The organism is Streptomyces chartreusis (genome assembly GCF_008704715.1).
GTDB classification, from domain to species: Bacteria; Actinomycetota; Actinomycetes; order Streptomycetales; family Streptomycetaceae; genus Streptomyces; species Streptomyces chartreusis.
Window position 1 is genome coordinate 516,651 of sequence record NZ_CP023689.1, and the last position, 115,343, is coordinate 631,993.

Below are 115,343 nucleotides of genomic sequence, written 5' to 3' on the forward strand. Positions count from 1 at the left end.
AGGAAGCGTCCCTGGGACAGGTTGGACAGGGTGATCGCCGTCTGGGCGAGGGACACGGGGGTCCGGGTGCCGACCTGCATGACGCCGGAGCCCAGCAGCATGCGCTCGGTGCGGGCGGCGTAGTAGCCCAGGGCGGAGGGTGCGTCGGAGCCCCAGGCCTCGGCGACCCAGCAGATGTCGAGGCCGAGCTTCTCCGCCTCCGCGACGAAGTCCGCCTGCTGCCGCCAGGAGCCGAGGCCGGACGCCTCGATCGTCGTCGCGGTCCTCATCGCTCCTCCGCCAGCTTCTTGATGTGGCCCAGGGTGGCCGTCATGTTGCGCTCGAACTCCCGCATGCGCACGAACACGATCTTCTGCTCCTTCTCCGGCATCCCGTCGATGGCGAATGACAGCCCGGACCGGCCGGGGCCCAGCTGCATCCACTCCGACAGGTCGGTCCCGCCGTCCTTGTCCTCAAGCCGGAAGCGCCAGACGGCGGCGGGCCGGGACGGGTCCTCGACGGCCCAGGTGAGGACGCGCGGACACTCGCACTCGACGACGTGCGAGGTGGTCTCCCACTCCCCCAGGGCCTCGTGCCTGCTGCGGCCGACGAAGCGAGCTCCCACCGCGGGCCCGGCCGCGCCGTCGAGCCAGTGGACCGACTGGAGCTCGTCGCTCATGCCCGGCATCAGCGAGAAATCGGAGACGATCTCCCACACCCGGTCCGGCGGCGCGTCGACCCACGCCCGCACCTCGACCGTGGGCGTGTCCGCATAGCGTGCGCCCGTCCACTCCACCCCGCATCAACCCCTTCCGCATTGAAGGCTATTGACCTCCAGAGTTGCGTAACGAGACCGACTGCGTCAAGAGGAGGGACGGCGGGCGCCGGGAGCCCGCTCCGCTATGCCCCGGCGCCGCTCCCGCCCGTGTGCTGGACCGCCTGGTGCACCTGCTTCTCGACGTCGCTGCGCGTCTCGCCGCGCTCCCTGGCGTAGTCGGCCAGCGCGACCTGCACCTCCCGGGCGAGGTCGCGCCAGGCCCGCAGGGCGGTGTTGTACGTCTCGGACTGCCGTGGGCTCCAGCCGCCCTGCCGGGTCGGCGGCCCGTACATGCCGCGCAGCTCTTCCACGCGGCTGTGGGCCTGCTCGGCCGCGCGCTCCTTCGCCACCAGCTCTTGGAAGATAGTCGTCACACAAATGGAGCATAGGCGGGCGGATCGCCCATCGCTCGCCGAGCAGCACGAGGCTCAGGCCGACGGCGTCACGAGCGCACGTTCCGCCCACTCCCGGGCCGAGAGGGCGAGCAGTGCCTCCGTCCCGCCCGGATCGGGCAACGGGCCGTGGTCTCCGGTCACTTGGAGGGCGGACGCGGCGGTGATGTGGCCCAGCCGGAGCGCTCCGGTCGTGCCCGTGCCCCGCAGCAGACCCGCGAGGAACCCCGCCGCGAAGGCGTCGCCGGCACCCACCGCCTCCACCACCGTCACGCGCGGTGTCGGCACGACGACGGTGCCCTCGTCGGTGAACGCGGTCGCGGCCCTCGCCCCGTCCTTGACGACGAGGATGCGCGGATGCGGAAGCAGCGCCCGAACGGCCTCCTCCGTCAGGCGCTCGCCCCACAGCGCCTGCGCCTCGTCCAGCCCGACGAAGACGATGTCGGCCCGGTCGGCCAGTTCGCGCAGCACGGCCGGGGCGGTGCCGTCGGGCCAGAGGGCGGCGCGGTGGTTGACGTCGAAACTCACCGCGTACGACCGGTCGCCGGGCTCGGTGGACAGAGCCCGGGTCACCAGGTCGCGGCAGGACTCGGACAGTGCCGGTGTGATGCCGGTGAGGTGCAGCAGGGCCGCCGTGCGCACCGGCGGGCCGTCGAGCAGATCGGGGCCGAGAGCGGAGGCGGCCGAGCCGCGCCGGTAGTAGTGCACGCGCGTTCCGTCGGGGCCCGGGTCCTTCACCAGCACGCCGGTCGGGCGGTGGGGATCGGTACGCACGTACGACACGTCGACGCCGGACGCGGCGACCGAGGCGCGGACGCGGTGTCCCAGGGGGTCGTCCCCGAGGGCGGAGAGCCAGGCGACGGGGATGCCGTGGTCGGCCAGATACATGGCGACGTTCGATTCGGCACCGGCCACCGACAGCCGCAGCTGCGGCGCGGTCAGCAGCGGGCTCGGCGGGTCGGGGGCCAGGGCCGCCATCGTCTCGCCGACGCAGACGACGGGGCCGGGGGCGAGCCGCCAGGGGGCGGGGGTTCGTGGGGCGGTCATGAGGGTTCCCCGAGGGCCGAGGGGCGTCGGACGGCGCAGCGCCGGCAGGCGACCGTCGCCGGCCACGCGCGGGTCGTACGGGATCCCCCGCAGCCAAGGTGTGCCGGACGGTGTGGCACCGGCGGGAAACAGCCGTCGCCCGCGCTCATGCCGAATCCCGGAGCGCCGAGGCGAGCCGGACAGGGTCCAGGCGGCAGGCGGGCGTCGGGGTGCCGGGCACGTCCACTCGGACGGTGTACAGGGCGCCGTCGTCGTCACCGGGGGCCGTCAGTCCCACGCGGGCGGTCGTGATGTGCAGGACGTCGTCGGCGAGGCACACGCCGGCCGGTTGCCGTGCCGGGAGCCGCAGGGTGCGGTCGAGCGTGCCGTCGGGCAGGTGCCGGCGTACGGTGCCGGTGCCCCAGACGGCGATCCACACGGCGCCCTCGACGTCGACTGCCATGCCGTCGGGGCTGCCGTCGCCGATCGTCACGAACTCCTCGGGTGCGCCGAGGTCACCGGTCGCCGGGTCCACCGCGTACCGCCGGACCACTCCCCGGGCGCTGTCCGCCAGGTACATCAGAGCGCCGTCGGGCGTGAACGCGGGCCCGTTGGGGACGGTGATGCCGTCCAGGACCCGTACGACGGTGCCGTCATGATCGACGCGGTACAGGGACCCGGCGTCCTCGTCGGCGTCGTAGGACATGCTGCCCGCCCAGAAGCGGCCGAAGGGGTCGGCGACGGCGTCGTTCATACGCATCGGCGTCGGGGCGTCGTCCTCCGGCCGGGCCAGCCAGTCCAGGGTGCCGTCGGTGCGCAGCAGGGCGATGCCGGTGCCCGCGGCAGCGATCCAGGTGCCGGTGTGCCCGGCGAGCGGGGCCACGGCGCCCAGGGGGACGGAGAGTTGGGCCAGCGTGCGCAGAGGCGCTGTCGGTTCGTGCGGGGCGGAGAGGAGGCGGCCGGCGAGGATGTCGACGAGGACGATGTCGGTGCCGGTCCAGCGGATGCCCTCGCCCAGTTCGAGGCGGTCGGGGCGCGCGGCGCGCGGTTCGGCGGTCACGGCGTCGCCGCCTCGGCCACGACGGTGCGGAAGCGGCGGGCGCGTTCCCGCAGGGCGGTGATGCTGCCGCCGTCGGCCGCGTCGCCGACCAGGGGTGAGCCGACGCCGACCGCGAGGGCACCGGCCGCGAGGCAGGCGCGGGCGGCGGCCTCGTCGACACCGCCGACGGGGACGAACGCCGCGTCGGGGAACGGGCCGCGCAGGGCCTTCAGATAGGCCGCTCCCCCGAACTGGGCTATGGGGAAGATCTTCAACGCGGCCACGCCCAGGGCGCGGGCGGCGACGACCTCGGTCGGGGTCACCACCCCGGCGAGGACCGGCATGCCCAACTCCTGTGCGGTGACGACGCCGTCGCCCAGCCCCGGCGTGACCGCGAAGTCGGCTCCGGCGCGGTGCGCGGCGCGGGCGTCGTCGACGGTCAGTACGGTGCCTGCGCCGAGCGGGTGTTCCGGGCCGAGGGCGTCGCGGGCGCGTTCGATGACGGCGAGGGCGTCCTTGCCGGACAGCGAGACCTCGACCAGTTCGACGCCCTCCTCGACGAGGGCCAGCACGGTGCGCAGCGCGGCGTCGGCGTCGTCGCCGCGCACGATCGCGACCAGGCGGTGGGTGGCCAGCGCGGCTCTCAGGTCCACGGACGGTGCTCCTTCGGTGCGGGGGTCGAGGGGCAGCGGCAGGCCCCGGTGATCGTGAGCCGCCAGCGGACCTCGCCCGACGGGGGTACGCGCGCGGCGTCGTCGGGGCCCGCCTCGGCGAGGTCGAAGACCCGCCCGAGCATGGGCTCCACGCCCGTGCTCCGGTACGGGTCCGGCTGCGGGAAGCCGCCGAGGTTGCGCCACAGGGCCATCGACACGGGCTGTCCGTCGGCGCGCAGTTCCAGGGCGAGCCGGTCGCGGTCGTCGTGGACGCAGGCCAGCGGGGTGTCCACGACGGCCCCGACCGCGGTGCCGTCGTCGGGTCCGAGCCGGTTCATCGGCACTCCGTGGGGTGTGGGCCACGGGCCGGTGATCCAGGGGGCGCCGGCGGGCCAGGGTTCCCCGACGAGCGGTGCGGCCTCGGGGAACAGCCGGGTGGGCGCGCCGTCGGTCATGTGCAGGGTCGCGCGCGCTGAGAGGTCCAGCAGGGCGTGCGCGGCCCACACGAACCGGAAGCCGGCAGGCGCGGTGAGAAGGTAGTCGGCCCGCACGCCGTCTGCCGTGGTGCTGATGGTCCGCGCCAGCGTGAAGGAGTCGCCCTGCACGTGTTCGGTGTCGCCGGTCCGGGCCCAGGCCCGTGACCATACGTCACCGTGGTCGGGCAGGCCGCGGACGGTGGGGAGGCACTCCTCCAGCCCGCCCGCGTCCACGAACGTGCCGCCCGGTGCGACCTTCTCCCGTTCCGGTGCCGGACGGTGCCAGAGCCATTCGCGCGAGGGCGAGCGCAGGGACGTCCAGCGCCCGCCGTGCTCGGCGTCGGTGGTGAGGGTCAGCACTTACGTCACCACTCGGCGAACGAGTCGTCGGCGTGCCGCCAGACGGGGTTGCGCCAGGCGTGTCCGGACCGGTCGGCCGCGCGTACGGCCGCGTCGTCGATGGTGATGCCCAGGCCGGGGGCGTCGTTCAACGGCGCATGGCCGTCGACAAACCGGAACGGGGCCGGGTCGGCGAGGTAGGACAGCAGGTCGGCGTCCTTGTTGTAGTGGATGCCGCGGCTCTGCTCCTGGATGAGGAAGTTCGGTGTCGCGAACGCCACTTGGAGGCTGGCGGCCAGCGCGATCGGGCCGAGCGGGCAGTGCGGGGCGAGCTGCGCGCCGTAGGTGTCGGCGAGGGAGGCGATCCGGTGGACCTCGGAGATACCGCCGGCGTGGGACAGGTCGGGCTGGGCGACGGCTATGCCGGCGGAGAGCGCGGGCAGGAACTCGGCGCGTGAGTAAAGGCGTTCGCCGGTGGCGAGCGGGATCGGCGTCGAGGCGACCAGGCCGGGCAGCAGATGGCCGTGCTCGGGAACGACTGGTTCCTCGACGAACAGCGGGTGCAGCGGGGCGAGTTCGGCCAGGACACGGCGGGCGCTCGCGGCGGTGAAGCGGCCGTGGAAGTCGACGGCGACGTCCCGGTCCGGGCCGAGGGCCTCACGGGCGGCGGCCACCCGGGCGACGACGGCCGCGGTCTCGGCCGCGGTGGTGATCGGCGAGGTGGCGCCGGCCGCGTTCATCTTGACCGCGGTGAAGCCCGCCTCGACCTGGGCGGTGATCTGCTCGGTGAGTTCGGCCGGTTCGTCGCCGCCGACCCAGGCGTAGACGCGGACGCGTTCGCGCACCGGTCCGCCCAGCAGGGCGTGCACGGGAGCGCCGTAGGTCTTGCCTGCGATGTCCCACAGGGCCTGGTCGATCCCGGCGACGGCGCTGGACAGGACCGGTCCGCCGCGGTAGAAGCCGCCCTTGGTGAGCACCTGCCAGTGGTCCTCGATGCGCAGCGGGTCCTGGCCGATGAGGTGTTCGGCGAGGACGTCCACGGCGGCGCGGACCACCTCGGCCCTGCCCTCGACGACGGGTTCGCCCCAGCCGACCACGCCGTCGTCGGTCTCGATCCGGCAGAACAGCCAGCGCGGCGGTACCAGGAAGGTTTCTATGCGCGTGATCTTCACTTGCCGCCGGTGCCTTTCGTGTCGTCGGGGCCGTCGATGCGGTCCAGGTCGCGCCCGGCCTGGACGAGCAGGGCCCGCATCGCCGTCTCGGCTGCCGTGGCGTCCTGTTCGCGCACGGCGTCCAGGACGGCGCGGTGGGCCGGTACGGGGTCCTCGCTGTGGGGGTGGCTGTGCACGATGCGGTCGCGGTGGGCGAGGCCCGGCTCGATGACCATCTCCATGCGTTCGAGCAGTTCGTTGTGGGTGGCGTTCAGCAGGGCACGGTGGAAGGCGAGGTCGGCGTCCACGGCCTGTCCCGGGTCCGCGTCCTGCCCGCCCATCGCGTCCAGGGCCGCTTCGAGGGCCTGGAGGTCGGCTTCGGTGCGGCGTTCGGCGGCCAGGCGCACGGCGGCCGGTTCGACGATGGCGCGGACCTCGGCAAGGTTGCGCAGCAGGGTCCGGTCGGCGTCGGTGGCCTCGTCGGCGCCCTGGAACTGCCAGCGCAGCACATCGGCGTCGAGGAGGTTCCAGTCGGCGCGGGCCCGGACGAAGGTGCCGCGCTTCTGGCGGGCGTCGACCATGCCCTTGGCGGCGAGCACCTTCAGGGACTCGCGCAGCGCGGTGAGACTGACGTCCAACTCGCTCTGGAGCGCCACCAGGTCGAGCGTGGCTCCCTCGGGGATCCGGCCGCCCAGGATGCGGCGGGCGAGGGCCTCCACGGTCTGGCCGTGCACGCCGCGGCGGGCGTAGGGCGTCATGTCGTAAAGCCTTTCTGCTGAAGGGTGCGGGCGGGGGTGCCGGTCATGCCGAGGCCTTCACGACGCTCCAGCCCCCGTCCACGACGAGGCTCGTGCCGGTGATGTAGGAGGCTTCGTGGGCGCTCAGGAAGGCGATGGCGGCGGCCACCTCCTCGGGGGTGCCGAAGCGGCGGGCGGCCGTCTCGGCGACGCTGCGCTCGCGGTCCTCGGGCGGCACCCGGTCCCAGGCGGCGGTCAGGATCGGCCCGGGCAGGACCGCGTTGACGCGGACGTCGGGCCCGTACTCGACGGCGAGCTGACCGCACAGGGAGAGCAGGGCGCCCTTGGACGCGGCGTAGGCGGGGTGTCCGGGGATGCCCACGCGCGCGTGGACGGACGAGGTCAGCACCGTCGCGCCGTGCCGCTCCCGCAGGTCCGGCAGTACCGCCCGGAAGCCGAGGAAGCTCGCTGTGAGGTTGACGGACAGCTGCCGCTGCCAGGACTCCAGGGTCATCTCGCCGGCCGGGGCCACGTCGACGGTGTAGGCGTTGCTGACGAGGACGTCCACCGGCCCGAAGTCGTGGGCGGCGGCCACGATCCGGCGCCAGTCGTCCTCGGCCGCCACGTCGGCCCGCACGAACCGGGCCCGGCCGCCGTCCTTCGCGATCCGCTCGGCGACCGCCGTGCCGGCGTCCTCGGCGACGTCGGCGAGCACCACCGCGGCGCCCTCCTCGGCGAGGCGGACGGCGGTGGCGGCACCGATGCCGGAGGCCGCGCCGGTGACCACGGCCGTGCGGCCGCCGAAGCGGTCACCGTGCCGGCGTGGGGACTGGTCCATCGTGGGGTCGACTCCTTCTTGAGCGTCCATCGTGTGCGGTGCGGGCGGTGTCGGGCCGTCCGGGAAACATATGCGGCTCACCCGCGTGTCAGTACCACCAGGTCCGCGTCATGATCGCGACTCCAGGCGAAAGGCAGCCCGTAGTGCAGCAGATGGGCTCCGCTGTACGTCGTTCCGGTCGCCGTGTCCCGATAGTGCGCCGCCGGGTCCAGGCCCCGCAGCCGAAGCCGGTCGGGGCGTCCGGGCACGAGCGGTGCGCCGTCGAGGCGGCCGGTGCTCAGCGCGGCGACGACCGTGCGCGCACCGGCGTCGTACTGGACACCGCAGGTGGCGTCTGCCGGCGAGCCGAGCAGCCGTGCCTCGCCGTGATGGAGTACGTCGCGGACCTCCTTGTAGCGGGCGATCCACCGTGCGGCCTCGGCCCGTTCCTCCGGGGTCCAGGTGCGCAGGTCGGCGCCGATGCCGAGCACTCCGCACATGGCGTTGACGAAGCGGAACGCGAGGCTGCGCGGGCGTGGGTCGAAGACGCCCGGCGCGTCGGTGACCCAGGAGCTCATGACGTGCGGCGCGTGCGCGTGCAGGAAGCCGTGCTGGACGCTCAGCCGGTCCAGCGGGGCGGTGTTGTCGCTGGGCCAGACGACGTCGGTGCGGGCCAGCGTCATGTGGTCGATGCGGGCGCCCCCGCCGGCGCAGCCCTCGACGGTGACGTCGGGGTGGGCGGTGCGCAGGTGGTCCAGGACGCGCAGGTATCCGGCGACGTGCTCGGCGTCGAGGTCGACGTGCCCGGCGCCGGGGCGGCCGCGTTCGGTGGGCGGGCGGTTCATGTCCCACTTGAGGTAGCCGATGGCGTAGCCGCCGAGGAGCCGGTCCAGGGTGCCGATCACGAAGTCCTGGACGTCGGTGCGGCCGAGGTCGAGGAGGAGCTGGTTGCGGACGAGGCGGGCGGGCCGGCCGTCGACGCGGTAGATCCAGTCGGGGCGTTCGGCGTGCAGCCGGCTGCCGGGGCTGACCGATTCGGGCTCGACCCACAGGCCGAAGTCGAGGCCCAGTCCGCGCACTTCCTCGACGAACCGGTCGAAGCCCTGCGGGAAGGCCGCCGGGTCGGGGTACCAGTCGCCGAGTCCGCCGGTGTCGTCGCGGCGGCCGGTGAACCAGCCGTCGTCCACGACGAACAGTTCGGCGCCGATGTCGGCGGCCGTCTTGGCGAGTTCGAGCTGGCCGGCGGCGTCGACGTCGAAGCCGGTGGCCTCCCACGAGTTGTAGAGGACCTTGCGGGTGCGGTGCAGGCGGTCGCCGGAGAGGTGGCGGTCGTAGCGGTGCCAGACCCGGGACAGTCCGTCGAGTCCGTCCGGGCTGAACGCGCAGGCGAGGCGGGGTGTGGTCAGGGTGGCGCCGGGCGCCAGGAGCACGGCTCCCTCGTGCGGGACACGTCCGGCGCGTACCCGGACCGCGCCGCCGGGCTCGGCCTCGGCGGTGATGTGCCAGTTGCCGGGCCACTCCAGGGCGACACCGTAGGCGGGGGCGTCGTCCGTGGCCAGGTCCTGCACCACGAGCCAGGGCACGTAGGCGTGGCCGGGCATGCCCTGGGTGCTGCCCATGGTGAACGTGCCCCGGGTCAGGTCGAGTCGGGTCAGCTGGAACTCCTGGGACCACTGGCCGGTGAGGTAGGTCAGCCGTGCCCCGGTGGTGACGGGCACGTTCACGGCTGCCGAGTCGAGGCGTTCCAGGCGCAGTTCCCGCGAGGCGGTGTGCTCGGTCCAGCGCAGGATCACGTCCGTGCCCGGCACGGTCTCGTAGCAGAGGACCGTGCGCAGCCCGAGGGTCTCGTCCGCGAACGCGAGCCGCAGCTTCCTCTCGGTCTCCTCCGCCCCTTCGAAGTCCCACCAGACGCCCCGCTCGCCGTCCGCACGCTCGACGACGAGGTCGGCGCCGTTGAACGGCCTTAGCCCGTGCGGCAGATACTCGGCGGGGGCGGCGTCGGCGGGAGTGATGAAGTGGGTGCGGTGCGACCAGTCGAGCGCCGACGGTCCGCTCTCCACCCCGTGCGGTCCCCAGGCGTCCAGCTCGGCCCACGGGCCGTCCGGGGACAGCCGCACGGTGTAGCCGGTGTTCTCGGTGCGCAGGGTCCAGCGCTGGTACGACGTCACTTGACTGCTCCGAGGTTCAGGCCGGCCACGAAGTGGCGCTGGAAGCGCAGGAAGACGGCCACGGTGGGGGCGGCGGCGATGACGGAGCCGGCGGCGATCACGTTCCACATGGACACGTACTGGCCCTGGAGGCCGATGAGCGCGGCGGTGATCGGCATCTTGGTGTCGCTGCGCAGCACGGTGATGGCCCACAGCAGGTCGTTGAAGATCCAGGTGAAGGACAGGGCGCTGAGCGCGGCGAGGGCGGGGCGGGTCAGCGGCAGGATGATCCGCCAGAAGATCTGCCAGGGCCCGGCTCCGTCGACGACCGCCGCCTGCTGGATCTCGACGGGGATGGACCGCATGAACCCGTGCAGGACGAAGACGTAGAAGCCGACGCCGAACCCGATCTGCACGCCGATCAGCGCGGGCAGGGTGTCGTAGACGCCCATCATTTCGCTGAGCTTGGAGACGGGGATCAGCAGGATCTGCGGCGGGAGCAGGTTGCCGCCGAGCATGAGCAGCAGCAGGGAGCGGCGCAGGGGCATTTCGTAGCGGCTGAGCGCGAACGCGGCCATCGCGGCCAGGGCCAGCGTCACCAGCACGCAGGGCACGGTGACGATGAGGCTGTTGATGAGGGCGCGCTGCTGGCCGCCGTCGACCCAGGCGAGGCTGAAGTTGTCGAGGGTGAAGGAGTGGGGCCAACTGCCGAGCCCGTTGGCGGCGATGTCGTCGAAGGAGCGCAGGCTGGTCACCACGACCAGGGCGATGGGCAGCAGCCACAGCAGCGCCAGCGCGCCGGCCGAGAGATGGAACCCGGCGGTGGCGGCCCGCTTGCGGCGCACCGCAGTGGAGTTGGCGGACATCAGTCGGCCTCCCGGAAGGCGCGCACGAGGTAGGACGCGATGACGCCGAACGCCAGCAGGAAGATGACGACGGCCAGGGCGGAGCCGTAGCCGAGCCGCAGGGACTGGAAGGCTGTCGAGTACATGTAGGTGCTCAGCAGTTCGGACGAGTGGTAGGGGCCGCCGCGGGTCAGCGACCACACGACGTCGAAGGAGCGCAGCGAGTCGATGATGATGACCGACAGGACGACGGCGTTGACGCTGCGCAGCTGGGGCAGGGTGACGTGGCGGAAGCGCTGCCAGGCGCTCGCGCCGTCGACCTTGGCGGCCTCGTACAGGGCGGGGTCGATGCCCTTGAGGCCGGCGAGGTACAGGACCATCACATAGCCGATCTGGCGCCACAGCGCGGGCACGATGACCGCGTACAGGGCGGTGTCCTGGTCGGCGAGCCAGGCGTGCCGCAGGCTGCCGAGGCCGACGGACTCTAGGAGCTGGTTGAGGACGCCGTCGGGCTGGTAGATGGCCTGCCAGACCAGGGCGGTGGCGACGAGCGAGAACACGACGGGCAGGAAGAGGGCGGCGCGGTAGAAGCCGACGCCGCGCCGCTCCTGCTGGAGCAGCATCGCCGCGGCGAGGCCGAGCAGGGCGGACAGGCCGCCGAACAGCACCAGCCAGAGCACCGTGTGGCCGACGGCGCCCCGGAAGACGTCGTCGCCCGCCATCTCGCGGAAGTTGTCCAGGCCGACGAACCTCGGTGCCGACACACCGTCCCAGCTGGTCAGGGCGAGGTAGAAGCCCTGGAGCGCGGGCCAGAACACCCACACCGCCTCGGCGAGCAGCGGGACGAGGACGAAGGCGAGCACCAGCGGGGGTGTGCGCCGCGGGCCCCGGGCCCGGCCGCCACGGGGCGGCGCCGGGACCGGAGACTTGCGGTGGGGGGCGGTCAGGACGGCCATGTCAGGCGTTCCAGATCTTCTCGGCTTCGCGCTGCCAGTCGGTGAGGATGGACCCGATCTCCTTGGGCTTGGCGAGGAACTTGGTCAGCGCGGTGTCGGCGGTGGGCTGGAGGGCGTCGCTGGAGTCGCGGTTGAAGAACTGGGTGATCTCCGCCGCCTCCTCGATGTGCTTGCGGCCCTTCTGCACCAGCGGGGTGCCGGAGTCCTTGGCGTCGGGGTGGCAGGGCAGGACGGTGCCGGAGGAGCCCTTGATGTAGATCTCCTGGGCCTCGGCGGTGGCGAGGTAGCCCAGCAGGTCGAGCACGCCGTCCTTGCGTCCGGTGCGGGCGCTGGCGAAGTAGCCGTCGGTGGGGGCCTCTTCGGCGAGCGGGACCTTCGGGTCGATGATCGGGAAGCGGAAGAAGTCGATGTCGTCGAGGGCGTCCTTGGGGGCCGCGTCGGCGAAGAAGGTGCCGATCAGCATCATGCCGCTGCGGCCGTTGAGCAGGGCGGTCGTCGCGTCCTGGAAGGCGCCGGCGGTGCCGTTCGGGTCGAAGTACGGCAGCACCTCCTGCCAGCGGTCGAAGACCTTGCGGACCTCGGGGTCGTCGAAGCGGTGCTTCCCGGCGAGCAGTTCACGGTGGTACACGGCGCCGTTGATGCGGATGTCGAGGTAGTCGAACCAGGCCGAGGCGACCCAGGCGGTGTTGCCGCCGGCGCCCAGGCCGATCGGGGCGACGCCCTTGCTCTTGAGCTTGTCGCACAGGTCGAGGAAGTCGTCCCAGCTCTTCGGCTCGCTCACGCCCCACTTGGCGAAGTTGGACTTCCGGTAGAACATGCCCCACCAGTAGTAGGTGGCCGGGACGAAGACCTTCTTGCCGGAGCTCGACGTGCACAGCGAGTGCAGCGCCTTGGAGTAGCCCTTGAGCTCGGAGGAGCCCCAGAGGTCGTCGAGGCCGAGCAGCAGGTCCTTCTTCGCGTAGGCGTCCGCCACCGAGCCGGGGTACCAGGTGTAGACGTCCGGCGGGTTGGCGGAGGTCAGGTACGTCGGCAGCTGGGTGCGGAAGGTCTCGGCGGCGACGGTGTTGAGGCTGACGTCGCCGGTACCCTTCTTGCCGTACGCGGCGACCAGGTCCTCCATCGCCGCCTTGGCCTGCGGCGCCGACACGTTGGACTGGAGGGTGACCGCGCCGTCGGAGGAGGACTTCGAGGACGAGGTCGAGGTGACACAGCCGCTGAGCAGGGCGGCTGTGCCGGTGGCACCGAGTCCGGCGAGGAAACGCCGTCGGCTGGTGTGCGGGTTCGACATGGATGGCTCCCTGTGGATCCCCGCGACGGGTCTGCCCTCCTGACGACAGGGGCCCGCTCGCGGCTGATCCAGGTTCGCGTGGCGCTTCGGCCACGTCAAGATTAATTACTAATTTATTTGAACTGGGTCCCGATGAGGTGCACTCGGCGTGACGCGGGCCGCGCGTGCGGCGGGGCCGTCGGCGTCACGGCGAAGACTGTGGCGCGCGGCTGGAACCCTGTCAATATTAATTACTAATTTAAAGAAACAAGTGTCCTCGCGTGCCCTCCAGACCCTCGCGCTGCCGCGGCCCACGGTCCTGAGGAGTGGCACCACCCGGGATTCAGAAACGGTGTCGCTGAATCCGATGAAAAGGATGCGTTGGACGTCAGAATCAGGCAGGAGCACAGTGAACACGTCCCTCACCCGGACCGAACCACCCCGACTGCACCTTGCGGAGACCTCTCGATGAACCACGTCGCTGATCCCGAGCGCTACAACGGCACCATGCGCTACCGGCGCACCGGACGCTCAGGACTCGACCTGCCCGTGCTGTCCCTGGGGTACTGGCACAACTTCGGTGACGACAAGCCCTTCGAGAGCCAGCGCGAGATCGCCCTGCGCGCCTTCGACCTGGGCATCACCCACCACGACCTCGCCAACAACTACGGCCCGCCGTACGGCGCCGCCGAGATCAACTTCGGCCGGCTGATGAAGCAGGACCTCGCCCCCTACCGGGACGAGATGGTGGTCTCCACCAAGGCCGGCTGGGACATGTGGCCTGGCCCCTACGGCCAGGGCGGCGGCTCCCGCAAGTACGTGCTCGCCTCCCTCGACCAGTCGCTGCGCCGGACCGGGCTGGACTACGTCGACATCTTCTACTCCCACCGGCTCGACGCGAGCACGCCGCTGGAGGAGACGATGGGCGCGCTCGACACCGCCGTACGCCAGGGCAAGGCCCTGTACGTCGGCATCTCCTCGTACGACGCCGAGCGTTCCCGGCAGGCGGCGGCCATCCTGCGGGAGCTGGGCACGCCGCTGCTCATCCACCAGCCGTCGTACAGCATGCTCAACCGCTGGATCGAGACCGAGGGCCTGCTGGACACCGCCGAGCAGGAGGGCTTCGGGGTGATCGGGTTCACCGCGCTGGCCCAGGGGCTGCTGACCGGGCGCTACCTCGACGGTGTCCCGGCCGGCTCGCGAGCCACCCAGGGCAAGTCGTTCGACGAGACCTGGCTGACGGACGACATGCTGCGCCGGCTGCGCGCGCTCAACGACATCGCGGCCCGGCGCGGACAGAGCCTCGCCCAGATGGCGCTGGCCTGGGCGCTGCGCGACCGGCGTGTGACGTCGCTGGTGATCGGTGCCTCGCGCACCGAGCAGCTGGAGCAGAACGTGGCGGCGCTGGAGAACGCCGACTTCAGCGACGAGGAACTCGCCGAGATCGACAAGTACGCCACCGACGGCGGCGTCGACCTGTGGCAGGAGGCCCGGAGGGGCCAGATCGGCTGACGCACCAGCCGCGCACTTCCCTCGCGCACCCCGGACGCCCGACGGCATCCGGGGTGCGCGAGGCGTTTCGGGCGCGCGACACCTTTCAGTGAGCCGTTCCGCCGGAAAATCCGCCGGAATTTTGGTATGGACCTGACACGCCGGTCTGGCTATGCTCTGCCCGAACCCCGATTGAGAGCGCTCTCAGCTTGCGGTTGTTCCACCCCACCTTGTTGGAACGACGAAGGGCAACTCCCTTGAGACGCAGCAGACTCAAGTACGCCGGCGTGGCCGCACTCCTGTTGTTCGGCGGCTTCACCGCGGGCGGCACCGGCCAGGCAGCGGCGGACGACTCCCCCACGGCGACCGACGCACCCGCCTCCGCCGGACTGCTCCAGGCCATGCAGCGCGACTTCGGCCTGTCGAAGGCGCAGGCCGAGAACCGGCTCGCGGCGGAACGCACCGCCACCAACCTCGCACCGAAGGCGCGCAAGGCGGCCGGATCCGCCTACGGCGGCTCCTGGTTCGACGCCAAGAGCGAACGGCTCACGGTGGCCGTGACCTCGGACGCCCCCGCCTCGACCGTCCGGGAGGTCCGGGCCACCGGAGCAACCGTGCGCACCGTCACGCACAGCGCGCGGCAGCTCGACGCCGCCAAGGCACGCATCGACCGGCTCTCCGCACCCGCGGGCGTCAGCAGCTGGCACGTAGACCCGGTGGCGAACACCGTCGTCGTGAACGTCGTCGACGACAAGCAAGCTGACAACGATGTCCGACGCTTCGTCTCCCAGGCACGCGCGACGGGACCCGTCACCGTCGAGACGGTCGCCGGCGCACCGCGCACCTTCGCCGCGGGCACGGTCGGCGGCGACCCGTACTACACCGGCAACGTCCGCTGCTCCATAGGCTTCTCGGTGCACGGCGGCTTCATCACCGCGGGGCACTGCGGGCAGGCGGGCGCCGGTGTCCGGGGCTGGGACGGCAGCTACATCGGGAACTTCCAGGGCTCCTCGTTCCCGGACAACGACTACGCGTGGGTGAACGTCGGCAGCGGCTGGTGGACCGTACCGGTCGTGCTCGGCTGGGGCACGGTCTCGGACCAGCTGGTACGGGGCTCGGCCGAGGCGCCTGTCGGCAGCTCCATCTGCCGGTCCGGCTCCACCACGCACTGGCACTGCGGCGCCGTGCTGGCCAAGAACGAGACGGTCAACTACAGCCAGGGCGCGGTGCACCAGATGACGAAGACCAGCGTCTGCGCCGAACCCGGTGACTCCGGTGGCTCCTTCATCAGCGGCGACCAGGCGCAAGGCGTCACCTCGGGCGGCTGGGGCAACTGCTCCGGCGGCGGTGAGACCTGGTTCCAGCCCGTCAACGAGATCCTCGGCCGCTACGGCCTGACCCTGCACACGGCCTGAGCCGGGGCGGGGAGGGGTGACCCCGGCGCTCCCCCGCCGGGCCGCTCCTCCCCGCCGAGTGACCTCGGTGGCCTTGTGCGGGAGCCGCCGAGCGACCCCGGTCGCCCGATGCACGAGCCGCCGCGTGTCCACCTGCGGCCGTGCGGCAGGATGAGCACCATGAGCGTAGTCAAGATCAACGTACTGACCGTCCCCGCCGAGCAGCGCGAGACGCTGGAGAAGCGCTTCGCCTCCCGTGCGCACGCCGTGGAGGGCTCGGACGGGTTCGAGTGGTTCGAGCTCCTGCGGCCGGTCGAGGGCACCGACACCTACCTCGTCTACACGCGCTGGCGGGACGAGGAGTCCTTCCAGGCGTGGATGGAGGGCCCCATGAAGTCGGCCCACCAGGGCGGTGCCACGGAGGGCGAGCGCCCCAAGCCGGCCGCGAGCGGGTCCACGCTGTGGTCCTTCGAGGTCGTGCAGCAGGCGGGCCCGAAGGGCTAGCACCGCCCGTCGTACCGTGAGTGATGGCGGGGGCCGGGCCACCGCCATTCAGTCCTCCCGGCCTACGAGGCTCCGGCCTTCGCCCGCTCCCGACGCGATCGGGCGACCGCCGCCAGCACGAACGTGACGCTGATCAGCAGGGACCAGGCGCCGAACTTCTCCACGCCCACGGGCTGCCAGCCGTCCATCTGGTACGGGTAGCGCCAGGCGCCCACGTAGGTGGCGAAGTTCTCCGCGACCCACAGGAAGAAGCCGATCAGGACGAACGACAGCGCGAGCGGCATCCGACGGCGTACACCGCGCACGGTGTACCGCACGGAGGTGCCGGCGGTGACGGCCAGCAGCAGTGCGGCCAGCAGCCAGCGCGCGTCGGGCAGCCAGTGGTGGCTGAAGAAGTTGATGTAGATCCCCGCGGCGACCAGTGCCGTCGAGCGGGGCCGGTAACGGACCACCTCCAGGTCGAAGAGCTGCCAGGCCCGGCAGATGTAGCTGCCGACGGCGGCGTACAGGAACCCGCCGTACAACGGGACCCCCGCGAACTTCAGGACGGCCGGCTCCGGATAGCTCCATGAGCCGAGGGACACCTTCACCAGCTCGAACGCCAGGCCGATGACATGGCAGACGGCGATGACGCCGACGTCCCGCCCGTTCTCCCAGCCGCGCAGCCAGAACAGCAGCGTCAGCAGCACGCCGTAGACGACGAGCAGGTCGTAGCGGGCCACGGGCAGACCCGGCAGCAGGGTGGACGCCGCCACGCCGGACATCAGGGCGATGGCGAAGGCGCAGGACCGGGTCTGGAGCCATGCGAACTCGAGGAGCTGGCGCAGCGCCGCGCCCAGAGGGCCGATGATGCCGATGGTGAGCATGATCCGTAGGACGAGCACACGGCCCGGTCGGTTGCCCCCGTTCCCGACCGGGCCGTGCCGGCGCCGCGACGCCCCGCGGCGGTCAGTACCAGTTCGTGTACGCCAGGACGTGCCCGTCGCACGTCAGCAGGGCGCGTGAGACGCGGCCGCTGAGGTTGTTGCCGATCTTCGTGTAGGCGTAGTTGATGCCCGGGTCGACGGTCTCCGAGACCCAGCCGTCCGCGTTCCCCGCCCCGGAGTTCGAACGCTCGATGACGGCGGCGCAGTTGTTGCGGGAGTTGTCGATGCGGGCGTAGGAGCCGCACCTGTCGGAGTAGAAGTACTTCAGGGACATGCCCGAGGCGGTCTTGGTCGGCCCGACCTGCCGGAAGCTTCCGGTGCAGCCGCCGACGGTCGGGTACTGACCCTCGAATCCGTAGGCCCCGTAGTTGCCGCCCGAGAACGGTGCGGCGTCGGCGGCGACCGGGGTGAGCGCCAGCATCGCGGCGGCGCCCGATGCGGCAAGCAGGGTCTGGAGCGTACGGCGGCGCATACGAGCCCTCTTTCATGGGTCGGTGGTGTCGTCGTGACGGTGGTGCCCGCCGTCGTCCGGCTTCGCATTCCTCGTCGTCAGGACCGTAGGGGCCCCTGTCGCCGGAGCGGTACCTGGTAAGTGTCAGGGTCCCCCGTGCAACGGCTTTCCCTAGTGTTCGAGGCGTCGGCGAACCACCCGCCGGAACACTCCGCACAGTCGGAAACAGGGGGAACATCCATGCCCAGTCGCACCATCGCCCGGGCCGCGCTCGTCGGCGTCGGCGCGCTCGCCCTGCTCGGTCCGCTCACCGCGGCGACCGCCGTCGCCGCATCCACCGCGGACCAGGGCGGCGCCCGCATCATGGCCGCGCCATACGCCGTAGTGCCCTACGAGACGGTCAACGTCCGCTCCGGCCCGGCACGCTCCTACGCCAAGGTCGGCAGCGTCGCGGCCAACCAGCCGCGCGGCGCCTACTGCTGGGTGCACGGCGAGACCATCAGCGACCACGGCTACACCAACGACGTGTGGGTCAAGCTCGTCGAGGGCTATGTGAGCGCCGTGTACCTCAAGGGCAACGAGTACGGCGACCTGCCCGCTTCCGCGAACTGCTGACCACCATCACCTTGACCTTCCACGACCGGGGGACACACATGAAGACACAGCTGCGCCGCTGCGCCACCGCTCTGGCGGTGGCCGCGCTCTCCGTCGGCACCCTCGCCGCCACGGCCGAGGCCGCACCGACGGCCGGCAGCTCCGCCGTCGCCGCCGCCAACAACGGCGACCCGACCCTGACCGACGTCTACATCTGGGCGACGGACGTCAACCTGCGCAGCCGGCCGACGACCGACTCGCCGCGGCTCGCGGTCCGTTCGAAGTACTGGCTGGACGCCGTGTGCCAGACCCAGGGCCAGTACGTCAATGACCCCGCTGTCGGCGGCAACAACTGGTGGACCGCCGTGCAGGAGTTCGCCGGCAGCGACATCGCGTGGGTGAACAACCTCTACATCCGGGGCGGCGAGAAGATCGCCGGCGTGCCCGACTGCTGACGAAGGGCACGAGGCAGGGGCAGGGCGGGGCGGCCGGCGAAAATCCGTTGCGGCCGCCTCGCCCTGCCCCGGACCCTGAGGCCATGCCCTACGCCCTTCGTCCGGCCGGCCTCACCGACGCGGCCGCCGTCACCGAACTCCTCAACGAAGTCGACCGGATCGAGATCGGCCGGCCCGAGACCGACCTGCACACCGTCGAGGCCGATCTGAAACGGCCCGACATCGCCCTGGAACGCGACTCCTGGCTCGCCTTCGACGGCGACCGGCTGGTGGCGTACGGCCTGCTGTGGGACGAGTCGGGCGGCGAGCGCGTCGACGTCGACCACTACGTGCTCCCCGATCACCAGCGCGCCGGTGAGCTGATCCTGGACGCGATGGAGGCCCGTGCCCTGGACAAGGCCCGTGAGAACGGTGCGGCCAGGGCGGTGGTGCATCTGCACCTCAACACCGAGCCGACCCTCGACACCGGCCTGATCACGCGCCGCGGCTGGTCCGCCGTACGGCGCTATCACGTGCTGCAACGGCCGCTGGACGCCACCGAGGACCTGGCGCCCGAACCTCCGGCCGGCGTGACACTGCGGGCGTGCACCGACGAGGCCGACCGTACGCGCGTCCACGCGCTGTACCAGTCGAGCTTCGCCGAGCACTTCGACTTCCAGCCGCGCACCTACGAACAGTGGCTGCACGACGTCGACGCGGACACCCTCGACTGGTCCATGGTGTGGCTCGCCGGCACCGAGAAACTCGGCGACGCCGGGTTCCTCATGGCACGCGACGACCGTGAGGCCATGGGCTGGATCCGGAGCATAGGCGTACTGCGCGAGGCGCGCGGCGCGGGGCTCGGCGGCCTGCTGCTGAGGCACGCGTTCGCCGCTTTCGCCGGGCGCGGCCGGGAGACGGTGGGACTCGGCGTGGACACCTCCAACGCCACGGGCGCTCCGGTGTTGTACGAACGGCACGGGATGGCTGTGCACTACGCCGTCGACACGTGGGAGACGGTCCTGAAGTGACGGGGCGGGACCCGGGGCCGATGTGATGCACCGGCTTGCGAGGCCCGCCCGCCAGGTCCGCGCGCCCGCGCGTCAGACCACCGGGTCCGCGTCCATCTCCCGGGCGGGTGCGCGCCGTTGCTCGTATCGGAGCGCGGCGCCCGTGACGATAGCGCCGATGCCCTCCCACAGCCCCACGCCGAGGAAGCCGGACGGTGCCCGGCCGCCGATCACCGCGAGGGTGAAGACCGCGCAGGTCAGCAGGCGGAAGGGCACGGTCCAGCGGAAGAACGCCTTCCAGTCGGAGAGCGCGGCCAGCACGTAGTAGACGCCCATGTTGAGCGCCGCCATGGAGGACGCCGTCAGGAAGACCGTCGTGTGGTCCCCTTCGGCCCGCCGGGAGTCCGGCACGGGCGTGAACCCCATCAGCCCCAGCAGGACGTCCGGGGCGACGAGCCCCACCACACCCAGGCCGGCGGCGAGGGACCCGAACACGGCCATGGTCCAGCCGGACGGCGAGCGGGGCAGAAGTCGCACGAAGTCCTCCACGGGGCAGGGGAGTTGAGCCTCGCACACCCCCGCGAGTGCCGTGCGCCCCGGCCGGGCGTCGAGAGGGGTCAGCGATCCCCCGCGCCCGCTCGCCCACCGCTTCTTCGGGCGTTGTTGTACAGCCGCAGCAGATGCTTCGCGACCGCGCACCGGGCGCTGTCGGCGTGGCACTGCCGGCAGGTTCGCATGTGCTGCTCGTAGTCGGTCTGCGCCTGCTGGAGGGCATCGCCTTGAGACGACATGGAAGTCCTCTGGATGTTCGAAGGAAGGGGGCGGCCGAGCGGGTGCCGCGGTGACGTGAAGCGCACCTGAGAGAAAAGTGGATCATGTTACTTGTGGTACAGGGAAGTCGCGGTTTCGCCTGCCCCGTACGCCCCCCGCACGCTCCCACCGGCCCGGAAAACACTTGGACTGCGCCGCCTCGGTCGCGGGACACTGCGTATTCGACCAGTGACTCTACGTAGTCGAAATTGCAGGGGTGAGATGGGAACGCCTGAAACGCGCAGGGTTCTGCCGGGCAAGCGGTCGGTGCTTCTCGCACTTCGCCACTACGGGCGGGAGTTGACCCGTCTGAAGTGGCTGGCGATGCCGACGATGGCGCTGTCGGCCGTCGGCAACATCGGAATCAACTATGTGGCGCCGCTGATCGTCGCCAAGCTCGTCGGTGAGATCGCCGGCGACGGGGACATCACCGTCGCCTCGACAGTGCCGTACGTCGCCGGCTTCGTCGGTGTGCTGCTGTTCTCTGAAGCGCTGTGGCGTGTGGCGCTGCACTGCCTGAACCGCCTGGACGCTCTGGGCATCGAGCATCTGTACGTGGTCGGAATGGACGAGCTGTTCGCCAAGGACGCCGCGTTCTTCCACGACAACTTCGCCGGGTCGCTGACCAAGCGGGTCCTGAGCTTCGCGTCCCGCTTCGAGTCCTTCGTGGACACGCTGACGTTCCAGATCGTGGGGATGTTCGTGCCGTTGGCCTTCGGCGCGGTGGTGCTGTGGCGCTACGAACCGCTGCTGGTGGTCGGGCTGCTGGTGATGATCACGGTGACGGCGGTGTGCGTGGTGCCGCTGATCCGGCGTCGGCAGGCACTCGTCGACCAGCGGGAGGAGGCGATCGCGCGGGTGTCGGGGCATGTCGCCGACAGCCTGATGAATATGGACACGGTGCGGGCGTTCGCGGCCGAGGGGCTCGAGGCCGCCGAGCACCGCTCCCGGGTCGCCGCGTCCCGTCGGCTCACGCTGCGGTCGTGGGACTACGGCAATCTGCGCATCGACACCTTCGTGGCGCCGATGTCGGTGCTGACGAACGCGCTGGGACTGCTGCTGGCGGTCACGCTCGGCGGGGGCGCGCACGGCGTGGAGGCGATCGTGGTGGCCTTCACCTACTACAGCAACGCGACCCGGATCATGTTCGAGTTCAACCAGATCTACCGTCGGCTGGAGAGCTCGATGACGGAGGCCGCGCAGTTCACCGAACTGCTGCTGACCCCGCCGACCGTGCTCGACCCGCCGTCGCCGGAGCCGCTGTTGACCGACTCCTCCGATGTCCGCTTCGAGAAGGTGACCTTCGCCCACACCACCGGCCGGCCACTGTTCGACGGTCTCGACCTGGCGGTGCCCGCCGGCGCGAAGTTCGGCCTCGTGGGCCGGTCGGGCGGCGGCAAGACCACGCTGACCCGGCTGCTGCTGCGGATGACCGACATCGACGCCGGGCGGATCCTGATCGGCGGTCAGGACATCAGCAGGCTGCGCCAGACGGACCTGCGCGGCCAGATCGCCTACGTCCCGCAGGACCCGGCGATGTTCCACCGCACGCTGCGGGACAACATCGCCTTCGGCCGGCCGGACGCGGACGACGCCGAGATCCGCCGGGCGGCCGAGGCGGCGCATGTCACGGAGTTCGCCGACGCGCTGCCGCTGGGCTTCGACACCATGGTGGGCGAGCGCGGCATCAAGCTGTCGGGCGGTCAGCGCCAGCGGGTCGCGCTGGCGCGGGCGATCCTGCGTGACGCGCCGATCCTGCTGCTCGACGAGGCCACCAGTGCCCTGGACTCGGAGAGCGAGCTCCTCGTGCAGGAGGCGCTGTGGCGGCTCGTGGAGGGGCGGACGGCGCTCGTGGTGGCGCACCGGCTGAGCACGGTCGCCACCATGGACCGGCTCGTCGTGCTCGACCGCGGGCAGATCGTCGAGCAGGGCAGCCACGACGAACTGCTCGCGAGGGACGGCGCCTACGCCAAGCTGTGGCAGCACCAGTCGGGCGGTTTCCTCGACGAGAGCCCGGAGCGGGCCGAGCTGCCCTGAACTCACCATGGGCGTAAGGCTCTTGACGAAGTGCGGCGCCTTCCTGAGGCGCGGACGGCGCCGCACCCCGCGATCGCGTGCCCGCTCAGACCTCGCGGTGCACGACGTGTCCGCCCGTCACGGTGAGACGCACCGGCGCCTCGGCGACCTCGTCGCCGCCCGCGTCGACGGGATCGACGCCCAGCGCGGTCAGATCGGCTCGGAACCCTACGGCGATACGGCCGGCGGCGGACGTCTCGCCGGCCGCGAGGGCCGCGTGCGAGGTGCAGCCCTCAAGTGCCTGGAGACCGGTGAGTCCCGCCCTGGCCGAGGCAGCACCCCGGGGCGCCCGGGCGGTGGCCAGGACCGCACGGGCGTCGAAGTGGGCGATGGGCCAGTCCGAGCCGAGCGCGACGACCGCGCCCGCGTCCCGCAGGTCCCGCAGGCGCCAGGCACGCGAGGCACGCTCCGCGCCCAGCCGCCGGGACCACTCGTCGGACCGGTCGGCCCGGGTGTAACCGGTGTGCGGGGGCTGCATGGAGGCGATGACACCGAGCGGCGCGAACCGGGCCACGGTGTCGTCCGGCACCGACTCCAGGTGTTCCACTCGGTGGACGAGACGGGCGTCCGGTCCGAGCGACTCGACGGTGTCGAGTACGTGGCGCACGGCCGCGTCGCCGATGGCATGGGTCGCCGTCCGCACCCCGGCACGGTGCAGATGGCGTACGGCCTCGCCGTACGCGGCGGGGTCCGGCCAGAAGGCGTCGGTGCCCTGGCCGTGGCAGTCCGGGTGTTCAAGCCAGGCGGTGCCGCCCTCGACGGTTCCGTCCATGAAGAACTTCACCCCGCCCACCCGCCAGTGCCGCCCGGCGCGTTCCTGGAGGGCGACGAGTTCGTCCAGGGCCTCCTTGTCGGCGCCCGGCATGCACCAGGGGGCGAAGCGCAGCCGCAGCGGCAGGACGGTCTCCCGCCCGACGGTGTCGACCAGGTCGAGGTCGCCGAGGTCCATGACGTGGGCTCCGGTGAGCCCGGTCGCCGCCATCGCCGACAGCAACTCGACCAGCCGGGCGCGCCGTTCGGCATGCGAGGCCCGGGGTACGACCGTGCCGACCAGGTCCATCGCGGCGTGCTCGACGAGGTGCCCGGTCAGGCGCCCGTCGGCGTCGGTCGCGAGGTAGGAGCGCTGTGCGAAGGTCCGGGGTCCGGTGACACCGGCCGCCGTCAGGGCGGCGCCGGTGACGAGGGCCGAGTGGCCGTCGTAGAGGCGCAGGAAGGCCGGGGCGTCGCCCAGTACGTCCTCGATCAGGGCCCGGTCGATGGGCCGGCCCTCGAAGGCGTTGTGGTCGAGGCCGTACCCGACGACCCATCCGTCGGTCCGTTCGGCCGTGTCGAGCGCCGCCCGGAGTCCGTCGAGGTCGCGGACCGAGGACAGATCGAGGCCGGTGGCCATCTCCAGGCCCCAGACGGGGTGGCTGTGGCAGTCCACGAGGCCGGGCACGAGGGACGCCCCGGCCAGGTCCACGACCTCGGTGCCGGTTCCGCGCCAGTCCCGTACGTCGGCTTCCTCACCGACGGCGGCGATGAGACCGTCGCGCACGGCCACCGCGGAGGCGTGCGGGCGCTCGGGGTCGAGGGTTCGGACGCGGGCGCCGGTGATGACGAGGTCGGCGGTGGGCATGTGGCTGTTTCTCCTTGATGGTCGGTCGTGGACGGTCCGCTGTCGCCGCGAGGCAGGAGGTCAGCCCCCGGCCCGGGAGGCCGCCGTCTGCGAGGCCGTGGCGTCCCCGGTCCCGGTCCCGGCCTCGGTCGGCTCGGACGCGAACCGGGCATAGATCCCGGGCCTGCGGCGGCGCAGCCACGCGGCGAGCACGAGCCCCGCCAGGAAGACCGCGGGGACGATGGCCGCGAGCAGCGTGTTCACACCCGCGGAGGCTCCGGTGAACAGGTCCAGGTGCGTGATCACGAGCACGATGGCGGTGCTGAGCAGCACGGCGGCCACGACGGGCGCCACCACCGTGCGCAGCACGCCCTCACGGTGGCTGACGCGCCGGAAGTAGACGGGTACGGCGAGTGCGGCGAGCAGTTGCAGAGCCATCAGGCCCAGCATGCCCGGGGTGTTGACCCACAGCAGCAGTTGTCCGTACGGGTCGGCGCCGGCCGCCGCGAAGGCGAGGACGACGACCGCGCCGAGCACGGTCTGGGCGATGCCGGCGACATACGGCGAGCCGTGGCGCGGGTGGACCCTGGCGAGGGCCTTGGGCAGGATCCCCTCCTCGGCGAGGGCGAGGCCGTAGCGGTTGATGGCGTTGTGGAAGGCGAGCAGGGACGCGAGGACGCTGGTGACGATCAGTACGTGCATGAGGTCCGCGGCCCAGGCGCCGACGTACGTCGTGATGGCGGAGAAGAACAGGCCGGCGGGGTCGGTGCCGGCGGCCTCGACGACCTCGGCGTCCCCGAACGCCTGGATGACGGTCCAGACGACGAACGCGTAGAAGAGGCCGAGGAAGGCGACGGCGATGTAGGTGGCGCGCGGGACGGTGCGGGCGGGGTCGCGGGCCTCGCGGCGGTAGATGACCGTCGACTCGAAGCCGGTGAACGCGGCGAACGCGAAGGCCAGGACCGCCGCCGTGCCGGGTACGAGGACGTTGCCGGGCGTGAAGGAGTGCAGGGACAGGCCGTGCGCCCCGCCCTTGATCAGCACTCCGGCGGCGAGCAGGGCGAGGATGCCGGTCTCGGCGGCGAGCAGGACGCCGAGGACCTTGGCGCCGAAGTCTATGGAGCGGTAGCCGCCGTAGCCGATCAGCAGGAGTCCGGCCAGTGACACGGGCAGCCACGGGACGTCGGTGCCGAAGAGGGCGTGCGTGGTGTCCTGGGTGGCGCTGCCGAGGAGGCCGTAGACGCCGATCTCCATGCCGTTGTAGCCGATGAGGGCGAGGAGGGCGGCGCCGATGCCGATGTGGCGGCCGAGTCCGCGGGTGACGAACGCGTAGAACGCGCCGCCGCTGCGGACGTGGCGGCTCATCGTGGTGAAACCGACCGCGAAGACGGCGAGCGTGATGCCGGCCAGGAGATAGCCGACCGGGGCTCCGATGCCGCCGAGCAGGATCGCGAGGGGAGCGACGCCCGCCATGACGGTGAGCGGGGCGGCGGCGGACACGACGAAGAAGGCGATGTCGGCGGTGCCGAGCGAACCGGAGCGCAGGGACGGTCCGGCGGCCGGGGCGCCCTCGGCGGGGCCTGGGCCGGGAGTGGTGACGGGCACGGGAAAGCCCTTCTGAGCTGCGAGCAGAGGCGGGGAGCGGGCGTGCGGGGTGTCCGTCGCCGTAAATCTAAAGGCTTTCGGTTTTCGCAATGTAACCTCCCTTTCAGCAACCGGGAAGACCCTGGAGGGGGAACACACGTCATGGGACGGCCGCGCACACCTCTGCTCGACCGCGAGCGCATCACCACCGCGGCGCTCGAACTCGTCGACGCGCAGGGCGAGTTCAGCGTCCCGCAGATCGCGCGCCGGCTCGGTGTGCAGACCGGTTCGCTGTATCACCATGTGGACGGCCGGGACGGCATCGTGGAGCTGCTGCGCGAACGGGTGGCGGAGGCCATCGACGCCACCACCCTGGACCTGCGCCCCTGGGACGCCGCCATGGCGGCCTGGGCGCGCTCCTACCGTGCCGCCTTCGCGGCGCATCCGCGGGCCATCCCGCTGCTGATGACGAACCCGGTGCGCGCCCCGCGCGTCCTAGAGCACTACGAGCGCGCCGTCACCCTCCTGCTGGACGCGGGATTCCGTACGGCGGACGTCATGCCCGTCATCATCGCGCTGGAGAACATGGTGCTCGGCTCGGCGCTGGACCTCGCCGCCCCCGAGGCCATGTGGGAGATAGCCGACGTCGCGGCGACCCCACGGCTCGCCGAGGCGCTCGCCGCACTCGGTGACAGCCGTACGGACCGGTCCTTCGATTTCGCCCTGGAGGGCTTCCTCGCGCACGCGCGGCGCACGCTGGAGGCGCGCGGGGGCGCATCCGGCTGACCTGCGGGGAAGTGCGCGTTTCGTTCCCGCCAGGCGGGCTCAACTCGCCTAGGATGACGCGGACTTGGTGATCCCCGATAGTTCGTGAGGTGGCCCCGCATGTCCCACACGCCGTCGCGACGTACCGTTCTGCGCGGACTCACGGTCACCGGCGCGGCCGTGAGCGGCTTCGCCCCCGCCACCCGCACCTGGGCCACGACCGCCACGGCGGACGGAACGGCCCTGGTCGGGATCCCGCCGCTCGACGGCACGCTGAGCACGGACGAGGCTTCCCTGGCGGCGGCCTCGGACGATTTCGGCCATATCGTGCACCGCCGCCCGGTGGCCGTGCTGCGCCCCGGGTCGGTCCGTGACGTGGTGACCATGGTCCGGTTCTGCAACGAGCACCGGCTGCCGGTGGCGCCGCGCGGCCAGGGGCACGCCACACAGGGGCAGGCGCAGGTCTCGGGCGGCCTCGTCATCGACACCGCGCCCCTCACCCGCATCGGCCCCATGGGACCGCACAGCACCACCGTCACCGTCGGCGCCGGCATCAGATGGAGCGAGCTGGCGAAGGCCACCATCGCGCACGGTCTCACCCCGCCGGTGTTCACCGACTATCTCGAACTGTCCGTCGGCGGCACCCTCTCCGTCGGCGGCATCGGCGGCCAGACCCATCGGCACGGCGCCCAGGTCGACAACGTCACCGAGCTCCAGGTCGTCACCGGCGCCGGTGAGTTCGTGCGCTGCTCCCGGTCCCGGCGCCCCGACCTCTTCCACGCGGCCCTGGCCGGACTCGGGCAGTGCGCCGTCATCGTCGCCGCCACCGTCCGCCTGGTGCGCGCCCCGGGGACCGTACGCCACTACCTGCTGCCGTACGACGACCTGGAGACCTTCCTCCAGGACCAGCGCACCCTGGTGCGCGAGGGCCGCTTCGACTACGTCGAGGGCCAGGTCTCCGCGGACCCCGAGGGCGAGTTCCGGGTCCACACCCTGGAGGCGGTGGCGTACGGCCCACCGGCCGGCCCCGCACCGGACGACGCGGTCCTGCTGCGCGGCCTGCGCCACAACCCCTCCGGCGTCCAGATCGCCGACCTCTCCTACTACGACTTCCTGGACCGGCTGGCACCTTCGGTCGCCGCGCTGAAGGAGGCCGGTCTCTGGGACTGGGCGCACCCCTGGCTCAACCTGCTGCTTCCCGGCAGGTCGACCGGCGCCCTCGTCTCCCGGATGCTGGACGACCTGACCCCGGCCGATCTGGGGCCCGGCGTCGTCCTCGTCTACCCGGTCCGGCGCGACCGCCTCACCACGCCGCTGCTGCGGGCGCCCGACGACGCGACGCCGTACCTCTTCGCGGTACTGCGCACGACGCCGCCGGACGACACGGCCACCGTCGACCGGCTGCTGGCGGCCAACCGGTCCGCCTACGAACTCGCGGCATCGGCGGGCGGCACCCAGTACCCGGTCGGCAGCATCCCCTTCGCCCGGGCGGACTGGCGCACCCACTTCGGCCCGGCCTGGCCACGGCTGGCGAGGGCCAAGCGCACGTACGACCCGCGCGGGATCCTCGTCCCCGGCCAGGGCATCTTCTGAGCCCGCGCGGCGCCCCCCGTCCCGTCGGACGACGGTGGATGTTCGCCGCGGTTGTCTCAGGGCTAAGATTTCTCAGGGGGTGCGCGGGGCCACTGAGCCCGCGTTTCACGACAGGACCAGCCGTGAAGGGACGACATGGCTCAGCGCAGGGCGAGGCGGCCGGACGCCGTGGCGCGCATCGTGGAGGACTGGGCGCGCGAGCGCCCCGGGCTGGACACCTCGCCGCTGGAGGTGCTCGCCCGGCTGCACCGGGCCTACCTCCAGTACCAGTCGCGGCTCACGGCGCAGATCGAGAAGCACGGGCTGTCCGTCGCCGGGTTCGACGTCCTCACGGCGCTGCGCAGGGCGGGCGCGCCCTATCGGCTCACGGCGGGCCAGCTGGCCGCCTCCGGTCTGATCTCGTCGGCGGGTGTGACGCTGCGTCTGGACCGGCTGGAGAACGACGGGTTGCTCGTGCGGGAGCGCGACGCGGTGGACCGCCGTGTCGTGTACTCACGGCTCACCGACGCCGGGTTGAAGAAGGTGGACGAGGTGTTCGCCGAGCATCTGGAGAACGAGCGCCGGATGCTCGGCGGGCTCTCCCTCACCGAGCGCCGTCAGCTCGCCCGGCTGCTGTCCGGGCTGGAGCACTCCATCGTCGAGTCGGACACATTCGAGGAGGGCGCGGCGGGCTGACGGGCGGCCCGCCCCTCCCTCACGGCTTCAGAGTGTCGCGGCCGCCTTGGCCTGCTCGGCTGCCTGGGCCTGGTACAGGCGCCGCAGGCGGACCACGCCCAGGTCGTGCTGGTACAGGTTCTCCCGCTGGTCGGCGTCGGCGGGCATGGCCTCCAGCATGACGCGGTCCTGCTCCAGGACCTGCCAGTGGCGTTCCTCGATGAGGGTCTTGTAGAGGAAGCGCCAGGTGTCGCGCTGCCACTCGGTCACCCTGCGGTAGCGCCAGAAGAAGACGCCGGTGCGTCCGGCGTCCACCGGGCAGGCCATGCCGACGATGCCGAACGCGCCGCCCGGTCCCGCCGACGGCGGGTACGGGATGGACAGGTCCACCCAGTCGACGCCGGTGCGGCAGAGCTCCACCCAGTCGAAGTTGACTCCGCGCTGGTCGGTCTTCTCGAAGAAGTAGCCGCGCTCGGTCTCCCGGATGCGGAACTTGGCCGTGGTGTCGCCGTCGTACATGGTGTGCGACTCGTGGTGCAGGAACGCGCCGTGCATCGGGTCGAGGAGGTTCTCCATGGCGTACCGCCACGGCACGTTCCACTCGGCGTAGCAGAGGAAGGCGGACACGTCGGGGTCGGTGAGCGGCTCCGGGAGGGTCAGCTCGGCGGGTTCCGGGTGTTCCTCGTCGCCGAACCAGGCGAGGATCGCGCCGCCGACCTCGCGGACCGGGAGGGAGGTGACGAGGGTCTTGCCCTCCAGGTTGCAGCCGGGCAGGCCGGGCACGGAGGTGACCGTGCCGGAGCCGTCGACCTCGACGCCGTGGTACCAGCACGCGACCCGGTCGCCCAGGTGTTTCCCGAGGGAGAGGGGTGCGCCGCGGTGCGGGCAGCGGTCGGCGAGCATCGACAGGGTGCCGTCGGCCTTGCGGAACAGCAGCCAGTTCTCGCCGAGGGCGGTGACCTTGCGCAGGCCGCCGGGGGCTACGAAGTCGGAGGGGACGACCGCGTGCCACTGGTTGCGCAGGCCGTGGGCGTAGATGTGGGCTGCGGTGTCGGATACGGAAAGTGGCATCTCAGGCTCCCAGGCGCTGCATCTCGGTGCGGAAGGTCTCCTCGGTCCAGGGCGCGCCGGACGGCGTGCGGACCTGGCGGGCGTTGAGCCCGGCGACGACGTCGCCGAGTTCGTGGCCGTCGTGCGTGAAGATCTCCTCCAGGGTGCGGGCGAGCTTCAGCTCGTAGGTGGTCGGCTCGTGTCCGCGGGTCTGGTGCGGTTCGAGGTACGGCCAGGCGGTGTCGGTGGTCATGCGGGTCTCCGTACGGGTCACAGGTCCAGGACGAGGCGGTCGGAGGCACACCGGGAGACGCAGAGCATCATCGTCTCGCCGGTGGCGCGTTCGGCCTCGCTGAGCAGGAAGTCACGGTGGTCGGGGGTACCGGCCAGGACGCGGGTCTCGCAGGAGCCGCAGATGCCGTCCCGGCAGGAGGAGGCGACGGCAAGGCCGGCGTGCTCGGCGGCCTCCAGGACGGAGGTGCCGGCGTCGACGTTCAGGGTCACGCCGGATCTGCGGCACTCGACCTCGAAGGCGGTGTCGTCGCCGTCGCGTTCGACGACGGGCGCGGCGAACCGCTCGACCCTCAACTGCCCCGCTGGGCAGGCCTCCTCGACGGCCTTGAGCAGGGGTTCCGGTCCGCAGCAGTAGACCAGCGCGTCGGCAGGCAGGTCCCGCAGGGCGGCCGCGAGGTCGGGATGGCCGTGCTCGTCCTGCGGTACGAGGGTCACGTCGCCGGTGAGGGCGGACAGCTCGGCGCCGAAGGCCATCGAGGCCCGGGACCGGCCGCCGTGGATCAAGCGGTACGGGACGCCGTCCCGCTCTGCCCGGCGGGCCATCGCGAGGATCGGGGTGATGCCGATGCCGCCCGCGAGGAAGAGGTACGAGGTGGCGGGCTCCAGCGCGAAGTGGTTGCGCGGGCCGACGGCGCGCACTGTCTGGCCGGGGCGCAGCTTGGTGTGCACGTGGCGGGAACCCCCGCGCGAGGACGGCTCGTTGAGCACGCCGAGGCGGTAGCCCGTCGGGTCGGCGGGGTCGCCGCACAGGCTGTACTGGCGGACGAACCCGCCCACGTGCAGGTCGAGATGGGCGCCCGGCGTCCAGGCCGGCAGCGGTTTGCCGTCCGGCCGGGCCAGCTCGACGGAGAGGACGCCGTCCGCCTCCCAGGTCATCCGGCGGACCAGGAGGTCGAGTTCGTGCTCGTCGGCAGTGGTCATGACGGTGGCCTCCCTACGCGGTGGGGATCTTGACGGGTGGGGTGAAGGGGTTCTTCATCGGGCCGAGCGCGGTGAGGTCGACCTCGACGAGGGTGGGCCCGTCGGAGGCTAGGGCCGCCTCCAGGACCGGCGCGGCCTCTTCCGGGGCTGCGATGCGGGCGTACGGCAGGGCGCAGGCGGCGGCGAGCGGGCCGAAGTCGGGGGTGAACAGGTCGACGCCGGAGCGGCGTTCGCCGTACTTGTCCTGCATGTTGCGCAGGACGCCGTAGCCGCCGTCGTTGAAGACGATCAGGGTGAGGCGGGGGCGTTCCTGGGCGACGGTGAGGAGTTCACCGAAGTGGACGGCGAGGCCGCCGTCGCCGGCGATCACCACGGTCGGCTCGTCGGGGCGGGCCAGCGCGGCGCCGATGCCCATGCCCAGGCCCTGGCCGATGCCGCCGCCGCGCGGGAAGACGTTGGCGCGCGGGTCGTGGATCGGCAGGAGCCGGTTGCCCCAGGACGACGACGGGATGGTGACGTCACGGGCGACCACGGCGCCGCGCGGCAGGGCCGCGGCGAGGGCGTCGCACAGGGCGGCCTGCGGTCCGATGTCGTCGTGGAGTGCGGCCCGGACCTCGTCGCGTACGGCGGTGACCCGGGCCGACCAGTCGGCGTCGGCGCGGGCGGCGGCCCCGGTCAGCGCGGGCAGGACGGCGGCGGCCTCGGCGTGCAGGGCGTGGCGCGCGGGGTAGACCCGGCCGAGCGCCGCGGCGTCCGCGTCGATCTGGATATGGGCGTCGGGGAGCTTCAGGTTGTAGTCGGCGGTCTCGTTGGAGCGGAAGTGGGTGCCGATCGTGACGAGGAGGTCGGCGTCGGCGAGCAGGGCGCGCACGGCGGGGTTGGTCGCGAAGTTGCCGATCACGAGGGGGTGGTCCTCCGGGACCGAGCCGCGCCCGGAGTTGGAGCTGAGCAGTCCGGCACCGGTGGCCTCCAGCAGTGCGGCGAGCTCCGGGCGGGCGTGGCGGGCGCCGCCGCCGGCCCAGATGAGCGGGCGACGGGACTTTGCCAGCAGCGCCTGTGCAGCGGCGAGTTCGGCCGCGTCCGGGGAGGGAGCCTCGCCGGAGCCGGAGGGGACGGCCTCGCCCGCGTCCTCCTGAGCCGCGTACTGGAGGTCGATCGGCCACTCGACGCTGGCGGGCCCGCCCGGGGTCGCGAGTGCCGCCGCGCTCGCCTCGCGCAGGACGCGCCCGGCGTCACGGGCGGAGGTGACGGTGGCCGCGTACGTCGACACGGCGCTGAGCATGCCGAGTTGGTCCTTGGTCTCGTGGATGAAGCCGCGCCCACTGCCCAGGTACTGCGACTCGACCTGCCCGGTGACGTGCAGGACCGCGGTCCCGGCGGACAGGGCCTCGATCAGCGAACCGGCCGCGTTGCCCGCACCGGTGCCGGTGGAGGTGAGGGCGCAGCCGATGGATCCGCGTGCGCGGCCGTGGCCGTCGGCGGCGTTGACGGCGGTGGCCTCGTGCCGGACGGGGACGAAGCGCAGGTGGCGGTCGACAGCCTCGACCAGGGGCAGGTTGTGCACGGAAACGATGCCGAAGACGGTGTCGATGCCGAGGGATTCGAGGTGGGCCACGAGGAGCTCGCCCCCGTTGTCGTACTGCATGGGCAGACTCCTCAGAGGATGCCGCGGCCGACTCCGCCGCAGACGTCGATGCTGGTTCCGGTGATGTAGGAGGCGCGCGGCGAGAGCAGCGCGACGATCGCGTACGCGACCTCCTCGGCACGTCCGAGCCGGCCGAGCGCGATACCGCGGTCGGCGGCGAGTTCGGCCTGCCACTCCTCGTAGGTGAGGCCGCTGTCCGCGGCGGCGTGGCGGCGGGTCCACTGGCCGGTGTCGACGAGGCCGAGGCACACGGAGTTGACGCGGATGCCCTCGGCGGCGAGTTCGGTGGCGAGGGACTTGGAGAGGTTGAGGATGCCGGCGCGGGCTGCGCTGGTGGTGATGAGGCGGGTCTCGGGCTGTTTGGCGAGGACCGCGTTGACGTTGACGACGGCGGCGGCGTCCGAGGCACGGAGGTGAGGTCGGGCCGCGGACAGCGGGTTGAGGACCCCGGCGAACTTCAGCTCCAGTTCGTCGCGCCAGTCCTCGGCGGTGGTCTCGTCCAGGCGCTTCATCCGGGACTGGCCCGCGTTGTTGACCAGACCGTCGAGCCGGCCGCCGAAGTGCCGCGCGGCTTGGTCCGTGAAGTGCCGTACGGCGTCCGGGTCGCGGACGTCGCAGGTGCCGGTGAACAGCCGGTCGGGTCCGGTGCCCAGGCGGGCGGCGGCCTTGGCGAGCCGTTCCGGGTCGCGTCCGCAGGTGGCGACGCGGGCGCCATCGTCGAGCAGGGCTCGGACCGTGGCCAGGCCGACGCCCGAACTGCCGCCGGTGACCAGGACGGTGCGGCCGGCGAGGCCGAGATCCATGACGTACTCCTTGCAGATGGGGTGGTTCAGTGCATGGTGAAGCCGCCGTTGACGGCGATCACTTGGCCGGTGAGGTAGCGGGACTCCGCGCCGAGCAGGAAGGACACGAGGCCGGTGAGGTCGTCGGGCTGCTGCGGCCGGGAGATGGCACGGCGCTCGGCGTAGAGGGCGTGCCGCTCGGGCGGGACGCTCTCGGTGGCCTCGACCTCGGTGAGGCCGGGGGCGAGGGCGTTGACGGTGATGCCCCGCTCCCCCAGTTCGCGGGCCATGGCCCGGGTGAGGGAGATGACCGCGCCCTTGGAGGCGATGTAGTGGGCGAGGCGCGGTGAGCCGTGAAGGGCCGCGTCCGAGGCGATGTTGACGATCCGGCCGGGCCCCGTCATCAGCGGGAGCAGATGCTTGGCGACGAGCCAGGGGCCGCGTGCGTTGACCGCCATGAGCCGGTCCCAGGTCTCGACGTCGATGTCCTGGAACTCCTTGCCGCCCACGCCGTTGGCGAGCGCCGCGTTGTTGACCAGGCCGTAGACCGGGCCGGCGACGGCCAGCCGGTCCGCGAGCGCGGCGACCGAGGCCGGGTCGGCGACGTCGAGAGGCATGAACTCGGCCCGGCCGCCGTCCTGTTGGATCCGCTCGGCCGTGCGCTCGCCCCACTCCTGGTTGAGCTCGGCGACCACGACCCGGTATCCGTCGGCTGCCGCCCGGCAGGCCATGGCCTCCCCCAGGCCACGGCCCGCCCCGGTCACCACGACCTGGTCAGTCACGGGTGACGCCGTACAGCGGCGAGTACTCGGGGTACGTCGGCACCTGCGGCTTCTGCGTGCCGATGATCACGCAGAACAGCGCGTCGGTGTCGCCTTCGTTCTTCAGGGAGCGGGTGACGCCTGCGGGCACCACGATCATGTCGCGGTAGCCGAGGGTGCGGTACTCGACCTCGTCGGGGCCGCGGTGGATGCCGACGCGGACCTGGCCCTCCAGGACGAAGAAGGCTTCCTCGACGTCGTGGTGGGTGTGGGCCGGGCCCTCGGCGCCGGGCGGCAGCAGCATGTTGGAGAAGGTGAAGCCGCCGGAGGGCAGGATCCGGTTGTCGTACTCGTGGTTGCCGGTGGCGCCGGAGCCGACGTAGCGGATCTGCGCGCGCTTGAACTGCGGGCCGGCCTTCTCCTGGAAGGACAGGGTGCCCCAGTCGGGGTCGCGGGTGTCCTGGGTGGCGATCAGGGAGTCGGTGTACTTGGCGAGGGCGCCGTCGTTGTCGTACTCGGTGGTGGTCAGCGGCATGGGATTCAGGCCTTCCTAGCGGTGGGTGACGATGTGCAGATGGGAGCCGAGCCAGGCGTTGACGTGCTCGGGCTGCTCCTGGTTGGCCAGGTGACCGGCGTCCTTGACGATCACGTAGGCGGTCCGGTGCAGACCGCCGGCCAGGACCTGTGAGGCGTCGGGACCGGTGATCCGGTCCTGGTCGCCGCACAGGACGAGGGTGGGCGCGGTGACTTGGCGCAGTTCGCCGCGCAGGTCGGTGGCGGCCATGGCGTCGGCGGCGTGCCCGTAGCCGGGCAGACGGACGGCGGCCGCCATGGTGGCGGTGACGCGTTCGACGAGGTCGGCGGGCGCGCCGGCGGACAGCAGGCGGGGGCCGCGGGCGGCGGCGAAGGCTTCCGGGCCGAGCCGGGCGAGCTCGCCGGCGCGGTCCCGCATCGCGGTCGCCTTGTCCGGGTCGGTGCCGGAGCCGGGCGTGGAGGCGACGACCATCAGCGACTCGACGAGGTCCGGGTGGCGGGTGGCCAGCCGCAGCGCGATCACGCCGCCCCAGGAGACGCCGAGGACATGGGCGCTGCCGCCGCGGGCCCGGATCACGTCCGCCGCGAGGTCGGCGTAGTCGTCCATCGTCAACGGGCCCGTCGGGTCGGCCGACCTGGCGTACCCGGGCGCGTCCCAGGCGAGCATGCGGTACGACCCGCCGAGCGCCGCGAACTGCGGTGCGAAGGCCGCCGAGGACGAGCCGATGCCGTGCAGGCACAGGACGAGCGGGCCGCTGTCGCCGGCCTCTTCGAGGTGCAGCCCCGCCGGATCGTAGGCCGTCACAGGATCTGTCCGGTCCGGCCGGCGAGGGCGGCGAGCGACCGCAGCACCGCGTACGGGACGACCTGGCTGGTGGCCGGGTTGGCGGTGTCGGGCAGGTGCCGCACCTCGAAGCGGTAGCTGCCGTGCGCCCCGCTCGCCTCGACGACGTGGGAGGTGTGCCGGGCGGCGGGGTCGGCGACGACACTGACCCGTACCGCGTCGGAGTCGCCGACGGCGAGCGCCACGGACGCGGCGACGTTGGTGGACTTCGGGAACTTCACGGGTACGTCCCGCGCGGTGCCGGCCATCACCTCGACCGGCGCGGTGGCCGACCGCATCCGGCCGAGCAACTCCTCGTCCATCCAGGGCTGTTCGAGGGTGGACGGCAGTTTGGTGGTGGTCAGGCGCACGTCGTCCAGCGGGCCCATGGCGCGTGCGGCCTGGAGCAGGTCGAGTCCGCCGACCGCGCCGCCGGTGAAGTACACACGGCCGGGACCGGCGTTGAGGAGTTCCTTCGCAAGCCGCTCGTCCGTGAGCGCCCCGGTGGAGGCGACGAGCAGGTCGGTGCCGGAGGCGAGGATCGTCGTACCCCACTCGCGTACGACGCCCTGTCCGGCGGCCTCGATGATCAGGTCGCAGGTTTCCAGGGCCTGTTCGAGGGTGCGTTGGGGGGCCGGGACCGAGTCGCCGAGCGGTCGGTTGTCGACCACGCAGACCAGCTCGGCGCCGGGTATCTCGCCGGCGGCGAGGGCGCCGCCGACGACGCGGCCGATGGCGCCCCAGCCGATGAGGCCGACGCGGCGCGGTGCGGTGCTGCTCATGCGGGGACTCCTTCGGCGGGCTGGGCGGCTTCGACGTCGACGGGCGGGACGACGGGGCTGCCGTCGGGCGTGCCCGCCATGTGGGCGCGGATCTGTTTCGAGGGCGGCCCTGCGGTGCCCCAGACGTCGGAGAGTTCGGGGGTGCGGCGCCACACCTTGCAGATCCAGGCGTCCTCGACGACCTGGGCGACCTCGGAGGTGTACTCGCAGACGAGGCCGGTGGGGTCGGTGAAGTAGGAGAAGGTGTTGTTGCCCGGCCCGTGCCGTCCGGGGCCCCACTCGGGGGTGACGCCGTGGTGGCGGAGCCGGCCGAGACCGCGCATGAAGTGGTCGACCGAGGTCATCTCGTAGGCCACGTGGTTGAGCGACACCCAGGGCGCCTGGTTGAAGGCGATGCAGTGGTGGTCGGCGTTGCAGCGCAGGAACGCCATCTGGTGCTCGGACCAGTCCGAGACGCGCATGCCGAGGACGTCCCGGTAGAAGGCGACCGAGGCGTCGATGTCGGGTGTGTTGAGGACGGCGTGGGTGACACCGACCGGCACTGCGGCGTCGCGTCCGCGGGCGGTGACGGCCCAGGTGTCGGCGGAGAGTTCGACGAGCCGTCCGTCCAGGTCGTGGAAGCGCAGGCCGTAGCCGCCGCCGACCTGGTCGAGGGGGCCGGGTCCGGTGACGGGGGTGATGCCGCGGGCCCGGAGCCGTCGTGCGGCCTCGTCGATCTCGGCGGGCGTGGCCACGGCGAAGGCGAGGCGTCCCAGGCCGATGCGGTCGGCGCGGGTGAGCTGGAGGGCGTGGTGCTCCTCGCCGGTGCCGCGCAGCCAGCTCGTGCCGGCCTCGGCCTCGACGACCTCCAGCCCCCAGACCTCCTCGTAGAAGTCGGTGGCCTGCGTGAACTCGGGGGTGAGCAGTTCGACGGAGCGCAGTGCGCGCAGCCGGGCTATCGGGGGGTGGTTCATGGTGTGGTCTCCCGGTTGCGGGTCAGCCGGCCCAGGGCAGGGGTGTCGTGTCGGTGCCCCAGTACAGGGACTTCTGCCGCTGGTAGGAGCGGATGAGGTCGCGGCCCTTCTCGGTGCCGAGGCCGCTGTCCTTCATCGCGCCGAAGGGGGTGGAGATGGAGAACTGCTTGTAGGTGTTGATCCAGACGGTCCCGGCGTCGATGCGCCGGGCGAGCCGCCAGGCGGCGTGTGCGTCGCGGGTCCAGATGCCGCAGGCGAGCCCGTAGACGCTGTCGTTGGCCTGCCGGACCAAGTCGTCCTCGTCGTCGTAGGGCAGGGCGACCAGGACGGGGCCGAAGATCTCCTCCTGGCAGGTGCGTGCCGTGTTCGGCAGGCCGTCGATGACGGTCGGCAGGTAGTAGGCGCCGGCCGCGTACCGCTCGCCGTCGGGGATCGCGCCGCCGCACAGCACTCGGCCGCCCTCGGTGCGCGCGAGGTCCACGTACTCGGCGACGGCGTCGCGGTGCCGGTGGTGGACGAGCGGGGCGACCTGGGTGTCCGGGTCGGTGCCCGGCCCCACGCGCAGCTTGCGCACGCGCTCGACGAGCTCGCCGACGAAGGAGTCGTACAGCGACCGGTGCACGAAGAGCCGGGAGCCGGCGATGCAGGACTGGCCGCTGGAGGAGAAGACCCCGAACATCACGCCCGCGAGGGCCTGCTCGACGTCGGCGTCCTCGCGGACGATCGTCGGCGACTTGCCGCCGAGTTCGAGGGAGGCCGGGACGAGCTTGTCGGCGGCGGTGCGGGCGATGGCACGGCCGGTGGTGGTGCCGCCGGTGAAGCCGATGCGCTTCACGAGCGGGTGGGTGACGATCGCGTCCCCGACGACACGGCCCTTGCCCGGCAGCACGGACAGCAGCGCGGTCGGCAGTTCCTCCTCGGCGAGCACCTGGTGGACCAGGCGTCCGAAGGCGAGGGAGACGAGCGGGGTCCACTCGGCGGGCTTGAGCAGGACCGCGTTGCCGCCCGCGAGGGCCGGGGCGACCTTCTGGGCGTCCGAGGCGATCGGTGAGTTCCACGGGTTGATCGCGCCGACGACGCCGATCGGCTCGTGCACGCTCATCGTGACGTACGGCCCCCGGGACGGGGTGATCGAGTCCTCGGCGGTCTCCAGCGCGGCCGCCGTGTAGCGGAAGGTGCCGGCGGCGCTGAGGGCGAGGGCGCGGGTCTCGGTGCGGGTCTTGCCGGTGTCGGCGGTCTGGAGGGCTGACAGCTCGGCGGCGTGCTCCTCGATCAGGTCGCCGATCCGGTGCAGGACGCGGGCGCGCCGGTGCGGGAGCAGGTCCCGCCAGGCCGGTGTCGCCACGGCCTCGGCGGCGGCGTGGGCCGCCTCGTCGACATCGGCGGGCGAGGCGGCGTGGACGGTGGTGATCGGGCGGCCGTCGGCCGGGTCCACGGTCACGATCGGCGTTCCCGTGCCGCGCCTGAAGCACCCCCCGATGAGGATCTCGTCGACCGGTGTGCGCGACATGGCAGAACCTCCGTTGGGCATGTATCGAAGTCCTGAACATCTAAGGGCTTAACTATTTTGGCCGCAAGGGGACCTGGCAAAGTTTTTTCATCGACGTAGGGGTGAACCCTTGACGACCTGCTTCACAGACGGGATAAAACTTGAGCGCTGAGAGATTTAGCGCTTAGCCAGCTGGCCTCGTCCCCACCTCTGTCGCCGCCCCGGTGCACGGCTGTCGCCGTCGCCGGGCCGGCCCGAACCCACCCGTGCGTATCCTGTGCCTTTCACAGCACCAGTGCGCGGGTCCGGAGGACCCCTCCATGACGACCGACACTCCCCATGCCACCGCGGGGCGCCCCGCGGACACGGCGGCGCTCGTGGCCGCCATCGGCGCCCGCTTCGAACGTCTGCCCCTGTGCCGCTGGCACGTCACCGTCCGGCTCATCATCGGCGCGGTGACCTTCTTCGAGGCCTTCGACCAGTTGCTCATCGCCTACGCGCTGCCCGAACTGCGCGCCGAGTGGCACCTGACCACCGGCCAGACCACGTCCCTGATCACGGTCGGGTCCGTGGGCATGCTGGCCGGCGCGCTGCTGTCGGGCCGCCTGGCCGACCGGATCGGCCGGGTCAAGGTGATCGCGGCGTGCATCGCGCTGTCGGGCGTGTGCAGCCTGCTGCTGACGCTGTGCTCCTCGCCGGGGCCGTTCATGGCGCTGCGCTTCGTGCAGGGTCTCGCCATCGGCGGTGAGGTGCCGGTCGCGGCCACCTTCATCGCCGAGATCACCCGCGCCCACAAACGGGGCCGGTTCGTCCTGCTGTACGAGCTGGTCTTCCCCGCCGGCCTGACCGCGTGCGCGGTGCTCGCCTGGTGGCTGATGCCGCTGCTCGGCTGGCGCTGGATGTTCGGCCTCGCCGCGATCCCGGGTGTGCTGTGCGTGCTGGTCGTGCGCTGTGTGCCCGAGTCGCCGCGCTGGCTCGCCGACCACGGCCGGCACGAGGAGGCGCTCGCGACGATGGCCTCCATCGAGGCGAAGGTCGAGACGATCACAGGTGAGCCGCTGCCGCAGCCCGCGCCCGCCGCACCCGTCGCACGCGAGTCCCACGCCAGGAGCGGCCTGCGCGAGCTCCTCACCGGCCGCTACCGCAAGCGCACCCTGGTCGTCTGCGCCCTGTGGTTCTGCGGCTACTTCGTCAACTACGGCATCTCGTCCTGGCTGCCCACCATCTACGGCTCCCGCTTCCACCTGGATCTGTCCGACGCGCTGCTGTACTCGACCGTGACGTCCTGCGCGGGTTTCCTCGGCTGTCTCGTCGTCGCCCTGACCGTGGACCGGATCGGGCGGCGCCACACCGTCACGTGGTGCCTGGGCGGTGCCGCCCTGTGCCTGCTGCTCCTCGGCCTCTTCGCCGGCGGCTCGGCGAGCAGCGTGCTGATCTGGACGTCCCTGTCGGCGGTGTTCTTCTTCGGCGCGAACATCTGCCTGTACCTGTACACGCCCGAGCTGTTCCCGACCCGGATGCGGGCCCTCGGCACGAGCCTCGGCGGTGCGGTCAACCGCCTCGGCGTGATCCTCGGCCCGATCGTCGTCGGCGCGGTGTACGCGGGCGGCGCGCTCGGCACCGTCTTCGTGACGCTCGCCGTGGTCGCCCTCGTCGGGTCGCTCACCGCCGGCGTGGCCGCGGAGGAGACGAGCGGCCGGCAGCTGGAGGACGTGGCCCCGTAGGGGACGGATCACTCACGCCGGGATTCAAGGGATCCCGGCGTGAGAACTGTCGTCAGAATCGGGCATCATTGGTCACATCGGGATGAATAACTTCATGCCCATATGAAGTAATCGAGATCGACCATGATGCCTGCGAGGAGATTCCTTGTGAGCAACCCCGCCGACGGGCTCGACTACGGGACTCTACGGCTCGACCGCACAGGTCAGGCCGAGGCCTTCGACGTGATCGGCGACCGCTACGACGAGGCCTTCCCGCACAAGGAGGGCCAGGTCTCCGCCGCCGACTGGCTCATCGGGTCCCTGCGGACCGGATCCCGGGTCCTGGACCTCGGCTGCGGAACCGGGCTCCCGACCGCGCGCCAGCTGGCCCTGGCGGGATTCGACGTCGTCGGGGTGGATCTGTCGGAGCGCATGGTCGCGCTGGCCCGCGGTCATGTGCCCGGCGGGGTGTTCCACCGGGCGGACATCGCGGACCTGCGGCCCGGCGGCCCCCTGGACCTGGGCCGCTTCCAAGCGGTGACCGCCTTCTTCTCCCTGCTCATGCTGCCCCGCGGCGAGATCCCGCTCGCTCTGCGGACCGTCCGCCACCTGCTCGTTCCGGGAGGTCTGTTCGCGCTGTCGATGGTGGAGGCCGACGTGGACGACTTCACGATCCCCTTCATCGGGAGCAGCATCCGCGTCTCCGGCTACCTCGGCGACGAACTGCGCGAGGTCGTCCAGGGGGCGGGCTTCGAGATCGCCGGCGAGTCCTCGTACACCTACGCGCCGGCGGCCGCCGACATCCAGCCCGAGGTGCAGATCTTCCTGCGCTGCGCACGGCGGGCGTGACGACTTCCGGTCCGCCCGCTCAGAGGCGGGCCGCACAGCGGAAGGGGAGGCACAAGGACGGGCATGGCGAAGCACCTCGGAGGTGGTGACGGCATCCGGGACCAGAAACCCGGCATGCGTGGACGTGCTGCGCCGCACCGGCCGCAGCGCCCCGATCCGACGCCCCCGTCCGGGCCGGCTCCTCCCCCGGCCCCGCTCGGCGGGGCACCGGGACCGGACCTCGCCGGGCCGCTGACCGACCGGCTGCGCTACCTGGACGCCGCGACCCGGCGGATCGCCCGCGGAATGAACCTCGACGAGACCCTCTGGGAACTGTGCCGGGCAGCCGTCCCGGCCTTCGCCGACCGGGCGTACATCCACCTCTACGCCCCGCTGCCGGTCGGCGACGAGACCGCCGCCGAGCCGGACGTCCTGCAACTGCACTGCACCGACCGCTCCGAACGCCGGGACCCCGATGCCCCGGACCCCGAGCCCGGCCCGGCCGACCAGGACGACCCCCAGGCCGCGGAGACCGTGCGCCCGGTGCCCGGCAGCCCGCTCGCCGGACTGCTCCGGGACGGGCGGCCGGCGCTGGGCGACACCCCGGGCGTCGCCTCCGCCGCGGCCGAGCTGCTGGGCACGCCGGACACGCCCCCGGCGCTCCCTCCCGGGCAGCGGCTGATCTTCGCGCCGCTGCACGGCCGCAGCCACGCCCTGGGCAGCGTCCTCCTCACCCGCGAGGCCGGCCGGGAGGACTTCACCGCCGACGATCTGCTCGTGGCCTCCCAACTCGCCACGCACACCGCGCTCGGGCTGGAGAAGGCGATGCTGTACGAGCGTGAGGCCGCCGTCGCGAACACCCTGCAGCGCACGATGCTCCCGCCGTCGCTCCCGAAGCCGCCGGGCGTCCGCCTGGCCAGCCGCTACCTGCCGTCCTCGGGCACCGCACAGGTCGGCGGCGACTGGTACGACGCCATCCCGCTGCCCGGCAACCGTGTCGCCCTGGTCATCGGCGATGTGATGGGCCACTCCATGACCTCGGCGGCGATCATGGGCCAGCTGCGCACCAGCGTGCAGACCCTGGCCGGGCTGGACCTGCCCCCGGACGAGGTGCTGCACCACCTCGACGACCAGGCCGGCCGGCTTGGCAGCGAGCACACGGCGACCTGCCTGTACGCCCTGTACGACCCGGTGCTGCACCGGCTGCTCGTGTCCAACGCGGGCCATCTGCCGCCGGTGCTGCTGCGTCCCGACGGCGGCGTCGAGGTCCTCGAAGCCCCGCCCGGAGCACCGATCGGCGTCGGCAGCGGCGGCTTCCAGTCCGTCGAGACGCACGCGCCGGCCGGGGCGACGCTGCTGCTGTACACCGACGGCCTGGTCGAGTCCCGTGACTCGGACGTCGTGACCGGGGTGGAGCGGCTGTGCGCCCGGCTGGGCACGGCCGCCCGCGGGCCCGCCGCCCCGGCGCTGGAGGAACTGTGCGACGCGGCCCTCGGCACGCTGGGCTCCGGGGAACGCGACGACGACATCGCGCTGCTGGCCGCCCGGTTCGAGGGCATCCTGCCGGAGACCGTCGCCTACTGGTACATGGCGCCTCGCCCGCAGACCGCCGGGCAGGCCCGCCGGCTGACCCGCCGCACGCTCGCCGACTGGGGGCTCGACTCCCTGGTGGAGACCACCGAGCTGCTGGTCAGCGAGGTGGTGGCGAACGCGGTGCGGTTCGCCACCCGGCCGATCACCCTGCGGCTGCTCCACACCGACGTGCTGCGCTGCGAGGTGGGCGACGACTCCACGGTCGTGCCGAGGATGCAGCACGCCCGGCTGAGCGACGAGGGCGGCCGGGGGCTCTTCCTCGTCGACCAGCTCGCTCAGCGCTGGGGCGCCACGAGGCTGAGCACGGGCAAGGTGGTCTGGTTCGAACAGCCCCTGCCCCGCACGCCCGGGGCGCACTGACCCTTCGCACGCTCACTCACTCCGCGCAGCAGCCGTCCTCAGCGACCTCTCCGGCGGTCGTGTCGAGCCGGCAGAAGCAGGACGCCTCGATGGGCACGTCCGCCAGCGCGGCGGCGAGACGCAGCTGCTGGGCCATCATCTGCGCCTCCCCGGTCCGGCCCAGCCGCAGCAGGCACTCGTGCAGGCCGTGCAGGGACCAGACGTTGCCGGGGTGCTGGAGGGGGCGCGGGAGGGTGCCGTCCAGTCCGAGGTCGGCCCGGTAGACCGCCTCGGCCTCCCCGACGCGGCCCTGTTCGAGCAGGAGCGCGCCGTAGGCGTGCCGGGTGGGCTGCATCCAGCCCCACGGTTCGTCGTAGGGAAGGTTGTCGTCCAGCTCGATGGAGCGCTCCAGCGCGGCGAAGGCGGCGTCGTGGTGGCCCCTGCGGTACTCCAGCTCACCGTCGAGCATCGCCGAGGCGATGGCGAGGATGTCGTGGCAGGTGTTGTTGAACAGCATGCGGGTCTCGGGAACCCGGGCGACCGCCGCCCGGAAGAGGTCGCGTTCCGCCTCCGCCTCCGGGACGCGGTGGGTGGCGGAGAGTGCGACGCCGCGGGCGTAGTGGATCATCGCCGTCGTGGTGCAGTAGAGCTCCGGGTCGGCGGGCAGCGGCAGGGCGAGGATGTCGTCCCAGCGGCCGAAGCGGATCAGCACATGGACGCGCATGGCGAGGAAGCCCTCCAGCCAGTCGGCCATGGGCGGGCTCGGCACCCGCAGCAGGTCCTCCGGGATGGACGCCTCCAGCTGCGCGGCGGTCTCGAGGGCGACCTCGGACTGGCCGAGGAACATCGCGCCGTAGATCTTGAAGTGGTAGTTGTGCGAGCGGTACAGGGTGTAGAAGTTCATCGCCCCGGCCCGCGCGTGGTACTTCTCGTCGACCGTGATCGCGGCGGTGTTGTCGGAGACCACCCGGCGGTAGTCGCCGCACAGCACCTCCAGGTGCGAGGGCATGTGGTTGAGGTGCCCGGCGTCGGGCACCAGTCCGCGCAGCCGGTCGGCGACCGTCAGGGCCGCCTCCGGGGTCGGGGACATCTCCATGAGGTGGATGTACATGTGGACCACGCCCGGGTGGTCGCGCCCCGCGGCGGGGGCGAGGGCCCGGTCGAGCACCGCCTTGGCCTCCAGGGTGCGGGCCCCCTCGGCCGGCTCACCGGTCCTCAGGTCCCACAGCTGCCAGGGCGTGAGGTTCATCAGGGCGTCGGCGTACAGGGTGGCGACGTCGAGGTCGTCGGGGGCGAGCTCGTAGACCGCGCGCATGCTCTCCGCGTACGGGGCGTTCCAGACCGAGCAGTCCTTCACCGCCTTGGCCTGTGGATAGCGGGCGCGCAGCGCGGCGATCAGGGCCTGCTCGACGGGCGTGACGTCGGCCGCCTTCTCGTGGGCCAGCTCGACGGCGGCGTGGGTGCGGTCGACGGTGCGCGCGAGGTCCTGGTCGTCGAAGAACTCCCAGGGTTTGTTGTAGTTCGGCCCGAGGGCGTAGGCGATGCCCCAGTGGGCCATGGCGCAGTCGGGGTCGGCCGCGGCGGCCGCCTCGAAGCAGGCGACCGCCTCCTCGTGGTGGAAGGCGTACGTCCAGACCAGCCCGCGGTCGAACCAGAGCTGGGCCTGCGCGGAGGACGTGGTGACGGAGCGGGTGTGCGTGCCGAGGTCGTAGTACTCCATGCGTCTGCTCTCCTGCCTGTACCGAGCCCGCCGAGCCCGTTCCCGAGTCTTCCGGACAGCCTCGGGTCCCGCACGGACAACGGCAGGGTCCTGCGCACGGTTTCGGCCGCCGGCTCGGCAACGGGAGCTCGTGGCGGGAAGTCGACGCTCCTGCGACCGCCGGTCCGGCGCCCTTTTCCGGTCCCTGGGCGCCGGATCCGGTGGCGTACGCGCTAGTCCGTCCCGGGGGTCGAGTGCGACGGATTCTGTCGCCCCAGGTGCGAGCGGGGGCTCTCGTGGCGCATTCTTGCTGTGTCGCGCGCGTGACGGCGTACGGACGAGGTAGGGCCGATGACTGGGAGCGCCGAGGGCGCAGAGCGGACGCCCGGCGAGCTTGCGGCGCTGCTGATCGATGCCTCGGCGGAGGCGATCAGCGCGGCCGGCGGGCACGCGGGAGGGGTCTACCTGCGCTCCGGCACGCCCGGACTGCTCAGGCTGGCGGTGCTGGAGGGGCTGCCGGGCCCGCTGTTCCGGCCGTGGTGGCGGTTGCACGTCGACCGGCCGTTCCCCGTGGCGGACGCCTACCGCCTCGGTGTCGAGGTGGTGCTGCCGAACGCGACGGAGACGATGCGCCGCTATCCGCAGTTCGCCGCTGGACTGCCGTTCCAGTTCGGATCGCTTTACGTCCCCGTCACCGGCGGATCGTCGGTCTTCGGCGTGCTGACCGTGCTGCGGCCCTCGGCGGGCGACGCCACCGAGCTGCTGCCCGTGCGCGAGCGCATGTCCCAGCTGGCGAAGGAGCTCGGCTCGGCGCTGCGGACCCTGGAGGACGGGGACGCCGCGGCGGTGAACTGGGACGGCGGCCCCCTGTGCGTGCGGCCCCCGGCCAGACGCCGGCCCTCCGGCTACCTCGGCCGGTTCGCCTGGGATCCGGAGACGAACGTCGTGACCGCCGAGGAACGGCTGAACGTCGTCCTGGGCTCCGCTCCCGGGGAGGCCCACGCCACCGTCGAGGAGTTCGCGCAGGCCGTCGCGCCGGGTGACACGGCCAGGATCCTGGCGGCCCTGCGGGAGGCCGCGGGCGGCCGGCCACCGGCCCTGCCGCTGTACGTCCGCGCGGCCAACGACGCGCTGCGGCTGGTCGAGGTCTGGGGGCCGTACGAGGACTCGGCGCCCTTCGCGGCGGCGCCCGTGCGCGGCGTCGTCCTCGACCCGGGGGCGAGCGCGGTGGCGGACGTGGCGGCCGATCAGCTGCCGGACGGAGTGTTCTGCCTGGACCGGCTGGGCTCCGTCGTCTACGCCAATCCGCACGCGGCGAAGCTGCTGCGCCGGCCGCGCGGGGAGCTGCTGGGCCGGACCCTGTGGGAGAGCGTGCCGTGGCTGAACCAGCCATCCGTCGAGGACCATCTGCGGGTCGCTCTGCTGTCCCCGGACCCGGTGCACTTCCACGTCCGCAGACCGCCCGACCCCGAGCGCGAGACCGCCGCCCGCACCTTCAGCGAGGAGCTGCTCGCGCTGTCCGTGTACCCCGGCCCGGACATGCTGACCTGCACGATCCGCCCGGGGCACGGCGCGACGGACACCACCTCCGACCTGCTGGGCACGCACGGCGCGCAAGAGGCCGCCGGGGCCACCTCACTGGCCCCGCTGTACCGCCCGATCGTCCTCGCCATCGCGCTGACGGAGGCCGTCACGCCCCGACAGGTGTCCGCCGTGGTGATGCGGGAGCTGCTGCCGGTGTTCGGCGGCCGCCGGCTCGCCATCTATCTGCTCCAGGAGCGGCACCTCTATCTCGCCTGGGAGACGGGCTTCCCCAAGGGATTCCTCGCCCCCTTCGACGGTGTCAGCCTGGACAAGGGGCTGCCGGGCGTGGAGACGCTGACCACCGGGCGCCCACTGTTCTTCGACTCGATGCAGCAGCTCGCCGACGCCTACCCGGGCATCGCGCTGGACGCGACGGAGGGCGCCCGCGCCTTCCTGCCGCTGATCGCGTCCGGCCGTCCCGTCGGCTCCTGCATCCTCGGCTTCGACCGGCCGCGCAGCTTCAGCAGCGAGGAACGCTCGGTGCTCACCGCCATGGCGGGGCTGATCGCGCACGCCCTGGAGAAGGCGCAGCGCTACGAGAGCGAGGCCGCGCTGGCCCGCGGACTCCAGCAGGCGCTGCTCCCGCGGCGGCTGTCGGAGCACCCGCTGCTGGAGACCGCAGGCCGCTATCTGCCGGGCACCCAGGGCATGGAGGTGGGCGGCGACTGGTACGACGTCGTGTCCGCCGGGGACGCGATCGCGCTGGTCATCGGCGATGTCCAGGGGCACGGCGTGCAGGCGGCGGCCACCATGGGCCAGCTGCGCAGCGCCGTACGCGCCTTCGCGCTCGGCGACCGGCCGCCGGACGAGGTCATGAGCGGCACCAACCACCTGCTCATCGACCTGGACGCCGGACTGTTCGCGAGCTGCTGCTACATCCGGCTGGACCCGTCGACCGGCGTCGCGCAGGCGGCCGTCGCCGGGCACCCGCGCCCGCTGCTGCGCCGCCCCGACGGGCGCACCCAGCTCCTGGACCTGCCGGGCGGGGTCGTGCTCGGCGTGGACCCGCAGGCGCAGTACCCGGTGGCGGAGCTGCGGATGGACCCCGGTGCGGTGCTTGCGCTGTACACGGACGGGATGGTCGAGCGGCCCGGCGTCGACATCGACGACGGCATCAGCGCGCTGCGGGTCGCCCTGGCCAGGGCCGGCGGCCCCGGTGCCCGCCCGGGCGGCCGCACCCTGGCGAGCCTGGCCGACCGGCTCACCGCGACGGCCCGGCACATGACGGACCGCCCCGACGACATCGCGCTGCTGCTCGCCACCCGGCGCGCCACGCCACTGCGCCGGAAGTGAGTGACGGGCCTCCGGATTCCGGTGCCGTGAACCACGTACTGCTGTGGCGGGGGCGGGAGTTGCCCGGTTTCGGTGGATCTTCACGGTGATCGCGGGGCGGAAGCGCAAACAGCGCCTGTCACGGTCCGTGACCTCTCTCGCCTCTGAAGGCCATGCAGTGTAGACATGGGCACATGGTCCGACTATCGGGTCGATCCGGGGCCCGGTCGGCACGTCGTCCCAGCGGTCCGCGCACCCGGGGTGCGCCGGACCGCGGCACGGTGGTGCCCGAGCGGGGAATGCCGTTCGACCCCGGCGCCCAGGAGCAGCGCAAGGGCCTGTTCGGGCGGCTGCGGTCCGGCGTCGGCGGGCGCAGTGTCGCCGGACAGGTGTTCCTGCTCCAGGTCGTGATCGTGCTGCTGCTGGTCGTGGCCGCGGTCGTGGCCCTGGTGCTCCAGGTGCGGTACGACACCACGCAGGAGGCCCGCAACCGCTCCGTCGCGGTGGCCGAGGCGTTCGCGAACGCGCCGGGCACCCGGGAGGCGCTGAGCAGCCCCGATCCCACGGCCGTGCTCCAGCCGAAGGCCGAGGCGGCCCGCAAGGCCACCGGCGTGGACTTCATCGTCGTCATGAACACCGAAGGCATCCGCTACACCCACCCCAAGCCGGACCGGATCGGCAAGCACTTCGTCGGGAACCTGCAGCCCGCGCTCGAAGGCAGGGTGGTGACCGAGCAGATCACCGGCACCATCGGCCCGCTGGTGCAGGCCGTGGTCCCGATCAAGGATCCCGGCGGGAAGGTGGTCGGTCTGGTGTCGGCGGGGATCACGACGGACACCGTGGGCGGTACGGCGGACCGGCAGCTGCCGCTCGTCCTGATCGCCGCGGCGGCAGCGCTCGCCCTGTCCACGGCCGGCACGGCCCTCGTCAGCAGACGGCTGCTGCGGCAGACGCACGGCCTCGGGCCGGACGAGATGACCCGGATGTACGAGCACCACGACGCGGTTCTGCACGCCGTGCGCGAGGGCGTGGTGATCGTCGGCGACGAGGGCCGGCTGCTCCTGGCCAACGACGAGGCGCACCGCCTGCTCGACCTGCCCGAGGACGCCGAGGGACGCAAGGTGCTCGACCTCGGGCTCGCCGCCGACACGGCCGAGCTGCTGGACTCCGGCCGGATGGCCACGGACGAGGTGCACCTGGTCAAGGACCGCCTCCTGGCCGTCAACCAGCGCCCCACCCACCTCAGGGGCCGCCCCTCCGGCAGCGTCGCCACGGTGCGCGACTCCACGGAGCTGCGGGCCCTGTCCGGCCGCGCCGAGGAGGCCCGCGAGCGCCTGAACATGCTGTACGACGCCGGCGTGGGCATCGGCACCAGCCTGGACGTCACCCGCACCGCCGAGGAACTGGCGGAGCTGGCGGTCCCCCGGTTCGCGGACTTCGCCACCGTAGACCTGTTCGACGTGGTGCTGGGCGGCGGGCAGCCGGAGGCGGTGACCAGGCTGCGCCGCACCGCGTGCAGCGGGATACGCAAGGACGCGCCGCTGTACCCGGTGGGCCAGCAGATCCGGTTCGTCGACTCCTCGCCGCAGGCCCGGGCCCTGAGCGGCGGGCACGCCGTCATCGAGCCGCTGCTGCACGAGGCGCCGGGCTGGCGTGCCCAGGACCTGGAGCGCTCGGCGCAGGTGGTGGAGTTCGGCATCCACTCGCTGATCGCGGTGCCGCTGCGGGCGGGGTCGCTGCTGCTGGGCGTGGTGAGCTTCTGGCGGTCGCAGAAGGGCGAGCCGTTCGACACCGACGAGGTGGCGCTCGCCGAGGAACTGGTGGCGCGGGCGGCGGTGTCCATCGACAACGCCCGCCGGTACACGCGCGAGCACAGCATGGCGGTCACGCTCCAGCGCAGCCTGCTGCCGCGCAGCCTGCCCGAGCAGAACGCCCTGGACATCGCCTACCGGTATCTGCCGGCGCAGGCCGGAGTGGGCGGCGACTGGTTCGACGTACTGCCGCTGTCCGGCGCCCGGGTGGCGCTGGTGGTCGGGGACGTCGTGGGCCACGGGCTGCACGCGGCGGCCACCATGGGACGGCTGCGCACCGCCGTGCACAACTTCTCCGCCCTGGACCTGCCGCCCGACGAGCTGCTCGGGCTCCTGGACGAGCTGGTCGCGCGGATCGACCAGGACGAGGCCCAGGAGGGCGACACCGCCGCGGTGACCGGCGCGACCTGTCTGTACGCGATCTACGACCCGGTGTCCCGGCGGTGCACGATCGCCCGCGCAGGGCACCCGCCGCCGGCCCTGGTCCGGCCGGACGGCACCGTGGAGTTCCCGGACGTACCCGCCGGTCCCCCGCTGGGCCTGGGCGGGCTGCCGTTCGAGATGGCCGAGCTGGAGCTCGCGGAGGACAGCCGGCTCGTGCTGTACACCGACGGGCTGGTGGAGGACCGGGACCACGACATCGACGAGGGCCTGGAGCAGCTGCGCGTGGCGCTGACCGGGACCGGCCGCACGCCGGAGGAGACCTGCCAGGCCGTCCTGGAGGCCCGGCTCGCGGGGCGCCAGAGCGACGACATCGCGCTGATCGTGGCGCGTACGCGCGCGCTCGGATCCGACATGGTCGCCGAGTGGGACGTGCCGCCGGACCCGGCGGCCGTGGGCCAGGTCCGCTCCGCCGTGACGGAGACGCTGGAGCGCTGGGGGCTCGAGGAGCTGTCGTTCGCCACGGAGCTGATGCTGAGCGAGCTGGTCACCAACGCCATCCGGTACGGCGGTGACCCGATCCGGGTGCGCATGCTGCGCGACCGGAGTCTGATCTGCGAGGTCTTCGACGCCAGCAGCACCTCGCCGCATCTGCGCTACGCCGCCATGACGGACGAGGGCGGGCGTGGCCTGTTCCTGGTCGCGCAGCTCGCCGAGCGCTGGGGCACTCGCTATCTGCCGGCGGGCAAGGTGATCTGGGCGGAACAGTCCCTGCCGCAGCCGGGGGCGCAGCTCCTGCCGTGACCGGCGGAGCCGCCGCGGCGGCTTGTAGATAGGTACGAACCTTCGACGCGACCGGTGCCCTGCGCGCCCAGCTTCTGATAGGAAACCTTCCTATCAGTGACAGGAACGGCCAACTCCCCACCCCCCACCTCCCATTGGAGACGCCGTGAAACACCCCACGCACACGTCGCGCCGCACGCTTCTCACCCTGATAGGCGCGTCACTCGCGTCAGCCCCACTCCTGAGCACCCCCCGTGCCGCCGCGCAGAGCGCCGCGGTGGGACTCGACGACCCGGCGAAGAAGGAGATCGCCATGAAGCTGGTGTCGAGCGCGGAGAACTCCTCGCTCGACTGGAAGGCGCAGTACAAGTACATCGAGGACATCGGCGACGGCCGCGGCTACACCGCGGGCATCATCGGCTTCTGCTCCGGCACGGGCGACATGCTCGACCTCGTGGAGCTGTACACCGGCCGCCGCCCCGGCAACGTCCTCGCCTCGTACCTGCCGGCCCTGCGCCGGGTCGACGGCACCGACTCGCACGACGGCCTCGACCCGAACTACCCGCGCGACTGGGGCCGGGCCGCGCAGGACCAGGCGTTCAAGCAGGCGCAGAACGACGAGCGCGACCGTGTGTACTTCAACCCGGCCGTGCAGCAGGGCAAGACCGACGGACTGCGCGTGCTCGGCCAGTTCGCGTACTACGACGCCATCGTCATGCACGGCGACGGCTCGGACCCGACCAGCTTCCGCAACATCCGCAAGCGCGCCCTGAACCGGGCCCGGCCGCCGGCCCAGGGCGGTGACGAGGTCACGTACCTCAACGCCTTCCTGGACGCGCGGGTGTGGGCCATGAAGCAGGAGGAGGCCCACAGCGACACCAGCCGGGTCGACACGGCCCAGCGGGTCTTCCTGCGGGCGGGCAACCTCGACCTCAACACACCGCTGAACTGGAAGGTGTACGGGGACAGCTTCCACATCGACTGACCGGGACCCGGGTTGCCGTACGACCCCCGTCCGTACGGCAACCCACCCGCCCCGCCGCGGCCTAGGGGCGCTGCCCGATGCTGTCCACGACGGCGATGTCCGCCCGGCTGCGCATCTCGCGGTACTTGTCGCGGCCCCGGTTGCTGCCCGTCAGCCGCAGGCCCAGGTAGGCGTAGGTCCGCGGGTCGAAGATGAACGAGTAGGTGAGCTCGGGGTAGGTCACCGCGACCCCCGGGCGGCCGAGCCCGTCGACCGCCTCGTGGTCGGTCCGGATACCGGGGATCCTCGCCACGGCCTCGAAGACGGCGGCCTCCAGACCGGGCGGCATGACCCGCGGCACCACGAAGAACTGGCACGCGTTCCCGAAGGCCTCGAGGTCGGCTCCGGGGCGCCCCATCCTCAGCACCTTCAGCAGCTCCGCGGGGTCCGTCGGCCACTTCGCGAGCTTCGCGTACTCGGTCGGCGGCCACGCCACCTCGTGCTCACCGAGCGGCGGGTCGTCGTGAACCTTGCCGTACTCCTCGCGACGGGACGGCCTGGACCCGTCCACGGAGATCCAGCTCTCGTCCGTCCAGGTCTTCCTCTTCCCGCCCTCCGCATAGGTCCGGGTGATGAAGTTCCTGGTGTACACGTACTGGTCGTTGCGCGGGACCGGCAGCCGCACGCCTTCGGCCCGGGACCGGTCCGCGGCGCGGTGCAGCAGCTGCGCGGCGCTCAGCTCGGTCATCCGCGGGCTGTCCGTTCCCCGCTCGCCCCGGGTCGCGTACACGGCGCCTCCCGCGACCGCCGCCCCGGCCGTCCCGGCGACGGCGACACGGAGCATCAGCCGCCGGGACAGCGGGCGCGGACGCCCTTCCTGGACGATGGCGTGCCGCAGTCGGGCGCGGGCGGCGGAGCGGGCGTCGTCGGTGGGCGGAGGTACATCGGCCGCAAGGTCGCGCACCACGGTGAGGTCATCCACGATCGGTCTCCTCGGTCTCCTCGTGAAGGGCTGCGGGATCCGACCCGCCCAGCGCCCGGCGCAGGCCGGTGCGCGCCCGGTGCAGTCGCGAACGCACGGTTCCGACCGGGACGCCGAGGGCCTCGGCGGCCTCCGTGTAGTCGAGGTCGCCCCAGGCGATCAGCAGCAGCACGTCCCGGTTGCGGGCCGGCAGCGCCGCGAGGGCGCCCGCCAGCCGGGCACGGGAGCCCTCGGCACTGACGCGGGCGGCCACCCGGTCCTCCAGCGGCTCGCCCTCCGCCGGGGCGGTGCCGGCGACGCGGGAGAGCGCCTTGAGGCGCCGCGCCTCCGCGCGCCGGTGCTGGCCGACCAGGTTGGTGACGATGCCGTACAGCCACGGGCGTGCGTGGGTGCGCGCGAGGTCGTAGCGGCGGCGCTGCTGGAAGGCGATCACGAAGGTCTCGGCCATCAGGTCGTCGGCGACCTCGGTGCCCAGCCGCCTGGCGACGTACCGGTGGATGTCGTCGGCGTAGCGGTTGAAGAGCACCGCGAACACGTCGGGGTCGGCCCAGGACCGCTCGATGGCCGAGGCGTCGGAGTCGGGGTCGTCGTGCGGGCCGGGCACGGCGTGGACTCCGACGCCTGTCGCAGCGGTCACTGCTCGCCTTCCAGGTTCATGGATTTCCCTCGAGGTCGCGGGCGTGGTCGACAGCTGTTGGCCGATGCCCGTGTTCGAGTTCCACATCCTCTGGTCATAGAATTGATTTATGAGCTCATAGGTCGGACCCGCGTACCGACTTAGGCTTGCCTTAGTTTAGGCTTCCCGTCGAGTCGATCTATCGCCGCTCGAAGGGAACCTGATCATGCCCCGCCCCCTGCGGGTAGCCATCGTCGGAGCCGGCCCCGCCGGGATCTACGCCGCCGACGCGTTGCTCAAGTCCGAGGTGGCCGCCGAGCCCGGCGTTTCCATCGACCTGTTCGAGCGCATGCCCGCGCCGTTCGGACTGATCCGTTACGGCGTCGCCCCCGACCACCCCCGCATCAAGGGCATCATCACGGCCCTCCACCAGGTGCTCGACAAGCCGCAGATCCGTCTCTTCGGCAACGTCGACTACCCGGGGGACCTGAGCCTGGACGACCTGCGCGCGTTCTACGACGCCGTGATCTTCTCGACCGGCGCGACGGCCGACCGTGCGCTGCCGATCCCGGGCATCGACCTCGACGGCTCGTACGGCGCGGCGGACTTCGTCTCCTGGTACGACGGCCACCCGGACGTGCCGCGCACCTGGCCGCTGGAGGCGGAGAAGGTCGCCGTGCTCGGCGTCGGCAACGTCGCGCTGGACGTGGCCCGCATCCTGGCCAAGACGGCGGACGAGCTGCTCCCGACCGAGATCCCGCCGAACGTCCACGACGGCCTGAAGGCCAACAAGGCGCTGGAGATCCACGTGTTCGGCCGCCGCGGCCCGGCACAGGCGAAGTTCTCCCCGATGGAGCTGCGGGAGCTGGACCACTCCCCCAACATCGAGGTCATCGTCGACCCCGAGGACATCGACTACGACGCGGGCTCGATCGAGACCCGGCGCGGCAACAAGCAGGCCGACATGGTCGCCAAGACCCTGGAGAACTGGGCGATCCGCGACGTCGGCGACCGCCCGCACAAGCTGTTCCTGCACTTCTTCGAGTCGCCCTCGGAGGTCCTCGGCGAGGACGGCAAGGTCGTCGGCCTGCGCACCGAGCGCACCACCCTCGACGGCACCGGCAACGTCAAGGGCACCGGCGAGTTCAAGGACTGGGACGTCACCGCGATCTACCGCGCCGTCGGCTACCTCTCCGACAAACTCCCCAAGCTGCCCTGGGACATCGAGTCGGGCACGGTCCCGGACGAGGGCGGCCGGGTGATACAGGAGTCCGGCGAGCACCTTCAGTCGACGTACGTCACCGGCTGGATCCGGCGCGGTCCGGTGGGCCTCATCGGGCACACCAAGGGCGACGCCAACGAGACGGTGTCGAACCTGCTGGCCGACTTCGCGGGCGGCCGTCTCCAGACGCCGTCCTCGCCCGAGCCGGAGGCCGTGGACGCCTTCCTGGCCGAGCGGAACGTGCGGTTCACCACGTGGGAGGGCTGGTACAAGCTCGACGCCGCCGAGAAGGCGCTGGGCGAGCCGCAGGGCCGTGAGCGCGTGAAGCTCGTCGAGCGCGAGGACATGCTCCGCGAGAGCGGCGCGTAACCCGCCGACCGGCATCGACCGGGAGGGCCGGAGGTTCACACCTTCGGCCCTCCCTGTATTTTCCTCTCCCCGATGATCTCCGCCTGTTAGCGTCCCCCGGTGTTCTCACTCCTGGAGCCCCCTTTCCTGACCCGGCTGCGCGACGCGCGGCGGGTGCTCATCGCCGGCGCGGGCGGCGGTTTCGACGTGTACGCCGGACTGCCCCTGGCCCTCGCCCTGCGCGCGGCCGGCAAGGACGTCCACCTGGCCAACCTGTCCTTCTCCGACCTCTACGGGCTGGACCTCGACACGTGGGTGGACCACGACGTCGCGGCGATACGCCCGGACACCGCCGCGCGCGGCGACTACTTCCCCGAGCGGACGCTCGCCCGCTGGCTGGCCGGGCAGGACCTGCCCGACACGGTGTACGCCTTCCCCCGCACGGGCGTGCGGCCGCTCCGGGACGCCTACCGCACGCTTCTGGCGCATCTGGGCGGGGTGGACGCCGTCGTCCTGGTGGACGGCGGTACCGACATCCTCATGCGCGGCGACGAGAACGGGCTGGGCACGCCGGAGGAGGACATGGCGAGCCTGGCGGCCGTGGCCGGGCTCGACGAGGTCGCCGTACGGCTGGTGGCGTGCCTGGGGTTCGGGGTGGACGCCTATCACGGGGTCAACCACTCGCTGGTGCTGGAGAATCTCGCCGCACTGGACCGCGAGGGCGGCTACCTCGGCGCGTTCTCGCTGCCGCGCGACAGCCATGAGGGGCGCCTGTACCTCGACGCGGTGGCGCACGCCCAGCGGTGCACGCCGGACCATCCGAGCATCGTCCAGGGGTCCGTCGCCGCAGCGGTGCGCGGCGAGTTCGGCGACGTCCGGTTCACCGAGCGGACCAAGGGCGGCGAACTGTTCGTCAATCCGCTCATGGCCCTGTACTTCTGCGTCGACGCGCCCGCGCTGGCCCGGCACAACCTGTATCTCGACCGGCTCGAGAACACCGCGCTCATGCGCCAGATCAGTTCGGTCATCTCGGACTTCCGCGACGAGCTCCCCCGTCAGCGGCCACCGCGGGCCTACCCGCACTGACGCACCCGCGTCCCGCATTTCGGTGAAATCGACGTAGCACCCGTATCGCCTGGTTAAAATCCTGATCTTCACAGAAGTTCCACACAGGGGGGATGTTTCTCCATGCGCATACGCATGTTCGTCACGACCGCGCTCGCCACCGGCACCCTCGCCGCACTCGCCGCCGCACCCGCACAGGCCACCGAGTACTCGTCCGCGCTGAAGGTCCGCGGCATCCAGTACGACGCGCCCGGCAGCGACTCCAACAGCTGCCGCACCGGCAACACCGACGAGGAATACCTGACGATCAAGAACTACTCGTCGGGCACGACGGTCAACCTCAAGGGCTACGTCGTGAAGGACAAGGCCGGCAACAGGTTCACGTTCACGGCGAACCACTACCTCCAGCCCGGCGACTACGTGAAGCTGCGCGGCGGCAACGGCACCGACTCCGACACGAAGAACGTCGTCTACCGCGACAACTGCAACTTCATGTGGAACAACGACAAGGACACGATCTACCTCTACAAGCCCTCGGGCGCCGGGGCGGACTCGCACGCCTACACCAAGTCCCAGAACGACCGGGACGGCAACGGCTACATCACGTACCACAACTGAGCGGACGTGGCGGATGAGCGGGACCCGCCCCAATGCGGATGGTGGGCGGGTCCCGCTCAACGAGTCATTGTCATGACGGGACGGGGCGCGGGCCACGGGTGAAAGGCCATCGGCGGGTGCGGATCACGCACACCCCGTGTGCGGACCCCGGCGAGTGGGCAGTCATCTGCGACGACGATACTTGTAAGAAGCACGCGCCCCCGCCCATAGATGGACCCATGCCCAGTTCCTCCAGCACCCGTCCCACGACTCCTCCCACGGTGTGGTCGGCCCACGGCCGCCACCCGGGCCCCGCAGCTCAGGACGCGGTCCGCACCGCACTGCGGCAGCTCAAGGACAACCGCACCATCGACGACTTCCTGGAACTGCCCGAGGACGAGGCCGCCCAGGACTGGATCTTCGAGGCCCGATGGCGGGTCGCCGGCTCCCTGACCGTACGGGCCCGGCTGACCGTCCGGCGCGACTCGGGCAGCGGCCAGGAGTGGGTGCTGGTCGCCGAGGCCGAGGCTCCGTGGGATCCCCGTTGGCCCTCTCCGGCCGCGATGTTCTGGCCGCAGGAGCCGGACGCGACCTGGGACCACGACCCGGTCACGGGCCTGCGACTGCGCGAGATCAACCCCCTCGACCCGGACGACAAGGCCGTACGGCGCATACTGCGGGACGCCGCCCGGGACGGCTGGAGCATCCATGTCGTCGTCCACGAGGCCATGACCACCGACCAGCGCGGACAGGTGCCGCTCGCCGGGATGCTGCCGCCGAGCCTGCGGCACCGGGTCGTCGAGCACCGCGCCGCGCCCAGCCAGCTGCGCGTCGTGAACTGGGCCCTGCGGGACCTCGGTTTGCAGGTGCCGCGCGGCGGCGCCGTGGTGCTGCCCGGCGCTCCGGCGCCGGACGACTACGACGCCGACGCCTTCGCCGTGCGCAGCGTCTTCCTCGACGGCTCGGAGCCGGCCGAACTCATCCACGCCGTGACACGCTTCGCCGCGCTGCCGCGACCCCTGCCCGAGGACGCCCAGGAGGCCCTCACCGCCCTGCGCGACGACTGGCGGCTGCTGACCCTCGAGGAGGAGCTCACGCGCGAGCGCAAGCTCGTGGCGATGTACGCGGAGGCCCTGGACGCGATGACGAAGTCCCGCGACCTGTACCGCGAGGCCGCCGAGCAGGCGCACGCGGCGCTGGCCGCGTTCCGGGAGTCCGCCGACGCCGCACCCGAACGGCAGCCGCAGCCGGCCGCTGTCGCGGCACCCTCGCCCCTCCAACAACTGACCCGCACCTTCGAACGCCTCAAGAGCTCGACCCGGCCCCGCAAGGCCGCTCCTGACACCGTCGTCGAGCAGGAGCCCGAGACCGTCGTGGCCCAGCGGGAGACTTCGGACCGGTAACGGCAGCCGGTCGTCGGTGGCTGGTCGCGCAGTTCCCCGCGCCCCTGGGTCGGCTTTGAGCAGGGCGCTGCGACGTACGGGGGATGCGGCGCTTTCGTGGGGCCCGGCTACTGCGTCATGCGGGTGGTATTCGGTGCGCGGGCGGGGCGGGGGAGGCAGGTGACCGCCTCGTTTGTGCGTCTTCCGTCCTGACGGGTGATGCGATGCGGCCGGGTGACCGTCGTCATGCAATGTGCGCGACCGGAGCGGGCATCCGATTAGCAGTGCGTGTGACGTGCGGCACCGGCAGGAGGAGGGTCAGTGGAGTCGACCACCGCGGTGATCGTCGCCGCCGTGGCCCTCGCGGCCGTCGTGCTCGCCGTGGCCGTCGGGGTGCTGGTGCGGCTCGTGCGGACGCGGCGCCTGCTGCGGCGATCCGGGCTGCCTACCGGGCCGCGGTGGGTGTTCTGGGGTGCCGTCCTCTACTTCGTGCTGCCGGCCGATCTGGTGCCCGATCCGGTGTATCTGGACGACATCGGCGTGCTCTTGCTGGCACTGCGTACCCTGCGCCGTTCTCCCGAAGCGGGACCGCCGGACGCCGTTGATTACAGAAAGTAAGGAAACCAATCACTCGTTCGATTCGTTTAAGTAAGTGGAAACCAAAAGGCGTCGGTGACCGAGGGCCGCCGCCGGGTGGCCAGGCTCGATCGGAGCAGCACCTGTAAGGGAGAGACGATGCAACCGTTCGCGCTCAACTATGCACGGCCGGCCGCGGAGTTGGAGGTCACCACTCCGTACGTCTACGACTCCGGTTTGCAGTTGAACGTGCTCCGTGACGGCCGCATAGCCGCCCGTGATCACGCCTTGATGCGGGAGTTGGGCACCACGACGTCCACAGCGGGCTCCAAGACTCACTTCGACGACTGAACACAGGCCGGCGAATATGACCGTCTTGATTCTGACGAGCGAAGAAGACGTGACGGCGGACATGGTGGTGGTGCATCTGAACGCGTCCGGCGTTCCGGTGTTCCGGCTCGATCCCGCCGACCTGACCGACGGGGTGTCCCTGTCGGGCGAGTTCGTGCACGGCGCGTTCCGCGGCCATCTCTGGGCCGCGGGGCGCCTGGTGAGCATCGCCGGGCTGCGCTCGGTCTGGCTGCGCAGGCCGGGAGCCGCTGCGCAGCGGGCGGCAAGCCCCTCGACCTGGTTGACGGAGGAGGCCGGGCAGGCGCTGTACGGCATGCTGCGCGGCAGTGAGGCCCGCTGGATGAACCATCCGGACGCGGCCCGCCGGGCCCGTCACAAACCCTGGCAACTACGGCTGGCCCAGCGGTGCGGACTGCCCGTCCCGGCGACCTTGATAACGACGTTCCCGCAGGCCGCCCGCGAGTTCGCCGCCCGCTACCCGGACCTCGTGGTCAAGCCGGTGTCGGGTGCGCATCCGCAGGACCCGCCCCGCGCCGTGCCGACCAGCAGAGTCGCCCCGGACACGGACTTCTCCGCCGTCGCGTTCGGACCGACCCTGCTGCAACGGCGCGTGGCCAAGCGGGCCGACATCCGTCTCACCGTGATAGGCGACCGGTTGCTGGCCGCGCGTAAGACGACCGGGACGGAGGCCGAGGTGGACGTCCGGTTCGCGGCGTCGGACGCGCCGTGGGAGGCCGTCGATGTCGCACCGCGCGTCGCCGAGGCGGTCCTCGCCTATATGGAGGGTGCCGAACTGTCCTACGGCGCCTTCGACTTCGTCGAGGACGCCGACGGGGTGTGGTGGTTCCTGGAGTGCAATCAGTCGGGCCAGTTCGGCTTCGTCGAGGTCGACACCGGCCAGCCGATCGCCCGCACCATCGCCGAGTGGCTGGCCCAGCCGGTGGCGGGGCCGGAGTCGCACGTCAACGGCGCGAGCGCGAGGGTCGTCTGATCCGGCTCAGCCGGCGTGCGGCCCGGGCGGCAGGGCGCTGCGCTGCCAGGTCGGGGCCGGGGGCGTCTGACGTACGGGAGCCGGCGCGTGACCGAGCGGCGGTCCCGGCTGCATCACGAACTGCAGGTCCCGGCTGACGCGTTCGGCCTCCCTGCGCACCTGGGTGGGGATGTCGCCGCGTTCCGCGATCAGCCGGTCGTAAATGGGGGAATCCTGAAACACCCGTCAACGCGCCTTTCATGTCGTGGCCCTTGTGTGCATATGGGCACGGCTGTCGAGTCTAGGCGCCGACGCACACTGAAGTGCGAATTCTGCCAGAGCGCTTCGCGGGCGACGAACGGGTGCTATGGCGGCCCCAGACACGTGGTCCGGGGCCGCCGACCTGCCCGGTTCAGGCGCCGGTCGTCGACCCGGGCCGGACGACCATGAGGATGGTGACGGTCGCCCACAGGAGGTTGAAGATGCCGGTGACCATGGCCAGTTGGACGGTGGCCGAGCGGTCGACGGGCTTCTCGGCGTCCAGTTGCTCCAGTACCTCCTCCTGGCGGGGCAGGACGAACGCGATCAGCAGGCCGGCGGCCGCGGCGGTCAGGGCGATGGACGTGATGAGCCAGCCACTGCCGAGGACGCCCATCGCGAGGGCGGTGGCGAGGCCGAGGACGGGGACCGACAGCCCGATGGTCGCGTAGACGCGGCAGATGCGGTGCAGGAGGCGGACGGTGCCCACCGCCACGGCGCCGTCCGTCGCCGGGACGCGGCGTGCGGCCGGCGGGAACATGCTGGCCGCGACGGTGACGGGGCCGACGGCGACGATGGCGGCAAGGACGTGAAGGATGAGCAGGATCTTGGTCATCGGGTGCTGTCGGTCTCCGTGTCGGCGTGGCATCAGGACCGCGGGCCCGGCTGGCGCGGGGCGGCGGCCCCGCCCACGTTAGAGATCTTCCCGCGCCTCGCACAGGGGCTGAAATGACAGGAACCAACGGGTTCCCGCCACCACCCGCATCCGGACCTGTGCTGTACATCACCGCCTCCACCTGGGCTTCTGGGCATGGCGGGATTCTGTCTAGGGTGGCAGTCATGCACACCGTGGCGATCCTGGTTCTCGACAACGTGGTGCCGTTCGACATGGCGACGCCGTTCCAGATGTTCGGCTGGACCCGGCTACCGGACGGCCGCCGCCCCTACCGGGTCCGGCTGTGCGCCGAGTCGCCCGAGGTGCGCACCGAGGGCTTCGCCCTGCGCATCGACCGGGGGCTCGACGGGCTGGCGGACGCGGACACGATCATCGTGCCGGGCTGCGACGAGACCGGGCCGCCCTCCGCCGACGTGATGGCGGCCCTGCGCCGGGCCGCCGAGTCCGGCACCCGGATCGCGTCCGTGTGCGTGGGCGCCTTCGTCCTCGCCGAGGCCGGACTGCTGGACGGGCTGCGCGCCACCACCCACTGGATGGCGACAGGCGAGCTGGCTCGGCGTTTCCCCGACGTGCAGGTGGAGCCGGACGTCCTGTACGTCGACAACGGACGGATCCTCACCTCCGCCGGGGCCGCCGCGGGGCTGGACATGTGCCTGCACATGATCAGGCGGGACCTCGGTTCGGCGGTGGCCGCGCACACCGCTCGCATGTCCGTCGTACCCCTCGAACGCGAGGGCGGGCAGGCGCAGTTCATCGTGCACGAGCACCCGCCCGTGCCGCGCGGCTCGGCGCTCGAACCGATGCTGGAGTGGATCGAGGACAACCTCGCCGGGGAGATCACCCTCGGGGCGATGGCCGAGCGCTCGGGGATGAGCGAGCGCACCTTCAGCCGCCGGTTCCGCGAGCAAACGGGCACCACTCCGTTGCAGTGGCTGCTGCGGGCACGGGTGCGCCGGGCGCAGTATCTGCTGGAGAACAGCGACCATCCGGTCGAGCGGATCGCCCGCCAGGCGGGGTTCGGATCGCCGACGGCGTTCCGCGAGCGCTTCCGCCGCGTGGTGGGCACGACACCGCACTCCTACCGGTCCGCGTTCCAGGGGAAGGCCGCGGCGATCGCCCCGCCGAATCCGGCGGACCACGCCCGTTCCGTCACGGTGGGATAATTCACCCGAATCCACGAGGGCTGTGAGCAGTTGGACAGGGTGATTCAATCCGCCCCAAGGACGGTGTACGCCCATGAACTGCTCCAGCCGCCTGCTGTGTCTCCTCTACGTCGCCACGAGCGGGGGGCTCGCCTGGACCTCCATCCTGGAAGTGAGGTACGGCCCGATGTGGGCCGCGTGTCTGTTCGCGGCCGCCAGTCTCGTGCCCGTCATCGCCGTCGTGCGGGAGACGGTGATCGGTGAACAGCGACGGATCCTGCTGGATCTGATCGCGCGGGCCTCGCGCGGCGGCGGGGATGCCGCGGAGGCGATCGTCCGGGCGGAGCTCGACTCGGCGTGCTGCGAGCGCTGGTGGACCAGCCTCGGCACCGAGCACGAGATGACGTGCCGGCACTGGATGCCGCACAGCAGCAGCGCGGCGTGAACGTCCGCGACGCCGTCCCGTGCGGCGCGCCGGCATCGGCGTCCGGAGGGACGGCGTCGCGGACGGACGTCAGCTCCGCAGTGCCCGGTCGACCTCCTCGCGGAGCAGGGCGACGTAGTCGCGGGCCCAGCCCTCGATCGTGGCGTGGTCCCACAGGTCTGACGAGTATTCGACGAAGCCCCGCAGTTCGGCCCCGGCCGGGACCAGCCCGAAGGTGAGCTCGGTCCGGGCGGCGGCGGGCGCCAGGTCCTCGATGGCCGTGGTCAGTCCGGGCAGTTCGACCTCCGCCTCCAGTGAACTCTGGTACGCGAAGCCGACGTCCAGCTTGTCCGGTACGTCGACGCCGTGCCGGTCCCGCATCGCCGGGGCGATCCGGCGCACCGGCATCGCACGGTCCATGCACTCCACCGCCGTCCGGGCGACCTGGTCCGTCAGGGCGGCGAAGGAGTCGGCGGCGCCGTCGCGCACCGGCAGCGCGAAGCCGGTGATCGTGCAGGCCAGCATGGACTCGAACTCGCGTCGCTCCCGGTTGGCGTAGGACACGTTGAACACTACGTCGGACTGATGGGCCTTCCGCGCGAGCATCCGGCCGAGGGCCGCCGCCGTGACCACGAAGGGCGTCGTCCCGCGCTGTCTCGCAAGGCTGTCGATGCCGGAGCGCACCTCGGCGGGCACGGTGAACACGACTGCGCCACCGCGTCCGCTCGCCTTCTCCGGCCGGGGCCGGTCCAGCGGCAGGTCGACGACGAACGGGACCCCGTCGAGTTCGCGCAGCCAGAAGTCCAGCTTCGGCCCGTCGTCGGTGGCGTCGGCCTGCTCCCGCTGCCAGTGGGCGTAGTCCACGGGCTGGCACCCCGCGGGCGGGAGGCCGCCGGGTTCGCCCTTCGCGGCGGTCCCGTACAGCGCGGCCAGCTCCTTCAGCAGGAGGCTGACGGACCAGCCGTCGCAGGCGGAGTGGTGCAGGACGAGGAGCAGAACCCAGGTGCTTGCGCCGGTCCGCAGGACACGCGCCGAGATCGGGGGGCCGTCGGTGGGATCCAGTGGTGTCTCGGCGGCCTCGGCACTGGCCCGCTCCACGGCGGCCTGCCGTTCCTCCGTCCGCCGCGCGGTGAGGTCCTCGACCGGCAGCTCGACCGGGCCGGCCCGCAGTACCTGCTGCTCCCAGCCGTCCCCGCTGCGGGCCAGTCGGGTCCGCAGTCCCTCGTGCCGCTCGACCAGCCGGGTCAGGGCGGTCCTCAGTGCCTGCACGTCCAACTCGCCGGACAGGGTGATCCGCAGGGCGACGTTGAAGACCTGGGGCAGGAGGTGGTCGGCGTGGACGGTGGCGAAGCGGGACTGCTGCGCGGTCGCCGGTGCACGCCGTTCCACAGCGCCGCCCTCCGCTGTCCGACTCGGCGCGGCCGGGCTCTCCTCCCCCGCTCCTCCGGCCAGTCGGGCCGTCATGGCTCGCGGTGTCGGGTCCTGGTAGAAGCTCAGCATCGGGTACTCGGTGCCGAACTCCTCGCGGACCCGGTTGACCAACCGCATCGCGGTGATCGAGTGGCCGCCCAGGTCGAAGAACGAGACGTCGTCCGCGATGCCGTCGGCATCGATGCCGAACTCGTCCGCCCACAGCTCCCGTACCCGCCGCTCGACGCCGGTTCCGCGGGCTACGGCCGGTCCCGAGTCGCCGGCCCTGCGTCCGGGTGCCGTGGAGACCAGGTCGGGGGCCGGCAGCGCGGACCGGTCCAGCTTGCCGTTGCCCGAGACGGGCAGGGCGGGCAGGACCCGCCAGGCGCGCGGCACGAGGTACTCCGGCAACCGGGCCGCCAACTCCGCGGTCAGCAGGTCGGCCTGGGCCTGCCGGTCGTCGGCCGTGACGCCGATCGGCTCGGCCGGGACGGCATAGGCGGCGAGGTACGCCTCGCCCCGGTCGTTGCGCCGGGCCAGCACGGCCGCCTCACGCACGCCGTCGAGGGCGTTGAGCACGTGCGAGACCTCTTCCGGCTCGACCCGGAAGCCCCGGACCTTGACCTGGTCGTCGGCCCGGCCGCAGAACTCCAGTTTCCCCTCGCGGGTCCAGCGCACCAGATCGCCGGTGCGGTACCGGCGGGCGTCCGGGCCGGCGTCCGGGTCCGGCAGGAACCGCTCCGCGCCGAGTTCCGGGCGGTGCAGATAGCCGAGGGCCACGCCAGGTCCGCCGACGTACAACTCCCCGACCGTGCCCACCGGAACGGGATCTCCCGATTCGTCCAGCGCGCTCAGTCGTACGTTGTCGACGGGGCGGCCGATCGGGATCCGGGCGGTGGAGTCGTGCGGGGCGACGGTCTCCATGGTGCACAGGACGGTGATCTCGGTGGGGCCGTACACGTTCATCGTCTCGTAGGGTGCCTCGGGGCGCGGCCGGGTGCGCAGTACGTCTCCGCCCAGCAGCAGATGGCGCAGCGGCGGCTGGTCGCGCGGGGGCAGCCTCAGCACCTGTTCGCCGAGGGCGGTGGGCAGGATGGAGAAGGTGACGCCCTGCTCGCCGTACCAGCGGGCGAGCGCCAACGGGTCCCTGCGGACCTCCTCGTCGGCGATCGTGACCGACGCTCCCGCGGTCAGCGCGGGCCAGATCTCCAGGAGCGAGGCGTCGAAGCTCTGACTGCACACGACGGCGCTCCGGTCGGCCAGGGTGAAGGCGAAGCGTACACGCTGCCACTCGCACAGGTCGACGACGGCCCGATGGGGCACCACGACACCCTTGGGTGTGCCGGTGCTGCCCGACGTGTAGAGCACGCAGCAGGCTTCGTGGCCCGCGCCGAGCGCACGTGGTGCAGGAGGCGCGGTCGCGTCGGGCGGTACGACTGTGACACCCAGGGGTAGTTCGAGGCCGTCGGCGCCTTCCCGCGTCGACACCACGACTCGGGCCCCGCACTCGGCGACGACCTGCTCGGCACGCGCCCGCCCGAGGGACGGATCGAGCGGAACGTAGGAGCAGCCGGCCTTGAGCACGGCCAGCATGGCGACGACGAGGTCGTCGGAGCGGGGCAGCCACAGGGCGACTTCGGCACCGCCCTCGGGGTGCCGCTCCCGCAGGGCGTTCGCCAGCTGCGCCGCCCTGTCGTCGAGTTGACGGTAGGTGAGTCGTGTGTCGCCGCTGATCACAGCGGTGCTGCCGGGCAGCTCGGCCGCCCGCCGGGCGACCATGTCATGGACGGTGGTGTCCGGGACCGGACGGGACGGGCCGCGCTGCCAGGCGAGCGGCACGGGATCGCCGTCGGCGGCGGGAGGCGTGAGCTGGGACAGCGGCAGCCCGGGTGTCTCGACGGCAGCGGTGAGCAGATCTCGGAAGGTGGAGAAGAACCCGTCGACGGTCCGCGGGTCGAACAGGTCGGTGTTGTACTCGAGATGGCAGCGAATGCCCTGCGGCTGGTCGGTGAAGTACACGGTCAGGTCCGTCAGGGACTTGTCCGGCCCGGCGTCCAGAGGGGTGGCCTCGATGCCGGGCAGCTCGAAGCGGAACGGCTCGGCACGCTGGAACTCGGCGAACGCCTGGAACACCGGCGTCCGGTCCACCGCCCTGGGCGGCGCGAGTTCACGGACCACCCTCTCGAAGGGCACGCGGGCGTGGTCGTACGCGTCGAGCGCGACCGTGCGCACGCGGTCGAGCAGTGTGCCGAACGCGGGGTCTCCGGTCAGGTCCAGGCGCAGCGCGAGGGTGTTCACGAAGAAACCGAGCAGGTCCTGGGCCCGCTCCGGCCGGTCCGAGATCGGGGTGCCGACGACGAGGTCCGTCTGCCCGGTGACCCGGTGCAGCATCGCCGCGTACCCGGCGAGCAGGGTCATGAACAGGGTGCTGCGCCGGGTGCGGCTCAACTCGCGCAGCCGTCGGGAGAGTTCGGGGTCGAGGGTGTGGAAGACGGCACGGCCGTTGGACGTCATCGTCGCCGGGCGCGGCCGGTCGGCGGGCAGCGCGAGGACGGGCAGCTCTCCGCCTAGGGTGCGTCGCCAGTAGGCCAGGTCCCCGTCCGCCTCGAGGCCGTGCACGGACGTGGCCAGTTCCCTCGCGTGGTCGGCGTACGTCCAGGTCAGGGCTGGGAGGTCGGCGGCTGATCCGTCCCGCTCTGCTCGGTAGAGGGCCGAGAGGTCGCGGGCGAGGACGGTGCCGGAGGCGGCGTCGACCACGATGTGGTGCAGGGACAGCACGAGGACGTGCTCCGCGTCGGCGAGCCTGACGAGCCGGGTGACGAACAGCGGACCGTCGGCCAGGTCGAAACGGCGTGCGCTCTCGGCGGCCAGGGCGTCCTGGAGCACGGTTCCCGCGCTGCCGGTGCCGTCCAGGACCTCGAAGTCCGGGTCGGCGGACGGCCGCACGACCTGGCGCGGCTCGCCGCCGATCTCCCGGAAGACGGTGCGCAGACCCTCGTGGCGGGCGACGAGTCCGCGCAGTGCGGCGCGCAGGGCGGGTACGTCGAGCGGGCCGTCGAGGCGGATGGCCTTGATCTCGTTGTAAGCGGTACGGCCCGGGAGCAGGCGCTCCAGGAACCAGATCCGTTCCTGTCCGGGCGACAAGGGAGCGTCGGCGGGGGCGGCGTTCACGGGGGCGACTTCGGCGGAGGCTGCGTTCACGGGTGCCGGGAGGGTCTCGGCCCGTCGGCTGTCGTGGCGGCGGCGCAGGGCGTCCAGCCGCGGCAGGCCCTCGCGGAGCGCGTCCTGCGCGACACCGAAGTCGACGAGGGCGACGATCTCGTCGGCGCCCGCCGAGGTGACCGCGTCCACCACCGGCCGGACGCTGTCCACCGTGCCGATCAGGGCGCGCTGGTCGCAGTAGCGGCCGTAGGCGCGGCGGAACACCGCGTCCAGGTCGTCCTCGCTCAGCTCGGCAAGGTCGATGTTGTGTCCGAGGCTGTTGGTGACGCCGCTGAAGACCGACAGCGAGGCACGCATGTAGCGGGACAGCGGCTCGAACGCCTCGGTGCGCGCGATGTCGTGGTCGTCCGCGAGGTAGGTGTGCAGCAGAACGGCCACGCGCCCGGCGTCCGGGTCCAGGCCGTGCCGGGCCCGGGTGCGGCGGTACAGGGCGATGTTCTCGCGCAGCTGCTCCACGCTCTGGGTCATCAGGTTGGTGACGATGCCGAGATCGTGGCGGGCGGCGAGTTCGTACGAGGCGGGGTTGCCGACCACCGCCGTGTACATGGGCGGGGCGTCCTGCACCGGTCGCGGGAAGAGCCGTACGTCGGCCTCGCCGTCCCCGCTCGCGCGGCGCAGTGCGTCGCCGCGCCAGAACTTCCTTACCTCTTGGAGCTGTTCGTACATCAGCTCCTTGTGCCGGCCGAAGCGGTCGGGGAAGAAGACGAAGTCGTTGGCGCTCCAGCCGCTCGCGACGCCGATGCCGACGCGCCCGCCGGAGAGGTTGTCGACCATCGACCACTCCTCGGCGACCCGGATGGGGTCGTGGAGCGGCAGGACGACGGAGCCCGCGTTGAGCCGGATGCGTTCGGTCTCCCGGGACAGCGCGGCGGCGAGCACGGCCGGGTTGGGGAAGAGTCCGCCGAAGGAGTGGAAGTGGCGCTCGGGCATCCACAGCGCGTGAAACCCATGGCGGTCGGCGAACCGGGCCACGTCCATGAGGAGTTCGTACTGGCCGTCCCGGGGTGTGGCGGTGTCCTGCGGGTAGTCGCCGAAGAAGTAGACGCTGAAGTCGGGGGTGCGCGGCGCTTGTTCGGCCGCGTTGACGGCCGCCGCGTTCCAGGCCATGGAGGCCACCGGGGCGGGTGTCGATGCGGCAGCCGGTGCCGCCGGTGCCGGAACCGGTCTCGGTGGAGCTGACATCGGTGGCGCTGTCTTCGGTGCCATGAGCCCGCCGCCCGGGAAGAAGCCCGCCGAGCGCAGCTCGCGCAGCGAATCGCGTACGGCGTCCGCCACGAACTCGATGTCGCCGTCCGAGTGGGCGGTGGACAGGAAGAAGTTGCGCCACTCCCAGACGTGCACGCCGCGCAGCATCAGGTGGTGGTAGAGGAGTTCCAGGTCGGCCCGGTGCTCGAAGCGGAACTGGGAGCCGAAGTGCGTCATGCGCAGCGGGTACTCCTCGGCCTCGAAGAAGCCGTTGAGCGTGGCGGCGAGTTCCGCGGTGCGGGCGGTGAGCCGTTGCTGGAGGCCGGGGCTGTGCTCCTTGAGGTGGGTGAGCACGGCGCGCGCGGCGACCATGGAGACCGGGTGCTGGATGTACGTACCGCCGAAGAAGGTGGTGTCGGCGGGCGGATAGCTGTCGTCACCGTACGACCAGTGGCCGCCGTCGACGCCGTCCATGATGTCGGCGCGGCCGGCGATGGCCCCGATGGGGAAGCCGCCGCCGAGGAGCTTGCCGTAGGTGGCGAGGTCCGGGGTGACGCCGTACAGCTCCTGTGCGCCGCGCAGGGCGGGGCGGAAGCCGGTCAGCATCTCGTCGAAGAGCAGGACGATGCCGTGGCGGCTTGTCAGCTCCCGCAGTTTGCGGACGAACTCCACGGGCTGGAGCGCCGGATGTCTGCTCTGCACCGGCTCCACGACGACCGCGGCGATCTCGCCGGCGTGCCGTTCGATGGCCTCCAGCGCGCTGTCGCTGCCGTAGTCGAGGACCAGCAGGTCGGCGACGGCGGACTGCGGGATGCCCCGGGATACGGGCACGGTGACCGGGTCGGTGCCGGTGCCGGCCGCGGAGGCCCGGCCGAGGACGTTGTCGGCGTGCCCGTGGTACGCGCCCAGGAAGGTGACGATCTTGTCGCGGCCGGTCGCTGCGCGGGCCAGGCGGATGGCGGCCGAGTTGGCTTCCGTACCGGAGTTGGCGAAGGCGACCCGCTCGAGGCCGGTGAGTTCGGCGAGGAGTTCGGCCGCCTCGCCGGTCTCGACGTTGCGCGGGCCGAGCTGGATGCCGCGGGACAGGTGCTCGCGCACGGCCTCCGTCACGAACTCCGGTTCATGGCCGAAGAGGAGGACGCCGAAGCCCATGGTGATGTCGACGTACTCGTTGCCGTCGACGTCCTCCAGCCGTGCCCCGCTCGCCCGGCGGCCCGCGATGGGGTACAGCATCTCCTTGGTGCCGCTGCGGAAGCCGACCACCGCGCGGCTGTCGGCCAGGACCCGCCGGTAGCGCTGGGCGATCCCCTTGGAGGTCGGGGTCCTCGCGGTGTAGCGGCGCACGAGGTCGGCCAGGTGCTCCTGCTGGGTCTGCGGGGAGGCGTCCCGCACCATGCCGGAGCCTCTCTCGACCGTGACCCGGGGGCCGTGCACGCGCGGCGGCTCCGGGGCCTGCTGCTCCGGCGCCGGAACGTCGCCGCCCATCTGCTCGGCGATGCGCTGCGAGAGTTCGGTCATCGCCGCGAGGTCGCGGTCGAGCGCGGCGGATATGCCGTTCAGCCCGGTCACTTGGCCACCGTGCCGTTGAGCCGGTCGGAGACGGCGGCGGTCTGGAGCGCCAGCAGCTGGGAGAGCTGGGACATCATCTGGAGCTGTATCTGCGACATCTGCTGGAGCTTGCGGGCGAGGTCCTCCAACTCCTCGCGGGTGGCGTACTCGGGGGCGGGCGCTACGGGGGCGGCGGACGCTACGGGGGCGGGCTCGGCAGCGGGCGCGGCGACCGTCGGCAGGGACACGGGCTCCGGCACGGGCTCGGGCTCCGGCTCGCGTGCAGCGGCAGGTGGCTGCTGCGGCTTCTGCTGCCCCGCCGGTGCCGGCATCCGCGCGACCATGAACTCGGCCAGGCGCCGCGGCGTACCCGTCTCCTCGAAGAGCTGCCGCATCGTCACCTTGACCTGGTGCTCCTGCTCCAGCTCCCGCAGCACGCTGATCATCTGGAGCGAGTCGGCGCCGAGGTCGAAGAAGGTCGCGTCACCGAGGATCGCCGACGGCTCCTCGCCGAGATGCCGGGCGGTGGTCCGGACGATGCTGTGGAGTACGTGCGTGACCGCTGCGTCTTGCTGAACCACTTCGGCTCCCTCTCTCGCTGCTGTTCCCGTGCTCCGAGCCGCCGACCGCGGCCCCGTCCAGTGGTCCTTGTGCTGGAACCGGTAGCCGGGCAGAGGCACCCGCCGGCCCCCGCTGCCGGCCAGCGGCACCCGCCAGTCGACGTCCGCGCCCGCGCAGTGCAGTCCCGCCGCCGCACCCCACAGCGCGCCGAGCCCCGCGCCTCGGCGCAGGGAGGGCAGGGACGCGACGCCGGGCAGTGCGCGGCGGGCCAGACCGCTGAGGGTGGTGTGCGGCCCTATCTCCAGCAGTGCGTCGGGCTGCCCGGCCGCGATGCCGTGCAGCGCCAGGTCGTAGCGGACGGGCTCACGGGTGTGCCGTACGAGATGGTCGGCGTCCGGGATCCAGCCGGGTGGGTGGGTCACGCCGTCCAGCGCGCTGACGAACGGGATGCCCACCGGCCGCAGGGACACGTCGGCGAGGACCTTTCGGAACTCCTCCAGCATCGGTTCCATCAGGGCGGTGTGGAAGGCGCGGGTCACCGGCAGCCGCTGCCCCGGAGTGCCGCGTTCCGCCAGCAGGGCGCACGCCCGGTCGACGGCCTCGGCGGGTCCGGCGAGGACCTGGTCGCGGTCGCCGTTGGTCACGGCCGCCTCCAGGCCGGGCACTTCGGCGGCCAGGGCGAGGGCTGCGGTCCGGTCGAGCGGTGCCGCCACCATCGCGCCGGGGGCGCAGCGGCGCTGCATCAGCCTGCCGCGTTCGACGGTGAGGCGCAGTCCGTCGTCGAGCGAGAGGGCTCCGGCCGCGTACAGGGCGGCGTACTCGCCGACGCTGTGCCCGGTGACGGCGTACGGCTCGATGCCGGTCTCGCGCCACAGCCTGACGAGGGCGCATTGCAGGGCGAACAGCGCGGGTTGTGCGGTGTCGGTGTCCTGGACGGCGTCTTCTTCCAGGACGCGGTCGGTGAACAGCGGGTCGCCGGTGAGTTCGCGGTGGCGGTGCTCGCAGGCGTCGAGCACTTCTCGGACGACGGGGAAGCGGTCGTGGAGTGCCGTGGTCATTCCCGGGTGTCCGCTGCCCTGCCCGGTGAACTGGAAGGCCACGCGTGCGTGCCCGTCGTGCGGTGCCGTTCCGGTGTGGACCGCCGCTCCCGCGTTCCCGGCGAGCCAGCCGTCGAGGGCGTCGGCCAGGGCGGCCGGGGTGGTGCCGCGGACCGCCAACCGGTGACGGCCGTGGGTGCGGCCGAGTGCGGCGGTGGTGACGAGGTCCGTCAGCTGCGGTGCGGACGGCCGGCGTAACCGCTCGCTCAGGGCACGGGCGTTGTCCGCGAGGGCGTCCGCGCTGCTCGCGGAGACCAGGAGCACGTCCGGTGGTGCGGCGCCTTCGGTCCGGGGCGTGGGATCCGGGGCCTGCTCCAGGATCAGGTGGACGTTGGTGCCGCCGACGCCGAGTGAGGTGAGGCCGGCGCGGCGCGGCCCGTCGCCCTGTGGCCAGGGGCGGGCGGTGCGCGGGATGTAGAAGGGGCTGTGGTCGAGGTCGAGGGCGGGGTTGGGTTCCTCGAAGTTGGCCATCGGCGGGATGACGCCGTGCTTCAGGACGAGCAGGGTCTTCACCAGCCCGGCCAGGCCCGAGGCGGCGTCGAGGTGGCCGATGTTGGCCTTGGTCGAGCCGAGGGCGCAGTAGCCGGTGCGGTCGGTGTCCTCGCGGTAGGCGCCTGCGGCACCGTCGAACTCGATGGGGTCGCCCTTGAGGGTGCCGGTGCCGTGGGTCTCCAGGTAGCCGATGGAGTCCGCGCTGACGCCGGCCCGCCGCAGGGCCTGCCGGATGGCGACGCGCTGTCCCTGTGCGCTGGGGGCGGTGAACGCCTTCTTGTCCGCTCCGTCGTTGCTGATGCCCCAGCCGCTGATGACGCCGTGGATCGTGTCGCCGTCGGTGACGGCCCTGGGCAGCCGCTTGAGTACGACGGCCAGGACGCCGGTCCCGCCGACGGTGCCGTCGGCGCCCGCGTCGAAGGCCCTCAGACGGCCCGACCTGGAGAGGATCGAGCCCTTCACGTACCGGTAGCCGAGGATCTGCGGCACATGGACGGCGGTGGCTCCGACGAGGGCGACGTCGCAGTCGTCCATCAGCAGGGACTGGGCGGCGGACTGCACGCCGACGAGCGAACTGGAGCAGCCGGTCTGGACGTTGACGGCGGGTCCCGTCAGGCCCAGCCGGTAGGCGACGCGGTTGGCCGTGAAGTCGGCGTAGTTGCCGACCGTGATCTGGATGCCGGCCATCCAGTCGGTGACGGGCTCGCTGGGCAGGACGTTGTTGAGGAGGTAGTTCTGGAGCGTGTAGAGGTGGTAGCCGGTGCTGGCGTAGACGCCGATGCGGCTGCCGTCGCGTTCGTCGGGGTAGCCGGCGTTCTCCAGGGCGTGCTGGGCGCATTCCAGGAACATGCGGTGCTGGGGGTCCGTGATCCGGGCCTCGCGGCCGCTCATCCCGAAGTGCTGGGCGTCGAAGCCGGCGATGTCGTCCACCACGCCGGAGGCGCCGACGAAGTCCGCCGCTCCGTACTCCTCGGCGGGGACGCCGGCGGCGGCCAGTTCCTCGTCCGTGAAGCGGGTGATGCGGTCCGTGCCGTCGTGGACGATGCGCCAGAGGTCCTCGGGCGTGTCGGCGCCGGGGAGGCGGAAGGCCATGCCGATCACTGCTAACCGGGGGTCCTGGGCGGATGTCCGGGGGTCCGGGTCGTTCGGGGGCATCAGCCGCGTCCTTCCGTCACCGTCGACGCGTCACGGTCGACCGTCTTGTCCTCGGCGCCGGGGTCGCGGGTGCCGCCCCGTCTGAGCAGTACCAGCAGCAGGGCCAGGCACAGGGCGATCGCGAGGCCGTGGAAGGCGGCCACGACCTGGAGCGGTGAGAAGGCCTCCAGCAGGGCGCCGCTGACGAGCATGCCGAGGCCGAATCCGGTGTTCTCGGCGGACGCGGAGAGCCCGAAGAGGCGGCCGCGCTGCTCGTCGGGGGCGGTCTGGAGCCTCGACACGTAGACGATCTCGGTGAATCCGTCGGCGGCTCCGGCGATGAGCGCGGCGATGACGGCGGGCACGGTGGGCAGTCCGCAGAACACCACGATGAACCCGGCCGACATCACACAGGCCCCCAGCGCGAAGGCCCGCTCCCCCGGCGTCCGCCCGCTCTTCTTGGTGACACGGCCGATGACCTGCTGGGCGACGATGTTGCCGATGGCCCAAGTGGCCCAGAACTGGCTGATGAACGTCGCCGGATGGTCGGGATCCAGGCCGCTGGAGTAGATGGGCAGGGCGACGTTGTGGGACGAGGAGCCGAGTCCGTCCACCGCCCGGACGGCGATCATCGCCATCAGCACCGGCGCCGTGCCGAGCAGCATCCGCGCGGTCCAGCGGGCGGCGTCGGAGGAGCCCGCGGACCCTGTGCCGGTCGTGGCGGCCTTGGTGCGCACGGGCAGCAGGAACAGCACCGTCGCCGAGACCAGGAAGGTCGCGGCGTCCAGGGCGAACGCGGCCGAATACCCGAGCTTCGCCACCACCAGCCCCGACGAGGCGAACCCGGCGATCATCGCGAGCGAACGCCCCGTCACCAGCAGTCCGTTGGCCCGCACCCGGTGCTCGGCCCCGACGATCTCCGGGATGCTGCTGCGCAGGGACACCTGGGACAGCGTCGAGCAGCCGCCGGTGATGACGGCGAGGGCGTAGAGCAGCCCCACCCGCATGCCGTCCGGTGCCAGCAGCAGTGACAGCAGGGCCAGTGCCTGGCACAGGTCGGCGCCGACCATCAGCCGCTTGCGGTCGTGGACCGACACGAGCCTGCCGCTGACCCAGCCCGAGACGACGTTCGTGGCGAGGCGTACGGCCATGAAGAGACCGGCGGCCAGCGCGCTGCCGGTGGCGTCGTAGACGAAGACGTTCAGCGCCACCATGTTCAGGTAACTGCCGTACGCCGAGATGCCGTTGCCCAGGACGAGCAGACGGAAGTACCTCATGCACCTTCCCCTGGTCTGCATGAAGGGTGTGAGTGATGTGCGGCCGGAATGCCCCTGCCCGCCCGCTCAGTCGCGAGTCGGGCCCCAAGCGGACGGCGGACGCCGACGCGGCCCCGCCCACCGCTGTCGCACGGCGTGTTCAAGCCCCCATTGCCGGCCCAGCACAGAAACCATTCCCCCTATACGCCGCCGGACAGCGGCCATTGGTTCGTCACCCAAGCAGACCCGGACAGGCGTGTTCAAGACTCCAGTGAGGTCTGGACGTCTTCCGGTCCGGATTTGGCGATATCGGTGCGCTCTCCGACCGCGTGTCGGCCGTCGGCATCGGCATCACCTGCGGCAGGGCGTCAGTCCTCACCTCGCTGCTGCCCGACGACTCGGCAGGTCACGGCGAATTTGCCGACCCGGCCTTCCACTTCCGCCGCCGCGCCGGGCGGCGTCGAGGATCGCAGGGTCACGGTGACCGTCACCGATCCGGAGTCGGCTCGGGCGTCGATCTCCGCCACGTGCTCGATGCCGGCGAGGACGTCGGTGAGTGCGCGGCGTGCCGCGTCGGCGCGCAGCGGGAGCTTGTACGGCTTGCCGACCGCGGTGACGGGGAGGGCGTCGAGGACCCGGACGGCCTTGGGGGCGGCGGCCGACTCGCTGACGTGGGCGGCGGCCCAGGACCGGAGTTCGGCCTCGTCGACCGTGCGGTCGGAGAGCGTCACGTATGCGACCGGCACCTCGCCGGCCCGTTCGTCGGGCTGTCCGACGGCCTGGGCCCCGGTGACCGCGGGGTGCGAGAGCAGGGCGTCCTCGATGACGCGGGGGTCGATGTTGTGGCCGCCGCGGATGATGAGGTCCTTGGCCCGGCCGGTGAGGTGGAGGAAGCCGTCCTCGTCGAGGTGGCCGAGGTCGCCGGTGTCGAGCCAGCCGTCGGTCACCTTTCCCTGAGTGCTGATCAGATGGCCGTCCCCGGCGCTCTCCTGGACATAGCCGGGGAAGACGGTCGGGCCGCTGATGAGGATGGTGCCGACCGCGCCGGCCGGCCGCTCGGCGCCGGTGTCCGGGTCGGCGATCCTGATCCTCTGGTACGGCAGCCGCTGGCCGACCGATCCGGGCCTGCGGACGTCGAGGAAGCCGCGGACGCTGGCGCAGGTCGCCTCGGTCAGGCCGTATCCCTCCAGCAGCGGTATCCCCGTGGCCGTCTCGAAGTCGGCGCGCACCCCGCCGGGCAGTGCGGAGGCGCCGACCATCGCGCACCGCATGGAGCCGATGTCGTGCCCGTCGACGGGGCACGCGGCCAGGACGGCGTACACCGTGGGCACGGCGCTCATCGTGGCGATGCGGTAGTGCTCGACGATGCGCCAGAAGTCGGCGTACAGGTTGATGTCGCGGTAGCCCAACGGGCCTGCCCAGACGACTCGTTGTCCTCGGAACAGCGGGGCGAGCAGCGTGACGACGAGTGCGTTGACGTGGAAGAGGGGCAGCGCGGCGAACACGACCGAGTCGTCGTCCAGTACGGAGTTGGCCGCGATCATCCACGCGTCGGACACCTCGTTGGCGTGCGTGTGGGCGGCGAGTTTCGGCGCTCCGGTGGTGCCGCCCGTGTGGAAGAACGCGGCGAGGTCGGTGCTCGTGGGCGGCTCGCCGAAAAAGCGGTCGTGCGGTCGGTCGGCGGCGGCGTCGGCGAGGCGGGCCACGGTGGCGTTGTCCACGGACGGCAGCGGCTCGGTCGGGCCGGCGGTGGGGTTCAGCAGGAGCACATGGTCCACCAGGCCCTGCCGGGCGAGTTCGGCGGCGGTGGCGAACGCCTCGGGGTCCAGCTCCGGGGAGGCGGTGACGATGACGCGGGCGCCGGCGCGGCGGACCAGCTCGGCGACGTGGTCACGGGCGAGCGCCGGGTTGACGGGTGCGGCGATGCCGGCGAGCTGGGCGGCGAGGAGCGCGGTGACGAGTTCGTCGCAGTTCGGGGCGAGCAGGGCGACGGCGTCGTGGCGGCGGACACCCAGGCGGTGCAGGGCGTTGGCCGCCCGGTGGACGTCGGCGAGGAGGTCCGCGTGGGTGCGGTTCCTGGGTGTGCGCCAGGACGCGGCGTCGGGGAGGACAGTGAGCGCGGTCCGCTCGGGCCACTGGTCCGCGGCCCGGCGCAGCAGGTCGTACGAGGTGGCGGGCAGGCCGCGCGCGGCGAGCGGGGTGGCCTCGATGGCGGCCAGGTCGTCTGGGTGGTCGTAGCGCGGCCAGGCCATGGGGGTCTCGGTGGTCACGCGTACCTCACCTTGGTCTGCTGGGTGCCGAGGTCGATGGCGCCGTCGGGGGTGCGGATGGACAGCTCCAGGACGTCACCGTCCTGGAGGTACTTTTCGTTCTTCGACTGGGAGTTGAAGAACGCCTTCCACTTCATCGCCGGCGGGAGGAGCGCGCCGATGATCTCCACCGGCTTGGGCGGCGCCTTCAGAGCCGTACCGCCGGGTGTGCCGGTGAGGATCAGGTCGCCCGGTGCGAGGGCCTGGAAGCGGGAGAGTTCCTGGAGCGCCCGGAGCGGGCTGTAGATCATGTCGGTGAGGTCGCTGTCCTGGCGGATCTCGCCGTTGACCTTGAGGACGAGCCCGAGTTCGGAGAGGCGGTCCAGTTCGCCGGCGTCCAGCAGGACCAGCGCGGGGCCGACCGGGGTGAAGGTCGGGTAGGACTTGGCCTCGTAGAACTGGGTCTTGGGGAGCTGTACGTCGCGTGCGGAGACGTCGTTGGTGACGACCAGTCCGGCGATGTGGTCCCTCCAGTTGTCGGCGGTCACGGTGGTGCCAACGTCGAGGGGGCGTCCGACGACCAGGCCGAGTTCGATCTCGTGGTCGAGGAAGCGGACGTGGGCCGGCTTCACGATCTCGTCGAAGGGTCCGCTGATGGATCCGGAGGTCTTGCGGAAGAACGTCAGCGGGACGGTCTCGGGGTTCATGCCCGAGTCGCGCACATGGGAGACGTAGTTGGTCATCTGCGCGACCACCCGGCAGGGGGCGGTGACCGGGGAGACGAGCGGGAGTTCGGTGATGCGGCGGGGCTGCGTCGCCGAGGTGCCGGCGCGGGCCTCGGCCAGGGCCATGTGGACCGTGACGACGTCGTCGAGGAGCTCGGCGGTCGTCGTCGCGGGTGTCTCGACGGGAACCGCGCGGTGTTCGTCGAGCGCGACCCACCACGCTCCCTCGGCGGTACGGAGGACGGAGACGGTCATGTGGTCGCCACTTTCATCAGGCCGCGCAGGCGCTCGAGGTCGAATTCGTTGTCGTCGGACTTCAGGGCTGTGATGATCGAGCGCAGCTCGGCGAGTGACTCGCGTCCGGGGGCGATGCCCAGGAAGTCCTTGGTGGCAGGCGGGCCCCACTGCGCCAGGCCGGAGGCGGTCATGGGTGCCCAGCCCGGCTCCAGGGTGGCGTCGAACATGTCGCTGTCGGTGAAGTGCTCGACCAGGAAGCCGTCGGGGTCGCGCCAGTAGTCGAAGATCTGGCTGCCCTGGATGTGCCGGCCGATCCCCCAGGACCGCCGGTAGCCCTCGCCGAGCAGGTGCTGGCCGCCGGCGGCCAGCGCGTCGAGGTCGGTGACCTCGTAGGCCGAGTGCACATACCGGTTGGACGGGCCGAGGGTGAGGGCCAGGGTGTGGTGGTCGGTCAGGGTCCGGCCGCGGTCGCAGCGGATGAAGCTCATGGTGGGGCCGCGCTCGCGCTGACCGGCGTAGTAGAGGAAGTCGCTGACGATCAGGCCGAGTTGCTCCAGGTACCAGTTCAGCGTGCGCGCGTAGGTGGTCGTCTGGAGGACGAGGTGACCCAGACGCCGGACGCCCGCCGGTTCCCGTGGGGGCCGCTGGGTTGCGTTGGCCCGGTCGAGGCCGCCGCCGAAGTTGAACGCCTGCGTGCCCTGCGCCGCCCGGGCGGGCAGTTCGTCGGTGTCGGCGACGACGCGTACCGGTAGTCCGCTCGGGTCGAGCAGTTCGACGACCGAGCCGCCCAGTTGCTCCGGGAGCGATCTGACGGTGGTGCCCGCGGTCTCGGCCAGCCGCAGCAGGTCGCGGGTGTCCGCGGCGCGGAAGGCAGGGCCGAGGAACCGCGAGCCGCGCCCCTTCCTGATGATCACGCACGGTGCGCCGGCCTGCGTTCCCCGCAGATGCAGCTCGCGGCCGTCACGGTACGACGTGACGAAGCCGAACGCCCGCGCGAAGACCTCTGCCCGGTCCAGGTCGGGCTTGCGGAACTCCAGCCACGCGATGTCGTGGACCTTGATCACCGGGTTCGTCGCCCGGCCCGGATGTTCTCCGGGGAGTGCGCCCTGCTCGGAATGCAGGTCGTTGTGCGTGCCACCCACGGCCACCACCTCCTGAAGAAATATTCACTTCCGAATCCGACGTCAGTCAAGAGAACTGAAGAAATCTTCAGGAAACGGAAGAGTGCAGCTAGAGTGCGGGGTGAAGGCAGTACGGGCGGGATGGAGGATGGTGTGATGGCCGAGCGGACCGCACCCGGGCGCGTCGACCGGCGAAGGGCGCGCACGCGCACGGCGCTGGTGGAGGCGGCCCAGCGCCTGCTGGCCGAAGGGCGTACCGACGTGCCCATCCTGGAGATCACCGAGCTGGCCGACGTCGGGGTCGGCTCGTTCTACAACCACTTCGACAGCAAGGAAGAGCTCTTCCGCGTCGCGGTGGCGGAGGCGCTGGAGTGGTGGGGCTCGCTGATGGACCGTCTCACCGCGGACATCGACGACCCGGCGGTGGCGTTCACGCAGAGCTTCCGCATGACCGGCCGGCTGCACCGTCGCCACCCGGAGCTGAGCCGCGTCCTGCTGAACCAGGGCCTGGAACTCGCGCGGTCCGAGCGGGGCCTCGCGCCCCGTGCCTTCCAGGACATCCGCACCGCGGTGGACGCGGGGCGCTTCGAGGTGGAGGACCTGGACCTCGCCCTCACGATGACGGCGGCCGCCGTGCTGGCGCTGGGCTCGCTGCTGCACGCCCAGCCCGACCGTGACGACGCGAAGTCCGCCGACCTGGTCGCCCTCGGTCTGCTGCGGCAGTTCGGCCTCCCGGCAGACGAGGCCGCGCGGATCTGCGCGCTCGACCTGCCGGACCTCGACGTGGTCGACACCCTGGTCGGCTGAGCGCCGGGCCGGACACCGTTCCTGCTGTAGGGGCTGTTCCAATTAGAGTGGACGCTTCAGCAAGCGAGCGATCACCAGAGACCGAAGGCCCGGTACGACCACCGTGGCCGACGGCCCGGCAGACCGGGGAGGCACCCCATGACCAGTGCGCCGACGACGCGCAAGAAGCGCGCGAACGGGGTGGAGTCACGTCAGCGCATCCTCGACGCCGCCGTGGAGATCGCCGGTGAGCGCGGCTACGACGGCACCTCCATCGCGGCCGTCAGCGCCAAGTGCGGGCTGCCCGCCAGCTCCATCTACTGGCATTTCAAGGACAAGGACGACCTGATCGCCGCGGTCATCGAGCGCAGCTTCGAGGCCTGGCTCACGGCGGTCGAGCTGCCGGGCGAGGAGGCGGGCACGCCGCTGGAGCGGGTCACCGCCATGGCCGCAAACGTGGCGAAGTCCCTCGTCGACGCCCCCGACTTCCTGCGCCTCGGCCTCATGCTGGCCCTGGAGCGGCGGCCCACCGAGCCCCGGGGCCGCACGGTGTTCCTCCAGGTCCGCGACATCACCCACCGGAAGATCGCCGAGGTGGCCGCCACCCTGTTCCCGGCCCTGGACGAGGCCGCCGTGGACACGCTCACCACCTACGCCATCGCCGGCGCGGACGGCCTGTTCGTGCACCGCGAGGTCAAGGGCGACACCGTCGACCTCGTGGCGTTGTTCGAGCTGCACGCACAGGTCGTCCACGACGCGGCGGCGAGGCTGGCGAAGGAACGGCAGGAGGCCTAGCCCGCCCTGAACGTGTCCGCGTGCTCCGCGGCCCACTGCCCGAAGGTGCGCGCCGGCCGGCCGGTGACCTTCTCCACCGTGTCGGCGACCGTGCGGCCGACCTCGGGCGTGTTGCCGTACGCCTCCAGCAGGAACCCGATCACGTCCTCCGGGTGCCCCGCCGCCCGCCACTGTGCGACGGCCTCCTCCTCGGTGAGTTCCACCAGGGCGATGTCCCGGCCGCGGGCGGCGGCGATGGTCGCCACCTTGTCGCCGACGGTGAGCAGTTCGGGGCCGGTGATCACGTACTCCTGCCTCCCGTGCCCCTCCTCTGTCAGTGCGACCGCGGCGACGGCGCCGATGTCGCCCTCGTGGACCATGGCGCTGAGCCGGGAGACGAACGGCTCGCGCACCTCGCCGGCGGTCACGATGCCGTCCGCCCACTCCAGGGCGTTGCCCATGAACTCGACCGGCATGAGCACCGTCCAGTCCAGCCCGTCGGCCGCCCGCACCGCCTGCTCCAGCGGCGTCGCCTCGCCGCCGTGCAGCACGGTGACCCGGCGCACGCCCGCCGCCCGGGCCAGCTCCAGGATCCGCGGTCCCGTCTCCAGCGGGGCGAAGTAGGCCCCGCCGAAGGTGATCAGGTGGACGCCGGTGACGCCCTCCAGGGCCGGGACCAGGCTGTCGGGGTCGGTCAGGTCGCCCCGGACCACCTCGACGCCGGCCGGGAAGTGGGCCTTGGCCGGGTCCCGGGTGAGGGCGCGGACCGCGTGGCCGCGGGCGAGCAGTTCGGTGACGACCTGGCGGCCGACGGTTCCGGTGGCACCGGTGACAAGGATCTTCTGCGCCTGCTGTGGCTTCGTCATGGAACGACCGTAGGAGTACTTGCGGTCAGGTTCTGTCCGCAAGTACCGAGAGATCGTTGTCGACCGTGTAGTAGGGCCGCACGACCGCGCCGCCGATCGTGGCCGCGGGGAGAACGAAGATGTCCTTGCGGTCCGCGACGTCGTCGAGGAGGCGGCCGATCCGGACCGAGGTCCCACCGTCGACGCGGACGGACAGGTCCCAGACCCGGTTGCCGGTACCGGCGTCACCGGCCAACTCCCCGTAGTCCACGGTGAAGGAGAACCCCCGCCCGTCCTTCCCGACCACGGGGACGACGGTCCGCTCGGTGCCGCCCGCGCCCCGCAGGCGCAGCCGCACGGCCGGTCCCGCGCCGAAGCTGACGCCGTGCAGCCGTGCCCTGACGGTCATCGAGCGGTCCGTGACATCGATGCCCTCGACCTCCGCGTGGGCGGTGCGCAGCCACGCCCGCAGCGCGAGGTATCCGTCCCTGGTGACGTACGGGACCCGTACGGCGACCGGTGACGGCCAGTCGCGCAGATGGCCGTCGACGAGGGTCCGAAGGTCCCGCAGCCCGGGACGCAGTCGCTGCCGTGGCACACCGGGTTCGGGGATCAGGTAGACGTCCCACCGGCCCTCGGCGAGCGCGGGCTCCGGCTCCAGTACGGCCCGCGGTCGGCCGTCCTCCGCCGGTTCCAGGTCGACGGTGTGCAGGACCTTTTCGGGCTGCCCCTTCTTGGGGCGGAGTCGCAGCAGCAGACGGCCCGTGGCCGACGGTGCCCGCAGCGCGAAGGTGAGGCGGCCGTCCGCGTCGGCCGTGCAGTCGGTGCGGAGGTCGGCCACGCTCGTCGTGCCTTGTCCGGTGGTCATCGGTTTCCCCTCCGTACCATGTGCAGCGCACCCGAGGCCACGGCGTACGCGGCGTCGCGTGCGGCGAAGCCCTGGCTGACCAGGGCGCGTTGTATTCGGCCGCGTTCCGGTGCCCCCTGTCGCGCGGTCCCCCGTGCGGCCATCGCCTCGTCGATGAGCCGCTCGGCCTGCTCCACGACCGGGACGGGGCCGAACCGTCGCGCGTTCTCCAGTGCCCTGCGGCCCATGCGTCGGCGCCGCTCGTCGCCACGTACGAGTTCCAGCAGCGCGGCGCTCATCGCCTCGCGGTCTCCGACAGGGACGAGCCGGCCGTCGGTGCCGTCCTCGATGATCTCGCCGGGTCCGTACGGGCAGTCGGTGCTGACGACCGGCAGGCCGCAGCGCATCGCCTCCACGATCGTCATGCCGAACGGTTCGAAGTTGGCCGCGGTCGCGCCGATCGAGCCCTTGACCCACTCCGCCTCCATGGGTGCCGCGGCTCCCATCAGGAAGGCGTGGTCGCTCAGGCCGAGGTCCTCGATGAGCTGCCGCAGCCGCGCCTGTTCCTCGCCCTTGCCGTAGATGCGCAGCCGCCAGTCCGGGTGGGCGGCGGCGACCGGGGCGAAGGCCTCGATGAGGAGGTCGTAGCGCTTCACCGGGACCAGTCGGCCCGCCGCGACGATCACCTTCGCGGTGCCGTCCGCCGCGGGCAGCACCGGGTCGGGGACGCTGTTCGGGAGTGCCTCCACCCGGACTCCGGGCAGGCGCATCTTGCGCCGGTAGGAGGCGGCGTCCGCCTCGGTGACCGTGGTCAGCACGTCGAGCCGGCGGTAGGCGCGACGCAGCGCGGTGCGCAGCCGGGGCGAGTGGTTGTCGAGGGTGAGGTGCTCCTGCCCGATGCGGACGACGTGCTCCGGCGCCTGGCGCGCCAGGTGCACGTTGAGCCCAGGGCGGGTGCCGATGACGACCTCGGCGTCGGTCTGCGCCAGACATTCGCCGATCCGCTGGTCGGTCAGTTCGCTGTACTGCCCGTAGCGGTATTCGGCGGCGGGGAACACCCGCGCCGGTCTGAGGTGCAGCGGATGTTCCTTCTCATGTCTCAGGTCGACCAGTGGCCTTAACGACACTCGCGGGTCCAGGGCGAAGTTCGGGCGTTCGCGGTGCCGCAGGACCGAGACGATCTCCACCTCGTGCCGGTCGGCGAGTGCCTGGGCCAGGTTGAACGTGGTGGTGATCGTGCCTCCGATCCCGTAGGCGTTGTGGAGCAGGAAAGAGATCTTCATGGCGGACTAGACCGCGCCGAGCCCCGTTCCGTTGCCTGCTGTTACCGCTCCGTTGCCTTGCAGGTCATGTACTGGACAGACGCACCAGCAGAACACCGGGCGTGCGCGGCAGTGTCACCCGCAGTGCCCCGTCCTCGTCCCGGACCACCGAACCGGCCGGCACCGAGGACGGGTGGAGGATCTCCACACGCGCCTCCCGGTCCGCCAAGTGGTGGATGGACAACCGGAGTTCGTTCTGTCCGCTGCGGCGCCAGACGGTCAGGTATGTCGTGCGGTCGTCGGGTGACCGCAAGCCCAGCGCCAGCCATTCGTCCGTCCAGCCGGGCAGGCCCAGCGGCCAGAACGGCACAGCCCGTGCCAGGTCGCGGCGGATCGACTTGTAGGTGACCAACGCATCCTGCACGAGGGCGAGTTGATGCTTCGTCATACGGTCCAGGTGGCCCGACAGATGGATCCGGCCGAGCAGGGCCCCGCCGAGGGTGAACGCGATCAGGTCGTCGTCGTACTCGGGTTGCGGGTAGGCCCAGACGGCGCCTTGCTCGGGCGGTACGGCACTCGGTGCGGCGGCGGCGATCGGCGGGTAGCGCAGCGGGTCCTGCTGGTCGCTGGTGGACTGGAGCTGGGTGACGGCGAGCGTGGCCCCGTCCATGCGCATCCCGCCCGAGGCGCAGTTCTCGATCACGAGATGCGGGTGCCGGTCCAGGACTTCGGAGAGCCAGTCCAGGTAGGCGTGGGCGTGGCCGAGCAGCCCGGCGCCGGGTGAGACGTCCCCGGGGGCCGTCGTTCCGGGGGCGATCACGATGTTGTAGTCCAGCTTGAGGTAGCCCACACCCCACTCGCCGACGATCCTGTCGATCGCCTTGTCGAGGTGGGCGCGGGCGGCGGGATGGCGCAGGTCGAGCTGGTGGCGGCCCTGTTCGGTGAGGCGTATGCCGTCGCGCTGGAAGAAGGCGTCCGGCGGGAGTGCGGAGGCGAGGGGGCTGCGTACGCCGACGGCCTCCGGCTCCAGCCACAGTCCGGGCACCATGCCGCGCTCACGGATCCGGTCGAGGACCACCGCGATCCCGCCGTCGGGGAAGCGACGCGTCGAGGGCAGCCACTCGCCGACGCCGTCCCACCAGCCGCCGTCGGCCGAGTCGTCGTACCAGCCGGCGTCGACGCAGAAGTACTCCGCGCCCGCTTCGGCGGCCGCGTCGATCAGGGGCAGCAGCTTTTCGGTGGTGGGGTCGCCCATGAGCGTGTTCATGTAGTCGTTGAAGACGACCGGGAGCGCGCTGTGGTCGGGGTGCGGGCGGCGTACGGCCCGGCGGTACGAGGTCAGCGCGCCCATCGCCTCGTCGAGCCCGGATGCGACGGCGAGCACACCCGGCACGGTGGTGAACTCCTCGCCCGTGCCGAGCCCGACCCGCCACTGGTGCTCGGCGTCGGTGGGCCCGTTCAGCGCGAGGTGGGTGCCGTGCGCGCTCTCGCCCAGGTCCCAGCGCCAGCCGGCCGGGGACTCGACCTGCCACAGCCAGGTCCGCCCGCTCCCCCGCTCGGTCAGCGCCCCCATCGGCAGATGACCGTCGGTGGGCCAGCTGCCGCGCCCGGCCAGGACGAGGGCGGCACGGCTGGCGTGGCCGTGGACGGCACCGTTGATGTCGGCGACGGTGCCGCGCAGCGGCTCGGTGTACCAACGGCACTCCGCGAGCCAGTCGTTGCGGGCGCGCAGCACATCGAGGGTGTCGGGCGCGGGGAGCCCGCCGAGCAGCAGGCTGCTGACGGACTGGAGGACGAGGGGGTCGGTGCCGTCGTTGCGCAGCCGGACCCGGGAACGGAGCACCGGGAGTCCGTCGGGGGATGTCAGCTCGACGAACGCCGTCAACCCTGTGTCCGGGTCGTGGAGTTCGATGTGCAGCCACCTCCAGTCGCCGCGCCTGCCGGTGCGGTGGTCCCGGTACTTCAGCCGCGTTCCGAGGGCCGTGCCGGTGAAGCGCGTGCCGGACCAGCCGCTGCCGTGCCCGAGCGCCGTCAACTCGACGAGCGGGAGGGCGGACTCGGGGTCGACGGGACGTGGCCCGCCCGGACGGTCGAGACCCACGAGCCGCGGAGTTCCGTCGGCGGCGACGGCGAACTCGGCCCGCAGCGCGGAGTGGCCCCAACTGAACCCGCCACGCACGCTGAACCCATCACCCCTACCGGACAAGGTGCCCCCTCTTGACGGCCCCGATGTGACCGGTAACAATCCTGGCATGCATGTGACCGGTCACACAAGGCGCCCGGCGAGCATCAGAGACGTCGCGACCGCCGCCGGTGTCTCGTACCAGACCGTCTCCCGGGTGATCAACGGGCATCCCAGCGTCAAGCCCGACACCCGCGCTCGGGTGCTCGCCGCCATCGACGAACTGGGCTTCCGGCGCAACGCCACCGCGCTCGCCCTGGCCAGCGGCCGCAGCAGGGCCGTGACCGTGCTGACCGCGAACACCACCCACTACGGCTACGCCTGCATCCTTCGGGGCGTGGAGGAGGCGGCGCGTGCCGCGTCCTACGCCGTCGGTATCGGCGTACTGGAATCGGCCGACGAGGCCGCCGTCGGCGCCCAGGTGCAGCGGGCGGCGGACACGGGTGGCGGGCTGATCGTGATCGCGTACGACCCGGCCGGGGTGCGGGCCCTCGGCGCCGTCCCGGCCGGGCTCCCGGTCGTGGGCGTGGTCGAGACCCCGGCGAGCCCGCCCGGCGGTGATCTGCCCTGGGTGTGGACCGACGACCGCGAGGCCGCCTACGAGGCGACGCGCCATCTGCTCTCCCTGGGTCATGAGACGGTCCACTACGTCGCCATCCCGTCCAGCACCCGCCGCACGAGCGCCCGCACCGCCGGCTGGCGTCAGGCCCTGAGGGACGCCGGTGCTTCGGAACCCCGTCCCGTGCAGGGCGGTTGGGGCCCTGAGGACGGTCACGCCGCGGGACTGGAGCTGGCGCGGGATCCCGCGGTCACCGCGATCCTGTGCGGCAACGACGACCTAGCGCTCGGCGTGCTGCGCGCGCTGCACGAGTGCGGCCGTGCCGTGCCCGGCGAGGTCAGCGTGGCCGGGTTCGACGACGCCCCGCACTCCGCCTATCTGAACCCGTCCCTGACGACCGTACGTCTGGACTTCACCGGGTTGGGAAGGGCCGCGTTCGCCCTGCTGCACGGCGTGTTGGAGGAGGCCGCGCAGATCGCCCCGCGCCCCGTGTCGGTACCGGAGCTGGTGGTCCGGGAGAGTTCCGGGCCGCCGCCCGCCACCGTCTGAGCCCTGATCACACAGACGGCGACCGCAACGCGCCCGCCGAGCGCGGCTGTTCCGAGTCCCGCTTCCTTGACCACCCTTCTCGAAAGGCACGTGATGCGGACAAGCGCTTTCCCCGTCCCGGCACCGGCCCCGCAGCGCCTCACCGTGGATCTCGCCGTCTCCGAGGGCCCGGTGCTGCTCGGCGCCAACGGCGCGTTGTACGGGCTCAGCGACGACGGAGTGCCCGGCGACGCCGCCCTGGAACCGCTGAAGATCACCAGCGTCACGCAGAAGCCGGAGGGCGGCGCCCAGCATCCGGGCGGCGACGCGCTGACCGTCGCCAGGTCGTTCTTCCGCACCGGCGGCGGCGAGATCCTGGTGATGATGCAGGACGTCCACGCGAAGTGGCCGTACGAGAACCTCGGCATCGACGACTACCTCCTCAAGGTCGACAAGATCGTCAAGGACATCTCGGCGGACCCCGACAGCGAACGGTTCGTCTACATCCCGTTCAACGAGCCCGACCAGATCTGGTACGAGCTCGAAACCGCCGATCAGGCGCGGTACGAGGCCAACCGAGACCGCTTCTTAGCGGACTGGCGGACGGTGTACCGCCGCATCAAGGCCATCGACCCGGACGCGAGGATCGCCGGCCCCAACGAGGCCGGCTTCCACTCGCGCCTGCTGCGGGACTTCCTCGCCTTCGCCCGGCGCGAGGACGTCCTGCCGCAGGTGACCACCTGGCACGAGCTGGACTCCGCCTCGCTGCGCGTCTTCCAGGCGCACCACGACGACTACCGCTCCCTGGAGCGGGAGGCGGGCATGGCCCCGCTGAAGATCAACATCGATGAGTACGGCAACCGGCGCGATCTGTCCGTGCCCGGGCAACTCGTGCAGTGGGTCTCGATGTTCGAGAGGAACAAGGTGTACGCCAACACGGCCTACTGGGACGCCGCGGGCAACCTCAACGGCCATGTGGTCCGCTCCGGCATCCCCAACGGCGGCTGGTGGTTCTTCCGCTGGTACGCCGGACTGACCGGCGACACCGTCGAGGTGAGCCCGCCGCGGGCGAACACCGTCGACACCCTCCAGGGCCTCGCGTCCCTCGACACGGCGCGCCGCCAGGCCCAGGTACTGCTCGGCGGTGCCGACGGCGACTCGGACGTCGTGGTCCGCAACGTCCCTCCGTCCGTCTTCGGCGACACGGTCACCGCGACCGTCGCCGAAGCGGCCTGGTCCGGCTATGAGGGGCAGCACGCGACGCCCCTCGTCCTGGCCCGGACGAAGGTGCGGGTCGCCGAGGACGGTTCGGTGACCGTGCCCCTGCGCGATATGCACAGGATGTCCGCCTACCGGATCGTCCTCACCCCCGGCGGCGAAGGCACCCCGGCCACGCCCGACATGCCCTGGAGCGCGCGGTACGAGGCTCAGGAGGCGGCCGTCACCGACGGCGAGATCCGCACCCAGGGCACGGCCGAGGACCCCAACGGCTATGCCGCCTCCGGCAATCAGGACGTCGGCTCCCTCGACCGGCCCACCAGCAAGGTCGACTTCACGGTGACGGTGCCGCACGACGGGACGTACGAACTGGCGATCCTCTACGGCAACCGGTCCGGCGCCCCCGCGACCCAGCGACTCCGCGTCGACGGCGGCGATCCGGTCACCGTCACCTACCCGTCCACCGAGAACTGGACCTACCGCGCCAAGAAGGAGCTTCAGGTCGATCTGTCCGCGGGCACCCACGTGTTGACGCTCGCCAAGGGCACGGCCGAGGTCACCCTCGACCGCATCGACCTGACCGCCCGCGCCGGGGAGCCCACCGCCTCGTACGAGGCCACGCTGGCGGACATCGGCGGCAGCCCGTCGTACGACTACACCTCGTCGGCCGGGGTCGGCACGGGCGCGCTGGTGCTGGGGACCGGCGACAAGGCCGTCTTCGACGTCTACGCCCCGCGCGACGGCTACTACACGGTCGTGGCGCAGGCGTCCTCGGAGGTGGAGCTCGCCCTGCACGGCGAGCGGGTGACGGCGCCGCCCGGACGCTCCCTTCGGCTGTACCTCGCGGCGGGCAACAACCGCGTCGTGGTGCGCGCGGAGCATGCCGCCGTCCGCTCCCTTGACGTCTGCGGCGACGGCTCGGCCGAGGGCACCCTTGGCTGCCCGGCCGCAGCCGCGGCCCTCGCGGGCGGGGCGGAACTCGTCGCATCGCCTTACGCGTCCACCGGTTCCTGCATCGGCCGGCTCGGCAACAGCCCCTCCAGTACGGCCGAGTTCACCGTCGAGGCGCCGAGGCCGGGCCGTCATCTGCTGGTCGTCCACTACGCGCACGACGACCGGCGCGACAACGGCCACGCCTACAACACCGACATCATGTCCCGTACGGCGGATATCACCGTCGGCGACGCCGAGCCGGTGAAGGTCACCTTCAAGAACACCTGGAGCCCCGACGACTACTGGACGGTGAGCGTCCCCGTGGAGCTGAAGGAGGGCGCCAACAAGGTGACGTTCGGCAACGCGACCGCGTGGGCGCCGCGCATCGACCGGATCGAACTGGGCCGAGTGGTCGGCCTGCTGTAGCCTCACCCGTCCCGCCCGTTCCACGCGATCTCGTGGGTGGAACGGGCGGGACGGACGCGTCAGGCGACCTGGCCGCTGTGCAGTGCCGCGTACGCCCCGCCCCTGCGCAGGAGTTCCTCGTGGGTGCCGATCTCCTCGATGCGGCCGTCACCCAGCACCACGATCCGGTCCGCGCCCCGCACGGTGGACAGGCGGTGGGCGACCACGAAGGTGGTGCGGCCGTGCAGCAGCCGGGCCAGGGCCTGCTGGACGAGCGCCTCCGACCGGGTGTCCAGGGCCGAGGTCGCCTCGTCCAGGACCAGCACCCGCGGATCGCGGATCAGGGCCCGCGCGATGGCAAGCCGCTGTCGCTGACCGCCGGACAGCCGCGCCCCGCGCTCACCGACCAGGGTGTCCAGGCCCTGCGGCAACCGGTCGACGAACTCCAGCGCGTTCGCGTCGCGCAGCGCGGCACGCACCGTCTCCTCGTCGGCGTCGTCCATGCCGTAGGCGACGTTCTCGCGGATCGTGCCGTCGAACAGGATCGACTCCTGCGGCACGACCGACAGGAACCGGCGGTAGGTGCGCAGGTCGAGGGTGTTCATGTCCGTGCCGTCGAGCAGCAGTTGCCCCGAGGTCGGGCGGATGAAGCCGATGACGAGGTTCAGCACGGTGGACTTGCCGGCGCCGGACGCGCCGACGAGGGCGATCGTCTCCCCCGGCGAGACGGACAGGGTGAAGTCGCGTACGGCGGGGCGGCCCGTGTCGTAGGCGTACCCGACACCCTCGAAGGTCACGGCACCACGCAGAGACCCGAGTTCGGCCTTGCCCTCGTTGTCCTCCAGCTCGGGGGCCTGGAGGACCTCACCGACGGAGCGGACGGACTCCAGGCCCTTGGTGATGACCGGCGCCAGACCGGCCAGCGTGGTCGTGGAGTTGGTGAGGGTGGTCAGGAACGCGCTCAGCATGACGACGTCGCCGGCGGTGACGCCCCAGACGCCGTAGTACGAGACCAGTGCCGCGCCGGCGAGGACCAGCACGCCGACCACGTTCAGTACGACCCAGGCGAGCGAGCCGAAGCGGCCGTTGACGAGGTCGAGGCGCATGCCGGAGGTCAGCAGCCGGTGCAGGGTGCCGTCCATGCGGCGCAGCGCCTTGCCCTCCAGGCCGTGGGCGCGGGTGACCGGGATGAGCCGGGTCATCTCCGTGACACGGGAGGAGAGGGTCTCCACCTCGTGGCGGAAGTGCTCGTTGTGGGTGCGCAGCCGGGCCCTCAGACGGGCGACGACCAGTGCGGCGGCGGGCACGACGACGAGGAAGACGGGCACGAACTCCGGTGTCCGTACGCCGATGATGACCAGGCCGCCGATGAGCACGGTGGTCGCGCCGAGCCCCGTCTCCGCGGTCTGCTGCACCATCTGTTCGACGGTCTCGACATCGCGCACGACCTTGGCCTGGAGCACACCGGCGCTGACGCGGGAGTGGTAGCCGATGGACAGCTGCTGCATGCGGGTGCACAGCGCGGAGCGCAGGCCGGTGCCCATGCGGCGGACGCTGCCGTACAGCAGACGTACGTAGAGCACGTGCAGGGGGTAGTTGACCAGCAGGATGAACATGATCACGCCGGTGCTCAGCCAGAGCCGGCTGATCGGCTGGTGCTGGACGACGGTGTCGATGATGGACGCGGTGATCAGCGGCAGCAGCCAGACCGGGCTGTGCTTGACGGTGAAGACGCCGACCGCCGCCGCGAGGCGGTGACGGTCGGCGCGGAACAGATAGGCGAGCGTGCGGACGGGGTGTTCGTCCCGGTAGCGGTGGTCGAGCGGTCTCTCATGCGACGACGCCACAGGCGTTGTCCTTCCCGAGGTTCCGGATGAATTGCGGGCACCTGCGTAGCAAGCGCTTTCCCATCCTGTCCCGGGAGAGAGTACCGACGCGATCCGGGACGGATTCCCGGAGTTGCGTCAGACGGCGTCCAGTTCCGCGATCTCCTCGGCGGTGAGCACGAGGTCGACCGCGCCGAGGGAGTCCCGGATGGTCTCGGGCCGGCTCGAACCCGGGATGGGGACGACGACCGGCGACTTGGCGAGCATCCAGGCCAGGCACACCTGCTGCGGGCTCACCCCGTGCACCTCGGCGACGCGCGCGAACGGGGCGTAGGCGGAGCCCAGTTCACCGGCCCGGGAGATGCCGCCGAGCGGGCTCCACGGCAGGAACGCGATGCCGAGCTCGTCGCACAGGCGCAGTTCGGGCTCGCTGGAGCGGAACGCCGGGGAGAACTGGTTCTGCACGGAGACCAGCCGGCCGCCGAGGATCTCGTTCGCCTGCCCGATGCGCTCGGGGTTCGCGTTGGAGATCCCGGCCATGAGGATCTTGCCCTCGTCGAGCAGGTCGCGGATCGCACCGACGGACTCGGCGTACGGCACCCTCGGGTCCGGCCGGTGGAACTGGTAGAGCCCGATGGCCTCCACGCCCAGCCGGCGCAGGGACGCCTCGCACGCCTCCTTGAGGTGGCGCGGGCTGCCGTCCAGGGTCCAACTGCCGTCGCCGGGGCGCAGATGGCCGCCCTTCGTGGCGACGAGGACGTCCTTGCCCAGGTCGTGGGAGGCGAGGGCCTTGGCGATCAGGGTCTCGTTGTGACCGACCTCGTGCGCGTCGCGGTGGTAGGCGTCCGCGGTGTCGATCAGGGTGACGCCGGCGTCGAGCGCGGCGTGGATCGTGGCGAGGGAACGCGCCTCGTCCGGGCGGCCCTCGATGGACATGGGCATCCCGCCCAGACCGATCGCGCTGACCTCGACATCCCCGATGCGGCGGGTGTGCATGGGCTCGTGACCTCTCTCGGCTGTCGCGCGGAAAACGTTGTCGTCCGGTGAACGGACCATGGAGCACGGGCCGTACCGGACCACACCAGCGTCGCCGTCCGCGCGCGAGAGGTCCAATAGAAGAAAGAGAACGCATTCAGCGACGGAGCCGCTGAATTCCGTACGCTGCCGCCGTCCCTCGGGCCGTCCGGTATCCGCTTGCGCGGCCTCCAGGTCGGTATGGCACGCTCACCCTCGACCGACCGGACAGGCATCGGTCCCGGATCATCCGGCACAGTGAGAGGCGGCGGCATGCGCATCGGACTGCTAGGCACCGGCCCGTGGGCACAGATGGCGCACGCCCCCGCCCTCAGCGGGCACCCGGAGCTGGACTTCGTCGGGGTGTGGGGCCGTCGTACGGCGGCCGCGAAGGAACTGGCCGACACCTACGGCGTGCGGGCCTACGACGAGGTCGACGCGCTGTTCGCCGACGTGGACGCGGTGGCCGTCGCCCTGCCGCCGGCGATCCAGGCCGACCTCGCGGCGCGGGCCGCGCGGGCGGGCTGCCATCTGCTGCTCGACAAACCGCTCGCGCCGACGGTGGAGCAGGGGCGGACGGTCGTCGATGCCGCGGCGGACGCCGGTGTCGCCTCAGTTGTCTTCTTCACCACCCGATTCCAGCCGGAGACCGCGGCGTGGATCACCGAACAGGCGGGGGCGGACGGCTGGTTCACCGGACGGGCGCAGTGGCTCGGCTCGGTGTTCAGCGGTGACGACAGCCCGTTCGCGGACTCTCCGTGGCGGCGCGAGAAGGGTGCGCTGTGGGACGTGGGCCCGCACGCGTTGTCGGTACTGCTTCCGGTCCTGGGTGACGCGCGGCGGGTGACGGCGGCCGCGCACGGTCCCGGCGACACCGTCCACCTAGTCCTCGACCACGTCAGCGGGGCGTCCAGCACGCTGGCCCTGAGCCTCACGGCCCCGCCCGCCGCCTCGGGGGCGGCGGTGGAGTTGCGGGGCACGGCCGGGGTCACGCTTCTGCCGGAGAGCACCGAGACCGCGGTGTCCGCCCTGACCCGGGCCGCCGACGCGCTGCTGACCGCGGCTCGCACGGGTCAACCGCACCCGTGCGACGCGGCGTTCGGACTGCGGGTCACCCAGATCCTGGCCGAGGCCGAGACGCTGCTCGACGAGGGCTGACCGACCGCTGGACGGCGTCGGCGCTTCAACTCGCCGGCTCGTCGGCTCTAGAGGTCGTAGCCGCCGGAGACCTCGATGTTCTGGGCGGTGACCCAGCGGCTCTCGTCGGAGACGAGCGTGGCGATCATCGCGCCGATGTCGTCGGGCTCGCCGACCCGGCCGAACGCGGTCTTCGCGGCGATGCCCGGGATCACCTCGGGGAAACGGGTGAAGGCGTCGTCGGCGAGACGGGTGCGGGTCGCCCCCGGCGACACGGCGTTGACCCGGATCCCGCGGCCGCTGAACTCCTTGGCCATGTACCGGGTCAGCACGTCCAGGCCGCCCTTCATGCTTGCGTACGCGGAGTAGCCGGGCTCCAGCCCGGTGGTGACGCGCGCCGAACTGCTGCTGGTGTTGACGACCGCTCCGCCGTCCGTCATGAGCGGCAGCAGCTTCTGCGTGAGGAAGTACGGCCCCTTGAGCAGAACCCGCGCCAGCCGGTCGAACACGTCCTCCGTCATGTCCTCGATGAGTGCCGCATGCGCGATCCCCGCGTTGTTGACCAGGTAGTCGAACGAGTCGCGTCCCCACGTCTCCTTGAGCACGCCGGCGACCGTGTCGCGGAAGGCGTCGAACGTGTCGCTCGCGCCGACGTCGAGCGGCAGCGCCACCGCGGTGCCGCCCGCCGCCTCGATGGCCGCGACCGTCTCCAGGCCGCCGCGTGCGTTCTTGCCGTAGGTCAGGATGACGCCGACACCGCGCTTGGCGATCTCGACGGCGGCGCTCTGCCCGATGCCGGAGCTGGCGCCGGTGACGATGGCGATCTTCATGATCTCTCCCATGAGTGAGCGGAACCGGTGAACTGATTCCATTCAACCCATCTGACCTGCGGAAACGTTAGAACGATGCTCGCTCGCACTTGCACGATCCTCTTGCCTTCGGGAGCCGTCGGGCGCAACCGTGCTGCAATGGCCGTATGCCACTGGAAGAGCTCCGCGCGCTGCTGGACCGGCACGCGCGTCCCGACTGGACCACCCCCATCGACGGTGTCCTCATCTCGAAGGTCGACCGGTCGGATCCGCCGGCGCCTTCGATGACCGGCATGGTGCTCGCGGTCATCGCCCAGGGCGCGAAACGGCTAGCGCTGGGCGATCGCGTCTTCGAGTACGGCGCCGGGCAGTATCTGGTCGCGTCGGTCGACCTTCCGGTCACCGGCCAGTTCACCGGGGCCGATCCCGAGCATCCCGCGCTGGGCTTCGGGCTCACCCTGGACCCCTCCGCCGTGGCCGAGCTGCTGCTCCAGGCCGGCCCCGGAACCACGTCCCGGCCCGGCGGTGGTCCGCCCTCGGGGATCGCCGTGACCGACGCTCCGGCCGCGCTGCTCGACGCGGTGGTCCGGCTGCTGCGCCTGATCGACGAGCCCCGCGACCGTGCCGTCCTCGCGCCGCTGGTCAAGCGCGAGATCCTGTGGCGTGTGATCACCGGCGAGCAGGGGGCGACAGTCCGGCAGCTGGGCCTGGCCGACAGCAGCCTCAGTCATGTATCCCGGGCCGTGCGCTGGATCCGCGAGCACTACGCGGACCCCTTCCGGGTCGAGGACGTGGCCCGGATGTCCGGCATGAGCGTCTCCGCCTTCTACCGCAACTTCCAGGCGGTGACCGCGATGAGCCCCATCCAGTTCCAGAAACAGATCCGGCTCCAGGAGGCCCGGCTGCTGCTCGCCACCCACCCGGGCGACGTCACCGGGGTCGGTCAGCGCGTGGGCTACGACAACCCGTCACAGTTCAGCCGGGAGTACCGCCGCCAGTTCGGCGCACCCCCCAGCAAGGACGCCACCCGCCTGCGCGACGCGGCACGCAGCCCTGCGGCTGTCCTGCCCTGAGCGGATGTCGCGTCACTCCTCGTCGAACGGCTCCTCGCTCCACCGGAACCACGCCCTGTCCCCGTCGATGTGCAGCAGGAACTCGGCGACGGGGCCGTCCGGCGACGACAGCGAGACGCGGCTGCGGATCTCGTCGTACGCCGCCTCCCACGCCTCGACCTCCGCTTCCTGATCCCGCTCCAGCAGGGCGAGTTCACGGGCGAACAGGTCGCGTACGGCCTCGTACCCCGGACCGGGAGTGAAGCGGCCCGCGAGCCAGGGGAAGTCGGCCTCGTCGATCAGGATCTCGCCCACCGGTCCCTCGCCACCGCTCACGTGCCACACCGCGCCGCCGAAGCCCATGCCCAACCCCCGTCACCCCGCTGTCGATCACGCCCTCGATCACGCTGTCGGCCAGCATGCCACCCGGCACTGACAGACGGCCCGGACCTGTGGTCGAGGTCCGGGCCGTCCGTCATGCATCGTGCGGGGTGCCGCTACTCGGCTATGCGGACGTCTTCACCTGGAAGTTGATCCGCTCCTTGACCACCGGGAAGCCGGCCTTGGTGAAGTTCGCGGCCATCGGGAAGTTGCCCCGGTCCGTGGCTCCGGTGACGAACTCCGCGCCCTGTTCGACGAGGAAGTTCGTGCACTCGGCGAGGAGGTCGTAGGCGTAGCCGTGGCCGCGCTGTTCCGGGACGACCCCGATGAAGCCGACGGTCGGTCCGGAGGGGTTGTGGGCCGGGATGTGGATGCCGGCCAGGTCGCCCTCGGGCGTGTGGGCGAGCTGCCACCACTCCCGCGGGGACGGGCACCAGTGGAAGAAGTCGAGCTCCTCCTGGGCGGCCTTGTCGATGCCGCCTTCCTCCTTGGCGCGCAGTGAGTGCGCGTCCAGGGTGACGGAGTGGATGCGCCGCAGTGCGTCGAGGAAGACCTCGTCGTCGGGCTCGGCGCTGAACGTCAGGCGTCCGGGCCGCGCGGGCAGGCCGAGGTCCGGGGTCCAGCGGTACAGGAACCGCTCCACCAGGAGTTCGTACCCGGCGGCGCGCGCGGCGCTGAACCGGGCCTCCGCGGCGGCCTTCAGCGCGGGCCGGTCCCGCCAGTCGCCGGGCAGGTTGATCTCCAGCTCGACGCGCCAGGGGACGGAGCGCAGGAGTTCGGCGCCGGCCTCCTCCTCGCCCTCGGCCACGTCGAACCAGTTGATGTTGATGGGCTCCGAGTCGTCGGGGCCGCCCCACCAGGCACCGCGGGCGACGACCTCGCCGTCACGCAGGGCCACTCGCTTCCATTCGGACCGGAACTTGGTGCGCGCGTGGCCTTCGCGGGCACCGAGCGGGTCGGGGTGTGCGTCGAAAAGATGGGCGTCGCTCGCGGAGAGCGTACGGATGACCAGATCGGTCACGGATTCCTCCGGGATACAGGCTGCTTGGAGCGCTCCCGGTCAGATCGCGAGGTGCACGCCGGGGCAACGGAAAAGGGAGCGCGGGGAATTGGTGAACTGCACGGCACTCGCCTCCTTCCGTCCGACTCAGGGCGTGGAGCCACACAGTACGTGATCTTCGCCGGGTCCGTCCAGCGTTTTCCGCACTGCTCGCGGGCAGCCGTTCCGCCGATGCGAGAGCGCTCTCGAATCGCCTATCAGCCTTAAACCAGCCTTAGACAAGGGTTAAGCGGATGTGGTCATTCCGTGCCCATTCAAGTCCTCGCAGCTCAGAGCGATTTGGACTTGGTGCAGACCCATTGGCCGACACACGGGTCGTGCGTAGCATCGGGGGTCATCGGTGGCGGCCGTGGTGGACGCGAGGGCATTTCGAGAGCGCTCTCAGATTGCCCGTACGGCCGCTGCCGCGGCTCCTGTACCCCCACAAGCACTCCGGGAGATCCCCCACATGACTTCCCGTCATCAGCGCCCCCTCGGTCGTCGCAGGCTCCTGTTCGCGCTCGGCGGCGCGGCGGTGGCCGTCCCTGTCGCCGCCACCGTGGCCCCGTACGCACTCGCGGGGACCCCCGCGGGCGGCGACGCGACGGCCGCCGCGGGCTCGCTGCCGCTGACGATCGTCAACAGCAGCGGTTCCTTCGACAACGCGAACGTGCACCTCTACATAGTCGGCAACCAGGACGGCAAGCAGGTCCGTCTCACGCCCGAGGGGACCCTCGCGCCGATCGCGCTGTCGGACAACGGTTCCGACGGCTTCACCGACTACGCCATCTCCCTGTCCGGCGGCGAGACCCGGCTCTCGCTCCCCTACATGTCGGGCCGTATCTATGTGGCGCTCGGCGAGAAGCTGAAGTTCAAGGCGGTCGCGGACGGCAACGGCAACGCAGCCCTCCAATACCCGGCGGGCTGGGTCGAGTCGGACCCGAACTACCCGGTGCTGCACGACTGCGCCGAGTTCACGTACAACGCGTCGGGGATGTTCTGCAACACCACCATGGTCGACATGTTCAGCGTGCCGATGAGCATCCGGCTGACCGGCGCGAAGGACCAGACCACGGGCAGGCTGAAGGCCGGTGGCCGTGCGGCCGCGTTCGCCGCGGTGCGCGGGGCCGAGGCGTTCGCCCGGCTGGTCGTGGACGACACCCGCATCATCGCCCCGGGCCACGGCCTGGACGCCGGGCTGTTCTCGAAGGACTACTTCGCCCCGTACATCGACGAGGTGTGGAGCACCTACACCGGGCGGGATCTGACCGTCACCACCAACGCGGGGAAGTTCACCGGTCGGGTGCGCGGTGACCGGTTCACCTTCGACGGGCCCGCCCAGGTGTCCTTCGGCAAGCCGTCGACCCGGGACGTGCTGTTCTGCGACGGCAACCTCGCCGCCCCCAACGACGGCACCACCGGCCCCGTCGCCGCCGTCCTCGGCGCCGGCTTCAACCGCTCGACCCTGCTCAGCCACCCCGAGCAGCCGACGACCGACCCGGCCACCTTCTACGGGACCGACCTGACCAACCACTACGCCGGGGCGATGCACAAGGCCACCGAGGACGGCAAGGCGTACGGCTTCGCCTTCGACGACGTGGCCGACTTCGCCTCGTACATCCAGGACACGGCGCCGACGGGGATCACGCTGACACTCACGCCCTTCGAGGGCTGAGGGCGGCCCGGTGCGGGGCGGGCCTCAGGGCTCTCCGGATGCAGGGTCCGCTCAGGCGTTGAATGGTGATAGCAGACCCGATGACCGCACCGGGCCCGAAGTACCCCGGATCCGAGGAGCAGAGATGATGCCGACGTCCCAGCCCGAAGCGTCCGGGCCGTCCGAGGACCGCACCACCCCGGACGACCTGCTCCACGCCCGCACCGGCACCGAAGTGTCCCCCGAGGACATCGTGCTTGCCTCAGGCAAGGACATCACCCCACGCAACCTGGAATGGGCCAAGCGCAAGCTGGCGGCCGAGGGACCGACCGCCCTCGACAAGCTGCTGCCCTAGCCGTACCCGCCCCGATCCGCCCGGGTCGCCCTGAGGTGCAGGTCAGCACCCGGGGCGGCCTTGTAAGCCTGCCGTCCCGAGCCCTCACGCACGCCGGGCCGGTGTCCGGCCTACTCCCCGTCACCGCCCGCTGACCCGTCCTCGTCGTCCAGGCACAGCACGGGCACGCGCTGTACGAGGTTGTTGACGAAGCCCCCTCGGTTCCAGGGCTGCTCCAGTGGCTGGGTGTGGCCCCCGGCGTCGGTGGCGCGTGCGCTGAGCACATGCTCACCCGGGGTCGCCGTCCAGTCGTACCGCCAGCGGCGCCATGCCCACCGCTCCCCGTCGTCCGGGGCCTGCTCGGCGTCCCGCCAGGTGTGTCCCGCGTCCGTGCTGACCTCGACGCGTGTCACCGGCGCGCGCCCGGACCAGGCACGCCCCTCCAGCGCCACCGTGCCGGGCCGGACCACGCGGGCCCGGGACATGAAGTCCGGGAATCCGGGTGGCACGAGCAGGGCGCGCGGGGCGATACGGGTCACCGGCTCGCCCGCGTCCGCGGGGTCCCGGCGCAGCCGGTAGGCCACGGCCTGCTGGAACCCCGTGAAGGGCTCGTCGGCGACGGTGATCGAGCGCAGCCATTTCACGTGGGCCATGCCGTACCAGCCGGGCACGATCAGCCGGAGCGGGTAGCCGTGCTGCGGGGGCAGCGGCGCCCCGTTCATCGAGTGCGCGACCAGCACCTCGGGATCGCCACCCATGGCCACCTCGACGGGCAGCGCGCGCCGGTAGTCCTGCTCGACGCCGCGTTCGACCCCGTGGTCGGCGCCGGTGAAGACCACGTCGACGGCGTCGGGCTCGACGCCGGCCTCGGCGAGCAACAGCCGCAGGGGGACGCCGGTCCACTCGGCGGTGCCGACGGCCTCGACGAGCCAGGGCTGGCTCACCGGCCGAGGGGTCAGCAGGGCCCGGCCGTTCCCGGCGCACTCCAGTGTGACGCGGGTGGTGACCTGCGGGAACCTGTGCAGGTCGGAAAGGTCCAGGCGCAGGGGGCGGCGGACGCGGCCGTCCAGGGTGAGGGGCCAGGGGATGCCTTCGGGGACGTACGGGATGTCGTAGTGGGTCAGGACGTAGTGCAGGCCCGGCGGGGTGATGTCGTGGCGCAGGGCTTCGAGGGGCAGGCCGTGGTTGCGGGTCGCGAGCGCCAGTTCGTCCCGGCCGATGCCCTCGTCAGGGGCGGCCAGCCGGGCCGGCGTGCTCACGTCGGCGAGTCGGTGACCCATACCCGCATTATCGACCCGCACGCGCGACATCGCTCCGGTGAAGCGGGACGATTCGGACGGTTGCGGGGCGGAGGCACAACCTCCGTCGCGCTCCGGGCACTTCACCCGGGCAATGGTTCACGGCTCACCCTTTCGAAAGGGGTCGCGCGGCTGACAGACTCCGGAGGGTGCCCGACTTCGACTTCGACATGCTCGTCATCGGATCCGGCCCCGGTGGCCAGAAGGCCGCCATAGCCGCGGCCAAGCTGGGCCGCCGCGTCGCCGTGGTCGACCGCCCCGACATGGTCGGCGGTGTCTCCATCCACACCGGGACCATCCCCTCCAAGACCCTGCGCGAGGCGGTGCTGTACCTGACCGGTCTCACCCAGCGCGATCTGTACGGCCAGAGTTACCGGCTCAAGGACGACATCACCGTCGCCGACCTCACCGCGCGCACTCAGCACGTGGTCGGCCGCGAGGTGGACGTCATCCGCAGCCAGCTCTCCCGCAACCACGTCTCCCTGTACGCCGGGACCGGGCGCTTCGTCGACCCGCACACCATCGCCCTTCGCGAGGTCAACGGCCAGGATCGGCTGCTGACCTCCGAACACATCGTCATCGCCACCGGCACCCGGCCCGCCCGGCCGGACAGCGTCGAGTTCGACGGCCGGACGATCATGGACTCGGACAACGTTCTCGCGCTGGAGCGGGTGCCGCGCTCCATGGTCATCGTGGGCGCCGGGGTCATCGGCATGGAGTACGCCTCGATGTTCGCCGCGCTCGGCAGCAAGATCACCGTGGTGGAGAAGCGTGCCGGGATGCTCGACATGTGCGACGTCGAGGTGATCGAGTCGCTCAAGTACCACCTGCGGGATCTCGCCGTGACGTTCCGCTTCGGGGAGACGGTCGCCGCGGTCGAGCGGCATGCCCGCGGGACGCTGACCATCCTGGAGAGCGGCAAGAAGATCCCCGCCGACGCGGTGATGTACTCGGCGGGCCGGCAGGGCCTGACCGACGAGCTGGACCTGGACAAGGCCGGGCTCACCGCGGACCGGCGCGGCCGGATCACCGTCGACGAGCACTACCGCACGGAGGTGCCGCACATCTACGCCGTCGGTGACGTCATCGGCTTCCCGGCGCTGGCCGCGACGTCGATGGAGCAGGGGCGTTCGGCGGCATACCACGCCTGCGGTGAGCCGGTCGGCCGGATGCACAACCTCCAGCCGATCGGGATCTACACCATTCCCGAGATCAGCTTCGTCGGCCGCACCGAGGACCAGCTCACCGAAGACCGCGTGCCGTTCGAGGTCGGCATCTCCCGCTACCGCGAACTGGCCCGCGGGCAGATCATCGGCGACTCGCACGGCATGCTGAAGCTGCTGGTCTCCCCCGAGGACCGCACGCTGCTCGGCGTGCACTGCTTCGGCACGGGCGCGACGGAGCTCATCCACATCGGCCAGTCGGTGATGGGCTGCGGCGGGACGGTCGACTATCTCGTCGACGCGGTGTTCAACTACCCCACGCTCGCCGAGTCCTACAAGGTCGCGGCCCTGGACGCCACGAACCGGCTCCGGCAGATCGACCGCATCGGGGACTGAGCCACCGCGATCAGGGACCCCCGGGCGAACTTCGTCCGGGGGTCCCTCGTCATGCCGTTCGACGGACGTATCCGCGGAAGATCCCTTGGCTCTTGAAGCCTCAAAGAGTGTGGCTATCATCACTCGCACACACGGCGTGACTGCATCGCGACGCAACGGCGTACAGTGTCCGCCACCCGTTGTCAGCCGCCCCTGCCCCGAGGTCATCCCTCTCCGGTTCGTGGCGTTGTTCCACCCCCCACCCCCCTTACGGCGCAGGGGCCGTCGCCCTCGCGTCGTGCACGACGGAAAGCAGCGCATCCATGAGCAACAACAGGGGCAGAGGACTACAGGCCAACGTCCTCGGCACGTTCGACACGGTGGTGATGGCGGTCGCGGGCAGCGCCCCGGCGTACTCGATCGCCGCGACCACGGCGGTCCTGGTCGGCGCGGTGGGCCTGGCCAGCCCGGCGGCGCTGCTGTACTGCGCGATACCCATGCTGGGCATCGCGCTGGCGTTCAGCCGGCTCGGCCGTATCGACGTGAACGCGGGCGCCAGTTACTCCTGGGTGGGGCGGACCCTGCATCCCTTTCTCGGATTCATCAGCGGCTGGGCGCTGGTGATCTCGACGACGATCTTCATGGTGGCGGGTTCGCTGCCCGCCGGTTCGATGACGCTGGCCCTGTTCGACGAGGAACTCGCGGAGAACACCGCGCTGTCGACGCTGGTCGGCGCCTGCTGGTTCCTGATCATGCTGTTGGTGGTGCTGGGCGGGGCGCGCCTGACCGTACGGGCGCAGATCGTGATGTCGGGCGTCGAGCTGGTCATACTCGCGCTGTTCGCCCTGCTCGCCGTGTTCCACACGGACAGCGCCCACGTCTTCGACTGGTCGTGGCTGGGCTTCGGGCACTTCGACGGGGTGGCGGGATTCGCGTCGGGGGCGCTGATCGCCGCTTTCTACTACTGGGGTTGGGACGTCACCAGCAACCTCAGCGAGGAGACCCGCAACAGCCGCCGTACGACGGGGCTGGCGGGGCTCATCGGGGTGGGCATCGTGTTCCTGCTGTTCGAGGTGTTCACGATCGCCGTGAACGTCATCCTGTCCTCGAAGCAGATCCAGGACAACGACGCGAACGTGCTGGCGGTGCTCGGCGAGGAGGTGTGGCCGGGCTGGGGCGGCAAGTTGCTGATCGTGGCGGTGATGCTGTCCACGATCGCCACACTGGAGACGACGCTCATCCAGGTGACCCGCTCGCTGTTCGCGATGGGCCGGGACCGGACGATGCCTGCGGCGCTGGGCAAGGTGCACCAGCGGTGGAACACGCCCTATGTGGCGGTCGCGGTGGTCGGCGTGGTGGCGCTGGTGATGTTCATCGCCTCCAACGCGCTGGGCACGGTGGGCGACATCCTCTCCGACGCCATCTCGGCGATCGGCCTCCAGATCGCCGTCTACTACGGACTGACGGGTCTCGCGGCCGTCGTCGCCTACCGCAAGATGCTGCTGAAGTCGGTGGGTGACTTCGTGCTCGGCGGTCTGTGGCCGCTGTTCGGCGCCCTGTTCATGTTCTGGATCTTCGTCGAGTCGCTGGGCGAGCTGAGCGGTTCGGCGCTCGCGATCGGCTTCGGCGGTATCGCGGTCGGCCTGGTCCCGATGTTCTGGTACTGGCGGCAGGGCAGCGACTACTACCGGCCCGCCAAGCTCGACGCCACCCGGACGGTCGAGGCGGACTACGTACCGGCCGGTGGCGGCGGCGACAACTCCCTCGTCCACGAGGGTCTTCCGACCGACTTCTGAGGGAGACCCATATGGCGCGAGGCAACTTCAGACGCGACTTCACTCCCGATTTCGACCCCGACTGCGGGGACTTCGCCCTGACCAGTGCCCGGCAGGACATCGTCATCGGCCGCTGGCAGGGGCTGCGGGAACTCCTGCGTTCCACCGGGCCCGACTGGCTGGCGCGGGGCCACCGGGTGCGGCTGCTGGCGCAGGCATGCGCGGGCAGTTCCACGGTGGAGTCGTGGCTGGCCGCCGAGCCGCACAGCGGTGACGCGCTGGTGCTGCGGGCCGCCACGGAGACGGCTCGGGCGTTCAACGTGGCCATCACCGCGGGCCGGGGCGTGCCGATCGACACGCATCGCATCGACACCGCGGTGCTGTCGTGCCTGAAGGCCGCCGAGTCCTATCCGGACGATCCGACGCCGTGGATCTCGCTGATCTCGGTGGCCCGGCTGTATCCGAAGGGGGTGCGGCGGCAGGAACTTGGGCGCTGGTGGGACGAGTTGCACGGCCGCGACCCGTTCAGCGTCGAGGGTCATCTCCAGGTGCTCCACTACTACTCCTCGCGCTGGCACGGCACGCACGGCCTGATGTACGACTTCGCCCGCGACGCGGCCGGGGTGGCACCGTCCGGCTGCCCGCTGCCGGTGCTCGTGCAGTACGCCCGGGTCGAGGAGTTCCGGTACGCCCTGGACGCGGCCAAGGGTCAGCACTCCTCCATGGGGATCGGCCAGCACTGGAGCAACGACGGCGCCGTCAGCGACGTACGCCGCACCTGGGACCGCTGGATCATGGGCCGTTCCGGGAACGACGTGGCCCCGGGCGAGCTGCGCGACCTCAACCACCTGGCGCACGCGGCCTGTCACGCGGGTGTCCACGACATCGCCGCGGCCCTTTTCCGGATGCTGGGGCGTCGGGCCACGCGGGCACCGTGGGCGTACACCGGCGATCCGGACAAGCAGTTCGTCAAGTGGCACCGGGAGGTGGGGGTACGGGGCTGACCGGCCCGGGGTGGTGAGGCTGCCGTTACAGCCGGGAAACGCCTTCGGGGCTCACAGGGCCCGGCGCCGGACGAGCACCGCGAGCACCCCCAACCCGGGAATCAGCGGCAGCCACACCGTCAGCAACCGGTAGCCGAGGACGGCGGACGCGGCCGCCGCCGCCGTGGCGCCCGTGGTGGTGAGCGCGAAGGCGAGCACGGCGTCGAGCGAGCCGAGGCCGCCCGGCGTGGGCAGCAGTGCGGCGGCACTGCTCGCGGCGAGATAGAGCAGCGCCACCCGTGCCGGGGCGAGCGGCATTGCGACGGCTCGGGTGACGGCGATCAGCACGGCGCAGTGCAGGACCACGAAGGCCAGCGAGCCGCTCCACAGGGCCGCCGCTCTCCCGGGTCGCGCGTGCACTGCCCCGACGTACGCCCGCACCGCGGTCAGGGCCTGTCGGCACCGGGGCCGCAGTGGGCCGGCCAGCACCAGGACCGCCAGAGTGGCCGCGGCGCTCACCGCGGCGACGAATTCGCCGTTACCGTGCGGGAGGTGCAGTACGCCCGGGGAGGCCGCGAAGAGTACGGCGATCAGGACGCCGCGCGCGATCCCGCCCGCGGTGCCCTTGACCGCGACGGCGGTGGCGGCGTCGCCCAGCGATATGCCGCGGCGTATGAGGAAGCGCAGGTTCACCGCGGCCCCGCCGAGCCCGGCGGGCAGCACCTGGTTGGCGGCGGAAGCGGCGAACTGGCCCGCCACCAGCGGTCCGGTCGGTAACCGGCGCGGCACCGCGCCCTGCTGGGCGAGTGCCGAGCACGGCCAGGTCAGCAGGGTGGCCGCGGCGGCGACGAGCAGCCAGCCCTGGTCGGCGACGGCCAGCCGGACCGCGCCGGTCTCCAGCACCGGCCAGTGCCGCCTGGCCAGCAGGGCCACGGCCACCAGGACGGCGAGGGTGAGGGCGGTGTGCCAGTAGAGCCTGCTGCGCCGCAGTGGGGTGAGGATCTCCTCCGACGTCATGCCGTTCCGCCCGCGAGGGGCGCCGGGGCGATGTGGACGTCCATTCCGTCGAGGCGGTGGAGCTTCCAGTCCCGGGCGTGGTCGGGCGGTGTGCGGCCGGGCGCCGTGAGGGCGCCGACCGGGAGTCGGCGGGCGGTGTCCAGGATCTCGGCCCTGGTGATGTTGCCGTTGTGGCCGCCCATCGAACCCGAGTGGCAGCCCGTGTAGTAGGCGACGGGGATGGCCTCGTGCCCGGTGAGCAGGCAGGGCGGGCGCACGCCGAGGCGGTGCAGTTCGGCTGCGGAGCGGGCCCACTCGACGCGGGAGGCGGTGGTGCGGTCCACGGTGCGGTCCAGGACCGTGTACTGCACGGCCAGATGTCCGACGAGCGCGAGCCCTGCCACGGCCGTGACCGCGGGGCACCGGCGTCCGTTCGGTGCGGTGACCAGGTTGAACGCCGCGTAGGCGACCGGGATGGCGAGCAGGGCGTAGGCGGGCAGCAGGAAGCGGGGGGCCGCGTAGCCGATGAGGAACAGGTAGGGGAAGGCGGCCGTCGTGGCGCAGGCCAGTGGGATCAGGGTGCGGGCGGTGCGCCCGGCGCGGACCGCGACCGCGAGGCCGTAGGCGGCGAGCAGGGGGACCACGAACCACCAGGCGTACACGGACACGTGGGGTGTCGCCACGTCGCAGGGCCGGCACAGGGTGTTGCCGACCAGGCTGCGCAACTGGTCGTCGACGGCGAGGTTCCAGCCGAGGTCGCCCTGGATGCGGGAGGCCTCGTTCAGCCGCTCCCGCAGGCCGCCGTAGCTGACGTACGCCTCGATGATCCACTGGATGCCGCCGGCGGCGAGCCCGGTGGCGAGGGCGGCTCCGAGGCGCCAGTGCCGGGCCGTCACGGTGAGGACGAGCAGCGGCAGGGTGACCCAGACGGCGTCGGTGGGCCGCATCCAGGACATCAGGGCGGCGCCGGCGAGGACGCCCCACGCGGCCCGGTCGTCGAGCCGGTCGAGGCGGGCGCGCACGAAGCAGCCGACGCAGAGCAGGGCGCCGAACGCGACCCAGAGGTTGGGCATGGCCTGTGGGCCGTAGAAGAGGGTCACCCACAAGGTGGCGAACAGGGCGCCCGCGGCGGCCAGGACGCGGGCCGGGAACAGGTGCCGCCAGGTGCGCAGGGCCAGGTAGAGGGCGAGTCCGGACAGCACGGCGAGGTAGACGCGCAGCAGGACGGTGGAGGACGACCAGGAGGCGATGGGCCACACCAGCAGCGGGACGCCCCGTGCGCGGGGTGCGCTGAAGAACGCTGCCGGTGCGTCGGTGCCGACCTGGCTGACGTACACGACCTCGTCCCAGCCGAGGCCCAGCGAGGGCCGGACGAGCAGGAGTTGGAGGAGGGTGAAGGCGGCGGCCACCGCCGCGAGCAGGCCGCTGCCGCGCGCCCGCCAGGGCCTGCCGGACACGAGCGCCTCGTCGCGCCGACCCGCACCGACGAGCATGGGCTTCGTGCCCTGAGCCATCGTCCACCCCTCACCCCTACGAGCCGTAGGGCGGCTGAGCCCCATGTCCTGGCGAGTCGGACAACAGGAGCCGAAAATGATCAGAAACACCGACAAACTAACCTGAAAGGGGTGAGTGTGCAGAGCACCCTCGGCCAGGTGGATGACGGAGGCCGGCGACCGCACGGCCAACTGGGCCCGGTGCACCGCCGGAAGTCCTCGCCGCGCGGGTGCCACACTCTGCTGTGTGACGTTGACCTTCGACGACCTCCTCGCCCGCGCCCGGTCCCTCACCCCGGACGGCCGGCGCGCCGTCCTCGGTATCGCCGGAAGCCCCGGCGCGGGCAAGACGACGCTGGCCGAACGCCTGGTGCGGGAGCTGAACGGCACCGGGGAGCCATGGGTCGCTCATGTGCCCATGGACGGCTTCCATCTCGCCGACGTCGAGTTGGAGCGGATCGGGCTGCGGGACCGCAAGGGCGCGCCCGACACCTTCGACGCGGCGGGGTACGCGGCGCTGCTGGGGCGGCTGCGCGGGGACGCCGACGACGGGATCGTGTACGCGCCCGGCTTCGAACGGGTGCTGGAGCAGCCGATCGCGGGAGCCGTGCCGGTGGAGCCGGCGGCCCGGCTGGTGGTGACCGAGGGGAACTACCTGCTGCTGGACACCGGCGCGTGGGCCCGGGTGCGGTCGCAGCTGGACGAGGTGTGGTTCTGCGAGCTCGACGAGGCCGAGCGGCTGCGGCGGCTGATCGCCCGGCACGAGCGGTTCGGCAAGTCGCACGAGCAGGCGGTGGCCTGGGTGATGCGCTCGGACCAGCGCAACGCGGAGCTGGTCGCCGCGACCCGGGACCGGGCCGATCTGGTGGTGCCGGTGACGGCCCTGTCCGCCCCGCACGAGCCGCCGACGGCTCGTGCGGGGGCGTGAGCGGCGGCCTACAGGGCCGTCAGGGTCAGCTCCGGCTCGCCGTGGGCGTCGCCCGCGGGTTCGCCGATCACGGCGGTGAAGGACTCGGTGCGGACCGTGAGCGCTGAGCCGTCGGCTGCGAAGACCGGCGCGAAGGGCCCTGCCGGTCCGTAGCGCACGGCGAAGACGTGCAGGTCGTCCGGGGCGCCGGGGGCCGGTTCGGCCTCCAGGGCGGTCGAGCCGACCAGGTGGCTCCAGCCCAGGTCGGGGTTGCCGTAGCCGCGCGGATCGGCGGCCAGGGCGAAGGCCGCCTCCTCCTGGGTCCGCTCGGCGCGGGCGTCGAAGTGGTCGGCGCCGTCCGATTCGGGATGCGTCAGGCGCAGTTCACCGGCCGCCGTGACCTCGCCCTCGGCGGTGCGGCGCACCCGGTCGCCGTCGTCGGCGGCGTACGGCAGACCCGCCAGCAGATACGGCGTGCCGGGGAGCCGTTCCACCGCGACCGTCATCCACAGGCTGGTGCCGTCGGTGACGTACAGGGAACGCACATGGCGCAGGACGTGGTCGCGGCCGACGACCGGCTTGCCGACCAGCTTGGCCGTCAGGCCGCCGGCGACGACGTCCCGGACCCTGGTCTCCCCCATCGGACGGCAGAACAGGAAGCCGTCCGTCACCGGGCCGAAGCCGTGCTGCCGGTTCACGGCAGCGGGCAGGTAGTAGGTGCCGGCGGCCTCGACGAGCGACGGGGTCATACGGTCGTCGAAGGCGACCGAGACGCCGCCCGCGCGGAGTTGGTGGCGGGCCGGGGTGGTGGACGGGGTGCGGTGCCAGCGCGTGGCGTCCTGGATCTGCCAGACCAGCATCCAGGCGAAGTGCCCGTCGATGCCGCCGTCCACCTTGACCGCGTGCCGGCCCCAGCTGGTGTCGCCCCGGTAGCGGCCGAGGTCGGAGCCGATCCGGGCGCCGAAGTAGCGCAGCCCGAGGACCGACTCGAAGCCGCTGTGCTGCTCGCTGTAGCGCGGTCCGCCGTTGTCGAAGCCGCCGCCGGGGAGGCGGGCGTCGATGTAGCGGGCGAGCGCGTCGCCGTCCTCCGCGAAGACCGCCTCGCCGCTGACGCGGTGGGCCTGGGCCAGGAAGGAGAGGGAGATCGGGCCGTAGTTGTTGTCGTAGGCGCCGCCGTGCTCGGGAGGCAGCAGGGCACCCCGGTCGCGCACCCGGTGGGCGCGGATCTCCCGCTCGTACAGGCGCAGGGCGCGCTCGCGCGTCTCGTCGGCGTCCGGGGCGGGGAGATGGCGGGCCAGCATCAGGCCGCCGACCACGCAGCCGATGGCCTGGTTGCCTGCCTCCTGCGGATTGAAGAAGGTCGCCTCGGTCAGCCAGCGCCAGTATCCACGGGCCACCCGGACGAGTTCGGCGCGCTGCTCGTCCTCGACGAGCCCTTCCGCCAGGTCCAGCAGGTTCACCGACTGAAGCAGCGCCCACACGGTGCTCGGCCAGTCGCCGATGGGATGGGCGCCCGCCTCCAGGACGTAACGGGCGTACGGCAGGCCGGTGCCGCGGGCCCTGAGGTTCGGGTAGCCGGGGTTGTCGTCGGTGTACACCCGCTCCCGCAGATGGAAAGCCAGGCTGCGGCGCACCGCCTCCGGCAGGCGGGGGTCCTTGCCGCGCTGCCAGGCGAGGGCGAGCAGGGAGGTGACGCCCAGCGAGGTGTCGCCGATGTCGTCGACGCAGTCCGGGTGCTCCAGGCTGCCCTCCGGCGTGAGCCGGGCGAGGGCCTCCTCGACGACACCGGCGAGGACGGCGTCGTAGGCCTCCGGGATGTCGGGGAGGTCGTGCAGTGGGCCGAGCTGACGTGGGAGGTGCACAGGGTTCAACCCTTCATGCCTGGGGTGGCCATGGCGTGGTTCGTCGGGGTCACTTGGCAGATGCGGTACGGCGGGCGCGCAGTGCGACGGTCAGCGTCTGCGGACCGAGTCCGCCCAGGTGGACACGGTTCCCGGTCGTCGCGTCGGTGCCTCCCACCACGGTGTGGTCCTGCCCCGGGTCGTACCGCAGTACGTCGCTCCGGTCCGGCCCGGCGAGCGGTTCGCCCGCCTCGACGTGGGCCTCGACCCGGATCTCGTCGTCACCGACCCGATAGGTCATCGGCCCGGTCGTCAGGCACCAGCGTCCGTCGCCGATCGGTACGGCGCCCTCCGGCACGCCGTCCGGCCGGAAGGTCAGTTCGAGGGACCAGGGCACCCGTGGCCCGCTGATGTCGATCCGCAGGTCGGCGCCGTCGTCCATCAGGTCCACCTCGACGCGGGTCGTGTGGGAGACCTCGTCCCGGGGCCGGTCGGGGAAGGCCATCGCGGCCGAGAAGCGTCCCTCGTCCGCCATCCGGTAGGCGCCGTCGTCCCGGCGCAGGTCCGGCGGGAGCGGCTGGTAGTAGGCGGCCGTGAGGGTCTGGGTGAGCCGGTACCGGTTGTCGGCGAGTTGTTGCATGGTCTCGGCGCGGAACGGGCCGAGGTCGAAGAATCCCCGCGAGAGGCGGACCGAGTCGAGGACGGCGTCGCCGGCGAACATGCGCAGGAAGGTGGGATTGCAGGCGAGGCCCGAGCGGATGCGCCGGTGTTCGGGCACGTCGGAGCCGCCGTACACCACGGTGTGCGCGGTGGCCGATGCGCGCGCGGCGAGGCGAGCGGTGGTGAGGTATCGCTCGCGCGGAAGCGTCTGCGCGGCCGGTGCCGGCAGGACGCGGCACAGGTCCGGGGTGAGGAGGGTCTCGGCGAGCAGGCCGGGGTCGTCGATCCCGTCGGCGGCCGCCAGCCGTGCCGCGCGGGCGAAGTCACCCCGGCCGGTGCGGATCGCGAGCAGCCGGTAGTGCGGCAGGAAGGGCGCCAGCGGGAACGGGCCGTTCTGGTCCTGCCGTCGCGAGTGGACGGTCTCCACCGTGCCGTCCGGCCTGATGAGGTCCAGGGTCGTGGCGAGGTTGCGTTCGACGGCGTCCAGCAGGTCGGCGCGGTCGAGCATGTCGGCCAGCAACAGCAGGGAGGGGTTGGAGACGTGGGCCGCGTAGTTGGCGCTGCGTTCCGAGTACAGGCCCTCCGCGTCGATGTCGACGCCTTCGGCCAGCCACGCGTCGATGCGGTCGAGCAGCCGGTCGTCCGGGAACGACCGGTGCAGGCGGGCCAGCGCCGCGCACAGTTCCCATCGGTGATTCGGCGTGTGCACGCCGCCGGTCCGGAGGCTTTCGGAAGCAGCACCGGCGATCTCGGCGAGGACGTCCGCGGCCTCTCGCAGTTCCGGTCCCGCGCTCACGGCGATGACGTGCGCGTCGCACACGTCGTTGATCGTGAACGCGGAATCCGGGGGTGACTGCACGTTGTCGCCACCGGCGAAGAGACCGGAGGGGGTCTGCACGGCCCGCAGAGCGGTGAGGTGCGTCATCGCGGCGGCGACGGCCCGGTCACTGGCGTGCAGCGTCGAGTCCGGTGAACGGTACGCCGCGAGCAGTGTTCTCACCCGGCGCGCCAGACCGCGATGGGACACACCGGCCGGCTCCTGGTCCGGGCGGGCCGCCAGCGGGGCGGCCTGCCGGTCGGCGGCGCGGGCCGCCGCACGGACGAACTCGCGGTCGAGCGTGATCTGCACGGTCAGTCCTTCAGCCCCGCGTTGATGTTGGCGTTCATGACGTAACGCTGGAACACCAGGAAGACGAGGATCAGCGGGATCATGGAGATGACCGAACCGCCGAGCAGCACCGACCAGTTGATGTTCTGCGCGCCGACGAGGCTCTGGATGCCGATCTGCACGGTGAACTTGCTGGGGTCGTTGAGCATCAGCAGCGGCCAGATGTAGTCGTTCCACCGCCACTGGAACGACAGGATGGCGAGCGTCAGCATGATGGGCCGGGAGACCGGGACCATGATCCTCAGGAAGATCGACAGCTCACGCGCGCCGTCGATGCGTGCGGCCTCGATGAGTTCGTCGGGGACCGTCAGGAAGAACTGGCGGAACATGAAGCATCCGGTCGCGGTGAGCACGGCCGGGAGGATGATGCCGCCGAGCGAGTTGTAGAGGCCGAGGTCGCGGACGACCAGGAACTCCGGGGCGAGCATGACCTCGGACGGCAGCATCGTGGTGGCCAGGATGCAGATGAAGAACACCTTGAGCCATGTGTTGTCGTACTTGGCCAGCGCGTACCCCGTACAGCAGCTCGCTCCCACCGTGAGGATCGTCGTGATCACGCACACGATGGCCGTGTTGACGAAGTACTGGGAGAAGTTGGCGCTGTCCCACGCCGCCGAGTAGCCCGACAGGGTGGGGTCGTGCGGAAGCACCGTCAGCGGAAGGGAGAACAGGTCCCCGGCCGGCTTGAAGGAGCTGAGGACGAACCACAGCACCGGCAGCCCGTAGAGGCACGCCATGATCCACAGCAGTGTCGTCGCCGACACCGCCTGGCGTAGTCCGCCGCTGCGCCCGCCGCGGGGCCGCTTCTTGGAGACGGCCCGTCCGGAACCGCCGTCGACCGGGCGTGGCATGTCTGTGGTTGTCATCGGTTCTCCACCCGCCGGTTGACGATCAGCTGGATGACCGCGACGGCCATCAGGATGAGCATGAGCACGAAGGAGGCGGCGCTCGCGTAGCCGATCTGGCCCCGGTTGAAGCCGGTCTGGTAGATGTACTGGACGAGCAGGTTGTTCGACGTACCCGGCCCGCCGTTGTTGAGGGAGACGAACAGCGGGTATTCCTTCATCGCGTTGATGGTGTTGAGCAGGATGACGATGAAGGAGGTGGGCGCGATGCTCGGCAGTGTGATGCTGATGAACTGTCGCCAGGGGCCCGCGCCGTCGAGCGAGGCGGCCTCGTAGTACGAGGTGGGCACGTTCTTGATCGCCGCGATGAACAGCAGCATCGAGAAGGCCGTACCCCACCAGGCGCCCGCCATGACCACCACGCCCAGCGACAGGTCCGCGTTCGACTGCCACGCGATCGCGTCCCCACCGAGCTTCTCGATGACGTAGTTGATCAGTCCGAAGTTCTCGCCGAACAGCCATCGCCACAGGACACCCACGACGATGGGCGAGATGAGCCACGGGACGAAGAAGACGACACGGGCGACCGACGAGCCCTTGGCCTGCTTGCTCACGACCAGGTTGGCGATGAGCAGCGAGAGCACGAAGTTCAACGGAACGACGAGCACGGTGTACAGCAGCGTCCGGCTCAGCGCGTCGTAGAAGGTGGAGTCCCCGAACAGGTTGCTGTAGTTGTCCAGTCCGACGAACTGGAACGCCCCCACCCCCGTGTAGTTCGTGAAGGAGTAGACGAGCCCGATCACCGCCGGCCAGACGAAGAACAGTGAGAAGAGCACGACATTGGCCGCGATGAGGACGAGCGGCGCAAGGGTGTACTTGCTGCGTCTCCTGGGCGGGCTCGCGGACACGGCCGAGGCGCGTTTTGTCATCTTCCTGACTCCGTGCTGGTGGAATGGGTTGCGGTGGGCTCACTCCATGAGCCCGGCATCGCGTGGAGTACAGGGCCGGGCGGCGGGTCGCACGCCGCCGCCCGGCCCTGTGGCCTATGACGCGCCGCCGACCTGCTGGTTGTAGCCGTCCACGATGTTCTCCAGGGCCTTGTCGGCCGACTGCTGGCCGTTGATCGCCTTTCCGAGCTCCGTCTTCGTCGGGTCCTCGGTGAGGCTCTTGCCCTTCAGCACCCAGTTCGTCTGCGCGCTGTTGAAGTAGCCGGAGATCGGGGCGTAGAGCGGGATCGACTCGTTGTACAGCTTGAACGCCGCCTGCGCCGCCTCGGAGGTGAAGGGGTACTTCGGGTTCAGACCGCTCTCGACGGGGAGGAACCCGGACGCCTCGCACAGCGCCTGGTAGTGGGCCGGCTCGTACAGCCAGGACAGGAACTTCGTCGCGGCCGCGGCCGCGTCGGCGTTGTTGTTGAAGCCGACCGTCATGCCGCCGCTGTTGACGTCGCTGGCCTGCACCGGCTCGGCCGGCGTCGGGACACTGGCCCAGTCGAACTTCTTGATGCTCTCCGCGAAGGCGGGAACCTGCCACACCCCGGACCAGTAGGCGACCACGTCACCGCTCTGGAACATGGCCGACGGGTCGGCGCCGCTGGTCCACACCGACTTCGGCATGGTCTTGTCGTCGTTCAGTCCGACGAAGTACTTCACGGCCTTCTTGGTCGCCGCGTCCACCGAGAACTTGCCGGAGTCGTCCGCGTGGACGTACTTACCGCCCATCTCGTACACCATGGCGCGCAGCCGGGACGGCGACTGGTCGAAGGTCAGCGAGTACTTGGCGCCGGTCTTCTCGCGGACCTTGTTCGCCGCCGCGATGAAGTCCTTCCAGGTCCAGGTCTTCGAGGGCGAGGTCGGGAAGGCGACGCCGGCCTTCTTGAACAGCGACTCGTTGATGAACAGGCCGGACGCGGTGACGTCCGAGGGGATGGACAGCACCTTCCCGGAGGAGTCCTTGGCGAGGAAGTTGGCGTTGATCTTGTTGCTCTTGTTGTTGGCGATGGAGCTGAGGTCGATCAGCTTGTTCGACCAGATCGGGTCCAGCGCCGGGACGGCCGCGACGTCGGGCAGCGAGTTCGCCTGTGCGGCGTTGTGCAGCTTCGTCGTGTAGCCGTCGTAGGGAATGTTGACGAGCTTGACGTCGACGCCGGCTTCCTTCTTGTACTGCGCCACCATCTTCTTCCAGCCCGCGTCCTGCCCCGGAACCGTGGAGATCCAGAACGTCAGCGACTTGGAGTTTCCGCCCGAGCCGGACCCCGACCCGCCGCAGGCGGAGAGGAGCAGGGCACCTGCCGTGGCCACAGCAGCGAGGGGAATGACACGGCGTATACCGCCGCGACCGAGTCGGCGAGAGCGCCGCACACCCACACTGGTCATCTTCGATCCCTTTTCGTCGTAGCGGAGGAAGCACGGGGCCTGCCGAGGCGGCACGGGTGCGTTCTGCGGGAAATTTCGCCTTCCGGGGGCGCGGCCTCGCCCGGCCGCATCGCCTCGACGGGTGGGATCCCCGGCCATGAGGGCCGTCGTCGCACAAGCACGCCCTCGTGCGGCTGCCGTACTTCGCGTACGGGCGGGATGCTCAACCCAAGCCGGCGTCCCGGCCGACTTAGAAAGCGCTTGTCCGGACATTGGCAGATCGAGTCGGAGGCCGTCAATCCTTCGCCCCCGCGGTCTCGGTCACGGTTTGGACTCCTCGGGTGACCGCGAGGCGGGCGGCGCCCACGACCGTGCCGAGGTCACCGACCATGCTGCTGACGACTTCGGTGGGCCAGCTCAGCCGGTCGAGTTCCGCCCGCACACCGGGCAGGATCTGCGGGTCGGCGCCGGTGCTGCCGCCGAGCACGATCAGTCCGGGGTCCAGTACGGCGGTGACGGCGGCGGCGAGCCGGCCGACGTCGACGGCATGGCGGTCGATCACCGCGCGTGCCACGGCCCGGCCCTCCCCCGCCCTGGTGAAGAGCTGCTCGGCGGTGCGCGGGCACGGCCCGTCCTCGTCCGGCCAAGCCTCGGCAGCCCGCCGCAGGAGCGAGCGGGCGCCGATGTACTCCTCCAGGGCCTCGTGGCGCGGCTCGCGGCCGTCGTCCCAGGGGTAGGGCAGCCGGGCCAGCTCACCGGCGGCGCCATTGGCTCCGCGCAGCACCTCACCGCCGACCACGATGCCGAGGCCGATACCGACGCCGATCCGCAGGTAGCCGAAGGTGCGTCGGCCCCGCGCGGCGCCCTCGTGCAGTTCGGCGAGCGCGGCGCAGTTGACGTTGTTCTCGAGGTGGACGGGGACGCCCGGCGGCAGGGCGACGGCCATGGCGTCGAAGACCGGGCCGGCCTTGGCCGTGGCGGGGCGCATGCGGGCACCCTCCTTCTCGCGTGCGGTGACGTCGCCGACGGCGACGACGACGGTGCGCAGCGGGGCGCCGGCGGGCAGCGCGGCAAGTGCCTCGCGGACCACGTCGGCGGCCTCGTCCCGGGTCCCGGTGGCCTGGGCGAGGAGGGTGCCGTCCAGGGCGCAGCCGCGCACCCGGGTCAGCGCGGGACCGAGATCCACGGCGAGCACCGCCCCGGCGGCGGGCCCGAGCCCGTAGACGGCGGCCGAGCGGCCCGTGACGCCGGAGGCCGTGCCGGAGTGGGCGGCCAGCCGGGCGCTCTCCAGCTCCGCGACGGCGGAGGACACGGTGGGCTTGGACAGGCCCGCCAGGCTCGCGAGCTGCGGCCGGGTCGCGCTGCCCGCCCCGGCGAGCACAGCGAAGACCGCGCTTGCGCTCTCGGTCAGGCGGGGGGCTTCCGCCACGTCGTCTATCACAGTTCTCCCACGGGTCACGGGCCGCTCAGTGGTCGAGTGCGCGATGCCTCTTGACGCACTGTACTTCGTTAGTTAACTTCCTAACGAACTTCACGGTA

The 115,343-nt window shown here is 71.7% G+C and carries 97 protein-coding genes (1 of these 97 only partly in view); 37 read left to right on the top strand and 60 right to left on the bottom strand.

The window, feature by feature from the left end; translation table 11 throughout:
- The 14 genes from CP983_RS02125 to CP983_RS02190 form a co-directional block, all read right to left on the bottom strand.
- On the bottom strand, positions 1–269 hold the 5' end (the start) of the coding sequence (locus CP983_RS02125; RefSeq protein WP_150498291.1) for an LLM class flavin-dependent oxidoreductase. 790 nt of this gene lie to the left of the window's left edge; only the first 269 of its 1,059 coding nucleotides appear in the window; the start codon lies at positions 267–269; its stop codon lies beyond the left edge, outside the window.
- A complete protein-coding gene (locus CP983_RS02130; RefSeq protein ID WP_150498292.1) occupies positions 266–775 on the bottom strand; it encodes an SRPBCC family protein in 510 nt (169 codons plus the stop codon). The genes CP983_RS02125 and CP983_RS02130 overlap by 4 nt, the downstream gene beginning before the upstream one ends.
- Before the next feature lie 104 nt (positions 776–879).
- Positions 880–1,170, bottom strand: a complete 291-nt coding sequence (locus CP983_RS02135) for a hypothetical protein (RefSeq protein ID WP_150498293.1) — start codon at positions 1,168–1,170, stop codon at positions 880–882.
- A gap of 54 nt (positions 1,171–1,224) precedes the next feature.
- Positions 1,225–2,235: a sugar kinase gene (locus tag CP983_RS02140; RefSeq protein WP_150498294.1), complete on the bottom strand. Its 1,011-nt coding sequence runs from the start codon at positions 2,233–2,235 to the stop codon at positions 1,225–1,227.
- Positions 2,236–2,380: 145 nt separating this feature from the next.
- Positions 2,381–3,274, bottom strand: coding sequence for an SMP-30/gluconolactonase/LRE family protein (locus CP983_RS02145; RefSeq protein WP_150498295.1), 894 nt, complete (start codon positions 3,272–3,274; stop codon positions 2,381–2,383).
- Positions 3,271–3,906, bottom strand: a complete 636-nt coding sequence (locus CP983_RS02150) for a bifunctional 4-hydroxy-2-oxoglutarate aldolase/2-dehydro-3-deoxy-phosphogluconate aldolase (RefSeq protein WP_150498296.1) — start codon at positions 3,904–3,906, stop codon at positions 3,271–3,273. The genes CP983_RS02145 and CP983_RS02150 overlap by 4 nt, the downstream gene beginning before the upstream one ends.
- The gene (locus tag CP983_RS02155) at positions 3,897–4,742 is read right to left on the bottom strand and encodes a hypothetical protein (RefSeq protein WP_150498297.1); all 846 of its coding nucleotides are present in this window, start codon (positions 4,740–4,742) and stop codon (positions 3,897–3,899) included. Before CP983_RS02155 ends, CP983_RS02150 begins: the two co-directional genes overlap by 10 nt.
- A gap of 5 nt (positions 4,743–4,747) precedes the next feature.
- Positions 4,748–5,893 carry a galactonate dehydratase gene (gene dgoD, locus CP983_RS02160; protein WP_126899524.1) on the bottom strand — a complete coding sequence of 382 codons (1,146 nt, stop codon included), beginning with the start codon at positions 5,891–5,893 and terminating at the stop codon, positions 4,748–4,750.
- Complete coding sequence (locus CP983_RS02165) at positions 5,890–6,630, bottom strand: FadR/GntR family transcriptional regulator (RefSeq protein ID WP_107910427.1); 741 nt, start codon at positions 6,628–6,630, stop codon at positions 5,890–5,892. Before CP983_RS02165 ends, dgoD begins: the two co-directional genes overlap by 4 nt.
- A 43-nt stretch (positions 6,631–6,673) precedes the next feature.
- Positions 6,674–7,447 (bottom strand): SDR family NAD(P)-dependent oxidoreductase, encoded by a 774-nt coding sequence (locus CP983_RS02170; RefSeq protein ID WP_150498298.1) that lies wholly within the window; start codon positions 7,445–7,447, stop codon positions 6,674–6,676.
- A gap of 77 nt (positions 7,448–7,524) precedes the next feature.
- A complete protein-coding gene (locus tag CP983_RS02175) occupies positions 7,525–9,594 on the bottom strand; it encodes an alpha-galactosidase (protein WP_150498299.1) in 2,070 nt (689 codons plus the stop codon).
- Positions 9,591–10,439, bottom strand: a complete 849-nt coding sequence (locus CP983_RS02180) for a carbohydrate ABC transporter permease (RefSeq protein ID WP_125527875.1) — start codon at positions 10,437–10,439, stop codon at positions 9,591–9,593. The genes CP983_RS02175 and CP983_RS02180 overlap by 4 nt, the downstream gene beginning before the upstream one ends.
- The gene (locus tag CP983_RS02185) at positions 10,439–11,374 is read right to left on the bottom strand and encodes a carbohydrate ABC transporter permease (RefSeq protein ID WP_107910421.1); all 936 of its coding nucleotides are present in this window, start codon (positions 11,372–11,374) and stop codon (positions 10,439–10,441) included. Before CP983_RS02185 ends, CP983_RS02180 begins: the two co-directional genes overlap by 1 nt.
- 1 nt (position 11,375) lies before the next feature.
- Positions 11,376–12,662 carry an ABC transporter substrate-binding protein gene (locus CP983_RS02190; RefSeq protein ID WP_107910419.1) on the bottom strand — a complete coding sequence of 429 codons (1,287 nt, stop codon included), beginning with the start codon at positions 12,660–12,662 and terminating at the stop codon, positions 11,376–11,378.
- Between the two features lie 447 nt (positions 12,663–13,109).
- Here CP983_RS02190 and mgrA point away from each other — a divergent pair, with 447 nt between their 5' ends.
- The 3 genes from mgrA to CP983_RS02205 all read left to right on the top strand — a co-directional run bounded on the left by mgrA (position 13,110) and on the right by CP983_RS02205 (position 16,030).
- Positions 13,110–14,153: an L-glyceraldehyde 3-phosphate reductase gene (gene mgrA, locus CP983_RS02195; protein ID WP_150498300.1), complete on the top strand. Its 1,044-nt coding sequence runs from the start codon at positions 13,110–13,112 to the stop codon at positions 14,151–14,153.
- Positions 14,154–14,389: 236 nt separating this feature from the next.
- Positions 14,390–15,547, top strand: a complete 1,158-nt coding sequence (locus CP983_RS02200; RefSeq protein WP_150498301.1) for a S1 family peptidase — start codon at positions 14,390–14,392, stop codon at positions 15,545–15,547.
- A gap of 159 nt (positions 15,548–15,706) precedes the next feature.
- A complete protein-coding gene (locus CP983_RS02205) occupies positions 15,707–16,030 on the top strand; it encodes an antibiotic biosynthesis monooxygenase family protein (protein WP_150498302.1) in 324 nt (107 codons plus the stop codon).
- Positions 16,031–16,092: 62 nt separating this feature from the next.
- Here CP983_RS02205 and CP983_RS02210 read toward each other — a convergent pair whose 3' ends face one another.
- Positions 16,093–16,896: a DUF817 domain-containing protein gene (locus CP983_RS02210; protein ID WP_150498303.1), complete on the bottom strand. Its 804-nt coding sequence runs from the start codon at positions 16,894–16,896 to the stop codon at positions 16,093–16,095.
- Positions 16,897–16,978: 82 nt separating this feature from the next.
- Entirely contained in the window at positions 16,979–17,428 is a 450-nt protein-coding gene (locus CP983_RS02215) for a hypothetical protein (RefSeq protein WP_107910412.1), read from the bottom strand.
- Between the two features lie 219 nt (positions 17,429–17,647).
- On the opposite strand from CP983_RS02215, the gene CP983_RS02220 reads away from it, so the two are divergent.
- From CP983_RS02220 to CP983_RS02230, 3 genes are all read left to right on the top strand, one after another.
- Positions 17,648–18,022 carry an SH3 domain-containing protein gene (locus tag CP983_RS02220; RefSeq protein ID WP_150498304.1) on the top strand — a complete coding sequence of 125 codons (375 nt, stop codon included), beginning with the start codon at positions 17,648–17,650 and terminating at the stop codon, positions 18,020–18,022.
- 38 nt (positions 18,023–18,060) lie between these two features.
- Entirely contained in the window at positions 18,061–18,456 is a 396-nt protein-coding gene (locus tag CP983_RS02225) for a peptidase M23 (protein WP_150498305.1), read from the top strand.
- A gap of 83 nt (positions 18,457–18,539) precedes the next feature.
- Positions 18,540–19,466: a GNAT family N-acetyltransferase gene (locus tag CP983_RS02230; RefSeq protein ID WP_150498306.1), complete on the top strand. Its 927-nt coding sequence runs from the start codon at positions 18,540–18,542 to the stop codon at positions 19,464–19,466.
- Positions 19,467–19,538: 72 nt separating this feature from the next.
- On the opposite strand, the gene CP983_RS02235 is transcribed toward CP983_RS02230, so the two are convergent.
- The gene (locus CP983_RS02235) at positions 19,539–19,946 is read right to left on the bottom strand and encodes a hypothetical protein (RefSeq protein WP_189748564.1); all 408 of its coding nucleotides are present in this window, start codon (positions 19,944–19,946) and stop codon (positions 19,539–19,541) included.
- A gap of 116 nt (positions 19,947–20,062) precedes the next feature.
- Positions 20,063–20,236 (bottom strand): hypothetical protein, encoded by a 174-nt coding sequence (locus CP983_RS43745; RefSeq protein WP_163017227.1) that lies wholly within the window; start codon positions 20,234–20,236, stop codon positions 20,063–20,065.
- 241 nt (positions 20,237–20,477) lie between these two features.
- Between CP983_RS43745 and CP983_RS02240 the strand changes: the two genes are divergently transcribed.
- Complete coding sequence (locus tag CP983_RS02240) at positions 20,478–22,292, top strand: ABC transporter ATP-binding protein (protein WP_150498308.1); 1,815 nt, start codon at positions 20,478–20,480, stop codon at positions 22,290–22,292.
- A gap of 85 nt (positions 22,293–22,377) precedes the next feature.
- On the opposite strand, the gene CP983_RS02245 is transcribed toward CP983_RS02240, so the two are convergent.
- Complete coding sequence (locus CP983_RS02245; protein WP_150498309.1) at positions 22,378–23,949, bottom strand: amidohydrolase; 1,572 nt, start codon at positions 23,947–23,949, stop codon at positions 22,378–22,380.
- Between the two features lie 60 nt (positions 23,950–24,009).
- A complete protein-coding gene (locus tag CP983_RS02250) occupies positions 24,010–25,533 on the bottom strand; it encodes an APC family permease (RefSeq protein WP_150498310.1) in 1,524 nt (507 codons plus the stop codon).
- A gap of 141 nt (positions 25,534–25,674) precedes the next feature.
- On the opposite strand from CP983_RS02250, the gene CP983_RS02255 reads away from it, so the two are divergent.
- The 3 genes from CP983_RS02255 (at position 25,675) to CP983_RS02265 (ending at position 28,545) form a co-directional block, all read left to right on the top strand.
- Positions 25,675–26,298: a TetR/AcrR family transcriptional regulator gene (locus CP983_RS02255; protein WP_125525747.1), complete on the top strand. Its 624-nt coding sequence runs from the start codon at positions 25,675–25,677 to the stop codon at positions 26,296–26,298.
- Positions 26,299–26,397: 99 nt separating this feature from the next.
- Complete coding sequence (locus CP983_RS02260) at positions 26,398–27,870, top strand: FAD-binding protein (protein ID WP_150498311.1); 1,473 nt, start codon at positions 26,398–26,400, stop codon at positions 27,868–27,870.
- Between the two features lie 135 nt (positions 27,871–28,005).
- Complete coding sequence (locus CP983_RS02265) at positions 28,006–28,545, top strand: MarR family winged helix-turn-helix transcriptional regulator (protein WP_107910396.1); 540 nt, start codon at positions 28,006–28,008, stop codon at positions 28,543–28,545.
- A gap of 27 nt (positions 28,546–28,572) precedes the next feature.
- Here the strand turns inward: CP983_RS02265 and CP983_RS02270 are convergent, their stop codons facing one another.
- Genes CP983_RS02270 through CP983_RS02320 form a run of 11 tightly spaced genes read right to left on the bottom strand, consistent with a single transcriptional unit; the run spans position 28,573 to position 38,579 of the window.
- Complete coding sequence (locus CP983_RS02270; RefSeq protein ID WP_150498312.1) at positions 28,573–29,595, bottom strand: aromatic ring-hydroxylating oxygenase subunit alpha; 1,023 nt, start codon at positions 29,593–29,595, stop codon at positions 28,573–28,575.
- A 1-nt stretch (position 29,596) separates the two neighbouring features.
- Positions 29,597–29,827, bottom strand: a complete 231-nt coding sequence (locus CP983_RS02275; RefSeq protein WP_150498313.1) for a recombinase-like helix-turn-helix domain-containing protein — start codon at positions 29,825–29,827, stop codon at positions 29,597–29,599.
- Positions 29,828–29,844: 17 nt separating this feature from the next.
- The gene (locus CP983_RS02280) at positions 29,845–30,789 is read right to left on the bottom strand and encodes a PDR/VanB family oxidoreductase (RefSeq protein ID WP_150498314.1); all 945 of its coding nucleotides are present in this window, start codon (positions 30,787–30,789) and stop codon (positions 29,845–29,847) included.
- A 13-nt stretch (positions 30,790–30,802) separates the two neighbouring features.
- Positions 30,803–32,434 (bottom strand): thiamine pyrophosphate-binding protein, encoded by a 1,632-nt coding sequence (locus CP983_RS02285; RefSeq protein WP_150498315.1) that lies wholly within the window; start codon positions 32,432–32,434, stop codon positions 30,803–30,805.
- A gap of 11 nt (positions 32,435–32,445) precedes the next feature.
- Positions 32,446–33,237 (bottom strand): SDR family oxidoreductase, encoded by a 792-nt coding sequence (locus CP983_RS02290; RefSeq protein WP_150498316.1) that lies wholly within the window; start codon positions 33,235–33,237, stop codon positions 32,446–32,448.
- 26 nt (positions 33,238–33,263) lie between these two features.
- Positions 33,264–33,998 carry an SDR family oxidoreductase gene (locus tag CP983_RS02295; RefSeq protein ID WP_150498317.1) on the bottom strand — a complete coding sequence of 245 codons (735 nt, stop codon included), beginning with the start codon at positions 33,996–33,998 and terminating at the stop codon, positions 33,264–33,266.
- Positions 33,991–34,512 carry a cupin domain-containing protein gene (locus tag CP983_RS02300; protein WP_150498318.1) on the bottom strand — a complete coding sequence of 174 codons (522 nt, stop codon included), beginning with the start codon at positions 34,510–34,512 and terminating at the stop codon, positions 33,991–33,993. Before CP983_RS02300 ends, CP983_RS02295 begins: the two co-directional genes overlap by 8 nt.
- Positions 34,513–34,527: 15 nt before the next feature.
- Entirely contained in the window at positions 34,528–35,316 is a 789-nt protein-coding gene (locus CP983_RS02305; protein WP_150498319.1) for an alpha/beta fold hydrolase, read from the bottom strand.
- Complete coding sequence (locus tag CP983_RS02310) at positions 35,313–36,116, bottom strand: aspartate dehydrogenase domain-containing protein (protein ID WP_150498320.1); 804 nt, start codon at positions 36,114–36,116, stop codon at positions 35,313–35,315. Before CP983_RS02310 ends, CP983_RS02305 begins: the two co-directional genes overlap by 4 nt.
- Positions 36,113–37,069, bottom strand: coding sequence for a VOC family protein (locus CP983_RS02315; RefSeq protein ID WP_107910383.1), 957 nt, complete (start codon positions 37,067–37,069; stop codon positions 36,113–36,115). Before CP983_RS02315 ends, CP983_RS02310 begins: the two co-directional genes overlap by 4 nt.
- A gap of 22 nt (positions 37,070–37,091) precedes the next feature.
- Positions 37,092–38,579, bottom strand: coding sequence for an aldehyde dehydrogenase family protein (locus CP983_RS02320; RefSeq protein WP_150498321.1), 1,488 nt, complete (start codon positions 38,577–38,579; stop codon positions 37,092–37,094).
- Positions 38,580–38,878: 299 nt separating this feature from the next.
- Between CP983_RS02320 and CP983_RS02325 the strand changes: the two genes are divergently transcribed.
- From CP983_RS02325 to CP983_RS02335, 3 genes are all read left to right on the top strand, one after another.
- A complete protein-coding gene (locus CP983_RS02325) occupies positions 38,879–40,282 on the top strand; it encodes an MFS transporter (protein WP_150498322.1) in 1,404 nt (467 codons plus the stop codon).
- A 126-nt stretch (positions 40,283–40,408) separates the two neighbouring features.
- Positions 40,409–41,110, top strand: a complete 702-nt coding sequence (locus CP983_RS02330; protein WP_125525768.1) for a class I SAM-dependent DNA methyltransferase — start codon at positions 40,409–40,411, stop codon at positions 41,108–41,110.
- Between the two features lie 63 nt (positions 41,111–41,173).
- Entirely contained in the window at positions 41,174–43,042 is a 1,869-nt protein-coding gene (locus CP983_RS02335; RefSeq protein WP_150498323.1) for an ATP-binding SpoIIE family protein phosphatase, read from the top strand.
- Positions 43,043–43,058: 16 nt separating this feature from the next.
- Here the strand turns inward: CP983_RS02335 and CP983_RS02340 are convergent, their stop codons facing one another.
- Positions 43,059–44,741 (bottom strand): hypothetical protein, encoded by a 1,683-nt coding sequence (locus CP983_RS02340; RefSeq protein ID WP_150498324.1) that lies wholly within the window; start codon positions 44,739–44,741, stop codon positions 43,059–43,061.
- 330 nt (positions 44,742–45,071) lie between these two features.
- Between CP983_RS02340 and CP983_RS02345 the strand changes: the two genes are divergently transcribed.
- The 3 genes from CP983_RS02345 (at position 45,072) to CP983_RS02355 (ending at position 51,536) form a co-directional block, all read left to right on the top strand.
- The gene (locus tag CP983_RS02345; RefSeq protein WP_150498325.1) at positions 45,072–47,597 is read left to right on the top strand and encodes a SpoIIE family protein phosphatase; all 2,526 of its coding nucleotides are present in this window, start codon (positions 45,072–45,074) and stop codon (positions 47,595–47,597) included.
- Positions 47,598–47,875: 278 nt separating this feature from the next.
- The gene (locus CP983_RS02350; protein WP_373309782.1) at positions 47,876–50,572 is read left to right on the top strand and encodes a SpoIIE family protein phosphatase; all 2,697 of its coding nucleotides are present in this window, start codon (positions 47,876–47,878) and stop codon (positions 50,570–50,572) included.
- A gap of 145 nt (positions 50,573–50,717) precedes the next feature.
- Positions 50,718–51,536, top strand: a complete 819-nt coding sequence (locus CP983_RS02355) for a chitosanase (RefSeq protein WP_125528917.1) — start codon at positions 50,718–50,720, stop codon at positions 51,534–51,536.
- Positions 51,537–51,597: 61 nt separating this feature from the next.
- On the opposite strand, the gene CP983_RS02360 is transcribed toward CP983_RS02355, so the two are convergent.
- Positions 51,598–52,497: a CU044_5270 family protein gene (locus tag CP983_RS02360; protein ID WP_150498327.1), complete on the bottom strand. Its 900-nt coding sequence runs from the start codon at positions 52,495–52,497 to the stop codon at positions 51,598–51,600.
- Positions 52,490–53,134 carry an RNA polymerase sigma factor gene (locus CP983_RS02365; protein WP_229914616.1) on the bottom strand — a complete coding sequence of 215 codons (645 nt, stop codon included), beginning with the start codon at positions 53,132–53,134 and terminating at the stop codon, positions 52,490–52,492. The genes CP983_RS02360 and CP983_RS02365 overlap by 8 nt, the downstream gene beginning before the upstream one ends.
- A 205-nt stretch (positions 53,135–53,339) precedes the next feature.
- Between CP983_RS02365 and CP983_RS02370 the strand changes: the two genes are divergently transcribed.
- From CP983_RS02370 to tgmB, 7 genes are all read left to right on the top strand, one after another.
- Positions 53,340–54,704 carry an FAD-dependent oxidoreductase gene (locus CP983_RS02370; RefSeq protein ID WP_107910363.1) on the top strand — a complete coding sequence of 455 codons (1,365 nt, stop codon included), beginning with the start codon at positions 53,340–53,342 and terminating at the stop codon, positions 54,702–54,704.
- 99 nt (positions 54,705–54,803) lie between these two features.
- Entirely contained in the window at positions 54,804–55,769 is a 966-nt protein-coding gene (locus CP983_RS02375; RefSeq protein ID WP_150498329.1) for a DUF1152 domain-containing protein, read from the top strand.
- A 102-nt stretch (positions 55,770–55,871) separates the two neighbouring features.
- On the top strand, positions 55,872–56,366 hold the full coding sequence (locus CP983_RS02380; protein WP_107910359.1) for a lamin tail domain-containing protein: 495 nt from the start codon (positions 55,872–55,874) through the stop codon (positions 56,364–56,366).
- A gap of 218 nt (positions 56,367–56,584) precedes the next feature.
- Entirely contained in the window at positions 56,585–57,748 is a 1,164-nt protein-coding gene (locus CP983_RS02385; protein WP_229914617.1) for a hypothetical protein, read from the top strand.
- 300 nt (positions 57,749–58,048) lie between these two features.
- Positions 58,049–58,345: a DUF1232 domain-containing protein gene (locus CP983_RS02390; protein ID WP_030967847.1), complete on the top strand. Its 297-nt coding sequence runs from the start codon at positions 58,049–58,051 to the stop codon at positions 58,343–58,345.
- Positions 58,346–58,462: 117 nt separating this feature from the next.
- Positions 58,463–58,654, top strand: coding sequence for a putative ATP-grasp-modified RiPP (tgmA, locus tag CP983_RS02395; RefSeq protein ID WP_150498330.1), 192 nt, complete (start codon positions 58,463–58,465; stop codon positions 58,652–58,654).
- 16 nt (positions 58,655–58,670) lie between these two features.
- Positions 58,671–59,645: an ATP-grasp ribosomal peptide maturase gene (tgmB, locus tag CP983_RS02400; protein ID WP_107910356.1), complete on the top strand. Its 975-nt coding sequence runs from the start codon at positions 58,671–58,673 to the stop codon at positions 59,643–59,645.
- A gap of 6 nt (positions 59,646–59,651) precedes the next feature.
- Here tgmB and CP983_RS02405 read toward each other — a convergent pair whose 3' ends face one another.
- Together CP983_RS02405 and CP983_RS02410 are read right to left on the bottom strand one after the other, a co-directional pair.
- A complete protein-coding gene (locus CP983_RS02405) occupies positions 59,652–59,867 on the bottom strand; it encodes a hypothetical protein (protein WP_030967844.1) in 216 nt (71 codons plus the stop codon).
- A gap of 169 nt (positions 59,868–60,036) precedes the next feature.
- Positions 60,037–60,498, bottom strand: coding sequence for a DUF2269 family protein (locus CP983_RS02410; protein ID WP_150498331.1), 462 nt, complete (start codon positions 60,496–60,498; stop codon positions 60,037–60,039).
- 224 nt (positions 60,499–60,722) lie between these two features.
- Here CP983_RS02410 and CP983_RS02415 point away from each other — a divergent pair, with 224 nt between their 5' ends.
- Both CP983_RS02415 and CP983_RS02420 read left to right on the top strand, forming a co-directional pair.
- Positions 60,723–61,721, top strand: coding sequence for a GlxA family transcriptional regulator (locus CP983_RS02415; protein WP_150498332.1), 999 nt, complete (start codon positions 60,723–60,725; stop codon positions 61,719–61,721).
- 73 nt (positions 61,722–61,794) lie between these two features.
- The gene (locus CP983_RS02420; RefSeq protein WP_030958996.1) at positions 61,795–62,145 is read left to right on the top strand and encodes a hypothetical protein; all 351 of its coding nucleotides are present in this window, start codon (positions 61,795–61,797) and stop codon (positions 62,143–62,145) included.
- A gap of 69 nt (positions 62,146–62,214) precedes the next feature.
- Here the strand turns inward: CP983_RS02420 and CP983_RS02425 are convergent, their stop codons facing one another.
- The 6 genes from CP983_RS02425 to CP983_RS02450 form a co-directional block, all read right to left on the bottom strand.
- Positions 62,215–69,510 carry a non-ribosomal peptide synthetase gene (locus tag CP983_RS02425; protein WP_229914618.1) on the bottom strand — a complete coding sequence of 2,432 codons (7,296 nt, stop codon included), beginning with the start codon at positions 69,508–69,510 and terminating at the stop codon, positions 62,215–62,217.
- Positions 69,507–72,794, bottom strand: a complete 3,288-nt coding sequence (locus tag CP983_RS02430) for a type I polyketide synthase (RefSeq protein WP_150498333.1) — start codon at positions 72,792–72,794, stop codon at positions 69,507–69,509. Before CP983_RS02430 ends, CP983_RS02425 begins: the two co-directional genes overlap by 4 nt.
- Positions 72,794–74,050 (bottom strand): MFS transporter, encoded by a 1,257-nt coding sequence (locus CP983_RS02435; protein ID WP_150498334.1) that lies wholly within the window; start codon positions 74,048–74,050, stop codon positions 72,794–72,796. The genes CP983_RS02430 and CP983_RS02435 overlap by 1 nt, the downstream gene beginning before the upstream one ends.
- 347 nt (positions 74,051–74,397) lie before the next feature.
- Complete coding sequence (locus CP983_RS02440; RefSeq protein WP_229914619.1) at positions 74,398–76,299, bottom strand: acyl-CoA synthetase; 1,902 nt, start codon at positions 76,297–76,299, stop codon at positions 74,398–74,400.
- Positions 76,296–77,258: a fumarylacetoacetate hydrolase family protein gene (locus CP983_RS02445; protein WP_150498335.1), complete on the bottom strand. Its 963-nt coding sequence runs from the start codon at positions 77,256–77,258 to the stop codon at positions 76,296–76,298. Before CP983_RS02445 ends, CP983_RS02440 begins: the two co-directional genes overlap by 4 nt.
- The gene (locus CP983_RS02450) at positions 77,255–78,382 is read right to left on the bottom strand and encodes a VOC family protein (protein WP_150498336.1); all 1,128 of its coding nucleotides are present in this window, start codon (positions 78,380–78,382) and stop codon (positions 77,255–77,257) included. The genes CP983_RS02445 and CP983_RS02450 overlap by 4 nt, the downstream gene beginning before the upstream one ends.
- A gap of 135 nt (positions 78,383–78,517) precedes the next feature.
- Here CP983_RS02450 and CP983_RS02455 point away from each other — a divergent pair, with 135 nt between their 5' ends.
- On the top strand, positions 78,518–79,168 hold the full coding sequence (locus tag CP983_RS02455) for a TetR/AcrR family transcriptional regulator (RefSeq protein ID WP_150498337.1): 651 nt from the start codon (positions 78,518–78,520) through the stop codon (positions 79,166–79,168).
- 138 nt (positions 79,169–79,306) lie between these two features.
- Positions 79,307–79,942, top strand: a complete 636-nt coding sequence (locus tag CP983_RS02460; RefSeq protein ID WP_107910344.1) for a TetR/AcrR family transcriptional regulator — start codon at positions 79,307–79,309, stop codon at positions 79,940–79,942.
- Here CP983_RS02460 and CP983_RS02465 read toward each other — a convergent pair.
- The 4 genes from CP983_RS02465 to CP983_RS02480 form a co-directional block, all read right to left on the bottom strand.
- Positions 79,939–80,787, bottom strand: a complete 849-nt coding sequence (locus CP983_RS02465) for an SDR family oxidoreductase (RefSeq protein WP_150498338.1) — start codon at positions 80,785–80,787, stop codon at positions 79,939–79,941. The two genes, CP983_RS02460 and CP983_RS02465, sit on opposite strands and share 4 nt — an antisense overlap.
- Before the next feature lie 25 nt (positions 80,788–80,812).
- A complete protein-coding gene (locus CP983_RS02470; RefSeq protein ID WP_150498339.1) occupies positions 80,813–81,634 on the bottom strand; it encodes a transferase in 822 nt (273 codons plus the stop codon).
- Complete coding sequence (locus tag CP983_RS02475) at positions 81,631–82,896, bottom strand: glycosyltransferase family 4 protein (RefSeq protein WP_150498340.1); 1,266 nt, start codon at positions 82,894–82,896, stop codon at positions 81,631–81,633. Before CP983_RS02475 ends, CP983_RS02470 begins: the two co-directional genes overlap by 4 nt.
- A gap of 64 nt (positions 82,897–82,960) precedes the next feature.
- Positions 82,961–85,129: an alpha-galactosidase gene (locus tag CP983_RS02480; RefSeq protein ID WP_150498341.1), complete on the bottom strand. Its 2,169-nt coding sequence runs from the start codon at positions 85,127–85,129 to the stop codon at positions 82,961–82,963.
- Between CP983_RS02480 and CP983_RS02485 the strand changes: the two genes are divergently transcribed.
- Together CP983_RS02485 and CP983_RS02490 are read left to right on the top strand one after the other, a co-directional pair.
- Complete coding sequence (locus CP983_RS02485; RefSeq protein ID WP_150498342.1) at positions 85,128–86,165, top strand: LacI family DNA-binding transcriptional regulator; 1,038 nt, start codon at positions 85,128–85,130, stop codon at positions 86,163–86,165. The genes CP983_RS02480 and CP983_RS02485 overlap by 2 nt on opposite strands.
- 93 nt (positions 86,166–86,258) lie before the next feature.
- The gene (locus CP983_RS02490) at positions 86,259–88,721 is read left to right on the top strand and encodes a carbohydrate-binding protein (RefSeq protein ID WP_150498343.1); all 2,463 of its coding nucleotides are present in this window, start codon (positions 86,259–86,261) and stop codon (positions 88,719–88,721) included.
- A 59-nt stretch (positions 88,722–88,780) separates the two neighbouring features.
- Here the strand turns inward: CP983_RS02490 and CP983_RS02495 are convergent, their stop codons facing one another.
- Both CP983_RS02495 and CP983_RS02500 read right to left on the bottom strand, forming a co-directional pair.
- Positions 88,781–90,547: an ABC transporter ATP-binding protein gene (locus tag CP983_RS02495; RefSeq protein ID WP_150498344.1), complete on the bottom strand. Its 1,767-nt coding sequence runs from the start codon at positions 90,545–90,547 to the stop codon at positions 88,781–88,783.
- Between the two features lie 117 nt (positions 90,548–90,664).
- On the bottom strand, positions 90,665–91,522 hold the full coding sequence (locus CP983_RS02500; protein ID WP_150498345.1) for an aldo/keto reductase: 858 nt from the start codon (positions 91,520–91,522) through the stop codon (positions 90,665–90,667).
- A gap of 291 nt (positions 91,523–91,813) precedes the next feature.
- Between CP983_RS02500 and CP983_RS02505 the strand changes: the two genes are divergently transcribed.
- Positions 91,814–92,698 carry a Gfo/Idh/MocA family protein gene (locus CP983_RS02505; RefSeq protein WP_150498346.1) on the top strand — a complete coding sequence of 295 codons (885 nt, stop codon included), beginning with the start codon at positions 91,814–91,816 and terminating at the stop codon, positions 92,696–92,698.
- A 47-nt stretch (positions 92,699–92,745) separates the two neighbouring features.
- Here CP983_RS02505 and CP983_RS02510 read toward each other — a convergent pair whose 3' ends face one another.
- Entirely contained in the window at positions 92,746–93,507 is a 762-nt protein-coding gene (locus tag CP983_RS02510; RefSeq protein ID WP_150498347.1) for an SDR family NAD(P)-dependent oxidoreductase, read from the bottom strand.
- 146 nt (positions 93,508–93,653) lie between these two features.
- On the opposite strand from CP983_RS02510, the gene CP983_RS02515 reads away from it, so the two are divergent.
- Positions 93,654–94,559, top strand: a complete 906-nt coding sequence (locus CP983_RS02515; RefSeq protein WP_150498348.1) for an AraC family transcriptional regulator — start codon at positions 93,654–93,656, stop codon at positions 94,557–94,559.
- Between the two features lie 12 nt (positions 94,560–94,571).
- Here CP983_RS02515 and CP983_RS02520 read toward each other — a convergent pair whose 3' ends face one another.
- The gene (locus CP983_RS02520) at positions 94,572–94,901 is read right to left on the bottom strand and encodes a hypothetical protein (protein WP_150498349.1); all 330 of its coding nucleotides are present in this window, start codon (positions 94,899–94,901) and stop codon (positions 94,572–94,574) included.
- Positions 94,902–95,043: 142 nt separating this feature from the next.
- Complete coding sequence (locus CP983_RS02525; RefSeq protein WP_150498350.1) at positions 95,044–95,940, bottom strand: GNAT family N-acetyltransferase; 897 nt, start codon at positions 95,938–95,940, stop codon at positions 95,044–95,046.
- A 487-nt stretch (positions 95,941–96,427) separates the two neighbouring features.
- Between CP983_RS02525 and CP983_RS02530 the strand changes: the two genes are divergently transcribed.
- Positions 96,428–97,633, top strand: coding sequence for a beta-1,3-glucanase family protein (locus tag CP983_RS02530; RefSeq protein ID WP_150498351.1), 1,206 nt, complete (start codon positions 96,428–96,430; stop codon positions 97,631–97,633).
- Positions 97,634–97,760: 127 nt separating this feature from the next.
- Positions 97,761–97,967, top strand: coding sequence for a hypothetical protein (locus CP983_RS02535; protein WP_107911136.1), 207 nt, complete (start codon positions 97,761–97,763; stop codon positions 97,965–97,967).
- Positions 97,968–98,077: 110 nt separating this feature from the next.
- Here the strand turns inward: CP983_RS02535 and CP983_RS02540 are convergent, their stop codons facing one another.
- Positions 98,078–99,226, bottom strand: a complete 1,149-nt coding sequence (locus CP983_RS02540; RefSeq protein ID WP_150498352.1) for a sulfite oxidase — start codon at positions 99,224–99,226, stop codon at positions 98,078–98,080.
- Positions 99,227–99,393: 167 nt separating this feature from the next.
- Here CP983_RS02540 and sthA point away from each other — a divergent pair, with 167 nt between their 5' ends.
- The 3 genes from sthA to CP983_RS02555 all read left to right on the top strand — a co-directional run bounded on the left by sthA (position 99,394) and on the right by CP983_RS02555 (position 103,561).
- Positions 99,394–100,803 carry a Si-specific NAD(P)(+) transhydrogenase gene (sthA, locus tag CP983_RS02545; protein WP_030949052.1) on the top strand — a complete coding sequence of 470 codons (1,410 nt, stop codon included), beginning with the start codon at positions 99,394–99,396 and terminating at the stop codon, positions 100,801–100,803.
- 302 nt (positions 100,804–101,105) lie between these two features.
- Complete coding sequence (locus CP983_RS02550; RefSeq protein ID WP_150498353.1) at positions 101,106–102,578, top strand: APC family permease; 1,473 nt, start codon at positions 101,106–101,108, stop codon at positions 102,576–102,578.
- Positions 102,579–102,589: 11 nt separating this feature from the next.
- Positions 102,590–103,561, top strand: coding sequence for a hypothetical protein (locus CP983_RS02555; RefSeq protein ID WP_107910318.1), 972 nt, complete (start codon positions 102,590–102,592; stop codon positions 103,559–103,561).
- Between the two features lie 51 nt (positions 103,562–103,612).
- Here the strand turns inward: CP983_RS02555 and CP983_RS02560 are convergent, their stop codons facing one another.
- Entirely contained in the window at positions 103,613–104,557 is a 945-nt protein-coding gene (locus CP983_RS02560; protein ID WP_150498354.1) for a lysylphosphatidylglycerol synthase transmembrane domain-containing protein, read from the bottom strand.
- Entirely contained in the window at positions 104,554–106,050 is a 1,497-nt protein-coding gene (locus CP983_RS02565) for a hypothetical protein (RefSeq protein ID WP_150498355.1), read from the bottom strand. The genes CP983_RS02560 and CP983_RS02565 overlap by 4 nt, the downstream gene beginning before the upstream one ends.
- Positions 106,051–106,276: 226 nt before the next feature.
- Here CP983_RS02565 and CP983_RS02570 point away from each other — a divergent pair, with 226 nt between their 5' ends.
- Positions 106,277–106,957, top strand: coding sequence for a nucleoside/nucleotide kinase family protein (locus CP983_RS02570; protein WP_150498356.1), 681 nt, complete (start codon positions 106,277–106,279; stop codon positions 106,955–106,957).
- 8 nt (positions 106,958–106,965) lie between these two features.
- Here the strand turns inward: CP983_RS02570 and CP983_RS02575 are convergent, their stop codons facing one another.
- The 6 genes from CP983_RS02575 to CP983_RS02600 form a co-directional block, all read right to left on the bottom strand.
- Entirely contained in the window at positions 106,966–108,798 is a 1,833-nt protein-coding gene (locus CP983_RS02575; protein ID WP_150498357.1) for a hypothetical protein, read from the bottom strand.
- A gap of 49 nt (positions 108,799–108,847) precedes the next feature.
- Positions 108,848–110,566 (bottom strand): hypothetical protein, encoded by a 1,719-nt coding sequence (locus tag CP983_RS02580; RefSeq protein ID WP_150498358.1) that lies wholly within the window; start codon positions 110,564–110,566, stop codon positions 108,848–108,850.
- Between the two features lie 2 nt (positions 110,567–110,568).
- Positions 110,569–111,471, bottom strand: coding sequence for a carbohydrate ABC transporter permease (locus CP983_RS02585; RefSeq protein ID WP_107910310.1), 903 nt, complete (start codon positions 111,469–111,471; stop codon positions 110,569–110,571).
- A complete protein-coding gene (locus CP983_RS02590; protein WP_150498359.1) occupies positions 111,468–112,379 on the bottom strand; it encodes a carbohydrate ABC transporter permease in 912 nt (303 codons plus the stop codon). The genes CP983_RS02585 and CP983_RS02590 overlap by 4 nt, the downstream gene beginning before the upstream one ends.
- 114 nt (positions 112,380–112,493) lie before the next feature.
- Positions 112,494–113,825, bottom strand: a complete 1,332-nt coding sequence (locus tag CP983_RS02595; protein WP_150498360.1) for an extracellular solute-binding protein — start codon at positions 113,823–113,825, stop codon at positions 112,494–112,496.
- Positions 113,826–114,099: 274 nt separating this feature from the next.
- A complete protein-coding gene (locus tag CP983_RS02600) occupies positions 114,100–115,233 on the bottom strand; it encodes an ROK family transcriptional regulator (protein ID WP_229914621.1) in 1,134 nt (377 codons plus the stop codon).
- Between the last annotated feature and the right edge of the window lie 110 nt (positions 115,234–115,343).

Coding starts and splice junctions, on each gene's coding strand:
- CP983_RS02140 (WP_150498294.1), bottom strand. CDS start 2,235: ATGACCGCCCCACGAACCCCCGCCCCCTGGCGGCTCGCCCCCGGCCCC.
- CP983_RS02165 (WP_107910427.1), bottom strand. CDS start 6,630: ATGACGCCCTACGCCCGCCGCGGCGTGCACGGCCAGACCGTGGAGGCC.
- CP983_RS02170 (WP_150498298.1), bottom strand. CDS start 7,447: ATGGACCAGTCCCCACGCCGGCACGGTGACCGCTTCGGCGGCCGCACG.
- CP983_RS02180 (WP_125527875.1), bottom strand. CDS start 10,439: ATGTCCGCCAACTCCACTGCGGTGCGCCGCAAGCGGGCCGCCACCGCC.
- CP983_RS02185 (WP_107910421.1), bottom strand. CDS start 11,374: ATGGCCGTCCTGACCGCCCCCCACCGCAAGTCTCCGGTCCCGGCGCCG.
- CP983_RS02190 (WP_107910419.1), bottom strand. CDS start 12,662: ATGTCGAACCCGCACACCAGCCGACGGCGTTTCCTCGCCGGACTCGGT.
- mgrA (WP_150498300.1), top strand. CDS start 13,110: ATGAACCACGTCGCTGATCCCGAGCGCTACAACGGCACCATGCGCTAC.
- CP983_RS02205 (WP_150498302.1), top strand. CDS start 15,707: ATGAGCGTAGTCAAGATCAACGTACTGACCGTCCCCGCCGAGCAGCGC.
- CP983_RS02210 (WP_150498303.1), bottom strand. CDS start 16,896: ATGCTCACCATCGGCATCATCGGCCCTCTGGGCGCGGCGCTGCGCCAG.
- CP983_RS02215 (WP_107910412.1), bottom strand. CDS start 17,428: ATGCGCCGCCGTACGCTCCAGACCCTGCTTGCCGCATCGGGCGCCGCC.
- CP983_RS02220 (WP_150498304.1), top strand. CDS start 17,648: ATGCCCAGTCGCACCATCGCCCGGGCCGCGCTCGTCGGCGTCGGCGCG.
- CP983_RS02225 (WP_150498305.1), top strand. CDS start 18,061: ATGAAGACACAGCTGCGCCGCTGCGCCACCGCTCTGGCGGTGGCCGCG.
- CP983_RS02230 (WP_150498306.1), top strand. CDS start 18,540: ATGCCCTACGCCCTTCGTCCGGCCGGCCTCACCGACGCGGCCGCCGTC.
- CP983_RS02235 (WP_189748564.1), bottom strand. CDS start 19,946: ATGGCCGTGTTCGGGTCCCTCGCCGCCGGCCTGGGTGTGGTGGGGCTC.
- CP983_RS43745 (WP_163017227.1), bottom strand. CDS start 20,236: ATGTCGTCTCAAGGCGATGCCCTCCAGCAGGCGCAGACCGACTACGAG.
- CP983_RS02240 (WP_150498308.1), top strand. CDS start 20,478: ATGGGAACGCCTGAAACGCGCAGGGTTCTGCCGGGCAAGCGGTCGGTG.
- CP983_RS02245 (WP_150498309.1), bottom strand. CDS start 23,949: ATGCCCACCGCCGACCTCGTCATCACCGGCGCCCGCGTCCGAACCCTC.
- CP983_RS02255 (WP_125525747.1), top strand. CDS start 25,675: ATGGGACGGCCGCGCACACCTCTGCTCGACCGCGAGCGCATCACCACC.
- CP983_RS02260 (WP_150498311.1), top strand. CDS start 26,398: ATGTCCCACACGCCGTCGCGACGTACCGTTCTGCGCGGACTCACGGTC.
- CP983_RS02265 (WP_107910396.1), top strand. CDS start 28,006: ATGGCTCAGCGCAGGGCGAGGCGGCCGGACGCCGTGGCGCGCATCGTG.
- CP983_RS02270 (WP_150498312.1), bottom strand. CDS start 29,595: ATGCCACTTTCCGTATCCGACACCGCAGCCCACATCTACGCCCACGGC.
- CP983_RS02275 (WP_150498313.1), bottom strand. CDS start 29,827: ATGACCACCGACACCGCCTGGCCGTACCTCGAACCGCACCAGACCCGC.
- CP983_RS02280 (WP_150498314.1), bottom strand. CDS start 30,789: ATGACCACTGCCGACGAGCACGAACTCGACCTCCTGGTCCGCCGGATG.
- CP983_RS02285 (WP_150498315.1), bottom strand. CDS start 32,434: ATGCAGTACGACAACGGGGGCGAGCTCCTCGTGGCCCACCTCGAATCC.
- CP983_RS02290 (WP_150498316.1), bottom strand. CDS start 33,237: ATGGATCTCGGCCTCGCCGGCCGCACCGTCCTGGTCACCGGCGGCAGT.
- CP983_RS02300 (WP_150498318.1), bottom strand. CDS start 34,512: ATGCCGCTGACCACCACCGAGTACGACAACGACGGCGCCCTCGCCAAG.
- CP983_RS02310 (WP_150498320.1), bottom strand. CDS start 36,116: ATGAGCAGCACCGCACCGCGCCGCGTCGGCCTCATCGGCTGGGGCGCC.
- CP983_RS02315 (WP_107910383.1), bottom strand. CDS start 37,069: ATGAACCACCCCCCGATAGCCCGGCTGCGCGCACTGCGCTCCGTCGAA.
- CP983_RS02320 (WP_150498321.1), bottom strand. CDS start 38,579: ATGTCGCGCACACCGGTCGACGAGATCCTCATCGGGGGGTGCTTCAGG.
- CP983_RS02325 (WP_150498322.1), top strand. CDS start 38,879: ATGACGACCGACACTCCCCATGCCACCGCGGGGCGCCCCGCGGACACG.
- CP983_RS02330 (WP_125525768.1), top strand. CDS start 40,409: ATGCCTGCGAGGAGATTCCTTGTGAGCAACCCCGCCGACGGGCTCGAC.
- CP983_RS02335 (WP_150498323.1), top strand. CDS start 41,174: ATGGCGAAGCACCTCGGAGGTGGTGACGGCATCCGGGACCAGAAACCC.
- CP983_RS02340 (WP_150498324.1), bottom strand. CDS start 44,741: ATGGAGTACTACGACCTCGGCACGCACACCCGCTCCGTCACCACGTCC.
- CP983_RS02345 (WP_150498325.1), top strand. CDS start 45,072: ATGACTGGGAGCGCCGAGGGCGCAGAGCGGACGCCCGGCGAGCTTGCG.
- CP983_RS02350 (WP_373309782.1), top strand. CDS start 47,876: ATGCCGTTCGACCCCGGCGCCCAGGAGCAGCGCAAGGGCCTGTTCGGG.
- CP983_RS02370 (WP_107910363.1), top strand. CDS start 53,340: ATGCCCCGCCCCCTGCGGGTAGCCATCGTCGGAGCCGGCCCCGCCGGG.
- CP983_RS02380 (WP_107910359.1), top strand. CDS start 55,872: ATGCGCATACGCATGTTCGTCACGACCGCGCTCGCCACCGGCACCCTC.
- CP983_RS02385 (WP_229914617.1), top strand. CDS start 56,585: ATGCCCAGTTCCTCCAGCACCCGTCCCACGACTCCTCCCACGGTGTGG.
- tgmA (WP_150498330.1), top strand. CDS start 58,463: ATGCAACCGTTCGCGCTCAACTATGCACGGCCGGCCGCGGAGTTGGAG.
- tgmB (WP_107910356.1), top strand. CDS start 58,671: ATGACCGTCTTGATTCTGACGAGCGAAGAAGACGTGACGGCGGACATG.
- CP983_RS02410 (WP_150498331.1), bottom strand. CDS start 60,498: ATGACCAAGATCCTGCTCATCCTTCACGTCCTTGCCGCCATCGTCGCC.
- CP983_RS02415 (WP_150498332.1), top strand. CDS start 60,723: ATGCACACCGTGGCGATCCTGGTTCTCGACAACGTGGTGCCGTTCGAC.
- CP983_RS02420 (WP_030958996.1), top strand. CDS start 61,795: ATGAACTGCTCCAGCCGCCTGCTGTGTCTCCTCTACGTCGCCACGAGC.
- CP983_RS02430 (WP_150498333.1), bottom strand. CDS start 72,794: ATGCCCCCGAACGACCCGGACCCCCGGACATCCGCCCAGGACCCCCGG.
- CP983_RS02435 (WP_150498334.1), bottom strand. CDS start 74,050: ATGAGGTACTTCCGTCTGCTCGTCCTGGGCAACGGCATCTCGGCGTAC.
- CP983_RS02445 (WP_150498335.1), bottom strand. CDS start 77,258: ATGACCGTCTCCGTCCTCCGTACCGCCGAGGGAGCGTGGTGGGTCGCG.
- CP983_RS02455 (WP_150498337.1), top strand. CDS start 78,518: ATGGCCGAGCGGACCGCACCCGGGCGCGTCGACCGGCGAAGGGCGCGC.
- CP983_RS02460 (WP_107910344.1), top strand. CDS start 79,307: ATGACCAGTGCGCCGACGACGCGCAAGAAGCGCGCGAACGGGGTGGAG.
- CP983_RS02465 (WP_150498338.1), bottom strand. CDS start 80,787: ATGACGAAGCCACAGCAGGCGCAGAAGATCCTTGTCACCGGTGCCACC.
- CP983_RS02470 (WP_150498339.1), bottom strand. CDS start 81,634: ATGACCACCGGACAAGGCACGACGAGCGTGGCCGACCTCCGCACCGAC.
- CP983_RS02475 (WP_150498340.1), bottom strand. CDS start 82,896: ATGAAGATCTCTTTCCTGCTCCACAACGCCTACGGGATCGGAGGCACG.
- CP983_RS02485 (WP_150498342.1), top strand. CDS start 85,128: ATGCATGTGACCGGTCACACAAGGCGCCCGGCGAGCATCAGAGACGTC.
- CP983_RS02480 (WP_150498341.1), bottom strand. CDS start 85,129: ATGCCAGGATTGTTACCGGTCACATCGGGGCCGTCAAGAGGGGGCACC.
- CP983_RS02490 (WP_150498343.1), top strand. CDS start 86,259: ATGCGGACAAGCGCTTTCCCCGTCCCGGCACCGGCCCCGCAGCGCCTC.
- CP983_RS02500 (WP_150498345.1), bottom strand. CDS start 91,522: ATGCACACCCGCCGCATCGGGGATGTCGAGGTCAGCGCGATCGGTCTG.
- CP983_RS02505 (WP_150498346.1), top strand. CDS start 91,814: ATGCGCATCGGACTGCTAGGCACCGGCCCGTGGGCACAGATGGCGCAC.
- CP983_RS02510 (WP_150498347.1), bottom strand. CDS start 93,507: ATGAAGATCGCCATCGTCACCGGCGCCAGCTCCGGCATCGGGCAGAGC.
- CP983_RS02515 (WP_150498348.1), top strand. CDS start 93,654: ATGCCACTGGAAGAGCTCCGCGCGCTGCTGGACCGGCACGCGCGTCCC.
- CP983_RS02520 (WP_150498349.1), bottom strand. CDS start 94,901: ATGGGCTTCGGCGGCGCGGTGTGGCACGTGAGCGGTGGCGAGGGACCG.
- CP983_RS02530 (WP_150498351.1), top strand. CDS start 96,428: ATGACTTCCCGTCATCAGCGCCCCCTCGGTCGTCGCAGGCTCCTGTTC.
- CP983_RS02535 (WP_107911136.1), top strand. CDS start 97,761: ATGCCGACGTCCCAGCCCGAAGCGTCCGGGCCGTCCGAGGACCGCACC.
- CP983_RS02540 (WP_150498352.1), bottom strand. CDS start 99,226: ATGGGTCACCGACTCGCCGACGTGAGCACGCCGGCCCGGCTGGCCGCC.
- CP983_RS02550 (WP_150498353.1), top strand. CDS start 101,106: ATGAGCAACAACAGGGGCAGAGGACTACAGGCCAACGTCCTCGGCACG.
- CP983_RS02555 (WP_107910318.1), top strand. CDS start 102,590: ATGGCGCGAGGCAACTTCAGACGCGACTTCACTCCCGATTTCGACCCC.
- CP983_RS02560 (WP_150498354.1), bottom strand. CDS start 104,557: ATGACGTCGGAGGAGATCCTCACCCCACTGCGGCGCAGCAGGCTCTAC.
- CP983_RS02565 (WP_150498355.1), bottom strand. CDS start 106,050: ATGGCTCAGGGCACGAAGCCCATGCTCGTCGGTGCGGGTCGGCGCGAC.
- CP983_RS02585 (WP_107910310.1), bottom strand. CDS start 111,471: ATGACAACCACAGACATGCCACGCCCGGTCGACGGCGGTTCCGGACGG.
- CP983_RS02590 (WP_150498359.1), bottom strand. CDS start 112,379: ATGACAAAACGCGCCTCGGCCGTGTCCGCGAGCCCGCCCAGGAGACGC.
- CP983_RS02595 (WP_150498360.1), bottom strand. CDS start 113,825: ATGACCAGTGTGGGTGTGCGGCGCTCTCGCCGACTCGGTCGCGGCGGT.